Source organism: Bartonella sp. TT67HLJMS, from assembly GCF_042193375.1.
Taxonomy (GTDB): Bacteria; Pseudomonadota; Alphaproteobacteria; order Rhizobiales; family Rhizobiaceae; genus Bartonella; species Bartonella grahamii.
This window is the reverse complement of the sequence record NZ_JBHILP010000001.1, coordinates 141,258-256,600: the sequence shown is the minus strand read 5'-3', so window position 1 is coordinate 256,600 and position 115,343 is coordinate 141,258. Positions and strand designations below refer to the sequence as shown.

The following is a 115,343-nucleotide window of genomic DNA, read 5'->3' as shown; positions in this document are numbered from 1 at the left end:
TGTAATGAGCAAGCAAAAAAGCCACGACAAACCATCTATACGGAGAATCAAATCGCTCCCCCATTCTGGAAGCCAAGAAATATCTAACCGCACTACGTGGTTTCCGCGAACTTCCGGATAAAGCATTATTGTAAAAATAAGACAGAAAAGTGCAACAATCCCAGCAAACCACGCTTCATTATTTTTTGCTGTCGAGCGAAAAAAGCCAATGATAGCACTTCCACAAAAGGGAAGCAAAACGAGCAATATCAACATTGCTTCCCGTGTTGTCATTCTTTCAACTCCATCCTGTCCTTAATATTTTGTCATCGACAAAACAAAAACTTATATCCTCACCCCCCATTCCACACTTAATGATAATAAGATTTAATAAAACTTAAAAGTATTTAAATTTTTCAAAAAAAACGCTTGCATGAAAATGCTGCGCACCACGCAAGTTTTCTCTTTATTGTAAGAACAATAACGCCCACGACAAGAAGCAATTAAAAATTTATTTAATAATTTCTATCCTTTAAAAAAGCGTGATAAACACTGTTTACGCCCCCCGTGAAAAGGCTGAAAACTATTATCATTTTTATTATAAGAGCGATAACGCGCACGACAAGATTCAATATGTTGTTTAAGCATCCATGGCTCTTTTTTTTCTAATTTTTCCGAAGAAGACGTTAAAAACACTTTTTTAGCATCTGGTACAACTTTTAATGATGCGCCTTTTGTGCTTAAGTGCGGTGACGTAACAAATGCCACTTCAGGATACCACCAATTATCACTATATTTACGATAACCACGCCGATAATGACGATAACCTTTAAAACCATTAAGTTCTCTACGCCCCGTAAAAATCAAAGGCACCGAACTATCTTGGACAGAAGTCTGAGTAACCAGTTTGGCTTTAGCATAACTCCTATTTTGCCCCCAATTAACAAGAGTAGTTGTTATAATGAAAAAACTGCTAACCAATACAAAAGCTAAAGCATAATATAATTTTTTTTTCATACTCATAACGCAAAACTCAAAATAATAAACAACAGTAATTACAGAAAGCCTTTCTCTTGCTAGACAGAAACAGATTCTTTTCTTAAGACTCTTTTTTCTTGAGACATTCTGTTACTCTTTGTACTAAACGTTGATCTTGGTAATAAGATCCTTCAAAAAAGAATGAATAAATGATGATAAAAACCCCCTACTATCTTATAGACAAATCGAAACTCATCAAAAACATGCAAACAATTTCTCGTTTACGGGAAATGTCTGGAGCTAAAATTTTACTTGCTTTGAAATGTTTTGCCACATGGAGTGTTTTTGATTTAATGTCTGAGTTCATGGATGGAACCACATCATCATCCCTTTATGAGCTGCGTTTAGGAAGAGAAAAATTTGGCAAAGAAACACATGCTTATTCGGTTGCTTGGGCCGATCATGAAATTGATGAAGCCTGTAGCTATGCAGACAAAATTATCTTTAATTCCATTCAACAGCTTCAACGTTTTTCTAAAGCTAGCAAAACCATCCAACGGGGTTTGAGGTTAAATCCAGGAATCAGCGCATCCAATTTTGATCTTGCCAATCCCTCCCGCCCTTTTAGCCGCTTAGGCGAAACCAATCAAAGCGCTATAAAAGAAGTTCTACCCCTCATCAATGGCCTAATGATCCACAACAATTGCGAAAATGCTGATTTTAATCTTTTTAACCAAATGCTGAATCACATGGAAGAAAAATTTGCAGAACTTTTTTCTGCTGTTGACTGGATAAGCCTTGGTGGCGGAATCCATTTTACCGCTGAAAATTATCCTTTAGAATCTTTCGCAAAACGTTTAAAACAATTTTCTAAAACCCATGGTGTTACTCTTTTTCTAGAACCAGGAGAAGCTGCTATCACCAAAAGCACCACATTAGAAGTCAGTGTTCTTGACACATTGTATAATGAAAAGAATCTTGCCATCGTTGACAGCTCAATTGAAGCACATATGCTTGATCTTCTCATTTATCGTGAAAATGCCAAATTAGAACCCAATCAAGGTCCCCATGAAATCATGGTTTGTGGAAAATCTTGTCTTGCTGGTGATATTTTTGGAACATTTCAATTTCAACAACCTCTTAAAATAGGCGATCGGCTGTCTTTTCAGGATGCAGCAGGTTATACAATGGTCAAGAAAAACTGGTTTAATGGCGTTACAATGCCTGCTATTGTTCTCAAAGAATGCGATGGTACACTAACACTTCAACGCCAATTCAGCTATAACGACTATCAGAAAAGCCTTTCATAAAGATCAACCATAAAAACGTCATACAACAGTATTAAAAAGGAGATGAACCTACAATGAAAAAAAATGTTCTCATTATTGGTGCTGGAGGTGTTGCACAAGTTGTTGCACACAAATGTGCTCAAAACAACGATATTCTTGGTGAAATTCATATTGCTTCACGAACACTCAAAAAATGTGAAGCCATCATTGCTTCTATTAAAGAAAAAAACACAATGAAAGAACAGGGTGTTCTCAAAAGCCATTCGCTCAATGCCATGAATGTAGAAGAAACTATAAAGCTCATCCAAAAGACCAAATGCGAAATTGTCATTAATGTTGGTTCTGCCTTTCTTAATATGTCTGTTCTTTCAGCTTGTATTGAAACCAAATGCGCTTATATCGACACAGCGATTCATGAAGACCCCTTGAAAATCTGTGAAACACCTCCTTGGTATGGCAATTATGAATGGCCTCGGCGTCAAGAATGTGAAAAAGCTGGTATAACCGCTATTTTAGGAGCAGGTTTTGACCCAGGTGTAGTGAATGCTTACGCAGCATTAGCGCATGATAATTATTTTGATAAAATCACAGATATTGATATTATTGATATTAATGCCGGAAATCATGGGCGTTGGTTTGCTACAAATTTTGATCCAGAAATTAACTTCCGTGAGTTTACAGGACAAGTATGGTCATGGCAAAATAAAAAATGGACTTCCAATAAAATGTTTGAAGTCAGCCATGAATGGGATCTTCCCGTTGTTGGAAAACAAAAAGCCTATATGACAGGACATGATGAAATTCATTCATTATCGAAAAATCTCGATGTGGAGAATGTCCGTTTCTGGATGGGATTTGGTGAACGTTATATCACTGTTTTTACGGTTCTAAAAAACCTCGGACTCTTATCCGAACAACCGATTAAAACGGCAGAAGGTCAAGAAGTCGTGCCCTTGAAAGTCGTGAAAGCCGTCTTACCCGACCCTTCCTCTCTCGCCCCAGACTACACAGGAAAAACCTGTATTGGAGATCTTATTAAAGGCGAAAAAGATGGAAACCCAAGAGAAATTTTTATCTATAATATAGCCGATCACAAACAAGCTTTTCATGAAACTGGAGCACAAGGCATTTCCTATACCGCTGGCGTACCAGCTGCTGCTACAGCCCTTCTCATTGCTACAGGCGAATGGGATGTTAAGACTATGGTCAATGTAGAGGAATTACCACCCCACCCTTTCCTTAAATATCTTGATCGTATGGGGCTTCCCACTTTTATAAGAGAACAACAAGAGGATAAAAAATTAGAATTTTAAATTTATACCTATAGAAAGCATATGCTTGATTTTTTAAGTTATCAGAAAACTGCCCAATGAAAACAAACTTAATATTCTCATGTAATTATGGTTTTCAAAAAAATTTTAGCTATTCGTTATATTTTGGCAACATTACGATTTCTTAACAACCTTAAAGAAGAGACATATCATCTTTCTAAGACATAACAAGCAATGATCAAGAAAAACAGAGAAGCAAAAACTAATTTAATCACACTGTATAACTTGTCATTATCATCAAAAAGATAGTGTGATAAAGAAAAGATATAAAAATACCGCTCTTTTAAAAAAGAGTGGTATTTTGTAGAGTATTCAATCCCTCCCCTCTTTATCTTAAATGACAAAGATCCTTAACCCACTCCAATCATTAAACAATTAAATTTCTTTGAGCGAATTCTTCTTGGCTTCCCTCTTCACATGATTCATTTTCATATATAAAACATTGATTTATAACAATAAATATCATTTTCAACTTGATTCATAACGCTGAAAACTGTAATATTCTCTTATCACAAACTCTCTCACATTGAATCAATTAATATCTTTTGTCTGCACATCACAAACAGAGCAAGCGTGTGAGTAAAAATAAGAAAAGAATAAAAATTTCTCTTATAAAAACTCTCAAATAATAAAGAGCTTTAGCAATATTGAGAACTGAAAAAGTGCATTATAATGTCAGCGTATACGTTTAACTAAACATAAAGATGATGATGCACAAATAGGTCTTATAACAATTTGAATGAATTTTATATATTTCAAGAGGAACTTTACAGCCATACCATTCACGAGCACCATCGTGAAGTAGGTTTGCGCATTTTGAGAGATGTGTTCTTAAAACAAAGCACGCAAATAGGCTCAAAACCCTATCCTAAATATTTTATAATAGTATAAAAACCACCCCATATGTAAAACTTTACATAAACCAACCAAACACCACCGCTCTAAACGATAATGCACAACAGGATAATCAATAAAAACTACACAACTGAATTTTAAAACAGTAATTATCGAAAAGCATACAACAAACGGAATATTTCAATACAATTGGTTGTATTCCTTTTTAAAGTTTTAAAATGTTGTTGTATGCTTCACAAATATTTTCTGCCTCCTATGCCTTTTAAAATGTACTTTTTAAAAGATTTTTAAATATGAAGTGGTTTAGCAAATGTTGCCAAAGCTGCCTCACGCACGGCTTCTGATAAGGTAGGATGTGCGTGGCAACAACGCCCCAGATCTTCTGATGAACCACCAAATTCCATTAAAACTGCAATTTCATGGATCATTTCACCAGCACCAAATCCAAGAATATGCCCCCCTAATACCCGATCTGTTTTTTTATCAGAAAGGATTTTAACGAACCCATCACTCTTTTGCATTGCACGAGCACGACCATTAGCCATAAAAGGAAATTTGCCAACATTATATTCAATACCAGCAGTTTTTAGCTCTTCTTCTGTCTTTCCTACACTCGCAATTTCCGGCTGCGTATAAACAACACTAGGAATGACATCAAAATTAACATGCCCTTTTTGACCTGCCAAAATTTCTGCCACAGCAACGCCTTCTTCCTCTGCTTTATGCGCTAACATTGGCCCTTTTACGACATCACCAATCGCATAAATTCCTGGAACATTCGTCTGCCAATGGGCATCAATTGCAATAAATCCGCGTTCATCTAACTGAACACCAGCCTCTTGTAAGCCAAGCCCCTCCGTATACGGAGAACGTCCAGTAGCAATAAGCACAACATCAGCCTCTAAAGTTTCAGCTGCACCACCTTTGACGGCTTCAAAAGTCACCTGAGCAGTTGAGCCAGATTGTGTAACAGCCGTTACTTTTGTTCCCGTCTTATACTCTATCCCTTGTTTTTCCATTAATTTCTGAAATTGCCGTGAAACTTCACCATCCATTGAGCCCAAAACTTTATTAAGATACTCAATAATGGTAACTTTAGCACCTAAACGGCTCCAAACTGATCCAAGTTCTGAACCAATAACACCAGCACCCACTACAATCATATGCTCTGGTACTTTTTCAAGTGAAAGGGCTCCCGTAGAAGAAACGATAGTCTTTTCATCAATTTCAACATTCACCCCTGGAATGCCTGAACTCTCTGAACCCGTAGCAATAATAATATTTTTTGTTTCAATTGTTTGTTTATTACCATCTCTGGCAACAACTTCCACATGACCCGCACTCAAAATTTTGGCTGTTCCTAAAAAAGTATCAACTTTATTTTTTTTCATCAAAAAAGAAACGCCACTTGTATTGGCTGTCACCACAGCTTTCTTATGAACCATCATTTGTTCAAGATTAAGCTTAGATTTACCAATAGAAATACCAAGCGTTTCAAAACCATGCTGGGTTTCAGAAAACACTTCTGAAGCATGCAACAATGCTTTAGAAGGAATACAACCAACATTGAGACATGTTCCTCCTAATGTTGTACGCTTTTCAATAATCGCTACTTTAAGCCCCAGTTGTGCAGCCTTTATTGCTGCTACATAACCTCCTGGACCTGCTCCGATCACAGCCACATCATAAGACATCCGTTTCTCCTTTCATCCTGAAAACTGTATTTTACAAATCAAGAACAAGGCGTTCCGGATCTTCTAAGCTTTCCTTAACACGCACAAGGAAAGTTACAGCTTCTTGCCCATCCACAATACGGTGATCATAAGAAAGCGCTAAATACATCATGGGGCGGATCACAACTTGGCCCTCAACAACCATTGCTCGCTCTTTAATCGCATGCATTCCCAAAATACCAGACTGTGGTGCATTCAAAATCGGTGTTGACATCAACGATCCATACACACCACCATTGGTAATGGTAAAAGTTCCGCCTTGCATATCAGAAACGGCTAATTTTCCATCACGCGCAAGACGCCCCAAACGACCAATCTCTTTTTCAATCTCTGCCAATGACATTTGATCTGCATCTCGCACTACTGGAACAACAAGCCCTTTATCCGTTCCAACAGCAATTCCAACATTGACATAGTTTTTGTAAACAATATCTGTCCCATCAATCTCGGCATTAACAGCAGGAAGTTCTTTTAATGCATGACAAACAGCTTTGGTAAAAAAGCCCATAAAACCAAGTTTAACACCATGTTTCTTTTCAAAAAGGTCCTTATAACGCTTGCGCAAATCCATCACCGCTGACATATCAACCTCATTAAATGTGGTTAACATTGCTGCTACATTTTGTGCATCTTTAAGACGGCGAGCAATTGTTTGACGCAATTTCGTCATACGAACCCGCTCTTCACGTGTTTCTTGGACAGGAGCTGCCGAAGAACTCGTCGCAGAAGAAGAGGGTGTAGAGGCATTTGTACTTTGTTTTAATCCACCAAGAACATCTTCTTTAAGAATTTGTCCACGTTTTCCAGAACCTGAAATATCGCTTTTTGAAACATTATTTTCAGCCATCAATTTTGCTGCTGAAGGAGAAGGAGGCATTGTACTGCTCGAAGCAGGCTTCTCTGATTCAGATGAAGCCGCTGGAACAAGTGTAGCAGAAGGTGAAGATGATTGGGAGACACCAGCTTCTCCAGCTTCCACCACTCCTAAAAGAGCATTTACTTCAACCGTATCGCCTTCTTTTGCAATGATTTCAGATAATTTTCCCGCAACAGGAGAAGGAACTTCAACGGTCACCTTATCAGTTTCTAATTCAACCAAAGGCTCATCCATAGCGACAGCTTCGCCAAGTTTTTTAAACCATTTGCCAATCGTTGCTTCGGTAACCGATTCGCCCAAAGTAGGAACACGAATTTCAGTAGTCATAATATTTTTCCATACATCAGAGTAGTAATAAATTAAGAACCTAACGCGTCTTTAAGAAACGCAGCCAGTTGTTCAAGGTGTTTCACCATTAACCCAGAGGCCGGTGACGCACTCGCAGGACGTCCTGCATAACGAGCACGTGAATATTGCGCATTAATATGCGTCAAAACCCATTCCAAATAAGGCTCAATAAATGACCAAGCCCCCATGTTTTTTGGTTCTTCTTGGCACCAAAAAACTTCCGCCTGCAAAAAGCGCGACAACACATTCACCAAAACTTTAGCAGGGAAAGGATAAAGTTGTTCAACACGAAGGAGGTAAACATCATCAATACCCTTTTTTTCACGTTCTTCATAAAGGTCGTAATAAACCTTACCAGTACAAAGAACGACACGGCGAATTTTATTATCTTTCTGCAATTTAATGACAGAATCTTTGAGACATTCTGCATCATCAAGCAACACACGACAGAAACTTGTTTCCGGCCCCATTTCATTGAGAAGAGAAACAGCTCGCTTATGACGCAAAAGTGATTTCGGTGTCATCAAAATCAATGGCTTACGGAAATCACGCTTAATTTGTCGACGCAAAATATGAAAATAATTTGCAGGGGTTGTACAATTAGCAACCTGCATATTATCTTCCGCACAAAGTTGAAGAAACCGTTCTAAACGTGCAGAAGAATGCTCCGGCCCTTGCCCTTCAAAACCATGAGGCAATAAACACACAAGACCAGACATACGAAGCCACTTACGCTCCGCGGATGAAATAAATTGATCAAAAATGACCTGTGCACCATTAGAGAAATCACCAAATTGTGCTTCCCAAAGTGTTAATCCTCGTGGTTCAGCAAGAGAATATCCATATTCAAAACCAAGAACAGCTTCTTCAGAAAGCATAGAATTAACAACTTCATAAAGCGCTTGCCCTTTTTGTAAATGATTCAAAGGAATATAACGCGCCTCATTTTCTTGGTCATAAAGAACTGAATGACGTTGTGAAAAAGTTCCCCGTTCAACATCCTCACCGGAAAGACGAACTGGTGCTCCATCCAAACAAAGTGAACCAAAAGCTAGAGCTTCAGCGGTTGCCCAGTCAACACCCTCACCGGTTTCAAAAATTTTAGCACGATTATTTAAAAAACGTTGAATGGTTTTGTGAACGTGAAAATCTGCCGGAATTTCGACAATTTTCTGACCAATTTCCTTTAAAATTTTTAATTCAACACCGGTTGTTCTAGAATGTTGTTCATCAGAACTACTAAAAGCTTTGAGTCCTGTCCAGCTTCCATCAAGCCAATCAGCCTTATTAGGCTTATAAGAAGCACTTGCTTCAAATTCACCTTCAAGCTTATCGCGCCATAATTTTTTTTGTTGCTCAATCTCTTCTAAAGAAATCACCCCTTCTGCTACCAATTGGTCACTATAAAGCTGAAGTGTTGTTTTATGATTACGAATTGCCTTATACATAAGCGGCTGCGTAAAGGAAGGCTCATCACCTTCATTATGCCCATAACGGCGATAACAAAACATATCAATAACCACTGGTTTATGGAAAATTTGGCGAAACTCTGTTGCTATTTTGGCAACAAAAACAACTGCCTCAGGATCATCACCATTCACATGGAAAATTGGTGCATCAATCATTTTTGCAACATCTGATGGATAAGGCGAAGAACGTGAAAAACGCGGAGATGTTGTAAAACCAATCTGATTATTGATAATAACATGAAGTGAGCCTGCAACACGATAACCTTTAAGACCTGAAAGACCAAAAGTTTCTTGGATAACGCCTTGTCCTGCAAAAGCAGCATCACCATGAATAAGCAGTGGCATTACTTTTGAACGCTCACTTAATGAGAGTAAATCAGTATGTGCAGGTCCCATAAGTTGATCTTGTTTAGCACGTGCTTTTCCTATAACAACCGGATCAACAATCTCAAGATGAGATGGATTGGCCAACAGCGATAAATGAACTTTTTTACCATCAAATTCAAGATCAGCTGAAGTTCCCAAATGATATTTGACATCACCAGATCCCTCCACATCATCAGGCTTATAAGATCCCCCTTTGAATTCATGAAAGATAGCCCTATGCGGCTTGGCAAGAACTTGTGAAAGAACATTTAAACGACCACGATGTGCCATTCCTAAAATAACTTCCTGCACCCCTAAAGCACTACCACATTTGATAATCTGTTCAAGAGCGGGAATCAGCGCTTCACCACCATCGAGTCCAAAACGCTTTGTACCTTTATATTTAGTGTCTAAAAACTGTTCAAAACCTTCCGCCTGAATAAGCTTATTAAGGATAGCTTTCTTGTCTTGTTGTGTGAAAGAAATTTTTTCATCTCGCCCTTCAATGCGTTCTTGAAGCCATGCTTTCTGAACCGGATCAGAAACATGCATATATTCCACACCGATTGTTGAACAATAAGTACGGTTGAGAATTTCAAGCATTTGTGGAATAGTTGCATATTCCAAGCCTAAAACATTATCAATAAAAATGGGACGCTCATAATCAGCTGGAGTAAAACCATAAGCTTCTGGAGAAAGTTCCTTATAATCTTCTTGTTTTTCGGCCAATTGAAGAGGGTCAAGCCGCGCACGAAGATGCCCCCGTGCTCGAAAAGCACGAATCATCATAATTGCATGAACGGAATCACGTGTTGCACGAATAACATCTTGCTCACTGGAAGTTTTTCCCTTTTGTGCAGCACCTGTTATTGCTTTTTCCTTTAATTTATCACCAAGATATTTTTCAAGAGAAGACCAATCACCATCAAGAGCAGAAACCAATTCTCCATTTGCCTTTACTGGCCAATGATCACTTTGCCATGTTGCCCCTTCAGCATTTCTGAGAACATCTTCTTTATTATCATGAAGTCCTTCAAAAAAAGCACGCCACTGTGAATCAACACTGGTAGGATCTTTTTCATATTGAGCATAAAGTTGATCTATATAATCCGCATTGCCACCATAAAGAAATGATGTCTGTGCAAAAAGGCTATTTATTTCGTCCTGCCTTGCCATATACCTCTCCGGAACATCTATTCCGTCTCCTTATATCTCTTTTCGACCTTTAAATGCTTACAAAACAAGCAATGATTCAAACATTCAAAAAAGTTTTACCTTTTTATACTCAAGTTTTTTCACCTGAATCTAAGAACTTTTTCTTATTCAGGTGAAATTTTCTTTTAGCCCTTCAAAACTGACATCAAAGTCTTACCTATCTGTGATGGTGAAGGAGACACTCGAATCCCTGCTGATTCCATTGCCGCAATTTTATCTTCTGCTCCACCTTTACCACCAGAAATAACAGCACCAGCATGTCCCATTGTACGTCCTGGAGGAGCTGTACGGCCAGCAATAAAGCCAACAACTGGTTTTTTACGACCTTTTTTTGCTTCATCTTGCAGAAACTGTGCTGCTTCTTCTTCAGCAGAACCACCAATCTCCCCAATCATAACAATAGACTGAGTTTCATCATCCGCTAAAAACATTTCCAACACATCAATAAATTCAGTGCCCTTAACAGGGTCGCCACCAATCCCTATCGCAGTTGTTTGCCCGAGACCTTCCTGACTCGTTTGAAAAACGGCTTCATAAGTTAAAGTTCCCGACCTCGAAACAACCCCAACAGAACCTTTTCTAAAAATAGAACCAGGCATAATACCAATTTTACATTCATTTGGTGTAAGAATACCAGGACAATTAGGACCAATAAGACGAGACTTTGAGTTTTCTAATCGCGCCTTCACTTTAACCATATCCATAACGGGAATACCTTCCGTAATACAGATAATTAAACGAACTTCAGCTTCAATAGCCTCTATAATAGCTGCCGCAGCCCCTGCAGGAGGAACATAAATAACAGAAGCATCCGCGCCTGTTTTTTCCTTTGCTTCTGCAACATTAGCAAAGATAGGAAGAGTTTCGCCTTTTGAACCTTCCCATGTTTCTCCACCCTTTTTAGGATTAACACCCCCAACCATTTGCGTACCATGATAAGCAAGCGCCTGTTCTGTATGAAATGTTCCTGTTTTTCCTGTAAGCCCTTGAACTAGAACTTTTGTCTCTTTATTCACAAGAATCGACATAGCTTAAGCTCCCTTCACAGCTGCAACAATTTTTTGGGCAGCATCATCTAAATCATCAGCAGGAATAACATTCAAACCACTTTCATTGATAATTGCTTTACCCTGCTCAACATTAGTGCCTTCAAGACGAACAACTAAGGGAACCTTCAAACCAACCTCACGAACAGCAGCAACCACACCTTCAGCAATGACATCACAACGCATAATACCACCAAAAATGTTAACCAAAATGCCCTTAACATTTGGATCGGCCGTAATAATTTTAAAAGCAGCTGTCACCTTTTCTTTTGACGCTCCACCACCAACGTCAAGAAAATTTGCAGGCTCAGCTCCATAGAGTTTGATAATATCCATTGTTGCCATAGCAAGACCCGCACCATTAACCATACAGCCAATTGTACCCTCAAGAGCAACATAAGCAAGATCATGCTTTGATGCTTCAATTTCTTTTGGATCCTCTTCTGAAAGATCGCGTAATTCTAAAATATCTGGATGACGAAACAGAGCATTATTATCAAAAGAAACTTTTGCATCAAGAACACGTAAACGACCATCTTTCATCACAATAAGCGGATTGATTTCTAAAAGGCTCATATCTTTTTCACAAAATGCCTTATAGAGAATCGGAAAAAGCTTTTCACCATCTTCTCGCGCACTACTTTGTAGCTTCAATGCATCACAAAGTCTTGCACAATCAACCGAAGTAACACCCTCTACAGCATCAATGGGAAGCGTGAATATTTTTTCTGGTGTCTCTTCAGCAACCGTTTCAATATCCATTCCACCTTCTGTTGAAACAACAAAAGCAATTCGACCAACGCTACGATCAACCAAAAGTGAAAGATAAAGCTCCCTTTCAATATCAGCACCATCCTCAATGTAAAGACGATTGACCTGCTTACCCTCTGGACCCGTTTGTTTGGTTACCAAAGTTTTACCAAGCATTTCTTGAACATTTGCAATAACTTCTTCAACAGATTTTGCAAGCCGAACACCACCCTTTGCATCAGGACCAAGTTCTTTAAACTTACCCTTACCACGACCACCAGCGTGTATCTGACTTTTAACCACATAGAGAGGTCCGGGCAATTTTTCCGCCCATTTTTCAGCTTGCTCAACAGAATAAACAGCAACACCATTTGCAATTGGTGCTCCATATTCATGAAGCAGACGTTTGGCCTGATACTCATGGATATTCATGCATTTGTCCTTTTCTTTTATGGATCATTATTAATCCTAAAGTTTTAATATTCTAAATACTTAGTTTTAATGAATTAAATCTTGTTCAATTTACTTGAGACTAGGCACAAGAGCAATACAAGCTTCACAAAGCTTTTTAACTGCATTTACTGAATGATCAAAAGCATCTCTTTCTTCTTTATCAAGATCAATTTCAATGACTCGTTCAACACCACCTGCACCAATTACAACAGGAACACCAACGTAGGTATCATTAACCCCATATTCTCCTGAAAGATAAGCTGCAACAGGCACAACACGCTTAGTATCCTTTAAATAGGCCTCAGCCATAGAAACAGCAGAAGCTGCTGGTGCATAATAAGCAGAACCTGTTTTTAACAAACCAACAATTTCTGCACCGCCATTACGGGTACGCTGGATAATTTGATCAATTCTTTCCTGTGTTGTCCAGCCCATCTTTACAAGATCAGGCAAAGAAATACCACCAACCGTTGAATAACGCACGAGAGGAACCATTGAATCACCGTGCCCACCTAAAACAAACGCCGTCACATCTTTAACAGAGACCTTAAATTCCTCAGATAAGAAATGACGAAAACGTGCTGAATCAAGAACACCAGCCATACCAACCACTTTATGTGTAGGGAGACCTGAAAATTTCTGCAATGCCCACACCATCGCATCAAGGGGATTGGTAATACAAATAACAAATGCTGAGGGCGCGTATTTTTTAATTCCAGCTCCAACTTGTTCCATCACCTTTAAATTAATTCCCAAAAGATCATCTCGGCTCATACCAGGTTTTCGCGCAACGCCTGCTGTTACAATAACAACATCAGATCCTTCAATTGCTTCATAAGCATTAGCACCTTTTAGACTGATATCAAAACCGTCAACGGGAGAAGATTCGGCGATATCTAGAGCCTTACCTTGTGGCACACCTTCCGCAATATCAAATAAAACAACATCACCAAGTTCTTTAAGCCCAATAATATGTGCTAAAGTACCACCAATCATACCTGAACCAATGAGAGCTATTTTTTTTCGTGCCATTTTATTTTTTCCTAACTTTTAGATAATTCAGCGCACACCCATCAGCGTCCGTATACTGAATATTTTTGACTTCAACCATATTCAAACAATATCATAAAAAGGAGTAAAGAAATGAAATTTACAAATTTTTCTCCTTACAGAAACAACAACCCTCCGCTGAAACAACTATTAGAAAATTATCACGATGTATCGATAAAGTGAATTTTAAAAAAATACAACAGAATTATTACATTTCTTTAATTTCAAAGAGTTATTGTTTTTACAGTTTACGTAAAGGTAAAAGTATAATCAATGCTTCTTCTTCAAAAGAAAATGTTCTTCCCAAAGTTTTAAATAATCGTGGCTTTGCATTTCAAAAAGACGTGACTGTGTTCTTTGAAATTCAAATGTTTCCGTAATCTGCGCATGCCCTTTATACAAATCCCCCACCTCTGCCGCAGCCGACATAAACAACCGTATGTGGCGCTCATAAAGAATATCAATAAGCAAAATAAACCGTTTTGTTTCATTGCGACATGTATCATCCATGACCGGTACATTATCAATAAAAATCGTATGATAACGCTCCCCTAATACCAAATACTCAGCCGCTGCCAAAGGCTTTGCACATAAATCTCTATAATCAAAGCGTGCACATCCTGCACCAACACGCGGAATAGGAATAAGGCGCCCTTTTATAGAAAGCTCTTCAGATATCTCCTTATGTCCTTGCAATACAAGTGCCCATGCTTGATCCATGCATTCATCTGCTTTTTTCCCTAAAGGTGCTACATACACAGGCTGTAGATTTGATTTTTCAAGACGATAATCTGTTTTTGCATCAAGATTAACAACACGAACATATGCTTTCAAAACTTGAATAAAAGGCAAAAAGAGTTCACGATTTAAACCGTTATAATAAAGGTTATCCGGCGCCACATTTGAAGTCGCAATAAAGAAAATTCCTTTATCAAACAAAGCAGAAATAAGCCGCCCCAATACCATAGCATCAGCAATATCTGTTACACTAAACTCATCAAAACAAAGTACCTTTGCTTCTCGTGCAAGATCTTCAGCAACAGCTAAAATAGGATTATCTTGTTTAAACTTTTCACCCCCAGATGCTTGACGATAAAAATTAATACGCTCATGCACATCAGTCATAAAATCATTAAAATGAGCACGCTTTTTATGACCTTTAGGCAAACAAGAAAAGAACAAATCCATCAGCATGGTTTTGCCCCTTCCTACTTCACCAAAAACATACAATCCCTGAAAAGAACCTTTTTCATCCCCTTGTTTTACAACACAAGAGATATTTTGTTTTTTCCTCTTAAATATTCTATTAAAGAAAGAGCAAAATATCCAAGTCCAAGGACGAGAGATGTTTTGTTCCGCAATTTTTTTTAATAAATGATCAAAATATTCTGTTATAGCTAATTGAGCGGGATCAAAACAAACCTCCCCTTTAGAGACAAGCTCTTTATAACGTGTTGAAACGAGAATCATCCAAATAACCTTTTCAAACCGTTCTCAATGAAAAATACAAATACTTTTCACGAATCTGCCCGTCTAGCTTAGTTTTTCATAAACGATCAAAAATGATTTAACGACTTAAAACAACGGGATGATCATCAAGTGTACGTCCCTCAAAACGATCAACATTTGAAGAGTAGAGAGCAAGGATAACACGTCCAGAGTTATTATAAAAATATAATCTTTTTCCTTTAACAGCCCACGATCTCACTTGGGAAGCAATTCCTGGACAGTGTAAAGGACCAGCACGGTACCCTTGTCCAAACTTTGTTTGCGGCGTTGCGATCCGGCAAACTTTACCCCCTATAGAAAGATTCCATACACCAGCAACACTTGCAGGAAATAAATCAGTAGCATTACTTGGCAACTCGAGACTAGCCATTCGTCCATCACTCTGAGAATCTCCTTTTTCATACATCGAAGCGTTTGCTGCCTCAGATATCGACGAAGAAGTAGATGACAGATCAGACACTTCCAATGTTGTCATTTGTTGAGATGGATAAAAAACTTCTAATGCGTTACTACCGTCATTACTGTCAAACCGTGTTGTTGAACATCCCCCTAAAAGCATTACAGTTGATAGTGCAACGAAAAACGAAATTTTTGAAAACGACATATCTGTACTCTCTCCCACGACAATAAATAAGTTCACAAAAAAATTAAGTGAATATTTGTTATATTTACAAAGATAAATTAACAAATTAAAAAAAACAGGTTAAAATCACTTATTTTTAAACGAAATAATTTATGTACCCAATTTTATCTTTATTAAAGACTAGAAATTTATAAGATTTTCAGTCATATATCTCTTTATAAATAATCATTAGAAATAGAGAAGTTTCATGAAAACGCCATTTAGCAAAATGGACGGTCTTGGAAATCAAATTATTGTTATTGATATGCGTGAAAGCACTCATGCTCTTACACCACAAGCAATCCTTGCTTTGTCAGCAGATCCCGAAATACACTTTGATCAAATCATGGCTATCCACACACCAACCCAGAAAAAAGCCGACTTCCGCATAGAAATATGGAATGCCGACGGATCAATGGCTAAAGCTTGTGGCAATGGTACCCGCTGTGTCGTTGCATGGCTTAAAGATCACAATTTTGGTGAAAAATTTCGTTTAGAAACTCCCGCTGGAATTATTGAAGGGACATATCAAACCGATAATCTCATTTCTGTTGATATGGGATGCCCAAATTTCAATGCAAAAGAGATGCCTGTTTCACGTGAAATAGTTGATACTAATCACGTAGAAATTACGGCTGGTCCTCTAAAAGATGCTTGTCTCATATCCATTGGCAATCTCCATGCTATCTTTTTTGTTGAAAATGATATTCAACATATTCCATTAGAAAAATATGGACCAAAACTTGAACATGATCCCCTATTTCCCGAACAGTGCAATATTTCCATTGCTTGCATAACGTCAAAGAAAAGTCTAAATTTACGGACATGGGAGCGAGGAGTAGGATTAACACAAGCATGTGGAAGTGCTGCCTGTGCAAGTGCAGTGGCTGCTTATCGTCGTGGTCTTACACAACGCCATATTGATGTAAACTTACCAAAGGGAACACTTAATATTTTTTACCGAGAAGACGATCATGTTATTATGACAGGACCAATAAAATATCAATTTAGTGGTTTTTTAAGCCCTTTAACAGGGTGCTACAAAAAGGATCACTCCTGATGGCAATAGAAATTGTAACTTTTGGTTGTCGACTTAATAGCTACGAATCGGAAATCATTCGCAAAGAAAGTACTTCTTCAGGGCTAGATCAGCTTAAAGATGGTGCTATTATCTTTAATACCTGTGCTGTCACTGCCGAAGCTGTGCGACAAGCAAAACAAGCTATCCGCAAAGCACGACGTGAAAATCCTCACGCACGTATCATTGTAACAGGGTGTGCCGCTCAAACAGAAGCACAAAATTTTGCCTCAATGACAGAAGTGGATCTCGTTTTAGGAAACGAAGATAAACTTCACGCCCATTCTTATCGTCAACTTCCTGATTTTGGTATTAACCATTCCGAAAAGGTGCGTATCAATGACATTATGGAAGTACAAAAAATTGCTCCACATATGGTCAGTGCAATGCAAGAGCGCACCCGCGCTTTTGTACAGGTACAAAACGGATGTGATCATCGCTGTACATTTTGCATTATTCCTTATGGACGAGGACCATCTCGCTCAGTTCCCATGGGTGCTGTCATAGAACAAATTAAAAAGCTGATAGGTGAGGGTATTCAAGAAGTTGTCCTTACAGGTGTTGACCTTACAAGTTATGGCCACGATCTTCCTGGAAAAGCTACTCTAGGAAAATTAACTTCAGCAATTTTGCATCATGTCCCTGACTTAGCGCGATTACGCCTCTCATCTATTGACTCTATTGAAGCAGACGAAGAACTCATCAATCTTTTAGCTTATGAAACAAGGATCATGCCCCATTTGCATTTATCTTTGCAAGCAGGTGATAATATGATTTTAAAACGGATGAAACGGCGACACTTACGCGAACATGCCATTCAATTTTGCCAAGAATTGCGTGCCAAACGTCCTACAATGGTTTATGGTGCCGACTTAATTGCTGGTTTTCCTACAGAAACAGAAGAGATGTTTCAAAACAGTCTTGTTTTAATCAAAGATTGTAATTTAACCCATCTCCATGTCTTCCCCTTTAGTCCAAGAGAAGGAACACCTGCCGCACGTATGCCACAAATCAACCGTAAAATAGTTAAGATGCGTGCTGAAAAATTACGTAAAGCAGGTGAGGAGGCTTACCAAAAGCATCTTGCTCATTTGCAAAACAGTCTACAAACAGTTCTCATTGAAAAAGATGAAATCGGACGAACAGAAGATTATACTCTTGTACAAGTTAAAGGTGCAAAAGTAGGAACAATTGTTCAAGCCCTTATCGTTGATCATGATGGCGATAAATTGATTGCTGTCCTTCCAAAATTAAACGCTGCTTGAGCAGGAAAATTCTTATGACGAAATCTTTTATAAAAAAAATATTCTCTTTTAATAAATCTCAAGAGCAGGAAATGGAACAACAGATTTCTATTCCTGATAAAAGCGATATAATGGAAGAAAATAAAGACAAAAATGAAAGGACAAAAAATAACCAAATCTCTATAGACACAGAAAAAGAAGAACAAACAAAAAATCGAGAGTCAACACTTACAAAATATGATGAAAAATCTCCATTTCTAGAATCCCATTCTGATAAAATTCCTCTTTCTGGTAAAATTATTGTCACAGACAACATCCGTGAAAAAAAGAATGAAGAAATTTTATCTGAACCTTCTGTTGAACAAAAAAAGATAGCGTGGTTTGGGCGCCTTAAAAAAAGTCTATCTCTTTCTTCACAACGCCTAAGCGGATCAATTGGCGACCTCTTTGTTAAAAGAAAACTTGATGAAGATACATTGCAAGAGCTCGAAGATATCCTTATCCAAGCTGATCTTGGAGTAGAAACGGCGACACGCATCACAAATACTTTAGCTTCCAGTCGTTACGGAAAAGATCTTTCCCCAGACGATATTCATACTATTGTAGCTGATGAGGTCAAAAAAGTTCTGGAACCTGTTGCAATTCCATTAGAGCTTGATCTCAGCTATAAACCTCATGTTATTTTGCTGGTAGGTGTAAATGGAACTGGAAAAACGACAACAATCGGAAAACTTGCAGCAAAATTAACAGCAGGGGGATTAAAAGTTATGCTTGCAGCTGGTGATACTTTCCGAGCCGCAGCTATTGAACAATTGCATATTTGGGGTAAACGTACTGATTCTCCTGTTATTTCGACAAAATTGGGTGCAGATGCCGCCAGCTTAGCCTTTGATGCTTATGAAAAAGCAAAAAAAGCAAACAGCGATGTATTAATTATTGATACAGCAGGGCGTTTACAAAATAAATCTGAATTGATGGATGAGTTGGCAAAAATTATTCGTGTTTTAAAAAAACACACTCCCCAAGCACCCCATACAATCCTTCAAACGCTTGATGCAACTACCGGACAAAATGCACTCAACCAAGTGGAAATTTTCCGTGATATTGCTGGTGTTAATGGTTTAGTCATGACAAAGCTGGATGGGACCGCACGAGGAGGGATTCTTGTCGCTATAGCAGCAAAATATAAATTACCCGTTTATTTTATCGGTATAGGAGAAAATATTGAAGACCTTCAACCTTTTTCTGCTTCTGACTTTGCCGAAACTATCGCAGGAAAACATACATGAAACAGCCTTTATCTAACTCTAATTCACACAATAATTCTGAAAAAAATATGAATAACAATAAGAAAATCCCTCTCTCACCAACCATAAAATTTTTCTTGGAAATGGGGCCGTTAGTCGTCTTTTTTCTGGCCAATTATAAGGGCGAATGGTTGATAAAAAACATTGGATTTTTTCAAAATTTTAGCAAACCTATTTTCCCTGCAACAGCTATTTTTATGATAGCTATTATTATTTCTCTAAGCTTATCATGGATTCTTGCACGACAAATTCCTATTATGCCCCTTATTTCAGGAATCTTTGTTCTAGTCTTTGGATTTTTAACTCTTTGGCTTCACAACGATACTTTCATCAAAATGAAACCAACAATTATTAATAGCTTATTTGCGCTCATCCTCTTTGGTGGTATGTGTTTTAAAAAACCACTTTTACGTTATGCTCTTGATTCTACATTAAAACTTGATGATTTAGGCTGGCAAAAACTTACCTATCGTTGGGCATTCTTTTTCGTTTTTCTTGCCCTTTTGAATGAAATCATTTGGCGCAATTTTAGCGATAATTTTTGGACCAGCTTTAAAGTATTTGGTGTTATGCCTATAACAGTCCTTTTCATGCTTACCCAAATGCCTATCATTATGAAACATTCAAAAGGACTTTTCACAGAAGAGGACAAATCTGATTCTTAAAAAAATTCACCACTATATATTATTTTATAGATTCATCACCAAACACTGTTCAGGAGAAAAACATGTTGATTGAACAGTTTATTTGTCGAAAAGATAACTTTGGTGTACTCATTCATGATGAAAAAAGTGGCTATACAGCTGCAATCGATGCACCTGAAAGTGAAGCGATTCATAACGCCTTAAAACGCCGTAACTGGACGCTTCAGACTATTTTTGTAACTCATCATCATCACGACCATGTAGAAGCATTGGAAGAATTAAAACAAGTATACAACGCTATGGTTATCGGACCAGAAGCAGAAAAAGAAAAGATTCATCATCTTGATCAAACACTTCAACCTGATGAAAAACTTCTCTTTGGTTCTCATCCACTTTTGGCTCTTTCAACACCTGGTCACACTTTGGGCGCATTATCTTATTATTTTCCTGAGAAAAGTTTACTCTTTGCTGGAGATACACTTTTCTCACTCGGTTGTGGACGCCTTTTCGAAGGAACACCTGCTCAAATGCTGAACTCTTTAAAAAAGCTTCGTCAACTTCCCGATGAGACACTTCTTTATTGTGGTCATGAATATACCAAAACCAATGCTCTTTTCGCATTAACACTTGATCCACATAATCAAAAACTTCGTCAAAGAGTGGAAGAAGTTTTTTTGCTACGTGCAAAAAACGCTATGACTTTACCAGTAACCTTAGGGAGAGAAAAAGCCACCAATCCCTTTCTCCGCTGGGATGATAGTGTGTTGCGAAAGAACCTCGCAATGGAAGAAGAAACAGATGAAGAAATCTTTGCTGAAATTCGAAGAAGAAAGGATAAATTTTAAACATGCTTAAGTTCGTATTACGTTTGTTTCTCCTTTTTCTTTTCGTGATACATACTCAACTAACAATGGCAGAGGAAAAGGAAACAGACAAAAAATCCGATTTCCTGTATTCCATTAGAACTTACACCTTAACAGAAGATTTTCTCTTAAAAATGGAACAAATTGGAAAAGAGTATGAAAATTTACTGCCAGAGTTGAAAGCATCTAATATCCCATGTAACAATACTATTAAAGAATTTACCGCTTACATTTCTGATCAACCAAAATTAATGAATATTTTAAAAAATAATAACATCACGCCTAGAGATTTTTTTCTTGGTTGCAATGCGCTTGCGGGAACATTAATGTCACTTATCTGGGGTGAATTTGATGAAAAAAGCACCGTATTTTTAAGCAATTTGGAATTTGGTAAAAAACATATGTATAGAGTATATACTGTTGTAGAAAAAACTTGTGGCTGTTAACTTAAAAAATTAATTGACTTAGCAAACAAGGGTAAATTTTAAACATGTTCAAGTTAGTGTTACGTTTGTCTCTCCTTTTTCTTTTCGTAATATATACTCAACTAACAATGGCAAAGGAAAAGGAAACAGATAAACAATTCGAATTCCCACATATTATTGCAAATTACACCTTAACAGAAGATTTGCTTTTAAAAATGGAACAAATTAATAAAGAAGTGTGTGAAAGCTCACCATCAGAATCAAAAGTATCCGATACTGAAAAAGAATCTGATATTGAAATTGAACACGACCACAGTATTGAAGGATTCGTAGCTTCTATTTCTAATCAACCAAAATTAATGAATATTTTAAGAAAAAATAATATAACACCTAAAGATTTTGCTATAGGAACCCTCGCCCTTCAAGCAACATTAACAACGGTTTTAGCTCCTCTTGAACTTCTTAAAGAAGATGGGATTTCTTTTGATGAAAAAAATACTGTAGTTTCAAACAATTTAGAGTTTGGTAAAAAATATATGTATAGAATACTTGCTATTTTAAAAAGTCGTTGTAAATAGAATTCGTTCTATTTTGAACAGACGATTGACTTCGCAGACGAAAAATTCTTTGCTGAAATTCGAAAAAGAAAGAAAAATTTCAAACAATGTTTTAATTGGCATTGTGTTTGCTTTTTCTTTCCCTTTTTTACATATGTTCAATTAACAATGGCAAAGAAAAAGCAAACAGACAATCAATTTGTTTTCTCCCTAGCAGCAATCAAAATATCATTATAAATTATCCTTTAACAGAATATTTCCTCTCAAAAATAGAATAACTAAAACAAATAAATTGAGGATTTACCTCCAGAGCCAGAGGCATCCAATACCGGAAATGATAACAGCATTGAAGGGTTCATTTCTTCTATTTCTGCTAGATCAAAACTAACAGATCTTTTAAGAAAATATAATCTCTCACCTAAAGATTATGTTATTGGTCTCATGGCCCTTTAAACAACTTTAGCTGTAATAATAGCCTTTGAAGATAAAAAATTCTCTTCAAAAATACTATACCTTCAGATAATTTTAATTTAAGTCAAAAATATATCGATAGAATTCGTGCTATTTTAGACAATTAATTAGTTTTGCAAACGCCGGCAAATATCATCCAATTGTTCTAGTGAAGAGTAGCGTATTTTTAAATCACCACCTTTTTTGCCATGCCGAATAGTCACTTTCATTCCGATCACGTCTGCAAGTAATTTTTCTAAAGATTTTGTTTCTGTATCTTTCTCAACAGCAGTTCGTTTTTTGACTTTTGGATTTGCCTGTTCATACGCAAGTATTTCTGTTTGGCGCACAGAAAGTCCTTCGCGAATAATTTTTTCGGCTAAATCCTGTGGATTCTCAACAGTGATAAGACAGCGTGCATGACCAGCGGAGAGTTGCCCGTCGGTTAAGAATTGTTGTACTTTTTGTGGAAGTTTTAACAAACGAAGCGTATTAGCAACATGACTGCGACTTTTTCCAATAACTTGCGCTAAATCTGCCTGCGTATATCCATGTTCATTCAGCAAAATTTCATATCCCATTGCTTCTTCTATAGGATTAAGATCGGCACGTTGAACATTTTCAATAATTGCCAATTCCAAAGCCGTTTTATCATCTACATCGCGAACAATAACAGGTAATTTATTTAAATTAGCTCGCTGTGCAGCACGCCAACGCCGTTCGCCAGCAATTAATTCAAAACGATGAGGATGATCACGTGATGGTCTTACAATAACAGGTTGAACAACACCGTGCTGGCGAATTGATTGTGCTAAATTATCAAGTTCTGAATCGGTAAAATGGCGTCGCGGATTATGTGGATTGCACGAAATAGATTCAAGTGGAACAAATCGTTCAGAAACAGGAGAAGCTGTATTGGACTCTGTAAATTTGTCAGTATTTGATGAACGTGTAAGATCGCTGTTTAAACTGATATCCCCAATTAATGCCGCTAATCCACGACCCAGTCTTTTTTTTGATTGATCATCATTCATAATTTTGCTCTTTAAATTTTTAGTTGATTTTTTTAAGCAGCAGCACGTGCTTGTTTTTCACGTTGAATCATTTCTGATGCTAGACGCAAATAAGCTTGGCTCCCAGCACATTTGAGATCATAAAGCAATACAGGTTTTCCAAAAGAGGGCGCTTCTGATACTCTTACATTTCGTGGAATAACAGTACGATAAACCTTATCTCCCATAAAAGAACGTACATCTTCAACAACTTGATTTGAAAGATTATTACGTCCATCATACATTGTTAGAACGATACCTTGGATTTCTAAAGATGGATTAAGTACGGATCGCACTTGTTTTACTGTTTCAAGTAATTGACTTAAACCTTCAAGTGCTAAAAATTCACACTGCATAGGCACTAAAACAGAATCCGCAGCCCCCATAGCATTAAGTGTTAAAAGATTAAGGGAGGGAGGACAATCAATTAAAATATAATTGAATTTTTTTTCCATTTCCGGATCATCATAGAAAGCTTTACGTAAGCGTTGTATGCGATCTTGTGATGAAGAAATTTCCATTTCCACACCTAAAAGATCAAGTGTAGAGGGAACTATATAAAGATTAGGTACTGCTGTTTTTAAAGCCGCTTGTGCAATTGAAATTCCCGAAACTAAAACATCATAAGAAGATAAAGGACGGTTATTACGATCAATCCCTAAACCTGTACTAGCATTACCTTGTGGATCAACATCCATAATAAGGACATTTTCACCAATAGCCGCTAAAGCTGTTGCAAGATTAATTGCTGTGGTTGTTTTTCCGACTCCACCCTTTTGGTTTGCAATAGCGATAATTCGTGTTTCGCTCATTTTGCTCTACCCTCTATATGATCGAATATGAGAAATTTCCAAAATAACAGAATTTTCATCAACTTTACTTTTATGTTTTAACAGATCAAAGTGCCAATTGGCAGAGGCATTTTTTATTTCTGTAGCGTAATCCCGACCTTTTTGCAAAAGAGCGATTGTTTTTTCTGTTAATAAAGGAAAAATAAGTTGTAAAAGACTATTGAGCGGCGCTAATCCCCGTGCCGTTATAATATCAGATATGGGAATTTTTTGATATACATCTTCAATTCTAGCGTGATAAACCGTTGCTGGAAGATTAAGTTGAGCAATAACTGTTCGCAAAAAAGCAACTTTTTTCCCATTACTTTCAACAAGATTAATATGTCCTACTTTTTTTTCTTTCAAAAAGATAGCAATCACAATTGCAGGAAAACCTCCTCCTGATCCTAAATCACACCAATGTAAAGAATGAGCATACAAAGGAAAAATTTGTGCTGAATCTAGAATATGCCGTGTCCATAGATCTGGTATCGTTGTAGCAGATATCAAATTAATATGTGCATTCCATTGAAGTATTAAAGACTCAAACTGAATTAAATTTTCCATCGTTTCACGTGAAACAGAAGGAACAATATTTAATAATTGTTGATATTTTTTTTCTGTAGAAAAATCCATTAAGCTGTTTTAGCCTTTTCACGTCGTTGACGTTGAATATATGTAATAATAAGCGATAACGCGGCGGGTGTCATGCCATCAATTTTTTGTGCATCAGCAATTGAACGCGGCGACACTTCTTGAATTTTTGATTTAAGTTCATTTGAAAGACCTGAAATTGCCTGAATATCAAGAGAAGAAGGAATTTCTAAACGCTCATCTCTTTGAAGAGAGGCAATATCTTGTGCTTGTTTATCTAAATAAACCGCATATTGTGCTTCAATTTCTAAAGATTCTGCTGTTTTAGAATCAATTTTTTGTAATTGTGGCCAAAAATCCGAAAGACGCTCTAAAGTCATATGAGGATATGCAAGAAAATCATAAGCTGAACGCCGAATTCCATCATGATTAACGTGTAATCCATGAGCAGAAGCTTCATTGGGTGTTAAAAAAAGATTTTGACATATTGATCGTGCTTGATCAAGGCGTTCTTGTTTTTTCTGATAACATTCCCAACGTATTTCACTCACAATACCCCATTTTTGTGCCAAAGGTGTTAAACGTGTATCAGCATTATCAGATCTTAAAGATAAACGAAATTCAGCACGTGATGTAAACATCCTATAAGGTTCACAAACACCACGTGAAACCAAATCATCAACCATAACACCAATATAAGCGGTAGAACGACTTATAAGTATTTCATCTAATTTACCTACTTTACGTGCCGCATTTAATCCAGCTAAAAGTCCTTGTGCTGCTGCTTCCTCATATCCTGTTGTACCATTAATTTGGCCTGCTAAGAACAAACCCGGTAAAGAACGTAATTCTAAGCTTCTCGTTAATTGTTGTGGATTAACAAAATCATATTCAATAGCATAACCAGGTTGCAAAACTATAGCATTTTCCAACCCTTCAATGGTTTTCAATAGAGAAATTTGTACATCTTCAGGAAGAGAAGTAGAAAGACCATTTGGATAAACAATATCATCATTTAATCCTTCTGGTTCCAGAAAGATCTGATGTCCATCACGTTCTCCAAACTTCACAATTTTATCTTCAACAGAAGGACAATAACGTGGTCCTAACCCTTCAATATTTCCAGAATATAAAGCAGAACGATAAATATTCTCGCGAATAATTTGATGTGTTTTCTCATTTGTACGTGTTATTGCACATTCAATTTGTGGTTGTTCAATTTTCTCTGTTAAAAGAGAAAAGGGAATGGGATTTTCATCTGCTTGTTGTTTTGGAAGATGATCCCAAGCAATTGTTTTTTTACTCAAACGAGCAGGGGTTCCTGTTTTTAATCGACCAAGTTTTATATGATAATTTTTTAAACGTTTAGCAAGTTGCACACTTGACTGATCTCCCATACGTCCAGCAGCCCATGTTTTATCACCAATATGAATAAAGCCATTTAAAAATGTTCCTGTTGTTAAAACAACAGCACCAGATAAAATTGCTCCTTGTTTTTTTAAAATAACACCTGATACACAATTATCTTTAACAACCAGATCAATAACTTCATCCTCAATAAGAGTAAGATTTTCTTGTTCTTTTAATAATTTTTGAATTGCTTTTTTATAAAGTTGTCGATCCGCCTGTGTCCGTGGTCCTCTTACTGCCGGTCCTTTACGTCTATTAAGTAGTCTAAACTGAATCCCAGCAGCATCTGCTGCTCTTCCCATGAGACCATCTAACGCATCTATTTCACGAACTAGATGCCCTTTTCCAAGTCCACCAATAGCAGGATTACATGACATTGTTCCCAGTGCTGATATTTTATGTGTAACAAGCGCTGTTTTGGCTCCTACACGCGCTGAAGCTGAAGCCGCTTCACAGCCAGCATGACCACCACCAACAATAACAACATCATATGATTGCATTTTATTCATTCCGTAGAAAATATTCTAAGGTTTCACGTGAAACAGAATATAAATTACATAATCTTTATAATCTGTCTATGAAATAATCAATGTTTCACGTGAATCATTATTTACCAACACAAAACTCTGAAAAAATAATATCAAGCAAATCTTCAACATCAATATCTCCTGTAATTTTTCCAAGAAAATCACTTGCACAACGGAGATGTTCTGCACGTAAACTGAGATCAAGAGAATTATAATTAAGAGAATATTCAATCTCTTTAACAGCCTCCTTTAATAATTGAAGTTGTCTTTTACGCGCCGGAACAATATTTCCAATTTCAGAAGCACGATGATGACAAAATGATTCAAGTTCTTTGATAAAATAATCAAAATTTAAACCAGTTAATGCGGAAAATTGTATAGACCAATGCTGATCATTTTTTTCATAAAGATCAAGCTTATTGCCAACACACCATATTTCAGCCGATGTTTCTGGTAAATCAACTTGCTCAGGATTTCCTATATCATAAACCAAAATAACTAAATCAGCTTCCCTAACATGCTGTTTAGCAACTTCTATTCCCATTTGTTCTATTTTATTTTCTGTTTTTCTAAAACCAGCAGTATCCGTTAAAAAAATAGGTAAACCACCAAGAATAATTCTCATTTCTAAAGCATCACGGGTTGTTCCTGCTTCTTCCGTTACAATAGCAACAGATCTTCCTGAAAGACGATTCATAATGCTTGATTTTCCAGAATTTGGAGCACCAGCAATAACAATTTTTAATCCATCACGTAAAATACTAGCACGCTCTCCTTCAGTAATATATTCACGAATAGAAGTACAAAGATCCTCAACATCTTTCCAAACTTTATCAGATATTGCGTTGGGAATATCTGCTTCATCAACAAAATCAAGTTCTGCCTCAATAAAAGCACGCGCCTTCATAAGCTTATGACGCCAATCACGATAAAGCGTCGTTAAATGTCCACTTGTACCCATAACAGCTAAACGCCGTTGGCTTTCCGTTTCTGCTTCTATTAAATCAGCAAGACCTTCTGCTTGAACAAGATCTAATTTTCCTTCCATAAAAGCACGACGTGAAAATTCACCTGCTTCTGCAATACGGCATCCAGAAAATGTCGACAATTCATCGAGAAAACGACTAACAACGGCTTTTCCTCCATGTAAATGGAATTCTGCACAATCTTCCCCCGTAAAACTATAAGGAGCAGGAAAAAAAACAGTTAAACCAGAATCTAAAAAGCTCCCATCACGAGCAGTAAGATTTCCATAATGCATAAAACGTGCTTTAGGTAAACGACCACAAAGCGTTTTAACTATATCCACAACATGAGGACCAGAAAGCCGAATGACTGCAACCCCTGAAGGTAACAATCCACTCGAAACAGCAAAGATTGTATCCACAGGTTTTATCCTAATAAAAACTTTAATGACTCTACGTATTCATTGAATCAAAAAATTCACTATTGTTTTTTGTTTGCTTTAATTTATCAATCAGAAATTCAATTGCATCTGTTACATTCATAGATGCTAAAATACGACGAAGAACAAAAATTTTGTGTAAATCTTGTCGTTCTACCAGAAGTTCTTCCTTACGCGTTCCTGACTTTAAAATATCCATAGCAGGGAAAATACGCTTATCAGCAACTTTTCGATCAAGAACAATTTCAGAATTACCTGTTCCTTTAAATTCTTCAAAAATAACCTCATCCATACGACTTCCTGTATCAATCAAAGCCGTTGCAATAATGGTTAAAGATCCACCTTCTTCAATATTACGTGCTGCACCAAAAAAACGTTTTGGACGCTGGAGAGCATTTGCATCCACACCACCTGTTAAAACTTTACCCGAAGAAGGAACAACTGTATTATATGCACGTCCAAGACGTGTAATAGAATCAAGAAGAATAACAACATCGCGTCCATATTCAACGAGGCGTTTGGCTTTTTCAATGACCATTTCTGCTACTTGTACGTGACGTATTGCAGGTTCATCAAAAGTAGAAGAAACCACTTCTCCTTTTACTGAACGCTGCATATCTGTAACTTCTTCTGGTCGTTCATCAATTAAAAGAACAATGAGATAACATTCAGGATGATTAGTGGTAATAGAATGAGCAATATTTTGAAGTAAAACTGTTTTTCCTGTCCGAGGAGGAGCGACAATTAACCCTCTTTGTCCTTTTCCCAATGGAGATATCAAATCAATCACGCGTGATGACATATCTTTCTCTGTAGGATCTTGTATTTCCATTTGGAAACGCTCATTTGAATAAAGAGGAGTAAGATTATCAAAGTGAATTTTATAACGAATCTTTTCAGGTTTTTCGAAATTAATTGTATTAATTTTAAGGAGAGCAAAATAACGTTCTCCCTCTTTTGGACTACGTATAGGGCCTTCAATGGTATCGCCTGTTTTTAAAGAAAATGACTGTATTTGTGCTGGTGAAAGATAAATATCATCAGGACCAGGAAGATAATTAGCGTCAGCAGATCTCAAAAAACCAAATCCGTCTTGTAAAACTTCAACAACACCCTCTCCTATAATTTCTACATCTTGTAGAGCAAGTTTTTTCAAAATAGCAAACATTAATTCTTGTTTGCGCATAAGAGAGGCATTCTCAACTTCTAATGTTTCAGCAAAAGAAACAAGTTCAACGGGATTTTTGCTTTTAAGTTCTTGTAGTTTCATTTTTTGCATGAAATATGCTCTTTGTAATTAAGGAGAAGATTATCTTAAATAATTTATGGAAATTTATGAATGAAATATTCTTAAGAAGAAAAATATTTTACACTCAATTTTTTTAATCTGCAAGTACCATTTATATGAAATTTATCCCTGTAATATTAAGTAATTATATGAAAAACTTGAAAAAATATAAAAATACAAATAGTGTTTAATTTATTTTATAACAAAAATATGAGTTAGAGTTATAGCATTAATTAAATGCTATTCAAAAGTATTTTTTACAGAAATTTATATTAATAAATTTATATTAAAGAAGGGATTCTTCTTATTTATAACTGTGTTTAGTGTGGATTATTATTTATCCTCAATTTTATCCACAAAAGGGACTAAAAAAAAGAATAAAAATAACACTATCTTAAAGATATTATCCCCTCTTTTTTATAAGAGGTATAAAATTATCACAAGCATTTAATTTGTGTATAAAAACGAAGAATTTTTCCTAAATTTTAGTTTTATAAAAAACGGTAAGGATATATACACATATCTTAACAAGGAGTTAAAATTTCTGTGACAAAAGAAAAAAAATTCTTTCATTTACACATGCTTTCTGATGCAACAGGAGAAACATTAATCTCTGTTGGAAGAGCTGTGGCATCGCAGTATACAATGAGTCAGGCAACAGAGCATATCTACCCTATGATTCGTAATAAAATACAGTTACAAAAAGCTCTTGATGAAATACAACAAGAGCCAGGTATTGTTCTTTACACAATGATTGATGAAGAATTTAAACTTCTCCTTCAAAAAAGCTGTAAAAAAATAAAAGTTCCTTGTATTGATATATTGCATCCTGTTTTAAATGCTTTTCAGTCTTACCTTGGAATGCCAACACATTTACGTGCGAGCGCACAACATGATCTTAATGCAGATTATTTTCGCCGTATTGAAGCACTGGATTTTACAATAGAGCATGATGATGGACAGTCTTCCAGTAGCTTATCCGAAGCAGATGTGATCCTTGTTGGAATTTCAAGAACCTCTAAAACGCCAACAAGTATCTATTTAGCAAATCGCGGAATAAAAACGGCTAATGTTCCTCTTATTCCTAATATTGATTTGCCAGAATCCCTTTTAGAGGCAAAAAATTCTTTAATTATTGGTTTAATTGCTTCAGCTGAAAGAATCTCACATATTCGCCAAAATCGAGATTTGGGAGAAGGTTTTGCTCTTGATAGTTATACAAATCGTATCAACATAGCTGAAGAATTAATCTATGCAAAACGCATTTGCGAACGTTTTGGTTGGCCTATTATTGATGTCACAAGACGCTCTATTGAAGAAACTGCTGCTGCAATATTTGAACTTTTATCACGATTTCGTGAAGGAAAATGAGAGAAAATTCTCATGAACGCAGATACGTTAATATTAGCATCTCTTAGTTTTTATCGTGCAAAATTATTAAAAAAAGCAGGTTTAAATTTTTTCATTGAAGGAGCTTCTTTTGATGAAAGAGAAGTAGAAAAAAAAGCAAAAGAAAAAACACCTAAAGAACTCAGCTGTTTTCTTGCGGGTGCAAAAGCAAAAAATGTTTCAGATCGTTTTCCTGATGCTTTCGTTATTGGTTGTGATCAAGTGCTTGATTTGGAAGGTAAAGTTTTTCACAAAGCAACAAATATTAAGGAAGCACATCAACGTTTATGTGAGTTATCAGGAAAAACCCATTCTCTTCATAGTGCGGTAGCTTTATTTAAAAATGGTCAAAAAATTTGGGTTGAAGCTTTTAGTGCACATATGTCCGTCCGTTTGCTCTCGTCAGAATTTATTGAACATTATTTAGCACGCGTAGGAAAAGATGTTCTAAATAGCGTGGGAGTATATCAAATTGAAGGGGAAGGGATTCATCTCTTTGAAAAAATTGAAGGAGATTTTTTTACCATTGTTGGTTTACCTTTGCTGCCTCTACTCATAAAACTGCGTCATTTAGGAATTATTGATGGTTGACTTAACAATAAAAAAAATAAATTATCCGCGTGCTTTTGTTGTTGGTTCTCCAATTCATCATTCAAAATCGCCTAAAATTCACAATTTTTGGCTTAAACAATATGGTTTACAAGGAGAATATCTTGCACAAGAAGTAACATCTGAAGAATTCAGTCATTTTATTGCGTCTTTACAAAAAATAGGCTTTTGTGGAGGAAATGTTACTTTACCTTACAAACAGGAAGCTTTTCGTTTAGCAGATTATAAAGATGAGAGAGCAACAATGATTGGTGCTGTTAATACACTTTGGTATGAAGGAAATAAGCTTTGTGCCACTAATAGCGATGCCTATGGTTTTAGCGCTAATCTTGATGATTTTGCATCTGATTGGGGAGGGGAAACAGCTCTTGTTTTTGGAGCAGGTGGTGCCGCACGCGCTATCATATATGCCTTAAAAAAACGCGGATTTGAACAGATTTATTTGGTTAACCGTACAAAACAACGCGCCGATAATTTAGCTCAGCATTTTGGAAAAACCATTAAAGTTTACGATTGGCATAAAATCCATGAAATACTCCATCAAGCTGATTTGATTGTTAATACAACCTCTATTGGTATAAAAAATCCAGAAGAAAAAAGTGATTCTTTTTTTTGTGATTTTCATAAAGCAAAAAAAACGGCGTTAGTAACAGATATTATTTATACACCATTGATAACTCCTTTTTTACAACAGGCAAAGGCTTGTAATCTCAAGACGGTTGATGGGCTTGGGATGCTTCTACATCAGGCTGTTATAGGGTTTGAACAGTGGTTTGGAATAAGACCACAGGTAACAAAAGCTTTACGGACAGCCATTTTAGAGGATATGAGTGAAAAAAGATAATGAAGATCATAGGATTAACAGGATCAATTGCTATGGGAAAATCAACAGTTGCTGATTTTTTCAAGCAAGCGGGTATTTCTGTTTTTAGTGCTGATGAAGCAGTACAACAGCTTTATAAAAGTGAGCCAGCTTTGTCATTCATAGAGCGTATTTTTCCAGGTGTTGTTGAAAACGGTGAAGTTAACCGTTTGAAACTTTCTGAAATTTTGATTGATGATAAGGAAAAATTACAAACATTAGAAAAAATAATTCATCCTTTGGTGCAAGAAAAAGAAAGGGAATTTATTAATATAGCGCGTGAACAGGGGAAAAAATTAGTTATTCTTGATATTCCACTTCTATTTGAAAAAAATGGTGAAAGTCGTGTGGATAGCGTTATTGTTGTTTCTGCCCCACCAGAAATACAAAAAGAACGTGTAATGATTCGCGAAGGTATGAATGAGAAAAAATTTGCCTTTATCAATGCTCAACAAATGCCGGATGAAAAAAAACGAGAACTTGCTGATTTTATTATTTATACAGGGAAAGATTTAGAGAATACACGTCAACAGGTTTTTGATGTGATAAAAAAACTAAAGAATTGAAGTCATGCGGGAAATTATTTTTGATACAGAAACAACAGGTTTAGATAAAGAAAAAGATCGCATAATCGAAATTGGTTGTGTAGAAATGGTTGATCGTTATCTTACGGGGCGCCAATTTCATGTTTATTTAAACCCTGAAGGCGTTATTATTCCTGATGAAGTTGTAGCAATTCACGGATTAACCAATGAACGCCTAAAAAACGAGAAAAGTTTTAGTGATATTGTTGATGAATTTTTGGAATTTATTAAAGGCGCTACAATGATTGCGCATAATGCGAGTTTTGATATTGGTTTTATTAATGCAGAATTAAAACGCGTCAACAAACCGCTCATCAGTGTTGATAATATTCTTGATACACTGGCTATGGCACGGCGTAAATTCCCTATGGGTCCTAATTCTCTTGATATTTTATGTAAACGTTTTGGAATTGATAACAGCCATCGTGTTCTTCATGGTGCTTTGCTTGATGCAGAAATTCTAGCCGATGTTTATATTGAACTGATCGGTGGAAAACAAGGTGTATTGGGTTTTGGTAATAGAAGGGGTGTTGATGAACATATCCAGAATGATAAAGATACATCTTATGCAGTTAAAATTCGCCCACAGGCTTTACCTTCAAGATTGAGTACGCAAGAAAAAAGGTTGCATGCCGATTTTATCAACATGATGGGTGAAAAAGCTCTGTGGAATAACTTCAAAATTCATGAATAACATCATCTTTTCTCTAAAAAAGTCACTATTTAAATTAAAGAATATAGATGTCAAAAAAAACGGTCGTTGTGGGGAGGGGAACACCACAACGACCCTGTCGCTACATCGTACCTCAGCTATCATAGGAGGAGCAAAATGAAAGCTATTAATCCTGTAACAGCAAAGAAAAGCTCTAGGTACTTAATATAAAGTGTAACGACTTCATGTCTTATGAAAAGAAAAAATGGCTTTTTAGAGGCAAAGTGAAAAAAATAAAATAAAAGTGAAAAAAATATATAAGGGTAATTTGCGTTTTTAGCTGAAATGGAGAAATAAAATTGTCATGAAAGCAACAGATCATCTTTTTTTGGTTGACGGATCAGGCTATGTTTTTCGTGCTTATTATGCTTTGCCGCCTTTAAAACGTAAAAAGGATGGACTTCCTGTAGGAGCAGTAGCTGGTTTTTGCAATATGTTATGGAAATTACTTTGTGATGCTCGTAATACAGCGACTGGTATTGTTCCAACACATTTTGCTGTTATTTTTGATTATTCATCTGATACTTTTCGGAAACAAATTTATCCTGAATATAAAGCGAATCGCGCTGAACCTCCTGAAGATCTAATTCCTCAATTTGCGCTAATACGCCAAGCAACGAAGGCTTTTAATTTGCCTTGTATTGAAAAGGAAGGCTTTGAAGCGGATGATTTGATTGCTACCTATGCAAAATTGGCAACAAAGGTTGGGGCAAAAACAACCATTATCTCTTCTGATAAGGATCTTATGCAACTCGTAAATACGCATGTATCTTTGTATGATGGAATGAAAGACAAGCATATAGGTATCTCAGAAGTTGTAGAAAAATGGGGTGTTGCACCTGAAAAAATGATTGATTTACAAGCATTAATTGGAGATTCAACGGATAATGTACCAGGTATTCCAGGCATTGGTCCAAAAACTGCAGCTCAGTTGTTAGATCAGTTTGATTCTCTTGATCTTTTGTTGCAAAATGTAACAGAAATTAAACAAACAAAACGACGTGAAAACATTCAAGCTTATAGAGAACAAGTTAAAATTTCTCGTGAACTTGTTAGGCTTAAAACAGATGTTCCTATAGATAATGATTTAGATGATTTTATTTTGGAGCCACAAGATGGTCCACGTTTAATTGCTTTTTTGAAAGCGATGGAATTTTCAACATTAACGCGTCGCGTGGCAGAGGCAACGACATGCGATGCAACTGTTATTGATGCACTTGATATAGATGTTGAATGGGAAAAACTGAGCCACGGGCATGATTCCGATATCAAGAATACTGAGCGCGCATCTCTTCATAATTTTTCTGAAAATTCTCCACAAGTTTTTGCACAAAAACGTAAAGATCAAGCGCTGACTCAAAAAATTACAAGAGATGCTTATACAACAATTCTTGATGAGGAAATTTTAAAATATTGGTTATCACAAGCACAAGAGCAGGGTTTTTTCGCTTTTAATACTGAAACAACATCTCTTGATCCGATGCAAGCAAAGCTTGTTGGTTTTTCACTCGCATTACAGCCAGAAAAAGCAGCTTATATACCTCTTGAACATTTTGATGAAGGAGAAGAGGATCTTTTGAGGGGCGGGCGCATTACCTCGCAGATTGAGACCCGAAAAGCTTTAGCACTTTTAAAACCAATATTAGAAGATTCATCGGTGTTAAAAATTGGTCAGAATATAAAATATGATTGGTTGGTGATGAAGCAATACGACATTATTACAAGCTCTTTTGATGATACCATGCTTTTATCATATGCTTTTGATGCTGGAACGTTAACCCATAATATGGATGATTTGTCTGAACGTTGGCTTGAGCATAAACCAATTTCCTATAAAGATTTAACGCATAACGGAAAAAAAATTACTTCTTTTGCACAAGTAGATTTAAAACAAGCAACCCTTTATGCAGCAGAACATGCTGATATAACGCTACGCCTTTGGCAAGTATTAAAACCGCAACTTGTTGCTCGTGGAATGACAAAAATTTATGAACGTCTTGATCGACCCCTTGTAGAAGTTCTTGCAAGAATGGAAGAACGTGGGATTCTTATTGATCGGCAGATTTTATTGCGTCTTTCAGGAGAATTGGCACAAGCTGCTTTGATTCTAGAAGAGGAAATTTACAAACAAGCTGATGAAAAGTTTAATCTTGCTTCGCCAAAGCAATTAGGGGATATCCTTTTTGGAAAAATGGGATTACCTGGAGGCGCTAAAACTAAGGGTGGACAATGGTCAACTTCTGCACAGACCTTAGAAGAGTTGGCTGCTGAAGGTCATGTTTTACCGCGTAAAATTATTGAGTGGCGTCAACTTGCAAAGCTAAAATCTACCTATACAGATGCCTTGCCTTCTTATATTTTTTCAAAAACAGGGCGAGTTCACACGAATTATTCTTTGGCAATAACATCAACAGGGCGGTTATCATCATCAGAGCCAAATTTGCAAAATATTCCAGTGCGGACTGCTGAAGGACGTAAAATTCGAACAGCTTTTATTGCTCCCAAAGGACATGTGTTACTTTCTGCTGATTATAGTCAGATTGAATTGCGCATTCTTGCACATATTGCGGATATAAAAGCATTAAAAGAAGCCTTTGCTAAAGGGCATGATATTCACGCTATAACGGCATCACAAATGTTTGGTGTTGCGATAGAAGGAATGCATTCAGATATACGACGGCGTGCAAAAGCGATTAATTTTGGTATTATTTATGGTATTTCAGCTTTTGGATTAGCCAATCAATTGGGAATTTCACGCCAAGAAGCGGGTCGTTATATTCAACTGTATTTTGAAAGATTTCCAGGAATTAAAGATTATATGGAGAAGACCAAAATTTTTGCACGTGAAAATGGTTACGTAGAAACAATTTTTGGACGTCGTATCCATTATCCAGAAATAAAAGCAAAGAATGTAAAAATTCGTTCTCTTAATGAGCGAGCAGCTATTAATGCTCCAATTCAAGGTTCCGCGGCTGATATTATTCGCCGCGCTATGATACAGATGGAAAATGCTTTAAAAGAAGAAAAATTATCAGCAAAAATGTTGCTGCAAGTGCATGATGAACTGATTTTTGAAGTACCAGAAGAAGAGAGTAAAAAAACCATGGCTGTTGTTAAAAATGTTATGGAAAATGCTACAATGCCGATTTTATCTTTATCTGTACCGCTTGAAGTAAAAGTCATGACGGCTCAAAATTGGGATAAGGCACATTAATTTTTTTATTTATTTTTAAGAATGTTGATTGCGTTGGAAAGATTAAGATAGGCTTTGATAGGCAAATGATCTGAAGCAATGCGTGCAAGCGGTGAATGATGATTTTCAATACTTGTTACCAATTGGTGGGGAAAAGAAAAAACTCTATCAAGGGCTAAAAAAGGAAAGCGAGATGGAAAACTTGGTACAACTTCAAAAGTGCTATCAAAATAGGGAGAAAAATGATTTAAAGATGAGCCTTTTCCCATCCGCCATTCATTAAAATCTCCTATGAGGAGTGTAGGCATAAGGGAGCGTTTTTGGAAAATTTCAAGGAGCATTTTTGTTTGTTGTTTACGAGAGTAACGTAATAAGCCAAAATGAGCCGCAATAATACGAATAGGGCCTGCTGCCATTTCCAACTCTACAATTACAGCCCCACGTGGTTCAATACTAGGCAGAGTGACTTGTAAAGTATCACGTACATATCCCTTTCGCAAAAAAAGAGCATTCCCATGCCAACCGTGTCCATGAGGTGACATAGTATTAAGAGGTACAGGAATCAAACCGGTTTCAGCTTTTAATAGCTGAAGATTAATCAAACCGATGCGTTCTCCAAAACGTCTATCTGCTTCTTGAAGAGCAAGGATATCAACTTGTAATTCAGTAATAACACGGACAATTCTTGTAGGATTAAAAATTTTATCAACACCTACACATTTATGCACATTATAGGAAGCAACAGTCAGATCATAATTACTATTTTGATTGATGATGTTTGATTGATGATGAGAGCGGCTGTGAATTGCATTTAAAAGGGAGCTATGGAGTTTTTGTTGGATAAAACTGGTAAACCAAGGGAATTTTTGCTTATAAGGTATTTTTGTCATTTTGCGAAAAGGATAGTCCCTAAGAGGCAAAGGGTAAAGACTTACACTAAAAACAAAAGAACCTTGTCTCTTTTAGAAACAAGGTTCTTTAATTAAGTTATGATTTCTGTAATCAATCACGGTTTGAGCCAAGAAATTGTAGCAAGAAGACAAACATATTGATGAAATCAAGATAAAGATTCAACGCGCCCATAATAACTTTACGTCCTCTGGTGTCGCTTTCATCTCCTTCATAATACATCAACTTAATGCTTTGGGTATCGTAGGCTGTTAAACCAGCAAAGATCAACACGCCAATCACAGAAATAGCAAATTGCAAAGCGCTTGATCCAAGAAAAATGTTCACAATCATGGAAAGAAACAAGCCGATCAATCCGATGAATAGGAATGAACCGATTGCTGTGAGATCACGCTTTGTCGTATAACCATAAAGTGAAAGAGCTCCAAAAGCTGCAGCGGAAATAACAAATGTTTGCACAACACTTTCTGTCGTATAGCGCAAAACGATTGAAGACAGTGAAAGACCAACCAGAGCAGCATAACCAAAAAAGAGGCTACGAGCAGCATTTGTGCTCAATGTATTAATTTTAAAACTGAGGAATAAAACTGCTATGAGTGGTGCAAACATAACAATGTAAGAGAATGGCGATGTATAAAATGTTACTCCAAATGATGTTAAATAAACACTGCTATTGATCTGAGCTGCTGCTTGGCTCATATCTGTTGTCGTTGCTAATGATACAATTACATAAGCGGCAGCAGCTGTAATAAGCAAACCAATGGCCATTGTATTGTAGACACCCAACATATAGTCGCGCAATCCCTGATCAATTGATGCATCGGCGTGAGAAGTAGGCGCCGAACGTAAATTTTTAAAATTAGCCATAATATAAAATCCTTTAGCATATGTCCCGTCAGGTATAGGGCTTTAAAAGTGTCTCTGTCATTACACAGATAAGCTTGGCATAAGCCTTAATTGGGCAAATACAAAAACCCTTAAGAATCACTGACAGAATTCCAGCATATTTGCTCTTATTATGGAGATTTATTTAAAAATTACAAGAGATTTATATGAAGAAGGAACCTTACAAATTAGTAAGGAAACGGTTCATTTTAATAAAAAATATTTCCATTTTTCGCCATATTTTTACAAGATAAAAAGACTGTACTCAAAAGGTTTTTATTATTCACAGAAACTATGTAATACAATCCTTTATAAAATATCCACTATTTTTGCATTTTTAAGAAGAGAGGCAAGTATCTATAATACTATTTTTCAACCTTCAATATTGCACCTATTTTGCACGGTTAGAAGAGCTATTGAATTGGATTTATATAACATATTGATATATAAGGATAAACTGTCTTTTTGTATGCTAAATGATATTTCAAATAAAAGAGATTTAGGCTATTAAGGGCTTTTATCGAATATGAAAACGGTAATTTATATTTATAATCAATAGGTTGCTTTAACAAGACACCATTGAAAATAGTTGAAAAAATGTTTTTTATTAAACAATATATAAAACAAAAAAGGAGAGTCTTTTAACGAAGCACTTAAGAAAGGCTCTGTAAAAAACAATACCTGTAAAAACTAAAAAACATATGAAAAGCAAGTGTTCTAAGCAAATAATAGAACTTTAAATGCTGTAAAATATTTTCTCTCTGAATTTGATAGAGGACATATGGATAAAAAATATTGATTTCTATTTGAGTTCATTTCTTTTGCATTGACCAAGTGTAGAAGTGTAAAGTTGAAAAATAAGATTTTATAATTTTATGAAAAGAAACACGAAAAACAATTAGCTGCAAGAATTATCCAAGAAAAATCAATTTATAATCAGGCTTATGATGGTCAAAAAGCTCTGTTTTCTAAGACAATGAGCACATCAATGAGAAGATGTACTGTTAGAATGACGTTTTGCTTTCATCCAAGTGCGCAATTCTTCAATAAGGATGGCAATAACACCGAGAGTGATAAAACTATCTGCAAGGTTGAAAATAGCAAAATAAAAAATATCATCAATATGAAAGAGTATGTAATCAGTGACATGATGAAAGCGAATACGATCAACGAGATTGCCAATTGCTCCCCCAATAATAAGAATAAGGCCAAAGCGCATTAAAGACTTATTATGTTCAGTATTTTTCCATAGCCATAGAAGGAAGATAATCACAATGATTGTGATGGCGATGATTCCCCAGTGAGAAAAGGAAGAAAAAAACGAAAATGCAATGCCAGAATTACGCACATGATAAAGGGAAAGAAAAGGAATAAGCGAAATTTCTGTTCCTAAAGGCATATTGTGCATAACCCAGTATTTGACAGCTTGATCAAGTACTACTGTAAAAGCCAAGCCCAAGAGAAGAAAAGGGAGTGATTTACGCATCATATTTTTCCTCACATGGTTCCAGTATTAAATAGGGGCGACGGATTTCATAAAGCATAACAGCTGTTGCTACAGCTAGATTAAGCGAGTCTGCACGTCCGCTTTGTGGAATACGCGCAAGTTTATCACACCGATTTGTAAGAAGATCTGATAATCCCTGTTTTTCATTTCCCATTAAAAGGATAATAGGGCCATTTTTGAAATCAAGTGTGCGATAATCCAGAGATCCTTTGAGATGTGTTCCAACGATCATACCTTTAAAGTGAGCAGACCAGTTTAAAAAGGCGCTTTCATCAAGACGATAAAGTGGTACAGAGAAAATAGATCCCATGGTTGCACGGACCGTTTCAGGCGAGAAAGGGTCTGTTGTTTCGCCAATTAAAATAACACCTTTAGCACCTACAGCATCAGCAGTTCGAATAATGGTACCAAGATTTCCAGGGTCACGTACACGATCAAGCGCGATGTAAACATCTTTAATCTGTCCTTTTATCATTTCAAGAGAGTGCCATTTTTGCTTGAAAATACCAATAACTGTTTGTGGATTATCGCGTCGGGTAAGTGATTCCATAACCTTTTGTGAGGCTTTAATAACAAAACCACCGTTGGCTACAGCACGTGCGGCAGTATTTTCGATAGCAGCATTACCGATTTTACTTTTAGAGAAAATAAGCGTCTGTATTGTCCAGCCGAGATTGAGAGCATCAATGACCAATTTCAATCCTTCTGCCATGAAAAGACCTTCTCTATTACGGTTTTTCTTTTGGCTAAGTGCTTTAAGGTCTTTTATGATGGGGTTGCTAAGAGAGGTAATTTCTTTCACTCTACCAGTTTTGGGTCTACACATATTCAAGCAATCCAACGGCTAAAAAGAGAAGTAGAAAGAGCACGTCCTGCAACTTCTTCACGCAAAATGAGTTCTCCTGATTCGACTGTACCACCAAGATTTACAAATGCATCACGCATTAAAGCATGAAGTGCAAAGAAGGAAGCACGAATAGAATAAGCTGTAAGGACAACAGAGAGCGGTTTATCAGAGAGAAGTTTACGACAATTTGTGATCATAGCGGGTAAATGATCAAACAGTTGCCAAATTTCACCATGGGGTCCACGCCCATAAGCAGGGGGGTCAAGAAGAATCATATCATAGCTTTTCTTACGACGCAGTTCACGCTCGACAAATTTCATAGCATCATCGCAAATCCAGCGAATAGAATGATCTGGTAATCCTGCTTTTTCTTGATTAGCTTTTGCCCACGCAATGGCTTTTTTAGAAGCATCAACATGGGTAACATTCGCACCCGCTCGTGCCCCAATCAAAGAGGCAATACCTGTATAGCCAAAAAGATTCAACAATTTTATAGGACGTTCGGCTTTAACAATTTGCTCTTCCATAGAGCGCCAATGAGCATCTTGTTCAGGAAAAACCCCCACATGACGAAAGGAAGTAAAACGGCCTAGAAAAAACAATCCATTCCAAGAAAGAGTCCATGTTTCATCAAGTGGCTTTTTAGGAAAATGCCAACGACCAACCCCTTCTTCATCACGGTTTCCTGTGAAAATAGCATCAACATCAGCCCATTGTTTTCGTGGTAAAGCGGGTTTCCATAGTGCTTGACCTTCTGGTCGAATAATGCGGTAAGCTCCATAACGTTCTAATTTTTGTCCATGACCAGAATCAATGAGAGCATAGTTTTCACTTACACCTGTTTCTAAAATAAGTGGCAACTTTTCCTGCGGATATCTATTGTTATGGGAGGAGGATTGAAAGCATTGTGCGGGCATGTTTTGTATCACGGTATATGAGGTATGAAAATATATTATAAAGCTCTTAAGTGTTTCGTAAAAGTGCAAAAGAGCTAAAGCCAATTAAAATATGTATAAAAAAAGAAAAGAGCACTTTTAACTCTGTACTGAATATAAAATACAGAGAGAAAAGATTTGATTAAAATACCATTACACCAGATTTGTGATAGACGTTTTCAATTTCTCGATCTCTGCTTTACTTTTTTTGAGAGCTTTTTTGTATTTGTGATAGGAAAACCAACTGATCAGATTCCCTAATAAAATACCAAAACCAAAGAAAATAAAGAGCCATATAAAAAGGGGAGCATGATAAGTAAAACTTTCAGAATCTGCTCGAAAAGGATCAAGGGTTAACGGAACCATTTGACGATTAGCCACGATAAAAACAATCAAAAACGCTGCGAGAATCACACCGATACTTGTTAGAAGAATACGTTTAATTATCATAAGTTTCTCACTGATTAAGACGGTCGCGTAAATCCTTGCCAGTTTTAAAAAAAGGAATCCACTTTTCTTCAACAGAAACAGCTTCACCTGTTCGTGGATTACGTCCATTACGGGCTGAACGGCTTTTTACAGAAAAAGCTCCAAATCCACGAAGTTCAACGCGATTGCCATTTGCAAGTGCTGTTGAAATTTCCTCAAAAATAGCGTTTACAATATTCTCCACATCCCGTTGAAAAAGATGTGGGTTATGACGAGCGATAATTTGCACAAGCTCTGATTTTACCACAATAGCCTCACTTTCACACAAAAATTTTTTTGTAATTGTGCACTTCATGCATATTACAATATATAAACGGATAAAAGCAAAATAAAATCAAGAAAAAACAAATTGCAAGAAACAAAATTTGAAAATACCTTCTATAAAGGTTATACAGATTAAAAATGCGGAGTATTTAAGAGATTAGGAGAGTATGTCCGTACACAATAATTATGAAGCCTTTTCAACGCAATCATCTTTTGGAGATGTTTTTAAAAAAGCATCCCGTCATTCGCGTCGCATTAGCATATTAAAAATTTTTTTACCTCTCTTAGCGTTGATTTCAGCGCTGGTTTTTTGCTGGTTTACGTTTTTCTTGGTTCCCGTTACTTCTGATTCTATGCCTTTGAATAATGAAGAGAGTGGCGTGGTGAATTTGACGATGCTCAATCCAAAGTTAGAAGGGTATACGCGTGCTCATGAACCTTATTGGCTTAAAGCAGAAAAGGCATTTCAAGACCATACACACTCTGGAATGATTGGGTTGCAAAACATTACAGCTAAAGCATTTATGGGCCAACAAAAACAGGTTTTTCTCGCAGCACAAGGGGGGATTTACGATAACATTAATGGTTTTTTACAGTTGGACAAGCCATTCACCATTACGACGAATGATGGGATGATGGCACAATTTATGTCAGCAAGTATTAACTTATCCGAGGGACAGTTAAAAACAGATCAACGTGTTAATATTCAGCAAGCGGGTTTGCATCTTGCCGCAAATGCCTTACAAATCCGAGAAAAAGGAAAAAACATGTATTTCCATGGTGGTGTGCATTTAGTGCTTCAAAAGCAATGACGCAAGATCAATACGAATCTTCAAAGGATATTTATAAAGAGAAGTATGTGTATATACAAACAGAAGAATTGAAATAATGAAATCGTACAAAAGATGGATAGGTGTGACCTTGGCTTTTAGCATGGGAATGTTAGGAGGAGGAGCAGTTTTAGGATATGCTGAAGTGGCCCATTTTGGAATAAGTTTATCAAGCGACAAAGAACCGGTAGAACTTCATGCAGATTCTTTGGAAATACGTGATAAAGAAGGGATAGCGCTTTTTAAAGGTGATGTTTCAGTGGTGCAAGGTGAACGTCTTTTAAGAACGGCAAAATTAGTTGTTTACTACGATAAAGCATATAAAGAAATTGATAAAAACAAGGAAGATACAAAGGCATCATCTGTTTCTTTATTTGGTTCGTCGGGTATACAAAAAATGGAAGCTTTAGGAAAAGTTTATATAAAAATTGCTACGCAAATTGCTACGGGTGATAAAGGCGTTTTTGATGGAAAGTCAAAAATGATGAGTTTGACAGGGAGTCATGTTGTGTTAACTGATGGTGACAATGTGGCCACGGGGTGCAAACTAACGGCAAATATGGAAAGCGGAAAGGCTTTTTTAGAAGGTTGTGAGACGCCTAAGAAAAAAGGTCGTGTTTCTATTATTTTAAAACAAAATCAAAAGAATGGCCGTTAAGATTTCATGTTTGGAATCAAAAGAAAAAAACAGACCGATAGGTATAATCTTGAAAGTGAAGCTTCAAAAAATCCCTTAAAAGGGACCTTGATTGCTAGTAACTTGATTAAAGTTTATCGAGGAAGACGAACCGTTAATGGTGTTTCTTTTGGCATTCGTACGGGAGAAGCCGTTGGCATTTTGGGGCCCAATGGGGCAGGTAAAACAACTTGTTTTTATATGGTTACGGGGCTCATAAAATCTGATGGAGGATCCATTAAAATTGATGGATTTGATATTACGCATCTTCCGATGTATCGACGTGCGCGTTTAGGTATTGGATATCTTCCACAGGAGGCTTCTATTTTTCGTGGTCTTTCAGTAGAAAATAACATTAAAGCTGTTTTAGAGGTCGTTGAAAAAGATCGCCTTAAACAACGTGAAGAGTTAGATAGCCTTTTACATGAATTTAAAATTGATCATTTACGTAAAATGTCTGCACTTTCGTTATCTGGAGGTGAACGTCGGCGACTTGAAATTGCGCGCGCTTTAGCTTCTCGTCCCCATTTTATGTTACTTGATGAACCATTTGCAGGAATTGATCCTATCGCTATTTTCGATATTCAACAACTTATTCGTCATTTAACTAGGCGTGGCATTGGTGTTCTAATAACGGATCATAATGTGCGTGAGACATTAGGGCTTGTCGATCGCGCTTATATTATTCATACAGGGCGGGTGTTAGTTCACGGTTGTCCTAATGATATTATCAACAACGTTGATGTACGCAGAATTTATTTGGGAAATCAGTTTTCTCTTTGATTTTACAGCTTTCACGAGTTTCCATTTAAGTTTAACCAAACATTATTACTGAAAATCTCCTTATTTATGCCAAAACTTCTTTTATGACTATAACCTTAATGCTGTTATTGAGTGGTGAAAAAGGCTTCATCATTAGAGGGTTAGTTTGTTGTTTTATAAGTTTAGCTTTCTCGTGATTGTATTATAGAAAGATATCACTAGATTAACTTGATAATGAGTGATAAACGAAGCTCTTAATAAATGCGTGCGTTATTGAAAGGTAAGAGATATTTATCATATTTTTCTCTGTCGAATCAAATAATATATCGATGATGCTGTTTTAGGTATTTTGATGGGAGCACCGATTATATATTGCGGTTATTCAATAGGAGTTGTCGTATTTTATTGGTTTATATGGCCTATTTGAAAATAGGAGCTCGGCTAAAGATATCAGGATAAATCTATAAATCTCTAAAAACCTTTATATTCTTGTTATAAGGCGATGTTCAAGCTATACAGTAATTTTCAAAGTAAAGGTCCATTTTGCTCAGTATGCTTTTCATCTTAATTTAAGGGCTCATTTTTAAAGAAAGAAAAACTCTGATGGCGAATTATACATCAACTCTTATGACAAGTTTAATAAATTTATGAATAATGACCTTTTCTAGAGTCGTAAGGAAATTAACTTTATGAACAACTTCATTTCTTTGGTTTCTCATGCCGTTAATGATGATCCGAATACTATTTATTGTTGTGTTAGAAGTGATATGAGATGTATTGAGCCATCATCCATTATAAATTGAAAAGTAAAAACACATGCGATGTTGCGAAAAGTGAAAGAACATTAAGTATCTATACCGTTTATAGGTTTATTGATGAGCATTTTAGCGTGTAAGAGGAAAATTAAAGTATGAATTTGAGTGAGTTAATAGCACCGGAAGCGATCATTCCGGCTCTTAAGGCTAATTCGAAAAAACAGGTTCTGCAAATTTTAGCCGAAAAAGCTTCCAAGCTAACAGGTCTTAGTGAGCATGTGATTTTTGATGTTGTTTTACAACGCGAGAAGCTTGGTTCAACGGGTTTGGGTGGAGGTATTGCGATTCCTCATGGAAAATTACCTGATATTAATCGGATCATTGGTATATTTGCACGTCTTGAAAGTCCTGTTGATTTTGAAGCTCTTGATGACGAACCTATAGATCTCGTTTTTCTCCTTTTAGCACCTGAAAATGCTGGTGCAGATCACTTAAAAGCTTTATCACAGATCGCACGTGTTTTGCGTCACACTGATGTTGTGCAAAAGTTGCGCAATACGCATAATGCTAATGCGCTTTATGCTTTACTGATTCAAACTTCAGAATCAAATGCAGCTTAGAAGATATTATGAGTGTATAAGTTGCAAGGTATACACTACGGAACTTAGAAAATAATATAATTTTTATCTTAAAAGACTGATAACAAAAGGTTATGTCATGCAATTTTGAGAAATCGTTTCTAAGCGAACCTTCTTTTTAAAGAGCAAGTAACAAAAACGAAGTACTTGTTTTTTCTTGTTCTTGTATATTAAAGCATCTAATCATTATGCTTCGTGGGTTCATTTATCCTGTTATCCTGTAAAAAGCCATCATTTGAGGTGTGGAGAGATAAGGCATGTAAGTCTTCTTAATACATTAAATGCTTTTAGAGTGTGTGGTAAATATTCTTAAGCAGACTTGTTTGTAGAGCTTTTGGTTAAGTAAATCAAATAAGTAGGAAGACAAGAGGAGACCGCTCGACGAGAATCCAAACTTTTTCAGTCCAGATTGGATTAAGAATCTTCGTCCTTTGAAAGCGGGAAAGAAATCAACAGAAAAGTTTATTTGTGCATCGAATTTTTTCGTAAGTTGAGTTTGAGTGTTTAGGGATAATATTTTAATGCTCAAGAAGAAATAAGAGTGTATCCTCAGGATAGCAAGATATTGATTTATAAATATAATTCAATATCTTGCATGTTGGATGAGAGATGCGAATACTGTAAGATTCTCTCACTTCAAACCTGTTTATGTTGAATCAATCAAAACCATTTTCTTGCATGTTGTAAACGGAATTAGCGTGTGGATAAAAACTGTACAAGAAAGGGGTAAAAATGCTTCCTATGAATCGTCTCAAGTATCGAGGGTTGTAGCAAAACATTGGGAGCTGGAAAATAGTGTTATGGTGCCAGTTTGCTTCTTCACAAGTGGGGAGGTCAACTATTTTATAGATATGATTTAGATGTCAGCTGTTTTATAGAGCCCATGTCAAAAAACAATTTTGTACGGTAAAAATGAAAGTTATAGCTTTAGGTTGGGTGAAACAGCTTTGTGCATGGGAAGATTTATTCAGATCCACTTTAATTGATTAAAATGTTGTTAAAAAACGATAAGGTTAGAATTGCTGTAGAAAAGGTTTTATATTTTTGTTTATAAATTAGTTAGAAATAAGAGAAGGAAACTTTCCAAAAGAATTCTTAGGAAGTTTTTTATAACAGAAAGGAAAATATCGTCTAACATATTAAAATAATATGATTAAGCTATTATAAGCTACTAAAATCATTTTAGAAATTAATAATTGGAGATGAAATATATAGGGAAATAAGATCAAAAGAAACAAAATGGTATGTGATTATTGAGATAGAATCTGAATTCTTTATGTTTTATTATTAATATCTTGATAATATTTTATTATTTTTACAAGATATTTTGAAGATTGAGAAAAAGTGTTATCGGGACGATATTGAATACGAAGTATGAATGCACTATAATGGGTGAGAGATGGAGTATTTTGCGAACATAAATGTATTGAATGCATAAAGTCGAGAAGTGATATTCGTAAGGCGATTAAGCTTTTTTGCGGGGAGTACGGGGTGTATTTTCAAAATTTTGCATCAGATTGCTTGTGACATAACTTGTGATATAAAAAGTATGGTTTATTTCTTAACAGAATGATGGTATATTTTCATCTCGTTTTGAAGTTCTATAGCTTAAAGAAATCGTTTTTTATACAAAAACGAAATGAGTAGCATAAAATGAAGATGTTATTTTTTAATGTGGTTATTGAATAAGAAGTTTATGTTTTGGTAACGATTAAAAGGTCACAATGAAACGTGGAAATCTATTCTGGTTAGTGTGAAAATATTTCGCTTATTGAAGGAATTAAGACAATAACACATGAATATCGAGGAGTTTTTGTTGAATTTTTCCAATGAAGAGAATCTTGTTAGAGACTAAAGAAGTGAGCTAAATGAAGATGTTTGAAAAGACTGTTATTGCTGCATCTGTAATGGTTCTTGTTACAGCGGGTGTGGCATATGCACAAACGCCGAGCCGTTTAAATCAATTTGAAGCGTGGGGAGCCTATTCTTATAAATCGCCCAAAAATACGATTTGCTATGTGTTATCGGTACCTTTGAAGGCTCTTCCAACGACAGTTAATCATGGTGATAACTTTTTCTTGGTTACCAAGCGTTCTCATTCACCTATTTCGTTTGAACCGCAGTTTATGGCTGGTTATACCCTTCAAGAAGGGTCGAGAGTGACAGTGACCATTGGAGGTAAGGACTTTGATTTTTTCACGAAAGATTCCTCAGCTTGGTTGGCTTCATCAGAGCTAGAAAAGCAGCTTGTTTCTGCTATGCGTGCAGGAAGCAATATGACAGTGAAAGCGATATCAAAACGAGGAACGCATACCACTTATACTTATTCCTTAAAAGGGGTCACTGCTGCATTAAATGCAGCTCAAAAGTGCCATTAAGGTTTCGATAATTTCTAAAATAGTGATGTGAATTGGAAAGCAATGGCCATTTCCTATGACCTTAGACCAGTTGGTTCATGTTTTGCGCGAGAAACAGATAATGTGGTCGTGAAGGAGAGTTCTAAGCTCTCTTTAATTGGTTTGTCGCAAGATGAGATGGTGCAGGCTTTAAAGACAGTTGGTGTACCAGAGCATCAAACGCGTATGCGTGTGCGTCAGCTTTGGCATTGGCTTTATGTGCGTGGCGTTTCAAATTTTGATGAGATGCTGAATATTTCTAAAGCAATGCAAGAAACACTTAAGTGTCATTTCTCCATTGCGCGCCCAGAAATTGTTGGAGAACAAATATCAAAAGATGGTACGCGTAAATGGCTCTTACGTTTTCCTGCACGTGGAGCTGGAAGGCCTGTTGAAATTGAAACGGTTTATATCCCTGAAGAAGGACGTGGTACTTTATGTCTTTCATCGCAAGTAGGGTGTACGTTAACTTGCTCTTTTTGCCATACGGGAACGCAGATGCTTGTTCGCAATCTGACTGCGGAAGAAATTTTGGCACAATTATTGGTTGCACGTGATTGTTTGGGTGATTTTCCTGATAAAAATACCCCTGATGGGGCAATAGTTCCCATTGAAGGTCGCAAAATTACCAATATTGTTATGATGGGGATGGGAGAACCTCTTTATAATTTTGAAGCTGTTAAAAAAGCTTTATTGATTGCTTCTGATGGCGATGGGCTTTCTTTATCAAAACGTCGGATTACGCTTTCAACCAGTGGGGTTGTTCCTGGAATTATCCGAACCGGAGAAGAAATTGGTGTTATGTTGGCGATTTCACTCCACGCAGTACACGATACATTAAGGGATATGCTTGTTCCCATTAATAAAAAATATCCGCTTGCTTTACTAATGGAGGCTTGCCGTAATTATCCTGGTCTTTCCAATGCAAAACGAATCACTTTTGAATATGTTATGCTGAAAGATATCAATGATAGTTTAGATGATGCTAAGCGATTGATTAAGTTATTGAAAGGGATTCCTGCTAAGATCAATTTAATCCCTTTTAATCCGTGGCCAGGGAGCAATTATCAGTGTTCTGATTGGGAGCAAATCGAGCGTTTTGCTGATGTCGTTAATCAAGCGGGCTATGCTTCTCCTATTCGGATACCGCGTGGACGCGATATTTTAGCGGCATGTGGACAACTTAAATCAGCTTCAGAGCGTTTACGGAAATCTGAACGTTTGCGACTTGAAAATGCCATTGGTCATTAGTTAATGCAACTTTCTGCGATATTAAAGCCTATGCTTTTTTTCAGTAAATCAGCATATAATAGCATGTGTGAGACAGAGATTAAGATGGATCAGTGCTAGACGAACAGTTTCAGATTTTATATGCTCAATGGGGGGAAATATTGTATATAGCAGTCTGTTTGCGTAATCTCTAAAATGAGGAGGAAACCTCATTTAGAGGCAATATGAAGTCTTAAGGGTCTTAACTAATTTCCATATTATTATCATACCTTTTAATTCTATTTTATGACTTTCAAAAGCATCTACGGTAATATCTTTTAAAAAGTGGAGATTGTATATTGCCTCACTCTTTTGTTTATTACGTTCTTTAAAAAGATTTCGCTTCACACACGAAAACTCCCGATTCGCTTATAACGTACAAGGGAAAGATATTGTTTGATTCAAAATAAACAGGTTTAAAATGAGAGAATCCTGCAATATTTTTGTTCTCATTTAAATTAAAAACGATAAATTACATTTATAAATCAATTTTTGTAACTATAAGGAGATGGAGGGCAAAGATAGTAAAAGTACCAGCAATAAGCCAGTCGAGAAAGCGAATATAAAGAGGATTTTTCTTGAGAATTTTGGTAAGTTTATGCGCTGTAAAAACGATAGAAATTGTAATGGGAAAAGAAATAGGAATATAAGACAGTCCTAAAAAGAGTAGCTTTTGTGTTGCCATAGGATCATCCGCATTGATAAATTGTGGTAAGAATGTCGCATTAAAGAGTATAACTTTAGGATTTAAAAGATTGATTCCAATACCAGCAAGATAGTTACGTTTAGCGCTTTGAGATCTAGAAGATGTCTGTTCGAAGGAAAAAGTTGGATTTCTTCGTAACGCTTGAAAAGAAAACCATAAGAGATAAAAGGCGCCAGCAATTTTTAGAAGAATAAAAGTGTGTGGCGCAGCAAAAATAAGCGCTGATAAGCCAAGTGCTACAGCGGTAACCTGAATGGCAAACCCTGTTGCACTACCCAAGGCGCACATAATTCCAGCTTTTTTGCTTTGTGTAATGGTTCGTCCTACAGAAAGCATCATATCAGGTCCTGGAATAAGTGCTAAAATCAACGATGCTAAAGCAAATTGTACAACAATAGACCACTCCGGTAGAAATGACACGTAAATCTCCTTTTATTTTTAAGCAGTATTCATTATTTACACTCTAAAGCGTTTTTATTTACGTTTTTTGCGTCTTTTTAATGTTGCTTAAAGAGAATTTATTTTTATATTTGTTGCATTGTTTTGATTTCTAGGTAGAGATAAAAGAGCAGCTCATACAGAACTTTGAAATGAAGAAGTGGCAAAATATTAGAAAAGTTGTTTTGGCTTATTCAGGGGGATTGGATACGTCAATTATTCTCAAATGGTTGCAAAGTACGCTAGGCGTTGAAGTTGTAACTTTTACAGCGGATTTGGGGCAGGGGGAAGAGCTAGAATTTGCTCGTCGTAAAGCTGAAATGTTAGGTGTTAAAGAAATCTATATTGAAGATTTGCGCGAAGAATTTGTGCGTGATTTTGTTTTTCCGATGTTTCGAGCCAATACCGTTTATGAGGGAACTTATCTTTTAGGAACATCAATTGCACGCCCACTTATTTCAAAACGCCTTATTGAAATTGCTAAGGAAACAGGAGCAGATGCAATTGCTCATGGGGCAACGGGCAAAGGCAATGATCAGGTACGCTTTGAGCTTTCCGCTTATGCTCTTAACCCTGATATAAAGATTATTGCTCCATGGCGTGATTGGGATTTTAAGAGTCGGACAGATCTGTTTGAATTTGCTCGTATACATCAAATTCCTGTAGAAAAGGATAAGCAAGGCGAAGCACCTTTTTCAGTGGATGCAAATTTATTGCATTCTTCATCAGAAGGAAAGATTTTAGAAGATCCAGCACTTCCTGCTCCTGAATATGTCCATATGCGTACTCTTTCGGTGGAAGATGCTCCAGATCAAGCAACCAGAATCACTCTTGGCTTTAAAAAAGGTGATGCTGTTTCAATCAATGGAAAAAATTTATCTCCTGCAACTTTACTTGCAGAATTAAATCATTATGGGCGCGATAATGGTATTGGTCGGTTAGATTTGGTAGAAAATCGCTTTGTGGGTATGAAATCGCGGGGTATTTATGAAACACCAGGGGGGACCATTCTTTTAACGGCTCACAGAGCTATAGAATCTTTAACGCTAGATCGTGGTGCAGCTCATTTGAAAGATGAATTGATGCCACGTTATGCAGAACTCATTTATTATGGATTTTGGTTTTCGCCGGAACGTAAGATGCTGCAGGCAGCTATTGATTTATCTCAAGAACATGTTGAAGGTGAAGTCACGTTAAAACTCTATAAAGGAAACGTGATTGTTGAAGGGCGCCAAAGTAAAAAATCACTTTATTCGAGTGAGTTGGTAACTTTCGAGGATGATCAAGGTACTTACGATCAAAGAGATGCAACTGGTTTTATTAAATTAAATGCTTTACGTTTGCGTACATTAGCAATGCGTCATCAAGGTGACAAAAAAAAGAAATAGAAAATTACAGTGACAAGTGTAAAGTAGGGGGAGTGCTTTTGTATGGAATGCCTAACTTAAGCATTTTTATCTGTTGGTTTTTGCAGTCCTTTCATTCAATGTTAGAGGCTTCGCTTTTGTACTAAATCAGTATAATAAGCAAAATTCATGATAATAATAGCAATGAAGGCTCTGATAATCAAAACAAGTCAATTTTGCTTTATAATATTGAATGTTTTTGATTTTTATCAGAACAAAATATGTTTATAGCGAGGGCGGTTTTTGTATTGTGACTTAAGAGTATAAAGAAATTTTCATCTTTTTGCTTGCTATTATTGACGAATAAATTCAAGAACCATACACCCTATTTTGAAAGAGTGTAATTTTTAGGACAAATAATGATGCGTGATCAGTGTGATACCCTTAACCTTACGCCTGAATTAAAAGATGCGGCTTCTCAATCGAGAACTTGGCCATTTGAAGAAGCACGTAAGATTATCAAACGGTATGAAAAGACGGGTTATCCAGACAGTGTGATATTTGAAACAGGTTATGGACCTTCTGGTTTACCGCATATTGGTACTTTTGGGGAAGTTGCACGTACAACCATGGTGCGTCATGCATTTCATATTCTTACGGAGAATAAAGTAAAAACAAAATTACTTTGTTTTTCTGATGATATGGATGGTTTGCGCAAGGTTCCTGAGAATGTTCCTGATCGCGAGAGGATGGAACATTATCTTGGTCAACCGCTGAGCCGTGTACCCGACCCTTTTGGAGATGACTATCCTTCTTTTGGGGCAGCAAATAATGCGCGGCTACGGGCTTTCCTTGATCGTTTTGGTTTTGATTATGAATTTGCAAGTGCTACGGATTATTACAATTCTGGTCGTTTTGATGAAACACTTTTGAAAATCCTTGCCTGTTATGACAAGGTTATGGCAATTATTTTACCAACATTGGGTGCAGAACGGCAAGCGACCTATTCGCTCTTTTTACCAATTTCTCCCTTTTCTGGAAAAGTATTACAGGTACCGATGATTGAGCGTAATGTTGAAAAAGGTACAGTTACTTATATCGAACCAGAAACAGGAGAAACCATAGAAACAGAGGTTACGGGGGGCAAGGTTAAATGTCAGTGGAAGGTGGATTGGGCAATGCGTTGGACAGCGCTTGGCATTGATTATGAAATGGCAGGAAAAGACCTTATCGATTCCACAAATCTTTCTTCCAAAATTTGTAAAGTATTAGGAGGGAAGTCTCCAGAAGGATTCAACTATGAGCTCTTTTTAGATGAGAAAGGGCAGAAAATTTCCAAATCCAAGGGAAATGGCTTAACCATTGATGAATGGCTTACTTATGCCCCAACAGAGAGTTTAGGGCTTTATATGTTTTCAAAGCCTAAAACAGCAAAAAGGCTTTATTTTGATGTCATTCCTAAAGCGGTTGATGAATACTATGCGCATCTTTCAGCCTATGGTCGCCAAGAATGGAAAGAGCGGCTGAATAATCCTGTATGGCATATTCATAATGGTTGCCCTCCGCAAGTTGATTTGCCTGTTTCCTTTGCGATGCTTTTAAATTTGGTAAGTGCTTCAAATGCGGAGAATGCAGAAGTTCTTTGGGGTTTTATTTCTCGTTACGCTAAAGGAGCAAATGCACAAACTTATCCAGAACTTGATCAATTAGTGAAGTTTGCCATTAAATATTTTGATGTTTTTGTTAAACCAAACAAAAAATTCCGGCTCCCTGATGATAGCGAACGAGCAACATTAGCACAAATTGATGAAAAATTAGCTAATTTACCTGAAACTGTTGATGGCAATATGCTACAAAATATGCTTCTTGATGTTGCACGGTTAACGGAACGCTATCAAGATCATAGCAAAAAAAGCCCTGAAGGTGGGCCTGGTGTTTCCAATGTTTTTTTTCAAATGTTGTATGAAGTCCTTCTGGGACAAGAGCGAGGTCCACGATGGGGATCATTTATAGCGCTTTATGGGATTAATGAAATGCGTGCACTGATTGCTGAAGCGCTTGCACGTCCTGTGGAGGAATAATGGAAAAGAGAGTGCAGGAAGTAAAGCGACGCCGTACATTTGCAATTATTGCTCACCCAGATGCTGGGAAAACAACATTGACAGAAAAGCTTTTATTGTTTGGTGGTGCTATTCAACTTGCAGGAGAAGTAAAAGCCAAAAAAGATCGTATTCAAACCCGTTCTGATTGGATGAATATTGAGCGTGATCGTGGTATTTCCGTTGTAACTTCGGTGATGACGTTTGAATATGAAAATCATATTTTTAATCTCCTAGATACTCCAGGACATGAGGACTTTGCGGACGATACCTATCGCACACTCACAGCTGTTGATAGTGCTGTCATGGTTTTGGATGCGGCACGGGGAATTGAGCCTAGAACATTAAAATTGTTTGAAGTGTGTCGGATGCGGGATATTCCTATTGTTACGTTTATCAATAAAATGGATCGTGAGGCACGTGATCCTATAGAGCTTTTAGATGAAATTGAAGAAAAGCTTGCTCTTGATACTGCGCCTATAACATGGCCAATTGGTACGGGTAAAGATTTTGTTGGTACCTATGACCTTCATCATAATCGTTTTCGTCAAAAAGATGATGAGATAACACAGCGGATAGTTTCAAATCCCAGAGAGGTTGTCCATTTACTTCCTGAATATCAACGTTCCACTTTTATTGAAGGGGTAGAACTCGCTCAAAGTGTTTGCAAGAATTTTGATTTTCAAGCTTTCCGTGAAGGTCATATGACTCCGGTTTATTTTGGTTCAGCTTTGCGAAATTTTGGTGTTCGTGATTTGATCAATGCGCTTATTGATTTTGGTCAAAGTCCTCGTGACCAAAGTGCAGATCAGCGCAATGTCATAGCCATGGAACCTAAAATGACGGGATTTGTTTTTAAAATTCAAGCAAATATGGATCCTAATCATCGTGATCGTATTGCATTTTTTCGGGTATGTTCGGGAACACTTGAACGTGGTATGAAGACAAAGTTGGTTCGAACAGGAAAACCAATGACACTTTCGGCTCCACAATTTTTCTTTGCGCGTTCACGCCAAATTGCTGATCAAGCCTATGCTGGTGATATCGTAGGGATTCCTAATCATGGAACATTGCGTATTGGTGATACTTTGACTGAAGGAGAAGATATCCTCTTTAAGGGAGTACCAAATTTTGCACCAGAGATTTTGCGTCGTGTTTGTTTGGGCGATCCAATGAAAGCAAAAAAGCTCAAAGAAGCTTTGCAACAAATGGCTGAAGAAGGGGTTGTACAATTGTTTATTCCTGATGATGGGTCGCCTTCTCTCATTGGTGTTATTGGTGCTTTGCAAATTGATGTTTTAAAAGAACGATTAAAAATAGAATATTCTTTGCCAGTGAATTTTGAGTCTGCGCGCTTTAATTTATGTCGTTGGATTTCAGCGCAGAGCAAAGATGAGTTGCAAAAGTTTCTCAGCAATCACCGCTCTGCTATTGCGTATGATTTAGAAGGTGATCCAGTCTTTTTAGCGGAGAATCATTTTTCATTGAATTATGAGGCAGAAAGAGCTCCTAAAATAAAATTTTCTGCTTTTAAAGATTACCAAGTACGCTCTTAAAATAAAGAAAAATCTTTTCTACAATAATTTGATTTATAATGATAATTTATCATTTTTTATATTGGGTTAAAAATCTGAATATTATAAGTTTCTTATATTGAAACAATCAAAATCATTTGTTTGCATGTCATAAGTAGGATTGATGTGTGCGTAAAACACTTGAAGCAAGAAATACAAAGCCTCTTATAAATCTTCTCTATAGCCAAGAGCTTTCAAAATATTGGGTGAGGGTAAAAAAGTGATGATGGTGGTTTGTTGTGTTGTTATGTAACGATGGTGGTGTATGGTGTATCTTATCCCATTCATGGAAGTTTACGTTATAGTATTCATTTATATTATTTATGGGACGACATTACGGGGTAAGCTCAAGTACAATGAAAGATGTCTCTTTAAAAACAAACATATAAAATTGCAACATAATGATATTTGGGGCATTCTATTTTGCGTAAGGGATGTGATTCTAGATAGAGACTTGCACGATAAACTTTTGCAAAACTCTCTTTATCAAAGTAATCTATTTTCGCTGTGAAAGGTGGAAATATTATTATTTTTTTCCAAGCTTTTTATGGGATTCGAAAGTATTATTTATGAAACTGATTTTTTAAATCTAAAATAAAAAATCTGCTGTATAAATATAGCTTTTCAGTTTTTCCTTGTATAAATATTGTATACAGTCAAAATAATACAAATAATCAATAAGCTGAAATTTGTTATCCCAAATATGAGATCATATGACCTATAAACCGCGTGTCTTTTCTATTTCTCCGGGAACTGCTTTTTTGCCTCACTTTGTTGATGCATTACTCTCTGGTAGCCTTATTGATAATTTCGCTTCCAGTGGAGATATTCAAACTGCCCTTGCCGATAGCCTTATTTATGTTCCGACACGTCGTGCTGCTCGCGCTTTGCGTTTAGCCTTTGTTGAAAGAAGTGATACACAGTCAACATTCTTGCCAACCATTCGTGCTCTAGGAGATGTAGATGAAGACAGTTTCCTTTTTTTGGAAAATCATACCAGCGCTCTCGATCCGCCTATTGGAGAAAGCGAACGTCTTTTACTTTTAGCACGCCTTATTCGTCCATGGCGTGAAAATTTACCTGCGCATCTGCGTGCCATGTTTGGCACAGAAGATGTGCTTATTCCGGCTCATAGTGCTGATGCGATTTGGCTTGCGCAAGATTTAGCACACTTGATGGACGAAATTGAAACAGAAGGAGCAGACTGGTCAAAACTTAAAAATATTGCACCTGATATAGTCGCTGAATGGTGGCAAATAACGCTCGATTTCTTGACTATTGTTACGCAAAATTGGCCAAAAATCTTGACAGAAAGACAACGAAGTAATCCCGCTGAATGGCGTAATCAAGCACTCACAATGCATGCAGAGACTTTACGACGTATGCCGCCTGATAAACCGGTCATTGCAGCTGGTGTGTCAGGTTCTATGCCTGCAGTTTCTCATCTTTTAAAGGTTATAGCTTCTTTGCCAAAAGGGGCTGTTGTTCTTCCTGGCCTTGATCTTCATATGGATGAAGAACAATGGAATGCACTAAGCACAAGCCATAAAGAAAAAACAGCTTGTGATTTTTTTGATCCTGCAGAAAATGTTTTTAGCCATCCTCAATATCATTTAAAAAAACTTCTAACTCTCATGGAGTGTCAACGTCATCATGTTTGCGAAATTGGCCAACAAAGTATAACAAAGAAAAGACGAATGGCTCTTTTATCAGAAGCACTCCGACCAGCTTCTACAACAGATAAATGGATACAAATTGTCCGTGATGATTATGAAAATCTTTGTGCAGATTGGTCATTTATTGAAGCTATAAATGAACGTGAAGAAGCTCTCGCTATAGCTATTACCTTACGCAAAGCTATTGAAGAACCCCAAAAAACTGCGGCCCTTATTACAAATGACCGTAATTTAGCACGCCGTGTTGCTGTGGAATTACAGAGATTTGGAATTGAAGCAAATGATTCAGGCGGAATACCACTTGCACAAACATTGCCTGTAACTCTCTTACGGCTTATTTTAGAAAATGTGTTGCAACCCGATGATCCCATTGCTTTTCTTTCTCTTCTTAAACATCCACTGACAACACTCCAACAAAACCGTCATCGTTTACGCGAAGTGGCAGAAAATTTTGAACTTTTTATTCTTCGAGGAAATACAGGGCGCATCAATCTTTGCGAATGTGATCAATTTCTTGAAAAATGGATTGAAACATACTTTCATAATAGTTCTGAAATCAACGCTCTTGATCAGCAGAAATGTGAAGAAGCACGTTTCCTTTGTCATCTTTTGAGGAAAGCTGTTGAACCTTTAACATCTCTTATGAAAAAAGAGAAAGAATGCACCATCAACGAAGCTGCGATAGCAACTGTTGAGGTTTTTGAAAATTTTGGTCGCAATGAGGATAATTCTCTTGCACATCTTTATCAACACGAAGCAGGACAAGCCCTATCAAAATTTTTACGTGAATTGGTCAGTGATCAATCAGGATTAACATTTCATCTTTGCGAATGGCCTGCTATGTTTTCTGCCATAATAGCAACCCGTTCCGTCACACCTTCGCCTGGAGGACATCCACGTTTATTCATCTGGGGTACTTTGGAATCACGTTTGCAAACAGTTGATACAGTGGTCATCGGCGGTCTTAATGAAGGGTCATGGCCGATATCAACCCGAAATGATGCTTTTTTATCGCGACCGATGAAAATGATGTTAACTCTGGAACCACCAGAGCAGCGGATTGGTCTTTCCGCGCATGATTTTCAATGGGCGATGGGAATGGATAAAGTGGTGATGAGTCGCGCATTGCGCGTTAATCATACACCCTCCATTCCTTCTCGCTGGCTACAACGCATGGAAACAGTTGTAGGAAAACAGGTTTGGAAAAAAATCCGTGAACGAGGTGAAATACTACGCCATTGGGCAAAGATGCTTGATCATACAAGCATAACTTCTGAGGTGGAACGTCCTTGCCCTGCTCCACCTCTTGATATACGCCCGCGACATTTTTCAGTCACTGAAATAGAAACATTGCGGTATGATCCTTATGCTATTTATGCTAAAAAAATTTTACGGCTCAAACCACTTAAAGAACTTATTCATGATCCTAGCGCTTCAGAACGTGGAACACTTTATCACGCTATTCTTGCAGCCTTTTGCACACAAATAAAAAATCCAAATGCTGCAAATGCACTCAATGCACTGCTTTCTATTGGACGTAAAGAGTTTGATAAATTCAATTTTCCACCCGACATTGAAGTAATTTGGTGGAATAGTTTTGAAAATCTTGCTCCACGCCTTATTCAATGGGAACAAAGTTTAGGACTGCGAGAGCGATATTCGGAAGTGGTATCACAAAAAATCCCTATAGGAACAACAGGGGTAACCCTTTCAGGACGTGCTGATCGTCTTGATGTTTTGCCAGATAAAACAGTTGAAATTCTAGATTTCAAAACCGGTACCCCTCCTTCATCAAAACAAGTTCGTGAATTATTATTTCCGCAATTGGCTTTAGAAACAGCTTTACTCATACAAGGGGGATTCCCAGATTTTCAAGATTTTACTCCCTCAAATTTATTTTACATTCCCCTTAACAAAAAAGGTGAAATTAAATCCCAATCAATTCTTTTAAAGAAAAAAGACGGAAAAATTCACCTAAGTGCTGTTAATCTTGGTGAAAATGCATGGGAAAACCTTATCGCACTCATAACTTATTATCAAAATCCACAACAAGGCTATCTCTCACATGCTGTCCCCATGTCAAAACGATATGAAGGTGACTACGACCATTTGGCTCGGTTGTGGGAATGGTCAAGTGGTTTTCATAAAGAAGAGTAATCATGACGATTTTTTCTATTCCTGAAGCCGCTCTTGATGCACAAGCAACGGCAACACATCCCCAAAAAAACGTGTGGGTTTCTGCAAATGCTGGATCTGGAAAAACCCATGTTTTAAGTGAACGTGTTATCCGTTTGCTTTTAAACGGTACGCCTCCAGCACGTATTTTATGCCTTACTTATACAAGAGCTGCTGCTGCTGTTATGCAATCACGAATTTTTCGTACGCTTTCCAGTTGGAGTGAACTCGATGATGCGCAGCTGCAGGAAACCTTAACACGGTTTGAAAAAAAACCTGTTAATGCGCAAAAACTAACTTATGCACGACAACTCTTCGCGCGTGCCCTTGAAACGCCTGGTGGCTTAAAAATCCAAACGATTCATGCTTTTTGTGAATCTCTCTTGCATCAATTCATGTTAGAAGCCAATATTGCAGGGCATTTTGAACTTCCCGATGATATCAGTCGAAAAAAATTACTACAAGAATCTCGTCGCCAACTTTTAGCTCGTCGTGATGTACAGCCTGCTTTGCAACAGTTATTTAAAGTTATTAGCGAACATACTTTTAATCAATTGCTCTATGAAGCAACGGAAAATCAACATAAATTATCTGATTTTTTATCTTCTCTTCTATCTGAAAATGGAGAAGAAAAATTGCGTGCACTTTTTAACTTAGCGCCAGATGAAACAAACCAATGTCTATTGGAACAAATTAAACAGACAGCGCGCCTTCCTCTTTATGCTCTTAACCATTGTGAAACCAATGGCAGTCAAAGCTGCAAGGATATGGTGGAAAAACTTTCCCAATTAGAAAAGGTGCATGATGAGACAAATATTCTCAATATTATTTCTGATATTTATTTTACAATAAAAGGTGAGCCACGTAAGTTTTCACATTTATCTCGTAAAAAGTCAGACCAAATTTGGCCCTTTATTCAACAAATGCTTGAAGATAAACAAAACAAGCTTTCTATTCTTTTAGAGAAATATCAATGTGCAAAAGTTGCTACTCTCAATATGGCTGCTTTTCAGTTATGTGCTGTTTATCTCAAAATCTATACGAATCTAAAAAAGGCTAATGGCTTCTTAGACTTTGACGATCTTATTGAGCGTACACTTCATTTATTACAGCGTAAAGGTGCAAGCCAATGGGTGCATTATAAACTTGATCGTGGTCTTGATCACATTCTACTTGATGAAGCACAAGATACTAATCCTGAGCAATGGCAAATTATTCAACTGTTGGCACAAGAGTTTTTCTCAGGTTATAGCCAACGAACAAATATACGGACTCTTTTTGCTGTTGGAGATGAAAAGCAATCTATTTATTCTTTTCAAGGCGCAGCTCCAGAAAATTTTGCTGAAAATGGACGAATCATTCAAAAAAAAGTGCAGCAAACAAATCAGCAATTTGAAAAAATACAACTGCATTACTCTTTTCGTTCTACAGCGGATGTTCTTAAAAGCGTTGATATTGTTTTTGAAACACCAGAAAACTACAAAGGACTTTCGGCAGAAAATACAAAAACGGTGCATGAAGCTATTCGTGTTAACAGTCCTGGTGAAGTTGTTATATGGGATGCTATTTCCCAAGAAACGAGTGAATTTCCCCATGATTGGCATTTAAGCGTTGATCATTTAGATACCCCTGAAGTTCGTTTAGCAGAAAAAATTGCTGAAACTATTGCCAACTGGTTACAAAAAGGTGAAATGCTTCCAGCAAAAGGACGCTTAATACGTGCAAGTGATATTATGATCTTGGTTCGTAAACGTGATCAATTTGTCTCAGCTCTTTCTCGTGCTTTTAAACACCGCAATATTCCCGTAGCAGGGGCTGATCGTTTACAGCTTACCAAACATATTAGTATCCGTGATTTAATGGCGCTTGCGCGTTTTGTTTTGCAGCCACAAGATGATCTTTCTCTTGCTTGTGTTTTAAAAAGCCCCCTTTTTGCTCTTAGTGAAGAGGAACTCTATCAGCTTGCTGCACACCGCACCGGCTCTCTTTGGCAAAGCTTATTTACGCACGCATCATCGCAGGCATCTTTTAAAGATGCTTTTGAAAAGCTAAACCATTATCGCGCTTTAGTGGATAAAATACCGGTTTTCGAGTTTTATAGCCATATTTTGAATAATGATAAGGGAAGACAAAAAATTCTGTCTCGTTTAGGATCTGAAGCAAATGATGTGCTCGATGCTTTTATGGATTATACGCTTACTATTCAAAAAACAGGATTACCAGGATTACAAGCTTTTTTAGAAACATTAAGTGCAAGCGAACCAGAAATTAAACGTGAATTTGAACAAAATAATGAAGAAATCCGCATCATGACTGTTCATGCTGCAAAAGGACTAGAGGCTGCTATTGTGTTTTTAGTTGATCCTGGTAGTGCGATTTGGCATCCTCAGCATGCGCCTCACTTGCTTAAAGTTCCTTTAAACAATGCAAAATGGAACGGAAAACAAGCCTTTATTTGGCGTCCCAATGAAAAGTTTGATACAAAACTCTCTAAACAAGCAATTTCACACTTAAAAGAGCGTGCAGAAGAAGAATATAGGCGCCTTCTTTATGTAGGAATGACACGCGCTGAAGATCGCTTGTTTATTTGTGGATATAAAGGACAGAAAACGCCATCTCATACATGGTTACAACTGGTAAAAAAAGCCCTCGAACCGCATGCTCTTGCTATAAAAGATTCTGCGGAAGATATTGCAGCTTGGCGTTATTGTATTACACCTTCTTCTTCTGCTTCTATAAACCCAAAAGTCCCTTGCGCTGAATGCCAAACCTTACCACCTTTGCCTGCTTTTTTCTCCCATAAAGTACCAGAAGAGCCAGTGCTACCAAAACCGTTAAAACCCTCAGTCGCGAGCCTTGCCATTGAAGCTGATACAGAGCTGTCCTCAAGTCCAAAACAGCTTACCATCTCCCCTGTTTTAGGAGAAACAAACACTAACAGAGCTTTTTCCATTGAATATGGTAATATCGTTCACCGATTATTACAATATTTACCCGATTACCCCCCACAAAAACGTCGAGACTATGCTCGAAACTATCTTAATATCAAAGCCTCTCATTGGTATGAGAGCCAAAGAGAAGATGCTCTTCGCCATGTTTGGAAAATATTAGATCATGTTTACCTCAAGCCCCTTTTTTCTGAGCATTCACGTGCTGAGGTTTCCTTAATGGGTATTGTAAAAATTCGTGGAAAAGAACACGCAATTTCTGGTCAAATTGACCGTCTCTACATCACGCAAAACAGCATCATCTTTGCCGATTTTAAAACAGGAACCCCGCCAGAAAATGAAGCTGCTATTGCTTCCCATCACTGGTTGCAAATGGCTCTTTACCGAAAATTATTACAAGCTATTCATCCTGATAAAGATATCCAAGCTCTGCTTATCTACAGTAAAGAAGCCAAAATTTTTAAGCTTTCTCCAGAAAAACTCGAGGCATTTCTTGGTGAAGTTGCCTTATAAGTTATTCCTTTCCTTCAAAGTATCCTTACACTTTTTTACTTTCATAAAATCGCCCAAACAAACACAATGCACAATCTCTGGTGTAAAAAAGTCCTTTAATAATTTATCTTTGCAATAACTTGATATGAATTGTTATCATACCAATCTATAAAGAGTGAATATAAAGGATAAATCAATGACGTGTATAAAAGTTGATAAGGACAATTTCGAAAGTGAAGTTCTAACCTCTTCCACCCCTGTTGTGGTTGATTTTTGGGCAGAATGGTGTGGCCCTTGCAAAATGATTGCTCCAATTTTGGATGAAATTTCAATGGAAATGCAAAATCAAGTTAAAATTGCTAAGGTAAATATTGATGAAAATCCGGAACTGGCTACCCAATACGGAGTACGTTCTATCCCTACATTATTAATGTTTAAAAATGGAAATATTTCATCGAATATGATTGGCGCTACCTCTAAAGGACGTCTTTCTGAATGGATAAAAGATGGGCTTAGTTAATTCCACATATAATCACTATAAAGGAGAGAATCTTTGTCTCTCCTTTTGATTTTTTAAACATTCTTTTTTGCATTATATTATAATAAAAAGATAATAAAATCAAAATGTTAAATTAATTTAAGAATTCGTACTTTTATGCATGATTCAATTGACTATTTTTTATAAAAAATTGCCCTGTATGAAGAATATAGGCAATTCTTTCCTTATATGCGCGTCAAAAATATTGGGTGAATGATAATTTCATAAAGGTATTTTCTTCTTGAATAAGACTATAGAGATAGACATTGCTTTCAACACATAAAAAGGCAATATGAATCTAGAAATAAGGAGATTTTTGTTTGGAGTTCTTAGCAATCATGAAAGGAGATTTTAAGAAAAAACTTTGCAAATTACTTTTCTGAAGTTCACAATTTTTAAGCAGAAAGAAGCAAGCAATTCACTACAGGTTATATAATGCTCTTCTAAAGGGTTACCACTTCAATTTAAAATTCTCTTACACTATTCTCTAGAATCAAAGGACTTTTTTTGAAGCCTTTACTAAAAGTATGAAAGGCAAAAAACATTCTCTAAAATAAATTGATAAATTCCTATAAATTAACGGATGTCCTTTGCAATTTATGTCATTGTTATATAAAAGAGCCAGTATTTCATCTCATCTTCATAGTTGATACATCCATGAGGGACTTCTTTATGTTGTTCATCATCTCAAATTTCGGTACGTATTGAGGTATTATCAATTAAAAAATGATGATGTTCATGCTCATGTCGATGTTTTTTTAAAATGTACGAATTGCAAAAGACTGTTGCAAACGTTCAATGGCATGTTGTGCTGATCTGAGTGTTACATGACGCCCATGTTCTTTATAGTGTAAGGTGAGTGCAAAAGTGGCGAGCTCTAAAAGAGCTGTATTTCTTTCTGGCCATTCAACAAGTAAAATATTTTTCTCACGAGCTTCATGAAGTCCTAATTCATCAATTTCTTCTGCCATAGAAAGGCGGTAAAGATCAGCATGAATAATTTCAAACTGTGGAAGTTGATAGCTTTGCACAAGAGTAAAAGTAGGGCTTGGAACATCCATAGTGTTATCATTCGCAAGTGTTTGGATGATTGTACGTGCAATAGTTGATTTTCCAGTTCCAAGATCTCCTTGCAGCGTTACAAGATCCCCCGGCTTTAAAGAAAGGGTTAAATGTTGTGCAAAAAGCTTTGTTGCCTCTTCATTTTCAAGAAAAAAACTAAAATTCATTAAGAGTTCCATGAAATGGATGAAAAATTTTTGTTATAATAAAGATTGAAATTAAAAAGTCTTATCTCCTTTGGGAAGTGGGAAAAAACATTTAACTGTTGTTCCTTTTCCAGAACCGGTAAGAATCTCAACATGTCCACCGTGTAGTTCAACGAAACTCTTCACAAGGGAAAGGCCAAGACCCGCTCCTGCACGCCCGCCATGGTGTGAATGAGAAGAAAAACGTTTAAAAATACGATCAAGGACGTCTTCTGGAATATCAGAGCCTTCATTGTGAACGCTAAAGACAATATTATCATCTTGTTCATCGACGCAAAATTCAATAGTGCTCGCCTCCGTTGCAAAATTAATAGCATTACTCAGCACATTCACAAAAATTTGATGCAAGCGTTTTTCGTCAGCAGAAATGGAATTTAAGGAAGGAGAAATTTGTTGTAAAAGCGTAATATGACGTCCATTAAGGCGATCTTCTATACGTGCTACTGCTTGTATCATAGCATCTGCAATATTAACCGATTTTATGTCCAACTCCATAATGCCTGCATCAAGGGTAGCAAGATCAAGAATATCGTTAACAATATTTAAAAGAGTTCCTGATTCTGAATGAATATGCCCAAGATATTCTTGTTGACGTTTATTGATAGAGCCGAAAATTTGATCACGTAAAATATCCGAAAATCCAATAATATTGGTGAGAGGTGTACGCAATTCATAGGAAACATGTTGGACAAATTCATTACGCAAACGATCAGCACTTTCTAATGCTTCATTTCTTTCTTGAAGAGCACGTGCAACATGGACAGTATCTGTAACATTCACAAAAGTAAGCATTGTTTGTCCATCGGGAAGAGGAACCAGAGTATAGTCAATAATCATATCATTTTTAAGATCTATACGACCTGAATATGTTTCACGTTTTTCAGCAAAACCGGTAATGAATTTGGTAAATTGATCCCATTCTTGTCCTAAGGTTAAGGCTGAACAATGGCTTTGTAACTGTGTAATATGGGTCCCTTCTACCAGTAAATTATAAGGAAGAGACCACAATTTCGACAAGGCAGGATTCGATAAACGAAGGCGTCCATCAGTACCAAAAACAACCACGCCTTCGGAAAGTTTATCAAGTGTTTCACCTTGTATTTTAATAAGTGTATTATAACGGCGTTCAAGATCAATTTTTTCTGTAAGGTTTTCGTAAAGCCAAGTGACACCTCCTTGTGGATGAGGGTTCGAGATAACACGCACCGTACGCCCATCTGGAAGATTCCAAATTTGTTGGTTCGATTCTGTTTGTCGATAGGCTTTAAAAAGTTCTTCTTTCCATGCGCGCCAATCGGGGTGTTCAGCAATGAGCCCTTTTTCACGTAGACGTTCAAGAAATAATGTATGGCTTGGTTCACTTTCTAAAAAGGAAGTCTCCAACGGCCATAAAATTTTAAAAGCATGATTACAGAATTTTAATTTTTGGTTTGTATCAAAAATAGCTACAGCTGTTGAAATTTGGTCAAGTGTTTCACAATGGCTTTGAAGAACATAACTTAATTCATGAGCAAGATTTTCATATGCGCTGTCATCACGCGCAAAAGCTGCCATCCCTTCGGCTGTTGTAATACGTGTGAGATGAAAACGATGTCGTTCTCCATCAATAACTGTGTGAACATGTTCTTGAAAAATTGTTTCTGTTTCATCTGTTTTGCGTTGTGTATTTTCATTGAACAGATCCCCCACTTCATCACTGCCTTCACGAAAATCTGTCATTTCTCTAAAGGCGCGATTGATAAAACAAACTTTTCCTTCACAATCTTTTATCCATACGGGCTCTTGAATAAGATCAAGAAGATTACGCTGCATTCTCAGTTCAGTAAGAAGGCGGGCGATATCTTTCTGTAAACGAGCATTTTCACTCTGTTGTTTTGAGATATCTTGAAAACGAGCAATAGCGACTGTTCCTGCGATGACTCCTGTAACTTGCAGCAATACATTGTTTGTGGTGGTGATAGAAAGATCAAAAGGGTGACATTTACAACGTAGTTGAGTCAATGCATAATCAAGTTCTCGCAGAGAATTTTCTTCAACCCAGAGCTCAAAACGCTGAAAATCTTTCTGGTCGATTCCTATTTTTTGCAATGCAGAAAGGGCACCAACGACACGGGGTAAGGTTGTTGGATTTTCCCAAATAAGAAGGAATTGCTCGGTTTCTTCCAGAAGCCATTCATAATATTTAAGTTTTTCAGAAAAATTTGCCTGAATTATCTTCAAAGGCTTCTGTGCAGTTTTTTTTGCACGCATAATAACAGCTAGGCACGTGAGAAGTGAAGCACAAGAAATTCCTCCACACAGCGCTAAAAGCAGCCATGGACCATCTAGTAAAGTGAAGAAAAATGGTAGATAACCTTCCAGTGGCTGAGCAACAGCGCATGTTGGAGAAAAAAAGAAAAAAAGGCAAAATATATACGCATAGATTCGAATCATTTTTTGAGCTTTTTCTTTGGGGTTATAGTCACCAAAGCTGCGCACGACATCTTTCCCTTTTTTAACCCAAGGAAATGTTTAGTAACGGTAATGGTTTGGTTTATAAGGTCCTTGTGGTGTGACTCCAATATAAGCGGCTTGTTCTTCTGATAAAACACTTAATTTTATTCCTAACCGATCAAGATGTAGACGTGCAACTTTTTCATCAAGATGTTTAGGCAAAACAGTGACTTCATTTGTATAGTGTTCTGCACGGGTAAAAAGTTCAATTTGCGCTAAAACTTGATTAGTAAACGAGGCTGACATGACAAAAGAGGGATGCCCAGTCGCATTCCCGAGGTTTAACAAACGCCCTTCAGAGAGCAAAATGATGCGTTTTCCATCGGGAAAGGTGATCATATCAACTTGTGGTTTAATATTTGTCCATGGCAAATTTCTAAGGGCTGCGACTTGGATTTCGTTATCAAAATGACCAATATTTCCAAGAATACACATATCCTTTACTTGTCGCATATGGTCTAAACGAACAACATCTTTATTGCCTGTTGTCGTGATGATAATATCAGCACTGGAAGCAGCATCATCCAAATTAACAACTTCATAGCCATCCATAGCTGCTTGAAGAGCGCAAATAGGATCAATTTCTGTTACTTTAACACGAGCCCCAGCACCAGAAAGAGATGCTGCTGAACCTTTTCCTACGTCACCATAACCACAGACAATGGCAGTTTTACCAGCGATCATCACGTCTGTTCCACGTCGAATACCATCGACCAATGATTCTTTACATCCATATTTATTATCAAACTTTGATTTAGTGACGCTATCATTGACATTAATAGCAGGAAAAGGCAAAAGCCCTTCTTTTTGTAACTGATAAAGACGGTTTACACCTGTTGTGGTTTCTTCGCTTACACCTTTAATTGCTGCACGCTGTCGTGTAAAAAATCCTGGCGTTGCATCCATACGCTTTTGTATTTGTTTGAAAAAAATTTCTTCTTCTTCTGTTTTGGGATGCGATAGGATAGCTTTATTTTGTTCTGCACGACTTCCCATTAAAATATAGTTTGTGGCATCAGCGCCATCATCTAAAATAAGATTGGAAGGATTACCATCTGGCCATTGGAAAATTGCATCTATATAAGTCCAATATTCTTCTAATGTTTCACCCTTAACGGCGAATACAGGAATACCAGTTGCGGCGATAGCTGCTGCTGCATGGTCTTGCGTAGAAAAAATATTGCTAGAGCTCCACCGTATATCGGCGCCAATCGCTTTTAATGTTTCAATTAAAACAGCTGTTTGAATTGTCATGTGCAATGAGCCAGAAATACGTGCTCCGCGCAAAGGTTGATTAGAGGAAAACTCCTTACGACAAGCCATCAAACCAGGCATCTCAGTTTCAGCAATATCAAGTTCTTTACGACCATAAGCGGCAAGTGCAATATCTTTGACAACAAAATCTTGAGCTGCCATTCTTTATTCCTTTAAAATAAGTTTTTCCAAGACGGTAGGAGAAATTAAAAAAAAATGCAAGACAAGAAGAGGACTTCTTTATGTGAAAAAGCTCTTTTAAAATCTCCATAAATTTGTGCAACAAATATGCATTTATGAATCTGAGTAATGATGTTACTGACAGAATAAGAGATCTTCATGATAAGTCTTATTATATAAACAAAACTCTATCCTTTTCACGTAACTTTAAAGCTTTTAAAAATCTCCAGAGAGAATACCTTTTAAATAATAAAAATTGTGCATTGCTTCACAGTTTTTATATCGATTTTTTATGGGATAATATCGAAAGTAGTATACTTGTATTCTACTCGCTTATGCGATTGTTGAAAAAGGAAGTATTACCTTACTTTAATCTCATTATTAAGCTTTCTACCAAAATAATATAATGCAAAGCCATAGGTTATCATATTTATGAATAGGCAATTCAGAATCGGTTCTTTAGGATTCCAATGTTGCATCTGCTCTTGGATAAAGACAGTGTATAAGAAGTGCTTTTCTCCTGTTTTCAACGATTTTTATCAAAATACTATAGGTATACGATTAAACATTTTTTGTGATACTGAATAGAGCATTTAAAACGCAAAAACATTACTCTATTGAGCATTCTGATTTCAGAATCGCTAACAACGAGCTATAAATTATAAATCAAATAATTAACTCAGTTTTGGAAAAATTTATTCTAGACGAATAAGTTTTGCGAAAATTGACCATGTGGACGAAATCGCCAAAGATAACTTGGCAAGAATGCAGCCATTGCTCTGGGGGTAATTCCCACACCTTCTAGAGTATATCCATTCTCTATAGCCTCTTTAGAAACAATGTTATCCATTTGCAAAAAACGTATCTGATTGGCTGTTACGAGTGTTGGTACAAAAGGCAATTTACCGATAGTTCCCAAAATTCCTCCAATCAATAGACCAGCAGAAAGGGGCATGGATAGGATTGTTTTTTTACGGTGAATAATTTTGAGTATATTTTCAAGAGTATTTTGAAAGGTGATAATCTGGGGACCACCAAGATCATAATTTTTTCCCCAAGCAACCTGTCCATCTAAAGCGCGCGCGATAAACTCAGCAACGTCACCAACATACACGGGTTGCAATTTGCTTTGCCCACCCCCAAAAAGAGGCATAATTGGTAAAAAACGTGACAAATCTGCTAAGGTATTAAAGAAACAATCCTCTGGTCCAAAGATAACGGATGGACGGATAATAATTGCTTGAGGATGCTTGTTATGAACGATTTGTTCACCCATAAACTTAACACGTGCATAAAGACATGAAGCATTCTCGTTAGCCACAAGTGCTGACATATAGATGAGTGGAATAGCAGCTTGTGCTGTTAATTCAGCAACATTGTAAGCACCATCAATTTGTGTGTTTTTAAAATTCGATTGATTTGCTTGTTTTAAGCTACCAGGTAAAAACACTGCCGCATCAGCTCCAAGCAACGCGCGTGCAACAGAGGCACGATGCTTGATATCCGTTTTAAGCATTTGGGTTTGTCCTACTTCTCCTATTTGGAGCATGTAATAAGCTTTTTGTGGATAACGAACAGCGATACGAACGCGATATCCCCGCTTAGTCAAAGTTTCAACGACATGTCGTCCTACAAAACCAGATCCGCCAAAAACAGTAATAAGTTTAGGATGTTGATAAAGTGCATAATCAAGTTGCATGATTAAAAAGTCTATCTTTCAAAGCTTTAAAATAATCAATTTCTAGCATGGAGGTGTTTTATTGTCACGTAAAATATCTCCCGCAAGATAAAGGGAACCACTAATAAGGACAATTGCCTCTTTATATTCGGCTCTAATCTTATGCAAAGCATCTTGTAGATGTGCTTGTGGAGTAGCAAAGATTCCTGCTTTTTGCGCTGATTCAGCTAATTTTATTGGAGAGATACTGGCATTATTGTTAATCAGCGGTATCGTATATATTTTATCGACAAGGTTCGCTAAGGAACGAAAATAACCGACAGCATCTTTGGTATTGAGCATGCCAGCAATCATAATAATGGGACGATCTGTTTTTTTTCTCCATTGTGTAAGTTCTGCTGCAATAACTTTTCCAGCAGCAGGATTGTGACCACCGTCTAACCATAAATCAATATTAGGAGACAGTTGATCAACCAAATGTCCTTGGATAAGATGTTGCATCCGTGCGGGCCAATAGATATTTTTCAAAGCGTCATTTATGGTTTGTTCTGAAAGTTGAAAACCTGCTTGACAAACTGCTTCAAGAGATGCGCCAGCATTGGCAACTTGGTGGTCTCCAATAAGGTTAGGAAGTGAAAGATCCATGAGACCTTGATTGTTTTGAAAAACCATACGTCCATGTTCTTTATAACTTTGATAATCTTGATCAAATAGAGAATAAGGTGCTTTATTTTTATCGGCAAGGGGTGTTAAAGTAGCAAGAGTTTCTTCATAATTTTGCTTCCCGATGACTACTGGAACATTTGGTTTGATAATTCCCCCCTTTTGAAAAGCGATTTGAGCAATTGTGTTTCCAAGAAAGTTCTCATGATCATAATCAATGGGCATAATAAGCGATACAGCTGGTTTGTTAATGACATTGGTAGCATCAAAACGCCCTCCCAACCCAACTTCTAAAATGACAACATCAGCTGGATGTGTACTAAACAGCATAAAGGCAGCGGCTGTAAAAATTTCAAAAATAGTAATCGGCTCTTGACGATTTACTTTTATAATTTCACGGATTGTCTCAGCCAATTGGTTTTCTGTAACAAGTTGACCACCCCCTTTTTGACCTAACCGGCAGCGTTCATTCCAGTTGACGAGATGAGGTGAGCTATAGACATGAACGCAGTATCCTGCACTTTCTAAAAGAGCACGGCAAATCGCTGAGGCAGATCCTTTGCCATTTGTTCCAGCGATGTGAATAATAGGGGCAAGTTTTAAATGTGGATTACCAAGACGCTCTAAAAGGTGAATAATACGCTCTAAAGAAAGATCAAATTTTTTCGGATAATTTTTTAGTAAATCATCCACCACCCTTTGTATCTGGTTTTGTTGCATAAATTTAAGCTGCTTTTGTTGTAGAAAGCGATGTTTGAGAGTCTGTTGGGGATGGATCGGAAGGGTTAAAAACAGCAGGGCGTTTCATCATCAAACGTAAAAGACGCGCAATTGTTGTTTTCATTTCTAAACGTGATACAACCATATCAATCATACCATGTTCGAGCAGATATTCACTACTTTGAAAACCTTCTGGTAGGGTTTCGCGTATAGTTTGTTGAATCACACGTGGACCAGCAAAACCAATCATAGCGCCAGGTTCAGCAATGTGAATATCACCAAGCATGGCGTAAGAAGCAGTAACACCACCGGTGGTTGGATTAGTCAGCACAACAATATAGGGAAGTTTTGCTTCTTTCAACATTTCAATCGCTACGGTTGTACGAGGCATTTGCATCAACGAGAGTGTTCCTTCTTGCATGCGTGCGCCACCAGAAGCAGAAAAAAGAACTAACGGGCGCCTTTCGGCAATGGCAGTATCAAAAGCTTTAATAATAGCTTCTCCTGAAGCCATACCGAGTGATCCACCCATAAAGGCGAAATCTTGAACGGTTACAATGATTGGTAAGCCTTCAATCGTACCACGTGCACTTAAAATATTATCATCAACACCAAGTTTAGAACGATAATCTTTTAACCGGTCAATATAGCGTTTTTCGTCACGAAATTTTAAAGGATCTGTTACAACTTTTGGATTTTCAAGAGCTGTATAAACACCATCATCAAAAAAATGCATGAGACGATTTTTAGCGCTGATACGCATATGATGGCCAGAATTGGGAGCTACAAATTGATTAGCTTCCAGATCTTTATGGAAGATCATTTCACCACTGGTAGGATCTTTAATCCATAGATTTTCTGGAATTTCACGGCGCCCCAATATAGAGTTAATTTTAGGACGAACATAATTTGTAATCCAGTTCATCTTTATAACCTTCCTTTAAATATTACACATCTTTCGCATGATTTGAAAGAATATGAACCTAAGCAGTCACATTTGCTTTACCGGTGGAACAAAGGAGTCCATTTAATACTTTTATCAGTGTACGTATAGCTTGTTTTTTTAATTTTTAATTTTCCAATATCATAACAATCATATCTATGAAGAGTATACCCTATAAAAAATTTGTCGTAAGTTTAAGAACTTACATGTTTTTATTTTTTATTTTGGTATTAAAATTCACTTCTTGCGATGGTTAACAAACCCCTTATTTTTTAATAAAAATGAATATCCAATTAATCATTTGTATCAACGGCTTTGAAGAAAAGAAACCTTATAATATAAGGCGTTAATAAGGCTAAAATAATCCATTTAAGATAATGTATACGATAACACCATATTAGCGAAACGCTAACATCAGAGCAAGATTTTTTTCAAAAGGTTTCTTTAAAGCGCGCGCTTTTCACAATTAAAATAGAATACCCTCAAAAATGCTATTATATTACTCATTCATGTGCTTGTTTTACAAAGACATTTTTCAATAATCTCCAAAACTCTCTTATGACGGTTTTCAGAAGAGCATATACTCTCCATGAATGGTATAAAATACATTATGCTCTTCATTTTTACTGAAATAGAAGGTACAAATCGATACCATCATACTCTTTTCCATTTTTAATGTGACGATAATGTTTGCATTGAGAGGATTCATAAAAGATATTTCACGCCTTTTTGAAAGTACCTTTATCCACACACCACCTCCGTTTATGACATATTAACAAACGATTTCAATTGATCCAATATGAATAGGATTAAAATGAGAAAGCCTCATGATATTTAAGTTTTTCACTCATGTTGTGAAACGATAAATTATCATTATAAATCAATACATTACTTTAATAAAAGATAAAGCATAAAATTTTATATTATGCTTTCTTTGGCTGGCAAGTTTTATTAGCCTTAAAGTCAAGTAACATTATTTTTGTGTAATGCGTACCATGGTCTTTTGGGAAAGCATTTTGTGTAAATATGTCATAAAGGCGGCTGCAAAAAGCGGTGTTGCTAAATTAAGAATTGGAATCGAAACAAAAAGCGCTATCAATAATCCTGCACCAAAAACCGTTGTATAATGAGTATGTAAAAAAGCACGTGCGTCTTGCTCTGTTCGAAAACGATAAGCAGCAAACAAGAAATATTCATGACCAAGCAAATAACCATTAATAACATAAAAAGCGATTAAATTAATACCTGGTATGAAGAATAAAATAAAAGCAATTCCATTACCAAGAAGGCTTAAAATAACAAATTTAAAGGAAATGATAAGAGAACGCTGAAATGGCAAAGCTTGTCCAATAGGCTCGTTTGGATAATCCTCTTTTTCAATGATTTCAGCAACAGAGTCAATGAAAAAACCACCAATCATAGCTGCGATTGGTGCAATCAAAAAAGCCAACAAAAGAGCCAAACCAAGATTAAAAATGATAAGCATGCTAAAACCAATCCATCCCGCCCAACTAGGGAGTCCAGGAAGAAACTGAGCAATCCAGGGCCAAAAGTAAGACACAAAAAGTTGGTGCACACATAACCATAAAATGGCGAGAATGAAAAAAGTAATCCCCAATGCTTTCAGTATCATAATACTATATTGCGAGGTCAGAAGACGTTGTAAAGCACGATAGGCAGCAGTAAAAATCATAAATTAATAAACTAAGGAAAGAAGCAAAAAAAACAAGAAATATATTTAAAGAATGTACGGTGTAGTTTTTTCTTTTTTGAATTACAAGATTTCTTTTCAAGAACATTATAAAAACGGCTAAGGCTTCTTTGTTTAAAATAAAGTTTGAATAGATAGAAATTTTGATTTTTAAAAATCAAGAAGAATTTAAAAAGCAGCTGTTGTAGAAGAAATTTTTAATATTTTTGTACAGAGTGTAGGTTATTGCGTTTATATGATAGAAGTGGAAAAAAATAAGCTTAGGCGATTGACCGTCCATATCCCATGGAAGGGTAATTTCTTGAGAAGAAGCAAAGAGTGGGAGACACCACTGATGATTAAAAATGATGAGATTTTGAATTTTAAAAGCTATAAGTGCAATGAAGTAAGAATTCATTGAAGCACTTTTCATACAAGTGGTGCACTGTATCAAATAATTTTTAGATAATAACACCACTAATTTATGAAGAGAATTGATCATTTTCAACTTGAATAAGAATCCAAAATATAGAAATATTCTTTAATTTCAAAGCCTTTATTCAACATCAAAAAATTATTTACTTGCACATTATAGGCGAGACCAATGTATGGATACAAAGCTTTCGATAAAGGACTAAAAATGCTTCTCATGAAACATCACAATGTGAGGATATCATGGATCAAATTCTAGTCTTTGTGGTCTTGGTATGCTGGAGAGAGGACACACACATTTAATTTTAAAGACCGATCTCTGAGGAAAATAATAAAGGCGTCAGTTTCATAAACTTATAGACAGTGGTGCAATGAATTTTGTTTACATTCTTTATGAGCGTCAGTGTGAGATATGCTTCAAATTGCATTGAGATGTTATAATACATTGATTTATACATTATTTTTCATAGTGAATAAGAGCCCCAAGTAAAGTTGTCATATTTTCTTATTAGCTGCTCTCATCATGAAACAATCAAAAGCATTTATTTGCACATCATAAATAGGACTAATATGGGGATAAAAACATTGAAGAAAGAAAATGCTTTTATAAACTCTATCCAGTGCAAGAGCTTTCTCAAAATTGATGGTAGGCAAAGTAAATAATAGCTTGTTTTTTATAAGCTGGGGAAACAGAGGTGCAATAGATCCTACTTTTTATGATGGCTATGGGTGAAATAGAATTTTTTAAAGAAACATTTCCCAACGCTCGTCACACCCATTTCCCAACAGTGCTTGTGAATGGTATAAGGGTAAAGCTCTCGTGAATAATATAAAACTTATAGGGCACCACTATCTTTACACTTAATAAAAGAGCACGGCGGGATAAAAGAGCACGGCGGGCACCATCATTCTCTCAGTATTGCTCGACAGCTCTGTTCTTGAGACGGTCCATTATAAGCGTTTTTAGTTCTTTCTTAAACGTTTTGTATTCATACGGCTATCCTTCTTTGCAACGTGCAAGAAAATGGTTTTTATTGATTCAACATGAGAGAGATTTGAAATGAGAGAATCTTACGATATTCGGGATTCTAATTTAATATGAACAACGCTAGATGATCATTATAACTCAAAACATTGTATACTAATCGAGATAGATAGACACCTATTGTTAGTTCTATTTTATAAGGTGTTTTAATATGAATGCATTTGAAGAGTTATTATTTGAAATGGGGTATATTTTCCTCATGAGGAGTAGGTGTCTGGGGGGCAAAAAATGATACAATCATGTTTGCTAATTTTTGCGCTACGTGTTGTTTACTCATATGGGGCCATTGTTCAACTTTTTCCTTACTCACGAGATAAACTTGATTTGTATCAGCACCCATGACACTTGTGCCATCTAGTTGAAGAGAAATATCATTAGCAAGAATGAAATCAGCTCCTTTTTCAACACATTTTTTTTGCGCATTGGCAATGATATCACATGTTTCAGCAGCAAAACCAATGACCAATGAGGGGCGATTTGGAGCGTGTCCAATCGTTGCTAAAATGTCAGGATTTTCGACCATATGAAGGGATGGTGGTATTTTATGAGCATTCTTTTTAATTTTGTGTAAAGACTGCGTTTGACTGCGCCAATCACAAACAGCGGCGACAAAAATGGCACCATCAGCAGGCAATGCGGTTTGAACGGCTTGTAACATCTGTTGTGCTGTTTCAACATGAATGGTTTTTACTTCTTGTGGGTCTGCAAGATTAACAGGTCCACAAATAAGTGTTACTTTTGCACCCAAATGCGCAAGAGCGGTTGCGATGGCATGACCTTGTTTGCCTGAAGACCGATTAGCAAGATAACGCACCGGATCAATTGGTTCATGGGTAGGGCCAGAGGTAACGATGAAATGGCGGTCAGAGAGAGGTTTTTCATGCACATTCAAAAGAGCCTCTATGGTAGCGACAATCGTTAAAGGTTCGCTCATGCGCCCATATCCTATCTCGTCACGTTCAGCCATATTTCCGATTTCTGGTCCAATGATATGAACGCCATCTGCGCGCAGTTGTGCAACATTGCGAATAGTGGCTGAATGCGCCCACATGGACGGATTCATAGCGGGTGCAATTAAGAGTGGACAGCGTGCCGCTAAAAGGATGCAATCAGCCAGATCATCTCCTATGCCATTGGCTATTTTTGCAATGCGATTGGCTGTAGCAGGGGCTAAAATAATAAGGTCAGCATTACGTGCTAATCGGATATGTCCAATATCGTGTTCTTCTTCGCGTGAAAATAAATCAGTATATACAGTACCACCGCTTAAAGCTTCAGCGGCTAAAGGCGTAATAAATTTTTGCGCTGCTTTTGTCATCACAACTTTTAAGTGTGCTCCACGTTCTTGTAAACGGCGAATCAAATCAAGTGCTTTATAGGATGCAATACTTCCCCCAATAATAAGAAGGAGAGATTTTGATTTCAATGATTGCACTTCAACAGCACTAGTATGAGAGAGTTGTGTGGTGAAAGGAGTGGGATTGCTTAAAAGGCGTCGGACTTCTTCTTCCATAGAAATACCATTTTGCGCGGCGCGTATGCGCAAAGCTTCTTTGGTTTCAGGAGACAGGTTACGAATAGTAATACTGGCCATAAAATACCTCCAAGAAATAAAATGATTGCAATGATTTCATTGTTGATATTTTTAGCATATTAAGGAAATTAGAAAAGATGAAAAAAGTAAAAAGTGAGACAAACGCAACAAAGCGCAATGATGAAAAGGCTATAACGACCATAACGGTTTCTACGACTTTGTTCGACAGCAAGTTGTTTGAGGGTGGCAGGAGAAAGATTAAAACCTGTTTTTCTCATTTGATCGAAATCTTCTTCTATCCGTTGGAAATTTTGAACCAATTGTGGTGTTTTGCGTGCCAGCGAAAGGAGAGCTTGCGCTCCTTCACTAAAGTCTTTTACAACGCCTACGGGCCCTAAATTTTTACTAATCCATTCTTTGACAACAGGTTCAGAAGCTTTCCACATATTAAAAGTGGGGTCTAATGTGCGGGCAACACCTTCCACGACAACCATCGTTTTTTGCAGCAATAAAAGTTCAGGTCGCGTTTGCATGTCAAATAATTCAGTGACTTCAAACAATAAAGTAAGCAATTTAGCCATGGAAATGCTTTGTGCTGATTGTCCGTGTATTGGTTCGCCAATAGCGCGGTTAGCTTGCGCAAAGCTTTCAATATTATGGTATGAAGGAACATAACCTGCTTCAAAATGGGCGCGTGCAACCCGATGGTAATCGCGGGTAATAAAGCCGTAAAGAATTTCAGCAAGGAAATGCTTTTCTTTTTTGCCAAGTCTTCCTGTAATGCCCAGATCAACAGCAACAATACATCCTTTTGCATCTACAAATAAATTACCAGGATGCATATCGGCGTGAAAAAAACCATCACGCAATGTATGACGAAGAAAAGATTGAATAAGCGTAATGGCAAGCGCCTGCAAATCAAATCCTGCTTCTTTGAGTTTGGAAATTTCGGATATTCTGATACCATCAATCCATTCCATTGTGAGAACATTACGTCCTGTCCGTTCCCAGTCAATACGCGGAACCCGAAAGCCTGTATCATGTTGAATATTTTCAGCCATTTCAGATATAGCTGCTGCTTCTAACCGTAAATCCATTTCAAGGCGTGTTGTTTGTGCTAAAGTATCCACCACACGAACAGGACGAAGCCTTCGAGAGGCAGGGATATAGCGCTCTTGTAAGTGAGCAATGAGATAGAATCCTCTAAGATCTTTAGAAAAACGTGCTCTGATATTAGGACGAATAACTTTTACAGCACATTTTTTCTTATGACCAGTTTCATCACTGTATTCAGCTGGGTGAACTTGAGCAATAGAAGCGGCAGCAATGGGGGGATAAAAATTTATGAATAAATCATCGATAGAGCGACCAAGAGAACTTTCAATTTGAGCAACAGCGGCAGTGCAAGAAAATGTTTGGACACGATCTTGTAGTTGTGACAAATCTTCCGCAATATCACGCCCAACAATATCAGGTCTTGTGGCAAGAAATTGACCAAGTTTTATGTAAGAGGGGCCAAGCTTATTAATGGCATACGAAATATTTTCAGATCGCTGTTTTTTTTTCGTTTTGCGTCGTGCTAATGCACTTGCTATACGATGACATAGCGCTGGAAATCCTTGAAGATCATCATGAGGAAGAGCACTAAAAACACCTTCACGTGCTAAAACCCATCCTGCACGCATCAATTGAAAGTAAGGGGAAATTTGCACCATTTTTAAATTTTCCAACCTGAATGCAGCGCTGCAATCGCACCGGTGAGATTGCGGTACGATACCCGCGAAAATCCTGCATGCTTGATCATATGGGCAAAATCATCTTGCTTAGGAAATTTGCGGATAGATTCAACCAAATAACGATAAGCATCACCATCATTTGCAATAAATTGACCAAGCTTAGGGATAGCATGGAAAGACCAAAGATCATAAATTTTATCGAGCCAAGGCATCTCGACATTTGAAAATTCTAAACATAAAAAACGTCCACCGGGCTTTAAAACACGAAAAGCTTCTCTAAGAGCTTGATCAATATGAGGAACATTGCGAATTCCAAAAGCAATAGTGTAAGCGTCAAAGCTTTGATCTTCAAAAGGTAGATTTTCTGCATTGGCTTCAACAAAATCAATCAGAGGAGAAAGACCATTTTTTTGTGCGCGTTTTTTGCCAACGCTGAGCATTGAGCCATTAATATCAAGCACTGTAGCATGGGCTTTTTGGCGTGAAGCATTAAGAATACGAAAAGCAATATCACCTGTACCACCAGCGACATCAAGAACTTTCCAATGAGAAAGTGCTGGTGGGGAAAGCCAAGCAATCATGGAATTTTTCCACACACGGTGTAGCCCTAAGGATAAGATATCATTCATCTTGTCATAATTTTCAGCAACAGAATGAAACACACCATCCACCATGGATTGTTTTTGTGTTTCATCTACTCTTGTAAAACCAAAAGAGTGCTCCATGCCACCCTTGGCTCCTACACGTTCTGTTTCAACTGCCATGTGTATGACCTTCCTTATTTTTCTTTTATCGTAAATGAAATAGAGAGAGAATGTTCAAATACGAAAAAACAACGTATAAAACTGCGACATTTACACAGCTAAAAACAGAAGAGTACCTTTAGATATCAAGATTGGCAACGCTTAAGGCATTGTCTTGAATAAAAATACGTCTAGGTTCAACTTCATCACCCATGAGACGAGAAAAGAGTGAATCTGCATCGGTTGCATCATTAATTTTTACTTGTAAAAGAGAACGTGCATTAGGATCAAGCGTTGTTTCCCAAAGCTGTTCAGCATTCATTTCCCCAAGACCTTTATAACGTTGAAGAGTAACACCTTTTTTACCATTTGTAAAAATGCTTTCTAAAAGGCTCATAGGACCAAAAATACGCTCTGTTTTATCTTTGCGACGTAAAAGAACAGGAGGATGATATATGTCGATAAAATTTTGGGAAATGCGATCAATTTGGCGTGCGTCAGTTGAATTTATAAGTCCCACATCAAGCGTAACAACATCTTTAACACCACGCAAAATACGCTCAAAACATAAGTTTCCATCTGCTGTATATTGTCCACTCCAACCTTGTTCCATATCATCAGCAATCAGATTAAGGCGGTGTGCTATAGTATCTGCTATTTTTTGCGCTTTTTCTTGTGTTGCAAAGACTTCAAGATTAAAAGCGCCAACAATTGCTGCTTGTTCAACGATATTACGATCATAACGGGTATGAAGACCATCTAAAAGTTGACGTAATATACGAGCATCTTTAGCGAGTTGATACAAATCAGCCCCTGCACGAACTTCTCCCGTTGAAAGCTCAAGCGCTGTTTCTTCTAATCCAGTATCGATCAAGAATTCTTCAAATGCTGCTTCATTTTTAATATATTGGGAAGATTTTCCACGCGATACTTTATAAAGAGGAGGCTGAGCAATATAAAGATGTCCACGTTCAATCAACTCGGGCATTTGTCTAAAAAAGAAAGTGAGCAGCAGAGTACGAATATGGGCTCCATCAACGTCCGCATCTGTCATGATAATAATCTTATGATAACGTAATTTATCCGGTGAAAATTCATCTTTACCGATAGACGTTCCAAGAGCTGTAATAAGTGTTCCAATCATATCAGATGAAAGCATGCGGTCGAAACGTGCTCGTTCAACATTGAGAATTTTACCACGAAGGGGTAAAATTGCTTGATTTTGACGTGAGCGCCCACTTTTTGCTGAACCGCCAGCCGAATCCCCCTCGACAATAAAGATTTCTGATTTTGCAGGATCACGTTCTTGGCAATCGGCAAGTTTTCCTGGCAAAGAAGTGATATCAAGCGCCCCTTTTCGTCTTGTGAGTTCACGTGCTTTGCGTGCCGCTTCACGTGCCGTTGCAGCTTCTACCACTTTACTAATGAGAAGTTTTGCTTCATGAGGATGTTCTTCTAGCCACACTGAAAGACCTTCATTGACCAAATTTTCAACAATAGGGCGCACTTCAGAAGAGACTAACTTATCCTTTGTTTGTGAAGAAAATTTTGGATCAGGAACTTTGACAGAAAGAATAGCTGTTAATCCTTCACGGCAGTCATCACCGGTTAAGTTTACTTTTTCTTTTTTAGCAATACCTGAAGATTCAGCATAGCCATTAATTTGACGCGTAAGGGCACTTCTAAAACCTATCAAATGAGTTCCACCGTCACGCTGAGGAATATTATTGGTAAAACACAAGACCTTCTCATGATAGGAATCATTCCACCATAGGGCAACATCAACGCTCATACCATCCTTTTCACTTGCAATGTAAATAGGATTATCAAGCAGAGCTTTTTTTGATTGGTCAATATATTTGACAAACTCCGTTAATCCACCTTCATAATGCAATTCAACTGATTTAGTATCAGCATGACGCTCGTCAACAAGGAGAATATAAACCCCAGAATTTAGAAAGGCTAATTCCCGTAAACGGCGCTCCAAAGTTTCAAAATCAAACTCAACCATAGTAAAAGTTTCAGAACTTGGTAAAAATCTGATTTCTGTTCCACTTTCTTTATCGCAATCGCCAATAACTTTTAATGGAGCATCAGCCACTCCATGGGTAAATGATATTTCATGAATTTTACCATTCCGTCTGATTTGCAATTTAAGCCAAACGGATAATGCATTCACAACAGAGACGCCAACACCGTGTAATCCACCTGAAACTTTATAAGAGTTTTGATCAAACTTTCCGCCGGCATGAAGCTGTGTCATAATAACTTCAGCTGCAGAAACACCTTCTGTTGGGTGGATATCTGTCGGAATTCCACGTCCATTATCACGAACAGAACAAGAACCATCAGCATGGAGTGTGACGTTTACAAGAGTAGCATGACCGGCTAAAGCTTCATCAATAGCATTGTCTACAACTTCATAGACCATATGGTGTAAACCCGATCCATCATCAGTATCACCAATATACATACCAGGACGTTTGCGTACAGCATCAAGACCTTTGAGGACTTTGATAGAAGAAGCGCCATAATCATCACTTTGTGCCGCTGAGGTTATTTCATCACTCATAAGTTAGTCCATTCCTGTGTTCAATTTACAATATTTCATCTGCTTTTTTAAGCTCAATGTTCTGATCAGTTATTTATGGAATAACCACATTAAACATTTACCGTATATCAGAACTAGATTCAATATCTGTCGATATATAATGAAGAGAATGATGAAATGAGATTGTACTGTTATATCGTAAAACTCCGTCATTTAGGGCGGTGATATAAGGAAAGTAAGCACTGCCTTGATACATTAAGTATTTTTAAAGTGCGTGGTGAATATTCGGAGCAGGGTTGATTTGTATAATCTTTAGTTAAATTTTGTATAATCTTTAGTTAAATGAAGCGCATGAGTGGATAGCCCCGAGGAATTAGTCGAGAGAAGCAGGATTGTCTAGACGTCAACGCTAATAGGAATCCTTTTCCTTTGAGGGTGGGGATGAGGTCAATTAAGCTTTTACAATAATGATGCTATTTATTTTGTTTATTTTTGCATATGCGTAATGTTCCAAAATTAGTTATGCATTTTTGTGTTAGACTAACAAAGGTTTTACTTGTTTTATCCATAAATCAATTTTCAATTCTAATGCTGCCGTATATTTAAAACAAAGGTTACGAGCTCTCTAAGCAGCTCAAACTTTTGTATGTTAGATTGAGGAGAAAATACTGTGTATATTAGACTGTGTATATTGGTTTGTGTCATCTTTAAAATGTGGAAAATAGTAAAGGCGTAAATGTAAAAGCACGTTTCCACTATCGTTCTTTATATTCAGTTTTAAAACTTTTAAAAACGTCTACGGCGATGTTTTTAAATAATGAGGGTGATGACGCATTGTCTTACGCTTTTGTTTTTCTCATTCCTATAATGGAGGTTACGTCCCTCATTTAAAACAAAACACCATTGCGCTGTTATTCACGCGCTTCTTTAAGAAAGATCTCTCAATGTTCCTAAACTCATTTTACAACGATGTTTGAATAGTATAACGCAAAACACCCTGTGAATACTACAAGATTCATGTCCCTCATTTTGCCCATATTGACAATAAGGCGCAAACCAGCATCATCATTTTATTTTCCGGTTCTTAAATGTTGATGCAACCTTAATGTTGAGAAAACCCTCGGCATTTGAAGGGTATTTTTACTCTTTTCTTTAATAGTATCTATATGCTCCCTCTGGTTGTGATACGCAAGAAAATGGTTTTGATGTTTTCAATATAAATAGATTTGAAATAACGTTTTTTATTCAACATATAAATTATCATTATAAATCAGTATATTAATATTTTAAGATACGCGGGATATTTTGATAAAATAGAGTATGCCACTAAAGTATCTACAGCTTATTTCTTATATTTAAAAAATCAAATCGCCTTTCTCTAAAATTACATTTTTATATATTCATTTGGGAAAATTAACACCAAAAGCTTAGGCATTTTCAATGGTTTTTAAAAATAGCAAGAATTTTATTTATTAAACGCCAGATATTTTGGTGAAGAGCATTAGATAATAATCGAGAAGAGTTGCGTCTTAGTTTTGAAAAATGGGGGAGAGATTTTGAAAATAAAAAAATCTATATATGTAAAACATCTTCAATTGTGTTTACGGTACTTTTTATTCAATAATCCATACAATATTTTTATTCGTACTTTATTTGTAACAGGGGGGATTCTATTTTCCTCTTACGCGGGAGCTGAAAGGTTACCTTCTTTTTTTGATTCGCATGAACATTTGGTACAACCAGATACAACGGATATCCTTCGTTTGCGTTTTGTAACAACTTTTGATTTTCCTCCTTTTAATTTCCTTGATCAAACGGGGCATCTTGCAGGTTATAATATCGATTTATTGCGCGCTATTTGCTCAAAATTAAAATTAGAAAAGCTTTGTGAAGTAGAAGTAATTCCTTGGAAAGAGCTTGTAGAACATGTTAAAAATGGTGGAGCAGAAGTCATTATTGCGGGTTTAAAAGAAACAAGTAAAACCCGGCAAGATCTTGTTTTTACAAAGTCATATTTGCGCTTTCCAGCGCGATTTGTTGCTTCTCGACTTTTAAATCTCGATGAGCCAATAAGCGATCAATTGGTACATTTAACCAGTGGTGTTTTGTCTAAAAGTATTCACGAAAAGCTCTTTCATCATTATTTTCCTAAAGCAAAATGGCAAGGATTTAAAAAGAGAGAAGAACTCTATAAAGCATTACAAGAGCGTAAAATTGACCTTATTTTTGATGATGGATTTTCTTTATCGTTATGGTTTAAAAAACAAAAATCTGTTGATTGCTGTCATTTTGTTGGGGGGGCATATATGGCGCCACAGTTATTGGGACAAGGAATGCAGCTTGCTGTTGCAAAAAAGAATGAAAAATTGGTTGATATACTCAATTATGCGCTGAAATCTCTAGAAGAGGATGGTAAACTTACAGAACTTTATTTGCGGTATTTTCCAATAAGTTTTTATTGATGTATAGTTTTTTAATTAAGAGCTGTTAGTCTTTCTGTGCCTAGTCGATAGGAAATAGCTTCTGCGAGATGATAGCGTGAAAGATTATCTGATTCGTCAAGATCAGCAATTGTGCGTGCAACTTTGAGAATGCGATGATAAGCGCGTGCAGAGAGGTGCATTTTTTCACTTACATCTCGTAAGAGTATGGTCGCACTTTTATCAGGAATGGCAATCTGTTCTATAATTTTGGCAGGGCAATCGCCATTGGTGCGAATATGATCAAACCCCATTGTTGCAAAACGTTTAGCTTGAATGGTACGGCATCGTGCGACGCGTTTGGCAACATCGCAGCTTTTTTCTGATTGTTCTGGTTGCATAAGGTCCATAGCTGTCAAAGCAGGGACATCGATCCGTAAATCAATTCGGTCAAGCAGAGGACCAGAAATACGGGACTGATAATCGATTTGACAGCGTATTCCTTTAGCGCAAACATGGTCTTTTTCGCCTGCCATACCACAACGGCAAGGATTCATTGCGGCAATGAGTTGAAAGCGAGCAGGATAGCTAATATGGTGATTAGCGCGGGCGATAACCGATTCCCCACTTTCTAAGGGTTGACGAAGAGAATCAAGAACCTGCGGAGAAAATTCAGGCAATTCATCAAGGAATAACACACCATTATGGGCAAGGGAGACCTCTCCCGGTCGTCCTTTAAGTCCCCCACCAATCATTGCAGCCATGGAAGCAGAATGATGTGGGGAACGAAAGGGGCAATGAAGTGAAATGGTATTATGAACCGTTTCTCCTGTAATAGAAGCAATCAGAGAGACATCTAAAAGCTCACGGCTATCAAGAGGTGGCAAAATGGAAGGTAAGCGTTGCGCTAACATAGATTTCCCAGCACCAGGAGGTCCTACAAACAAAAGGTTATGGCGTCCAGCAGCACAAACTTCTAAGGCACGTTTGGCTGTTTTCTGTCCTTTGATTTCGCAAAGATCTGGAAGTTCAGTTTCGATAGTATATTGGCGCGGTTGTGGACGTTTTTGAATTTGGGTTCCTTTGAAATGGTTGACTATAGTGAGCAGAGTCTCTGGGGCAAGAATATTTATTTCTGCATTTGCCCAAGCAGCTTCAGGCCCACATTGGAAGGGACAAATCAGTCCTTTATCGAGTGATAAAGCTGTCATGGCAGCTGGTAAAACACCATTAACAGCGGTAAGTGAACCATCCAGTGATAATTCTCCCAAAATGATATAGTCTTGTGCTACTTCAGGAGGGAGGATTCCCATAGCAAGCATTAAGCCTACGGCGATTGGCAAATCATAATGCGAGCCCTCTTTAGGCAAATCAGCTGGTGCAAGATTAATCGTAATCCGTTTAGTAGGCATAGAAAGTCCGCAAGCGTGAAGGGCTGCTTGCACACGTTCACGGCTTTCTGCAACTGCCTTATCAGCTAATCCAACAATAGCCATTCCTATTTTACCAGACGAAATCATAACCTGTACATCGACAGGGACTGCTTCTAGACCGCGAAAAGCAACAGTTGTAACACGTGCGATCATTTATTTATTTTCCCCCTTCAGACTTTGTAGAGACAATCATATCTATGCATAAAAATCAAGAAGCATCTCTATGGTTTTTTTTATAGAGAGATCTACATACATAGGCAGTTTTTTAGCGTTCTCATGGAAAGTCATTTGTACAAATTTAACCATGATAGTATGGGACGCAATAAAACATTTATAATAAGCTAAATAAATATGTTAAGAAAAAAGAATGAGGCTGTTCGTGTTATACAACAGTGCAAAATTTTATGAAAATATAAGGGGAGGGTGACGTTATGTATCGCAGAGTGTTATTTGATGTGATAAAACGTGTAAAATGTGCAAAGTAATCACATTTACCTTTCTTATTTTTATATTATTTAAAGTATAGTAGATGCAAAGTGTATTATAAGGTATCTGATTTTATGGTATACCAGGCAAGAATTTTGTTAAAATCAGGGACTGTGCGCTGTGTATTTATAGGCTTGTGTTTCGCTTTTGCTTTTCCACAGCCACTTGCTGCATTTGATTTTTTCGGCATACCTTTTTTTGGTCAAAAGAAAACAAATTCTCCTTCAAATTATGCCAAAAGTACAGAGAGATTTTATAAAGTTGATGTTGTTGCACCGCCAGGCGCGCCATTAGAAGGTATAAAAATAGTTAAATCTGTTTCTTCTCTTGTTGCTGATAAAGAGAAAGCATCCGCCAGTTCTTCTGGTTTGCTAGCCAAGGCGCGTTCAGATTATCGAGCAATTCTTTCTGCTCTTTATGCTGATGGACGCTACGGTGGTGTTATTAGTATTAAAATTAATGGCTTAGAAGTCGCTGATTTAAGTCCGGTAACTCAACTTCCAGCACAATCCAATATTGTTATTACAATTAATGCCGGTCCACAATATGTTTTTAGTATTGCAGATATTGATAAAGTAGCTCCGTTTGAAAAACGTAAAGCGCATAAAATGCCCACAATTGAAGAATTGGGCTATAAAGTTGGGGCTATTGCTAAATCTGAAACCATTTTGAAAGCAGAAAAATGGGCGATAGAAGGATGGCGTCAACAAGGTTATGCTAAAGCTAAAATTATGAAAAGTGAGGTCGTGGCTGATCATGCTGCGTTGCGTGTTGAAGGACGGATTGTTGTTGATCTTGGACAAAAGGCTCATTATGGTCCTTTAAGTGTGCGTAATATAAGTAATAAACCACGTGTAGATTCAGCTTATATCGCATGGATGACCGGATTGAAGCAAGGTCAGAAATACGATTCCGATGCGTTAGCGAAGGCAAATGAACGTCTTGCGCGCCTTGGTGTTTTTCGCGCTATCAATATACGTGAGGCTGATACCATTAATCCAGATGGCACTTTACCGCTTTCACTTGTTGTACAAGAACGTAAACCGCGTCGTTTTGGTGTAGGCGGTAGCTATTCAACATTAGATGGTGCTGGTTTTGAAGCTTATTGGATGCATAACAATCTTTTTGGTCATGCAGAGGTTCTTAAAATTGAAACAAAAATAAGTGGTGTTGGTAGCAATAAAAAGCAATCGTATAATTTTAAAAATTTTGATTATCTTTTCGGTGGTACGTTTATAAAGCCTGGTGTACTCACGCCAGATACAGATCTCAGGTCAGAATTAAAAATACAACAAGATGTTCTAGAAAATTATACGACAAAAGCCATCAAAGGAAGATTAGGGATTACGCATATTTTCAATAGTAATCTATCGGGACAGGCTGCTGTAGAAGTTTCAAATGGTTATTCACGTGATATTTATTTTGGGAGCCGTAATTTTACAACAATAGGTTTTCCTAGCGGTTTGATTTACGATAGTCGTAATAATAAGCTTAATGCAACAAAAGGTTTATATGGTGAAGTTTTCATTGAGCCTTTTTATGAGATGCGTTTTAGCAACTTTGTTGCAAAAGTAACAGCAGAAGGTCGTTCTTATTGGGCGTTGGATGAAGGGGATCGTTTTGTTTTTGCTACGCGGGCAAAGCTTGGTACAATTCTTGGGAATGATACAGCACAAATCCCCGCGAATACGCTTTTTTTTGCTGGTGGTGGGGGCTCTGTTCGTGGTTATGCTTACCGTAATATTGGTATCAAAACAGAAAATGATGCGGTTGTTGGTGGACGGGCAGTTGTTGAGGGATCGGCAGAATTGCGTGTTTCTTTAAATGATAAAATAGGGTTTGTCGGTTTTCTTGATGGAGGTTTAGTAGGGGAAAAGGCGAATTTTGATTTTTCTCAAAAAATTAAATGGGGAGCCGGTATAGGAGGTCGTTATATGACGGGTCTTGGTCCTTTACGCGTTGATTTAGCCTTTCCTTTAAAGAGAGAGAAGGGTGATCCTCGCATTGGTTTTTATGTGGGTATAGGGCAAGCATTTTAATGAAAAAAGGTGTACATTTATCAGCTTTCTTCTTTGTATTTTTGTTTTTTGGGGTGGGTGGTTTTGTTTTTGCGCAAAGAGGAGATACTCTTCCCTCTAGCGAAATGAAAACAGATGATCGCTCATGGTTTGTTTCTTTAATTGAACGAAAGCTTTCAGCACCCAATCGTCAAGTTCGTTTACACAATATGCAAGGGACACTGTCTTCTCAAATATCAATTGATGCTATTACTGTCAGTGATAAAAAAGGGGTTTGGCTTAAAATTACCAATGCTAAAATGGATTGGAATCGTCTAGCGTTGCTGAGAGGGCGGATGGATATTAACCAGCTTTCGGCAGAACAGATTACATTTTTACGCAAGCCGCAAGGCAATTCTTCTTTTGTTTCTTCCCTAGAGACGGGTAAGTTCTCTTTACCAAAATTGCCGCTTGCTCTTTCTATCAATAAGCTCACAGCTCAACATGTGACATTTGAACAGAATCTTTTTGGTTTTTCTGCTGATATGTCCTTAAAAGGTAATTTCACTTTAGCTAGTGGTAATTTTGATGTCGATATAGCGGCGCATCGTTTAGATGCACCGGGTTCTTTTTCTATTCTCACCAAGATATCTGATAGTAATCGTACAGCTCAAATTAATATTTCTGCTAACGAACCACAAAATGGTATTTTGGCGAATATTTTTAACATTGAACAACGTCCAGCACTAAATCTCGTCGTGAAAGGTGATGGTACTTTTGATGATTTGGTTATCAAACTTTCTTTAGAGTCCGATCATCATTCTATTTTAGAAGGTGATGTTATTCTTGCAAGTGTTCCAGAAGGACACAGTTTTTCTACGAAACTAGAGGGAACACTGAGCCCTTTAATACCTTCTCAATATCGTAGTCTCTTCGAATCTGATATAACATTAAAAGCAAAGGCAAGAAGAACAAAAGAAGGTGTGACACACCTTGATCAGATGGTTATTCAGAGCAAAGCAATGAATGTTATAGCCAATGCTGAAATAACTGCCGATGGATTTTTGCGGCGGCTTTTTGTTGATGGCAAAATGGCTCTTGATAACGAACAGGAGTCTGTTCATTTACCTGTATCAGAAGTGCCAAAACCTGCCAATACTCTTGCTTTGAACATTGACTATGGTCGCGAAGGGCAACAATCTTGGAATGGGCGGTTGGTTGTAGGCCATTTAAGCAATAAAAATATTTATATTCGCGATGCAATTTTTGATATGGGAGGAGTAAGCGAAAATCTTGATAATGCAGCTTCTCGTCATGTTGGTGTTCAGGTTAAAGGGACGCTTCAAGGGGTTAAAAAAATTAAGGGAGCGTTAGTAGAAAATTTAAGCCAAGCGGTTCATGTGCATTTAGATACGGATATTATTTCGAATAAACCAATTTTGATTCATGATCTGAGTGTTACGGCTCAGGGTTTTTCTTCTTGGTTAAAAGGGACAATGGAGGGTTTTGTTTTTAAAGGCGATCTCGGTTTAAAAGCTCAAACATTAACTCCTTTGGAAGTGTTCAGTAAACAATCACTTTCTGGTAGTGCAGATATTAAAGCCAAAGGAACGATCAATTTATTGAGTGGCATTTTTGATCTCCAATTATCAGGAATGGCTGACGATATGAAAATAGGCGTGCAGTCTTTTGATCGTTTATTCAAAGGAAACATCACTCTTTCAGGTGGTGCTACTCGAAATACGAAGGGTTTCATTTTTCGTCATTTTAATTTGAAAAATCAATATACAAACATAAAGGCTAATGGTTATTTTTCAGATGAAAGCGCTAAAATGGATCTATCTGCTGAAATATCTGATTTGTCCAAATTAGATCCAAAGATAAGCGGTGCGCTTACGATTGAAAGTACGGCGAGAGGGCGCAATAGCCATATAAAACTAAATACACGTGCCCATATTGCTGAAGCATTAATCGTAGGGAAGAAACTTCAAAACACAACATTTAACATAGATGTACTTGTAGATAATACAGCACCAGTTACTGCTTTAACGGGGAGGGTAAAAGGTGAAGGAATTTTTGCTAAGAAACCTTTGCATTTATCGGCCTCTTTTAAAGATTCTCATAAAATTCGAAAACTTGAAAATATCGATATTAGAGGGGGAAGTGCAAAAATAACGGGTGCTCTTTCTCAACAACTTGGGGGGTTTTTGAAAGGAGCGTTGCATATTGATGCCGATGATATTTCCGTACTTTCAGCGTTATTTTTGCAGGATGGTAGTGGAAAAGTAAAAGGAGATTTTATTTTTGATGAACAAAATGGCAGACAAAAAACCAATGTGAAGGCGCATGTTAGCCATTTGAATTTTTCCAAGAATAAAATCAAAAAATTGGCAATAGATGCTGACATATTCGATCCTTTTGGCATGACACAGTTTGAAGGAGTTATCAATGCAGAACATATTCAAACACCTTTGATAATGGTCAATCGTTTAAATGCTCACGCCGATAGAAATAATGGACAAACGGTTTTTACTGTCCAAGCGATGTTGCATGATACTCTCAATGCACAGCTTTCTGGTCGTTTAATGGTTGAGGAACTTCCAGAAAGTATAAAACGAGAAGTGCAAATTGAAACTGTGGATCTAAAACAACATACTTTTCATGCAACATTGCTGAAACCATCCATAATTGCTTTTGATAAAGATGGAATGACAATCAATGAATTAGGAATTGCAATAAATGGAGGCAACATCATCTTAGCAGGGAATATTCAAGATACCCTGAATTTGCAACTTACAATGAATGCGCTTCCTGCTACTTTAGTCAATCTGTGGAAAGCCGATCTTGGAGCAGCAGGGAGTGTAACAGGGCATGTTATGATTCGTGGTCATTTAAAAAAACCTGATATAACTTACGATATAAAAGGTGAGGGACTGACAACCGTTGCTTTTCAAGATAAAAAAATTATGCCTTTTTCTCTTTCTGCTACGGGAAACACTGTAGATCAAAATCTTACTTTAAATGCAAATTTAACAGGAGAAGGAGTACAAGCACAAGCTCAGGGGCATGTATCTCTAGAGAAAAATAAGCTTGATCTTCATATTAATTTGCAAAATTTATCTGCACGTTTGGCAAATGGTTTTATTGCAGGACAAGCGCTTGACGGGGCAATGATAGGCAAAGTTGATATTGGTGGAACAATGAAGGATCCATCTGCTCATTTTGAGCTTTCTAGTCAAAATTTAACCGCTATGACGCATAAAGGACCAATGTCAATCAATATAAATGCTCGTGGTTCTTATAAAAAATCGACTTTTCATATTGAAAATATGATAGCTACTGGAGATAAAGGATTAGATCTTTCCATCCATGGGCCTGTATCTCTTAATGGTTCAGAGGCAAAATTAAACGTTAAAGGGATAATGCCTCTTGATTTTGTTAATCTCTTATTAGCCAAGCGTGGTGCACATATAACGGGTACAGCAAGAATTGATACAGCTCTTAATGGGGCGTTGTCAAAGCCACAATTGCTAGGAAATATTTCTATAGGCGACGGTAGCTTTTTTGATTCACAAACAAATGTAGGGTTGAATAATATAACGCTTGAAGGCAAATTGAACGGTGATCATATCCTTATAGAGAAAGCTTCAGCTTCTTCGTTTGAGGGGGGGAGAATTTCTGCTTCAGGTCGTATCTCTAATGATCTAGAGACAGATTTGATATTTCATCTTGATAATGCCAATTATAATGATGGTTCTATGATTCTGGCAACATTATCAGGTGAGATGACAATGACAGGTCATTTTTTAAATGATCTTGTTCTTGGTGGTGATATCATCGTTGAAAAAGCTGAAGTTTTTGTTCCTGATAATTTTAAAAGTGCCAAGTTTCTTGATGTTAGAAATAAGAATTTAACTAAATCGATTCAAACAACACTTGAACGTGCTGATGTTAAGAACACGGACAAAAGCAAAAGCCGTATAGTTACACAAAAGTCTTCATCTGTCGTGCTATCAAATATGCGTATTACAGCACGCAATCAATTTTTTGTACGCGGAAAAGGGTTAGATGCTGAACTGGGAGGACGCATTAATCTAGCAGGTCCATTGAATGATGTGCATCCAGTTGGTGAATTTAGAATGATTCGTGGACGTTTTGATATTCTTTCGCAACGTCTTAATTTTGATCAAGGACAAGCGAGTTTTAGCGGTAATCTTAATCCTACGGTTTATTTTGTAACCAACAATAACAGTGGTGATATTCAAGTCACTGTAACTGTAAGTGGGACGATTGATAATCTTGATATTAATTTTTCTTCACAACCGAATTTGCCTCAGGATGAGATTTTGGCGCGTTTGATTTTTAATCGCTCTCTTAATGAATTATCACCATTTCAGATTGCTCAACTTGCAGCAGCAGCGGCTGATCTTGCAGGTGCTTCTAATACATCTTTGTTGAATACTTTACGAACTAAAATTGGGCTTGATGATCTTGATGTTATCGTTAATGAGAAAGGTAATACAGGCTTACGTATTGGACGCTACATACACAATAATATTTATTTGGGCTTTGAAGCAGGGTCCGATGGAACGACGAAAGGGACAATTAATTTAGATATTTCGCGTCATCTCAAAGCTAAAGGTGCCATAGGAAATGAACAAAATTCTAGTATTGGTCTCTTTTATGAAAGAGATTATTAAAGATTTAATTTAAAAAACAAATTCTTCATTTTTTGTCTCTCATTTCTAAATCTGAGGAAGGAGACATAGACTAGAAATCCTATAAAAGAAGAAGATTTTTTGAGGCGTGAAGAAATATATCTGAAATATTCGATTTTTGTTTATTGTGTTTTTGAATGAGATCACTTTTCTTATAATGAATAGCCCCCCAAACAGAACACTCCAAAATATAACACTATTGTGTTGCAAATTCATGTGCTTGTTTTAAAGAAACATTTCTCAGTGTGCGCTTGAGCCTATTTCATAAGATTGCTTGTGAAATGATATAAAGTACCTCTTATGAATGGTATAAAATCCATACTACCATTGTTAATAAAGGTATAAGTATTTATTAAAGATATAAGCCGGCATTATCATTCTATTTTCCAGCTTCTCATGTTGCCGACAATCTTTTCACTTGAAAATGTAGAGGTATTTTTATTGCTTATCTTAAGAGTTTTTATGCATACACCAATATCTCTTATGACGTACAACAAGTGCTTTTGATTAATTCATCATAAATATAAAGAAAATTCACAATAAGCAAATTACATCTTATCTTTTATTTAAGATGTAAAGTAATAAATTATGATTATAAATCAAAGTATTAAAATGCAGGTCAAAAGATATTTTTTGTAAAAATGTTTATCAGAGTTATATGTCATATTTTTCTATTTAGGCGGTTAAAAGAAAGAGGAATGTCATTTTACTTTTCATCTGTTTTTTTGCATATTGAAATCATAGCCTTATATAAGCACTAACGTTGTGCATTTATAAACTCTTCAAGAAGTTAAGGTATTGGAGGAATATCACTTTAGTTTCGGATGTAGAAAAAACAGCAAAGCTTGCTTTAAAGCAAGCTACAACAGTAAAAAAGTTTTATAATAAATCTTCTCTTATTTTTTCAATGTTTTTCTTTTATGCTGAGTGTATCTATAATTTGCAGCATAATTTATAATTGTCAGCCTATCCTGTTGTACCATAAAAGACCGACATTTGAGGTGCGGTGATATAAGGCATGTAAGTCTTTTTGACAAAGTATTTTGAAAGCACGTGGTGAATATTTAGGGTAAGCCTTGTATAAGTGAATCACATAAGTTGTTATCAAGTGGAACGAACTCAATAAAAATCTGGATTGTTTACAGATCAGATTGGGTAGAATCTTTGTCCTTTAAGATGTGTGGAGAAAAAATTGTCAGTGCAGGGATAAACACGGATAAAGGTTGTATTAATCCAGATTCATCATCATAATCTGGGGCAATTTTTTCAAACTTTGATGCTCTCTCTTTTAGGATTCGCAACATTTATGAATGTTTCAATACTTATTTGAGGAAGGGAAGGGGTTTTTGAAGTTTCATTGTTAAAGTCAATTGTATTCAACAAAATAGCGAATAAAGTTTTCATCTAAATCCAAGAAGCTTATTTCCAATAAACCATAAATTCTTTGCCAATTCTTGATTGCAGTAATACTTTTTCTGGTAACAAACCTTTTTTATAAATGGAGCATTACCTTCTATCCATTTTTATTTCAAATCTTATTTAAGGATCTAGAAATTAGGAGGTATGTTTTTAAACTGGATATTATGAAGTTTTTTATAAAACCCATGTTCTTTTGCTAGCAATTCTTTCTGAGTACCTTGTTCAATCAGTTGTCCATTTTGTATGACCACAATTTTATGAGCACGAGCAATCGTTGAAAGGCGATGAGCAATAATGATCGTTGTGCGTCCTTTGGTAAGGTGTTGAATGGCTTCATTAATTTGTGCTTCGGTGTGTGAATCAAGCGCACTCGTTGCTTCATCAAGAATCAGAATTTCGCTATCGTGAATCATTGCTCTAGCGATAGCGAGCCGTTGTTTTTGCCCCCCTGAAAGGTTACAGCCATTATCACCTATCTGTGTATCATAACCATTTGGCAAACTCATAATAAAGTCATGAGCATTTGCTGCTTTTGCTGCTTCGATAATTTCGTCATCACTAGCCCCTTCTTTTCCAAGTCCGATATTATATTTAACAGTTCCTTGAAAGAGAAAAGTATCCTGTCCTACATAGGCCATCAGGTTTCTCAGAGAGCGAAATGTTGTGTAGCGAATATCTTGATCATTAATCAATATGCGTCCTTTTGTGGGGTCATAGAGGCGCATAATAAGGTTGATAAGGGTTGACTTTCCCGAACCGGATGGTCCCACCAATGCTGTCATTTTTCCGGCTTCTATTTCTAGGTTGATATCTTTCAATATCATTTTGTTATTAGTGTATGCAAAAGAAACATGTTCGAAACGAATAGTTCCCTGCGTTTTACTCAGATCTTTAGCTTCTTTATGTTCTATAACTGTAAGGGGACAATCGAGTATTTCAAACATTGTACGGATATTGACCAAGCCAGATTCAATTTTGACACGTACATTTGCTAGCCTTTTTGCGGGTTCATACGCTAAAAGTAAAGCAACAATAAAGGACATAAATTCACCTTGAACACCTGCGCGTTGGGTTGCAAGATAACCGGAGAAACAAATAATACCTGCAATGGCAACACCCGTGAGTGTTTCCATAATCGGATTGGTAATAGCTTCGAGTGTTGCAATATTGTTTGTTTGTTTTTCAACATCACAAATGGCTTTGTCCATTCGTTTTTTCATGACTTCTTCTAGTGAAAAGGCCTTTATGATTCGAATACCAACAGCCGTTTCCTGTACGATTTTGATAATTTCACCAAGTGAAAGGAGCTCTTTTTCCATCAGGCGGCGAACGCGTTTTAAAGCCATTCGAACGCCTAAAAAAGCTAGTGGACCTACGATTAAAGTAATGGAGATTAACACAAAGTTTTGAATGAACATGACAAGCAACAGACCACTAACGGAAAGCAAATCACGTACAAAAGTTGTGATAATAGTATCAATTATATTACGTACAGCTGTCGCATTATGAGTTACACGAACAAGAAGATCAGATGAAGTGTTATTATGATAAAAAGAAACTCCTTGTTCCATAAGTCGTGCAAAAATTTTACGCTGTTGTTCAGCAATGATACTATTGCCTGCTTTATTTAGAAAATAAGTTTGGGAAAAAGTTGCGACTCCTTTGAGAATAAAGATAAAAGCAATGAAGCTAGAAATCAAAACAATCATAGGAAAATTTTGTGCATCAATAATCTGATTAACAACATCACGCATAATCCATGCACTGGTTGCCGTGGTACAAGAAATGATGATCATTGAGAAAATAGCTGCACTGTACCAACGCATATGTTTACGAAAATTTTCTCGCAAAAGGCGGATAATAAGATGTTTATCAAAAGAGGAAATTTGTTTTTTAGCCATGAAGTGCTTCCATATTCTCTCATTATTTTATGCAAGATTGAAACATTCTTAATTAAAAAGCCTCTTAATCTTTTTTACAAAAATAGCCTTTTCTTTCAAGGTTCATCATATCAATTTCACGACGGCGAGAGTGAAAAATGTAGTGCAAAGTTTCTGTGAAAGGTATAACGAAAATTCGTTGTTCATCATTATTTTTAATTTTCAATAAAAGGCAACGGCGAATTTCACCATCGTATTTACCAATTTCCATATTGTGATAGCCTTTGGCACTTGAAATAGCTCACAAAAAACATTTCTGCTTTTTTAATAATTTTTTATGTATCATCTCCGTTTGTGATGTGTAAGCAAACAATTTTGCCGCATTGCATGATAAGAGAGCTTGAAATAAGAAGACCTTACGATGTTTGAGCTTTCTCATTTAATATGCAAAATAATGAATTCTTCTTATAAATCGATAAAGCATTATTAAACTCTTAAAAGGATTTATACACATTTATAAAACCTTAAAAGCACCACAAAAACTCCATGTGGTGCTTCTAAATAATACTATACGCATCATTTTGGTGAGTTGCACGCTGATGAGTTGCATGCAAATATTATTCCAATGCAAAACTATTTAGGTGCTATCACCATCATCATTTGCCGGCCTTCAAGCTTTGGCTCCAATTCGATTTTGGCAATTTCACTTGTATCTTCTTTCACACGCTGAAGAAGCTTTAATCCAAGATCTTGGTGAGCCATCTCACGACCACGAAAACGCAAAGTAATTTTTACTTTATCACCGTGATCAATAAAGCGATGAACAGCCTTGAGTTTGACTCCATAATCATGGACATCAACATTTGGGCGCATCTTAATCTCTTTGATTTCGATGACTTTTTGCTTCTTACGTGTTTCAGCAGCTTTTTTTTGGGTTTGATACTTTAATTTGCCCAAATCGATGATTTTACATACGGGTGGCTCCGCATTTGGTACAATTTCAACCAAATCAAGCCCTGCATCTGCAGCCATAGCAAGAGCTTCTTGTATCGCAACAACCCCCTGATGTTGTCCCTCATCATTGATAAGCTGAACATGAGGTACTCGGATATCCTGATTTGAACGTGGTCCGTCTTTTTGGGTAGGTGTCATTTTAAACGGTTTACGAATGGTTTATGCTCCTTAATTTTGATTCAACTACAGTTAATTTAATATACAATTATGCGCCTAAAAACAACTATAATTCGCGCCTTTTTCATTATTTGATTTATTACTTTTTGGAATGATTTAGATTATAAAAGTTTTTTTCTTAATTTAAAGAAATTGTTTTATGGAGGATAAAGAATTATGGATCAAAATATTCCTTGTCAGTTTTTTTCGTTTGAGAACACTGCACTTGCAGTACGCTATCGCAAAGGGCGCCAATCTCCAGGTTTGGTTTGGCTTCATGGCTATTTATCCGATATGTCAGGGGATAAGGCGATGTTGGTTGATAGTTTTGCTCAGAAGAATGATTTGTCTTGTTTACGGTTTGATTACTCTGGACATGGAGAATCAGGTGGTGATTTTTTTCAAGGAACGATTTCACGCTGGGTTAAAGAAAGTTTAGCGGTTTTTGAAACTTATTGTGAGGGTCCACAAATTTTGATTGGCACCTCTATGGGCGGGTGGATTGCGCTCAAGCTTGCTATGATGCTAGCACAGAAAAATAAGAAGCTTGCTGGCATGGTCTTGATTGCGCCAGCTCCTGATTTTACACAAACATTGATAGAATCAGGGTTGGGTCGAAAGGGGTGGAAAATTTTAGAAGAAACAGATCATATTGAACGATCTGCGATTAGTTATACGGAGCCGGTTCCCTTTACAAAAGTATTTATTGAAGATGGCAGAGACAACTGCGTTATGAAGGGATGTATAGATGTTGGATGTCCAATCCATATTCTACAAGGAATGGAAGATGTGGAGATACCCTATCAGCATACTATGACTTTACTTGATCATTTGCCTCTCCATGATGTAACATTGACACTCGTTCGTGATGCTGATCATCGCTTTTCTCGTCCGCAAGATTTGGATTGCCTCGAAACGGTATTGAGGTCATTGATTGACCGGATTAATGCGGGAGAAGGGTCAAATTCATTGATGATGAAGATATAATGTATGAGCATTTCTAAACAGCATTTTATTTTTTCTGATCGCTCTGTACCTGTACAGGTGCGGGAAAATAAGTGCGCGCGCCGTCTTACTTTACGTATTGATGCGAGCGGACAGAGGATTTGTGTAACAACACCACCAGCGATAAGTCTCTGTACGATTCAAAGTTTTATTGAAAAGCATCGGTCTTGGATTGAGGCACGTCTTGCTCGTGTACAAATATCTCATGAAAATGCTTATCTCAAAGAGGGGGCAACGATTCCTTTATTGGGTGTTTGCCATTCCATAAAGCATAGAGAAGGACGTGGGGTGACGGAAATTATTGCAGGAGATGCAGAACAAGAACCTCAAATTATCGTTTATGGTCAATTAGAATACCTCCCAAGACGCATTGCTGACGTTTTGAAAAAACAAGCAGCACGTGTTATAACACCTTTGGTGGCACATTATGCCCATAAAGTAGAGCGTAAAGTCAAATCAATTTGTTATAAAGATACGAGAAGTCGTTGGGGGTCTTGTTCAATAGATAAGCGTCTTTCTTTTTCTTGGCGCCTTGTTATGGCACCAAAAGAAGTTGTGGAATATGTTGTTGCTCATGAGGTTGCTCATCTTGTTGAAATGAATCACGGTCCAAGATTTTGGGCTCTTTGTGAAGAACTGTGTCCTGATAGTAAAACGTATCGTGCTTGGTTGAAGGAAAATGCTCATAGATTGCAAGCAATTAATTTTGATTCATATAATTTAAAGGCGTAAAAAACTTTCCAATGAAGGCAATATTTAACGGAACTTTTTGTTGAGTGTTTTGTTGTGTGTGTACTTGCTCATGCATAATGAGGAAGCCATTGAAGCTCTCAGCACGATTGTTCTCCCCTGCTTGGTTTGCTGAGTGTCTTCAATGTTTTTTCTTTATCTTTTTTGTAATTCAGCGTAAAAACTTTAAGTTCCGATGACTTATAAAAAATGGGAAGGGGAGCTTATGCCTGTTCTTACAGATCCGCTTCAGCTATTACAGAGACTTATCCGTTGTCCTTCTGTTACACCTCATGAAGCAGGGGCTTTATCAACTTTGGAACAATTTTTGAAAAAAATGGGATTTCATGTTGAGCGCCCTATTTTTACGGATAAAAATACAGATAATGTTGAAAATCTTTATGCAAAAATGGGAAATGAAGGACCCCATCTTATGTTTGCAGGTCATACAGATGTCGTACCACCAGGCGCATTGGATGAATGGACCTATTCACCTTTTGAAGCTGTCATAGATCAGGGGAAATTATATGGGCGGGGTGCTGTTGATATGAAGGGCGGAATCGCTTGTTTTATTGCGGCGCTAGCGCGAGTTCTTGAGAAACGGTCCATTAAAGGAATGGTAAGTTTTTTGATTACCGGTGATGAAGAGGGACCTGCTGTTAATGGTACCGTCAAACTTCTCAAATGGGCAGAAAAAAAAGGCGAAAAATGGACTGCAGCTCTTGTAGGGGAACCAACAAGTGTAAAAACTGTTGGGGATGTCATCAAAATTGGTCGCCGCGGATCGATTTCTGGTATCATTACCGTGAGAGGTCGTCAAGGTCATGTTGCTTTTCCAGAGCGGGCTGCTAATCCCTTGCCTTTAGCAAGTAAGCTTATTCAAGCATTGACACAAACTGCTTTAGATAAAGGGACAGAGGATTTTCAACCCAGTAACTTAGAGCTAACAAGCATCGATACCGGTAATTTAGCGGTCAATGTTATCCCAGCGCAGACAACAGTTCATTTTAATATACGCTACAATGATCTTTGGACAAAAGAAACACTGATGGAGGAAATTAAAAAGCGTCTTTCTTTGGTGCAATCAAAAAACAATGATGATAAATCTCCCTCTTATCAGCTTGAATGGATTCCAAGTTTAGGGGATGTTTTTTTGACCAAAAATGATAAACTCATTCAAACTTTATCCAATGCTATTAAAAGTGTAACAGGGAATATACCAGAATGTTCCACTTCTGGTGGTACTTCAGATGCGCGATTTATTAAGGATTATTGCCCAGTGGTTGAATTTGGCTTACCAGGGCAAACGATGCATATGGTAGATGAGTGTGTAGCCCTTGATGCAATGGAAACGCTCACTACTATTTATGAGCGTTTTATTGTTGATTTTTTTGCATGAAGAAATGATTGCTGGTTCAAAAATACCTTTATCTTGTTGTGCCATAAGATATTGCCATTTGAGGTGTGGTAATATGAAATGCGTAAGACTTAATATATTAAGTGGGTTTAGAATAAGTGATGAATATTCTTAAGTTGTGATTTTTGTCTGTAGAGTCTTTAGTTAAGTGAATTACATAACTGGAAAGCCAAGAGGGACCTGCTTTAAGAAGCAGAACTGTTTACAGACCATATTGGATTAAAAATATTCGTTCTTTAAGTGTAGAAAGGAAGTCAACGCGCAATCATATAGGGAAAACAATGAATATTATATCACAATTGTGTGATGACAGGTTGAAGCCATAAAGACATACAAAAACATGCTGCTATTGTAAAAAGTTCGTACAACATAAATGCGCTCATTCACAGCTCATGTCTTCATATAGTTTCTGCACTCTCATAAAAGGTACTTCTTGTTTCAATTAGCCTCTCTTAGAGTAAAGCCCATATAAATGCGCTTTAAGTTTGTTTTATTTCATATATTTTCCCCTTCTTTTTTGTCCCTAAAAACTTCCATTACAAAGTCATTACGAGATAGAAGGTGAGCTTATTTAATCAGCTTTAATATTGGTTATGATAAAGATACACAGAAATTCTTTTGTAGCAGCACGTTGACTTCTTTAGCCAAGGATTGTCCTAGTATTATTCTCAATTTTTTAATAAAATAACCTTAAAGGACGCGTACAGATACTCATAAGCATGTACGCATACAAGTAAGATCATATGGGATTAATATCGTTTCGCTCGCTAACAAAGCAATTTCGATTCATATCTGGTATATTTGCCATTTGAGTGCATTATTTGTTTAATAAAGCTCATGATTTTGCTGTGATCTATAAATCAATACCGATCATACAGCCGCGTATCTCAAATAAATATTGGTTCAGTATTTTTTGCGACAACAGCTTTTATATGCCAGAATAGGATAAAAGTATTGTGTATATCTATTTTTTGTAATCTCTGAAACAGACATACAACCACAACCTGATTGAGGGAAAATATAAAGGTGAAAATCAGTGTGCTTTTTTACTCTCCTTTTTTATTCGGTTTTACGGTTTTCAAACTTATCTAGAGTAATATCTTTTTAAATAATTAGAGATTGATACATGGTTTCATGCTCATTTCTCTGGTTCTTTAAATGGTGCCACGATTTCATAAAGAACAATATATTATCGTATTATGCATTCACATACTTGTTTTAAAGAAATTTTCTCAATGTTTGTCACATTCGTGCCACTACGATGCTTATGAATAGTGTAATATAAAATTTTCCGTGAAGTGTATAAAGTCTACAGTGCTTCACTATCTTTACGTTTATGAAAAAAAGTTAGACCACCACACACTTTCTAGCTCAAAATATTGCGATAGCTTTTAGCACTTAAGAGTGTTCATAAGAGTTCTTTTTACTTCTTTTTATAGCTTTTATCCATACACTTCTCTACTTTTAAGGTGTAAGCAAATGGTGGTAACTAATTTACTGTAAATAGTTTTGAAATGAGAGTATCTCACGATACTCTAATCTCGCCTTTTCTATGAAAAATGATGATTATGATTAAAATAAGTATGTTGTTATAAAAACTTTAGTTTGCGAGTTGGCTGATGATGTGATCAAGAACAATACGTCCTTTGGTTGTCGCTTTTAAGCGTTGGTTATCCACCATTTCTATCAATTCTTGGTGTTGTAAATCGATCAGTTTTTCCATTGGGATGCGTTTAGGGCTTAAGGTTTCATAGCGTATAAGTTCTAAGCCTTCGCTAAGGCGTAATCCCATAAGGAGCATTTCATTTGCCTGTTGTTCAGTGGTTAAATGTTCCGTTTCAATACAGCCATGTCCTGTTGTTTCTACCAAATTAAGCCACTGTTCGGGATGCTTTTCATTTATTGTGACATAACGTTCGCGGTTTTCAAGGTGTGATGACAATGTTTTTGAACAGGCAGAGGAATGATTCGGTGCGTGCTCAATGAAACGTCCATGTGCTCCTGGACCAAAGCCTGCATATTGGTGATAACGCCAGTAAAGAAGATTGTGTGCTGATTCAGCACCGGGTATTGCATGGTTTGAGATTTCATAGGCAGGAAGTCCATGCAGTGCTGTTATTTCTTGGGTAAGATTATACAGATCTGCTGCTAGCTCTGATGGGGGAAGGATAAGTCTTCCTGCATCATGAAGTCGTTTAAAGGCAGTTCCTTCTTCGATTGTCAATTGATAAAGAGAAAGATGGTCCGCTGCCAAATCAATTGCTTGTACGAGTTCAGATTTCCATTGTTCAAGGGTTTGTTTGGGGCGGGCATAAATGAGATCAAAGGATAAACGTGGAAAAATTTGCCGTGCTAAATCAATGGCACAAAGAGCTTGTTCCACATTATGGAGTCGGCCAAGTTTGCGCAATGCTTTATCATTGAGCGCTTGTATTCCTAGAGATAAGCGATTAACACCTGCCGCACGGTATCCACGAAAGCGTTCTGCCTCCACACTGGATGGATTAGCTTCTAATGTAATTTCAACTTTATCATCAACTACCCATTTTTTTGCAAGTGTTTGCAATAGGGCATCGACAGTTTGCGGCTCCATAAGAGAAGGAGTTCCTCCACCAATAAAAATACTTGTAATATGGCGTGGGCCTATTTTGTGGTATTGCGTTTCTATTTCGCGCTTAAAGGCGGTGACAAAACGTGGTTGATCAACACCATGGATGCGAACATGCGAATTAAAGTCACAATAAGGACATTTAGCTGCACAAAAGGGCCAATGAATGTAAATGCCAAAAGGTTCATTCATGAGAATGCTAAAAGGTTTTCTGCCAAAAGTTTGAAAGCACGTGCGCGATGTGAAAGAGGGGGAATATCATTACATTTCCAGTTGTGTTTTTGCTCTGTTGACATTTCTCCAAAGGTATTTTCATATCCATCTGGTAAAAAAATAGGATCAAAACCAAAGCCTTTGTCTCCCCGTGGAGGCCAAATGAATGTTCCTTCAACGCATCCGCGGAAGTAATCTGCATGAGCATCAGGCCATGCAATGCAAATGACGGATATAAAACGGCATTTTCGTTGGCTTTTTTCTTGCGCTCCGACTTTTTGGAGTTCATTTTCTATTTTTTTCATAGCTTTTGGAAAATTACGTGTGCCATCGGCTTGAATTGCCCAATCAGCGGTATAAACGCCTGGCGCACCCTCCAATGCATCTACCTCTAAGCCTGAATCATCAGAAAGGGCAGGAAGTCCTGTCTTTTTCGCTGCTGAAAAAGCCTTAATATAAGCATTTTCTTCAAATGTTTTTCCCGTTTCTTTTGGTTCTGGCAAGCCCAGTTCTTTTGCCGATTGTATTATTAAACCGAAAGGCGTAATTAAAGTAGTGATTTCATGCAATTTGCCGGTGTTATGTGTAGCAATGACAAGTTTTTTATCTGCTATGCTTCTCATATAGATTTCTCCAAAAATGAAAGGGGAACTATTTTTGTGCTAAAAACCAGCTTAAATACTCATATACACACATTCTGCTTAATTTTACATGATATGATTATTTTACACGTTTTATGATATTTTATTCCAATAAAATTTTTTATCTTGTATAAAGATAACCTTGCAAAGATATGAAGGACATGTCTTTTTTATAATAGCATTTTTATGGTAAATTTCCAATTTCCGGCTTGCTCTAAAGGGTGAAATTTTTTATTTACAACGGCTTTTAAACAATCCAGATTCTCTTGGCAAGTCTCTACAGTAGACTACTTTGTAGATCAACTCTTAATCTTAAATATTTTTCACACACTCTAACAAAAAATACCTCTTGCGTAATGTATCAATCATCACTCTGAAAGCTAGAATTTTACGGTTCAATAGGATAATATGTTCTATACTACTTTAGACTATTTGACCAAACCTTGGCAAAACTTATATAAGAGATGAGGATTTTAAAAGTAGTGAAACAATTGTGATGAAGCACAAAACTATTGATAATGAACTAAAATATCTTGATGAACGTTCGCGTGATATTTTTCGCCATATTGTTGAAGCTTATCTTAATGATGGTGAACCTGTAGGGTCACGCAATCTTTCGCGGCTTTTACGACAGACATTATCACCTGCGACGATTCGCAATGTGATGAGTGATCTTGAACATCTCGGTTTGATTTATGCACCACATGTTTCTGCGGGTCGAATGCCGACACAATCAGGTTTACGCTTTTTTGTAGATGCATTTATGGAAGCGGGTGATTTGCCAAACGAAGAGCGAGAAAATATTGAAATGCAAGTCAAAGAGGCAGGTCATGCACAATCGGTTGAACATTTTCTTGTTCAAGCAAGCCGAGTTCTTTCAGATCTTTCACGTGGGGCAGGGCTTGTTTTAGCAACAAAACAAGAAGGAACATTGAAACATATTGAATTTGTGCGCCTTGATAGGGAGCACGCTCTTGCCGTTTTGGTGACTCAACAAGGTGAAGTTGAAAATCGTATTGTTCATTTGCCAGAAGGGGTTACCCATGCACAATTGACGGAAGCAACGAATTTTCTCAATGCCCATATCCAAGGACGTACATTGAGTGAAGCTAAAGGGGAAATTGCCCGCTTATGCGCAGAAACACGGGCTGCGCTTGATGATTTATCGCATCATCTTGTTGAAACGGGATTAGCTCTTTGGGGAGGAGAAGGTGCTGATCATAAAATACACCTCATTGTTCGCGGGCGTAGCAATTTACTTGAAGATGTGAAAGCAGAAGAAGATTTAGAACGGTTACGCCATTTGTTTGATGATCTTGAAACGCGTGAGAGTATGGCACAGCTTCTCGATTTAACGGATGAAGGTTCTGGGGTTCGAATTTTTATTGGTTCAGAAAATAAGTTATTTTCACTTTCTGGTTCTTCTTTAGTTGTAGCACCTTATCGTGATTCACAACAAAGAGTCATTGGTGCTTTGGGCGTTATTGGTCCTACACGGCTTAATTATGCAAGGATTGTGCCCATGGTTGATTATACAGCTCAACTTGTGTCACAGTTATTGCGTTAAAACGATGCAGGTAAGTATTTGTACTATAGAAGCTCATTGTATTATATACATCGATACCCCTTGATTTTTGTCTGTAGAATTTCGATATCGAGAATAACGAATCTTATGAAGGAATAAAATTTTTATGTCTGATGAAAAAAACAAATTTACTGACTCTTCATTTGAAAATTGTGATTTAAAAAATCCAGCTGATCGTAATACACTTAAACAGGCAGCCGATGAATTTTTAAAAACACAAAAAACAGAGGAACACGAAGACGTTGAAAAAGAAAGCAATGAGGTTAGTGATCTTTTAGCGTCTTTGCAGGATGAAAATAAAGAACTGAAAGATCAGCTTTTACGTCTTGTTGCAGATATGGAAAATCTTCGACGCCGTACTATGCGAGATGTGGCGGATGCAAAGGCTTATTCCATTGCTAATTTTGCACGGGATATGTTATCGGTTTCTGACAATCTCAATCGTGCTTTGGAAGCCATTCCAGAAGGGGCAAAGGAGAGTGATGCTGGTTTGAAATCATTGGCAGAAGGCGTTGAAATGACTGAACGTGCCATGATGGCAGCATTAGAACGTCATGGGGTGCAGAAAATTCATCCAGAGGGACAAAAATTTGATCCTCATTTTCATCAAGCGATGTTTGAAATTCCTAATGCCGATGTTCCAGATAACACTGTTCAACAAGTTGTTCAGGCAGGTTATATTATCGGGGAAAGGGTGTTACGTCCAGCTATAGTGGGTGTAGCTAAAGGAGGAGCAAAAGAAGCTTCTGGTGAAGCTGATTCTGCTTAAAATACATCAATAATAAATCTCCAACATAAAATGCAGTATTCCCTGCAATTACACATATATGAGGTCTTTTCTCAAAGAGTTTTTAAAGGGTGTTATAAACACCCTTTTATCTTTGAAGCGCCCAACTTCCTTTTACAAGATACACGGACTCGCTTGAGGGAGATGACGATGAAAATAAAACAAAGTGATCGACCTCAAAAGGAGGGATAAAAAAATCATCTTGAAAAGATAGATAAGAAGAAAGATCTTCAAGATTGATATCAAATATTCGTGCAAGAGTAATATGCGGAATAAATTGTCTTTCATCAGGCTTTAACTCTAATTTATTCCGGATATATTGCATCTTTTCATGTAAAAGATTAAGCTTTTCACAAGGTTCAATGCGAACTACAAGAGAATGGGGAGCATTTTCTGAACCAAAAACTTCAAAACCATCTATTTGTAGCATAAAAGGAGAGAGCTTTATTGTATCAAAGGCGTGCATAAGTGCATCTGCGGTAGCACTTTCAACTTCACCGAAAAAAGATAAGGTGACGTGAAAATTTTGCGGGTTGATCCATTGCGCTTTTGGTAAGCCATTTTGCAACGATACAAGTTGTTGTGTTGTTTGTTGAGGAATCTGAAGGGCACTAAATAGACGACCCATAATATTATCTCCTTATAATGAAAGATGCTATTCCAAGCACAATATAGATAATAAGGGCGAGGCATGTACCATAGAAAATAAGGCAATAGTATTGAAAAAGAATGTCTAAAAAATGCTTACTATAATTATGAGCGTACAAAGCTTATTCGTTTTAAAAAATGGTTATGATATCGATAAGAATTGCGTTTTCATGAGCTGTATCACAATGATGTGCAATGGAAGATTACTTATGTATTATATGGAAGATTACTTATGTATTATAAAGACTACAAAGTGAGCAGAAAATAAGAAAAGTTGATAGATTTTTGATGTGCGAAATTATTTTGACATCTATCTTTAGCCTAAAATAAAGCATATTCTAATACAAGGTGAAGAGTTCTCTTTTTCTGTAAAGATTTAATTATACGGTTAAGTCGGGTAATAGCCGTAATACGCAAAACTATTCAAATTGATCAAATAATGTTAGGAAAGGAAGGAAAAACTCCAGTATAATAAAATTACTATAAGCTTTTACATTTATGATAATTATGCCAATCCATAATGGATATGAATATTGGTATAAAAGTGGGAAGAGAAATTAAAATTCAAAATAATGATGGAAAGTTCCTATTTTCTAAGAATCATCATCCTTATTTATGGTGAGAAAGCGCTAGTTTTCCTCTCCAAAGTTGTTGTTGATAAGCTTTTCAAGAGCATTAAGAGCATCTGTTGCTTCTGGTCCTGAAACACGAATGGTGAGGTTGCAACCGGATGAAGCCGCTAGCATCATAAGTCCCATAATTGATGATCCACCAACGATTTTTCCATCCTTTTCAACTTCAACAGTAACATTAAAATTGTCAACAGTTTGTACAAATTTTGCAGAAGCACGTGCATGCAAGCCACGTTTATTACAGATATTGAAATGACGACTTATACATGGGAGGGTATCTTTGGAAAACATTGGTATTTTATTATCCGCTATAAAATCATACTTGGTACATTAATATATTTACGCCCTGCTTCTTGTGCTATTCTTAACGCGTCTGATAATGAAATATCAGGACATTTGCGAATAGAAATCAGTTTAATAAGCATGGGCAAATTAACACCCGCAATCATTTCAACGCGTCCTTTTTCAATAGCAGGAATAGCTATATTCGATGGTGTTCCACCGAACACATCTGTTAATATGATTACGCCATGATCCGTATCTGTATCGGTTACTGCGGCTATAACATCACCTCGGCGCTGATCTATATCGTCATCGGGATAAACGCATATTGTTGCGAACTTTTCTTGTACACCAACAACATGTTCCACGGCATGTAAAAATTCGACAGCCAGCTCACCGTGCGTTACAAGCACGAGTCCAATCATTTACGCAAACTCCTGTTAACTAATAAGATCCGACCATATTGGTGGGAAACACATTTTACAAGGCTTTGTCTTGCTGCCAAGAAAAATTTGCAAAAAAAAGGCAAAAATTGTGATTTTTTTATCTTTAGAAAAAAATTAGACAGATTTTTGCCATATTTTTCTAAACAAAAATGCTTCAATAGCTTGACAAATGGCTGTACAATCGGCTTCACGAAGAGAGGGAAGTTTTAAAAGAGGAATGTGCAAATCTTCAAATTGGAAAGTTTTATTTGTGGAAAAACGTTCATATTCTGGACCGAGAAAAATAACACAATCGATAGTTGTGTGCTTTTCAAATTCTATCATATAAAGACCAACGCCACGAATCTCGATACCGCCCTCTAAATTATCAGGAGTGTATCCGTGAAGCTTTCCATTTTCCGCACGCAACATTGTATAATCATCACTAATAAGCTTCGCTTCACGTTTTGACCACTCAGCACGGTCGAGCAAAGAAAGGGTAAGGGTTGATTTTCCTGATCCCGATGGACCTATAATTAACAGCCCCTTGCCGCCTAATTGAAGGCAATTTGCGTGGAGTATTTCACATTTTGTTTTCATGTCTTTTACTTTGGATAAAAGATTTATTTAGCGAGGGGAAGCATAATAATAAAACGTGCACCAGTTTTACACTTTCCAAGTGTAGGATCAATAATATTTTCGGCTGTAATTGTCCCATTATGAGCCTCGATGATTTGCCGACTAATAGAAAGGCCAAGACCAGAGTTTTGTCCAAAAGCATCTTCGTTTGGTCGATCTGTATAAAAACGCTCAAAAATGCGTTCAATATTTTCTGAACGAATACCTGGGCCATTATCTTCAATGGTTAAAATAAGGGTTGAAGCATGACTTTTCATAGTAATGCAAATTTTGCCACGATTCCGAGGAATAAAAGAACGTGCATTTTCAAGAAGGTTTGAAATCACTTGCCCTAAACGGAGTTCATGTCCCAATACAAGATAGGCTTTTCCATGAGGACGTGGGACAATATTAAGGCTTATATCAATGGTTTGCGTATTACGATACACTTCCTGAACAGCATGAACAAGACTTTCCAAAAGCGGTGTCATATCAACAATCTCTGCGGTTTCTCGTGCAAGCTCTGCATCGAGCCGCGATGCATCAGAAATATCTGTAATCAACCGATCAAGACGGCGCACATCATGTTGAATAATTTCAAGCAACTTCTCTTGTGCTTCTTCATTTTTAGCTAGGGGGAGCGTTTCAACAGCACTGCGTAGGGAGGTGAGAGGATTTTTTAATTCGTGGCTTACATCAGCAGCAAAGCGTTCAATGGCTTCAATACGCATATAAAGGGCATTAGTCATATCACGAATAGAGGTCGAAAGGTGACCAATTTCATCTTCACGCATTGAAAAATCAGGAATTTCTACACGCTGATTATTGCCATTACGCACTCGATTAGCCGAGGCAGATAATTTACTTAATGGATGGGCAATCGTATGGGCCAAAAAGAGAGAAAGAACCAAAAGTACGCTGCCTACAACGGCAAAAACTTTAAAGATAACCAGCCTTTCACCTTTTACAATGTTATCAATATCAGAACCAGTAGTTGAAAGAAGAAGAGCTCCAACCACTGCGCGATAGCGTTGAACAGGAACGGCAACAGAAACAATTAATTGACCTTGTCTATTGCGTCTTTTAGCCGTAGCAAGAGATCCGTTTAATGCGCGGTACACTTCTGGATAAGCAATACCACTGGTTTTTGTTTGTTCTCTGTCAAGAGCAATACCTTTGCCATAAAATGTACTTGAATACCATGAAGTAAGGCGATCCCACATGCTTTGTTCTGTTTTAAGTGGGGGTAAATCATAACTGAAAACTTCTCCACTAGAATAAAGAACGCGCGAATCAAGAAGGAGAGTAGCATCACGATCATAGATACGTGCTCTTGTCGTTTTAGGTGTGATGAGACGTCGTAAAAGAGGGGCAACTTGCTCAGGGTTAATAGGGAAATCCCAAGAATCGGTTGATTGAGGGGCGGGTGTAACGCTTTCACCAGTTTGTAACTCTAAGAGTTTTTGGGGATCAATGAGGATAGAATTTGTATCTACTGTTGCAGAAGCAGCAATAGCCCCAGCAATAATTTTTCCTTGGGTACATAAACTTTTAATTTTTGCTTCAATTAAACCATCGCGAAATTGGTTAAGGTATAAAATGCCTGTAACTAAAATGGCAAGGGCAGCAATGTTTAATATAACAATGCGACGTGTGAGGCTGGAAAAAAGCAATTGTCTAAAGAGACGTTGTGTTCGGAGATGCAAACGGGCAAACATAAGAAATGGCGTTGAGGATGTACCATTAACAGTTGTTTTTTGTAAAGTTTCCAGTTGAGAATTGTCTGTCATCGATTTGATTGCCGTTCAAATTTTTGCGACAAAGTAGTTTTATACCTCGTGGAAACGATAACCTACACCATAAAGTGTTTCAATCATTGCAAAATCATCATCCACTTGTTTAAACTTTTTACGCAGACGTTTAATGTGACTATCAATGGTGCGATCATCTACGTATACTTGATCACTATAGGCAGCATCCATTAAAGCATCACGACTTTTTACAACTCCTGGTCTTTGTGCTAAGGTTTGCAGAATCAAAAACTCCGTAACGGTTAAAATAACAGGTTTATCTTTCCATGTACAGGTGTGGCGTTCTTGATCCATCACAAGATCTCCACGTTTGAGAGAAGAGGTGGAAGAAGTTCCTGTAGAAAGTGGTTGGTTACGTGCATTAGAACGGCGCAAAATAGCTTTCACGCGTTCAATGAGAAGACGTTGGGAGAAAGGTTTAGTAATAAAATCATCAGCTCCCATTTTGAGACCAAATAATTCATCAATTTCATCATCTTTAGAGGTAAGAAAAATAACTGGAAGATCAGATTTTTGACGTAAACGACGCAAGAGTTCCATCCCATCCATTCGGGGCATTTTAATATCAAAAATAGCTAAGTGTGGAGGGTGAAGTGTGAGGCCTTTGAGTGCAGATGCCCCATCTGTATAGCTTTCAACCCGATATCCTTCTGTCTCAAGCGCAAAAGATAAAGATGTCAAAATATTGCGATCATCATCAACAAGTACAATCGTTTGTGTGATTGTTGGTGTATCTTTCATGGTTTCTTAGACCTTTCTATTGCTGTGGTAGCAAATTACCCACACTTATTTATATGGGAGTTCATATTTTTTTTGCAAAACAAATATGATACAAATTGTAGCAAAGTAAAAAACCTTTTGTCATTACTGTAAAATCTTGTTTTGCTTTCATAATTTATAATGTTTCTACGTCTATTAAGATCCCTTCGTTTGAGAGAAAATTTTCATAAAGGCTTTTTTTATCAAGGTTTATTACAAAGTTTATTATTGTATTTGTCCCATAATTGAACAGGTATAGTTTTGATTGTTGAAGTTTAGAAAATCTGCCTATGTGTTTTAAGAGCAAAGAAAAGAATGTGGCAATATATGCACAAAAATTTGTTTCTGCTACACGAAAGGAGGTTGTAATGGGATTTTTTAATTTTATTAAAACTGTAGGGGAAAAGTTAGGTATTGGGGACCATGAACCAAAAGAAAAAGATTTTAAGACAGCATTTGATCATTTTCAACTTGGTACAGAAAAAGTAAATATTCAAGTTGAAGACGGTAAAGCTATTTTAAGCGGTGAAGTTCCAGACAGGGAAACACTTGAAAAAGCACTGCTGGTTGTTGGCAATTCACAAGGTATCTCTTCTGTAGATGTTGATCAATTAAAGGTTATAGATACAACGCCTAGAAAACCTTCTCGCTTTTATGAGGTTAAATCTGGTGATAATCTTTGGAAAATTGCTGAAGAGGTTTATGGAAAAGGGCAAGGTAATAAAAACACGTTTATTTTTGAAGCCAATAAGCCAATGCTAAAATCTCCCGATAAAATTTATCCTGGACAAGTTTTACGTATTCCTGAAATTGATCATAGTTAATTCATCAAAGGGGAGAAATTTTTGCTGATAGCATTAAACAAAAAATGAAGAAGCGTGCAAAAATTTCACGCTTCTTCATTTTAAGAGTGTGTATTATAAAAAAGGAGCTTAGTGGCTAGGAGAGGATTTAGAAGGTGATGGTGCTTTCATAGCGTTTACAGAGAAATCAACATCAATCGTTCCTGCTTTCTCAAATGTCAATTTTGCGCTAATTTTATCACCTAACTTGAATGGTTGTGAAAGCCCCATAAACATAATATGATCACCGCCAGGCTTAAGCGTGATTTCGCCATTTCCCGGAATTTCAATGCCATTGTGCATTTTTTCCATTTTCATAATATCATTAACGACAGCCATAGAGTGTATCTCTGTTGTTTTTACTCCGTTTGTGGAAATAGAAACCAAACGGTCTGGGGTATTGCTGTGATTAATAATGTAGAGATAACCGCTACCAACTCTTATACCTCTAGGTGTTTCGCGTGTCCAAGGATTGAGAATTTCTATGTCGCCAAGTTTATATTGCTGAGCACCTGCTGGCAGGGTTACACTAGCAAAAAGAAGAGCACACACGATATTTATGATAACCTTTTTGTATGAATATTGTGTATGTATTATATTCTTAAAGATAAGATTTGTTATTTTCTTAATAATAGATGTCATCATTGATTTACCCTCCTTCATAAGATTCACACTTTGAATAACTTTTTATTTTAGCAGAGCTTTTATTTAAAATAAAAGAAAGAAATGCTAAAATGAAATTGATTTGAATATGAGAATAAAAATCATAGAATTCTTGGATTTTAAAGGAAGATAATAAGGTTTACAATGACAACACACCTCTTAACGCTTCCGTGTTCATCTCATAATAGTGTTTGTAAATGGTATAAAATCTATGATGCACTACTATTTTATTTAATAAAGATATAACACAGAGCAATCATCAACCACTTTACCAATTTTAATATTACGACAGCTCTTGGTATTTTAAAGCATTTATACAGAGGCTTTTTAATATATTTTCAAGTTCAAAATTATACAGTTAAGAAAAAATGCTTTAGGTGAGTTTAAAACACATCTTTCAAATAGCAGTAAACAATGAGACCGTTAAAAGGAGAATTTTTAAAAGGAGATCGATAGATAATACCTCTACTGATATGAGCATTAGATATGATGACTATTTTAGTCCAAGGAAAATTTATAATATTCGTGATATAAATTATTCGCCTTTTAAAAAGCTTTTACGTGAGTATCATTTTATTAATGATGAGAAGATCAAGAGCGAGAGTGCAATCACTCTTTTGTTTTTTTAATTTTTATAGAAAGATATATTTATTGAGAATTGCAAGAAAAATATATTATGATCTCAAGTTTCTCATAAATATGGTATTTATGGGTCATTAGAGCGCCTATTTTAAAATAAATTTTTTATTTTGGAGATGTTTCTCTCATTATTCTCTTGTAGCAATAAAAGCCTGTTCTTATATACGAGGCAGCAAGGCTTATTGCGACTTGCAATTTTTTATTATTTTATGTTGCTTGAAGCAATGTATGGGCTTTGAGTGTTATGAGGAGCTGTCTTAAAAAGATGCTTTATGAAGGTTGAGGTAGCTTGCTGAATGGAGATTATAATATGGCAAAAGTAATTGGTATTGATTTGGGGACAACGAACTCTTGTGTGGCTGTTATGGATGGCAAAAACGCAAAGGTTATCGAGAACTCAGAAGGAGCACGAACAACACCTTCCGTTGTTGCCTTTACTGATGGGGGAGAACGGCTTGTTGGACAGCCTGCTAAACGGCAGGCGGTAACAAATCCCGAAGGGACAGTTTTTGCAGTTAAACGTTTGATAGGGCGTCGTT

The 115,343-nt window shown here is 36.9% G+C and carries 85 protein-coding genes (2 of these 85 cut by a window edge); 37 read left to right on the top strand and 48 right to left on the bottom strand.

Annotation, left to right across the window (positions count from 1 at the left end):
* Nucleotides 1-273 carry the 5' portion of a monovalent cation/H+ antiporter subunit A gene (locus ACFIJQ_RS00900; protein WP_273787565.1) on the bottom strand. It extends 2,649 nt beyond the left edge of the window, so 273 of the gene's 2,922 nt are visible here — the first part of the coding sequence; its start codon is at nucleotides 271-273; its stop codon lies off the left edge, out of view.
* A gap of 231 nt (nucleotides 274-504) precedes the next feature.
* Entirely contained in the window at nucleotides 505-1,002 is a 498-nt protein-coding gene (locus tag ACFIJQ_RS00895) for a BA14K family protein (RefSeq protein ID WP_273787564.1), read from the bottom strand.
* 167 nt (nucleotides 1,003-1,169) lie between these two features.
* Here ACFIJQ_RS00895 and ACFIJQ_RS00890 point away from each other — a divergent pair, with 167 nt between their 5' ends.
* A complete protein-coding gene (locus ACFIJQ_RS00890; protein WP_273787737.1) occupies nucleotides 1,170-2,267 on the top strand; it encodes a carboxynorspermidine decarboxylase in 1,098 nt (365 codons plus the stop codon).
* A 53-nt stretch (nucleotides 2,268-2,320) separates the two neighbouring features.
* On the top strand, nucleotides 2,321-3,559 hold the full coding sequence (locus ACFIJQ_RS00885; RefSeq protein ID WP_375628067.1) for a saccharopine dehydrogenase NADP-binding domain-containing protein: 1,239 nt from the start codon (nucleotides 2,321-2,323) through the stop codon (nucleotides 3,557-3,559).
* Nucleotides 3,560-4,719: 1,160 nt separating this feature from the next.
* Here ACFIJQ_RS00885 and lpdA read toward each other — a convergent pair.
* The 8 genes from lpdA to ACFIJQ_RS00845 all read right to left on the bottom strand — a co-directional run bounded on the left by lpdA (nucleotide 4,720) and on the right by ACFIJQ_RS00845 (nucleotide 15,852).
* Nucleotides 4,720-6,126 carry a dihydrolipoyl dehydrogenase gene (gene lpdA / locus ACFIJQ_RS00880; RefSeq protein ID WP_273787562.1) on the bottom strand — a complete coding sequence of 469 codons (1,407 nt, stop codon included), beginning with the start codon at nucleotides 6,124-6,126 and terminating at the stop codon, nucleotides 4,720-4,722.
* Between the two features lie 31 nt (nucleotides 6,127-6,157).
* Complete coding sequence (odhB, locus tag ACFIJQ_RS00875; protein ID WP_273787561.1) at nucleotides 6,158-7,369, bottom strand: 2-oxoglutarate dehydrogenase complex dihydrolipoyllysine-residue succinyltransferase; 1,212 nt, start codon at nucleotides 7,367-7,369, stop codon at nucleotides 6,158-6,160.
* 32 nt (nucleotides 7,370-7,401) lie between these two features.
* The gene (locus ACFIJQ_RS00870) at nucleotides 7,402-10,401 is read right to left on the bottom strand and encodes a 2-oxoglutarate dehydrogenase E1 component (RefSeq protein WP_375628065.1); all 3,000 of its coding nucleotides are present in this window, start codon (nucleotides 10,399-10,401) and stop codon (nucleotides 7,402-7,404) included.
* A 164-nt stretch (nucleotides 10,402-10,565) separates the two neighbouring features.
* Nucleotides 10,566-11,468 carry a succinate--CoA ligase subunit alpha gene (gene sucD, locus ACFIJQ_RS00865; RefSeq protein ID WP_375625535.1) on the bottom strand — a complete coding sequence of 301 codons (903 nt, stop codon included), beginning with the start codon at nucleotides 11,466-11,468 and terminating at the stop codon, nucleotides 10,566-10,568.
* 3 nt (nucleotides 11,469-11,471) lie between these two features.
* Nucleotides 11,472-12,668 (bottom strand): ADP-forming succinate--CoA ligase subunit beta, encoded by a 1,197-nt coding sequence (gene sucC / locus ACFIJQ_RS00860; RefSeq protein ID WP_375628063.1) that lies wholly within the window; start codon nucleotides 12,666-12,668, stop codon nucleotides 11,472-11,474.
* 90 nt (nucleotides 12,669-12,758) lie between these two features.
* Nucleotides 12,759-13,721, bottom strand: coding sequence for a malate dehydrogenase (gene mdh / locus ACFIJQ_RS00855; RefSeq protein WP_375628061.1), 963 nt, complete (start codon nucleotides 13,719-13,721; stop codon nucleotides 12,759-12,761).
* 288 nt (nucleotides 13,722-14,009) lie between these two features.
* Nucleotides 14,010-15,209 carry a cell division protein ZapE gene (zapE, locus tag ACFIJQ_RS00850; RefSeq protein WP_273787557.1) on the bottom strand — a complete coding sequence of 400 codons (1,200 nt, stop codon included), beginning with the start codon at nucleotides 15,207-15,209 and terminating at the stop codon, nucleotides 14,010-14,012.
* A gap of 97 nt (nucleotides 15,210-15,306) precedes the next feature.
* Entirely contained in the window at nucleotides 15,307-15,852 is a 546-nt protein-coding gene (locus ACFIJQ_RS00845; protein ID WP_273787556.1) for an AprI/Inh family metalloprotease inhibitor, read from the bottom strand.
* Between the two features lie 226 nt (nucleotides 15,853-16,078).
* On the opposite strand from ACFIJQ_RS00845, the gene dapF reads away from it, so the two are divergent.
* The 7 genes from dapF (at nucleotide 16,079) to ACFIJQ_RS00810 (ending at nucleotide 22,009) form a co-directional block, all read left to right on the top strand.
* Nucleotides 16,079-16,930, top strand: a complete 852-nt coding sequence (gene dapF, locus ACFIJQ_RS00840; protein WP_015857109.1) for a diaminopimelate epimerase — start codon at nucleotides 16,079-16,081, stop codon at nucleotides 16,928-16,930.
* Nucleotides 16,930-18,213: a tRNA (N(6)-L-threonylcarbamoyladenosine(37)-C(2))-methylthiotransferase MtaB gene (gene mtaB / locus ACFIJQ_RS00835; protein WP_273787554.1), complete on the top strand. Its 1,284-nt coding sequence runs from the start codon at nucleotides 16,930-16,932 to the stop codon at nucleotides 18,211-18,213. Before dapF ends, mtaB begins: the two co-directional genes overlap by 1 nt.
* A gap of 14 nt (nucleotides 18,214-18,227) precedes the next feature.
* Entirely contained in the window at nucleotides 18,228-19,481 is a 1,254-nt protein-coding gene (gene ftsY / locus ACFIJQ_RS00830; protein ID WP_273787553.1) for a signal recognition particle-docking protein FtsY, read from the top strand.
* Nucleotides 19,478-20,164: a septation protein A gene (locus ACFIJQ_RS00825; protein WP_375628057.1), complete on the top strand. Its 687-nt coding sequence runs from the start codon at nucleotides 19,478-19,480 to the stop codon at nucleotides 20,162-20,164. The genes ftsY and ACFIJQ_RS00825 overlap by 4 nt, the downstream gene beginning before the upstream one ends.
* 62 nt (nucleotides 20,165-20,226) lie before the next feature.
* The gene (gene gloB / locus ACFIJQ_RS00820) at nucleotides 20,227-20,988 is read left to right on the top strand and encodes a hydroxyacylglutathione hydrolase (RefSeq protein ID WP_375628055.1); all 762 of its coding nucleotides are present in this window, start codon (nucleotides 20,227-20,229) and stop codon (nucleotides 20,986-20,988) included.
* 65 nt (nucleotides 20,989-21,053) lie between these two features.
* Nucleotides 21,054-21,452 carry a hypothetical protein gene (locus tag ACFIJQ_RS00815; RefSeq protein ID WP_375628053.1) on the top strand — a complete coding sequence of 133 codons (399 nt, stop codon included), beginning with the start codon at nucleotides 21,054-21,056 and terminating at the stop codon, nucleotides 21,450-21,452.
* Between the two features lie 44 nt (nucleotides 21,453-21,496).
* Nucleotides 21,497-22,009: a hypothetical protein gene (locus ACFIJQ_RS00810; protein ID WP_375628051.1), complete on the top strand. Its 513-nt coding sequence runs from the start codon at nucleotides 21,497-21,499 to the stop codon at nucleotides 22,007-22,009.
* Nucleotides 22,010-22,566: 557 nt separating this feature from the next.
* Here the strand turns inward: ACFIJQ_RS00810 and ACFIJQ_RS00805 are convergent.
* The 6 genes from ACFIJQ_RS00805 to rho form a co-directional block, all read right to left on the bottom strand.
* On the bottom strand, nucleotides 22,567-23,472 hold the full coding sequence (locus ACFIJQ_RS00805) for a ParB/RepB/Spo0J family partition protein (protein WP_375628049.1): 906 nt from the start codon (nucleotides 23,470-23,472) through the stop codon (nucleotides 22,567-22,569).
* A 32-nt stretch (nucleotides 23,473-23,504) separates the two neighbouring features.
* Nucleotides 23,505-24,302 carry a ParA family protein gene (locus ACFIJQ_RS00800; protein WP_375628047.1) on the bottom strand — a complete coding sequence of 266 codons (798 nt, stop codon included), beginning with the start codon at nucleotides 24,300-24,302 and terminating at the stop codon, nucleotides 23,505-23,507.
* Nucleotides 24,303-24,308: 6 nt separating this feature from the next.
* Nucleotides 24,309-24,956, bottom strand: a complete 648-nt coding sequence (gene rsmG / locus ACFIJQ_RS00795) for a 16S rRNA (guanine(527)-N(7))-methyltransferase RsmG (protein WP_375628045.1) — start codon at nucleotides 24,954-24,956, stop codon at nucleotides 24,309-24,311.
* On the bottom strand, nucleotides 24,956-26,824 hold the full coding sequence (mnmG, locus tag ACFIJQ_RS00790) for a tRNA uridine-5-carboxymethylaminomethyl(34) synthesis enzyme MnmG (protein WP_375628043.1): 1,869 nt from the start codon (nucleotides 26,822-26,824) through the stop codon (nucleotides 24,956-24,958). Before mnmG ends, rsmG begins: the two co-directional genes overlap by 1 nt.
* Nucleotides 26,825-26,930: 106 nt before the next feature.
* A complete protein-coding gene (gene mnmE / locus ACFIJQ_RS00785) occupies nucleotides 26,931-28,238 on the bottom strand; it encodes a tRNA uridine-5-carboxymethylaminomethyl(34) synthesis GTPase MnmE (RefSeq protein WP_375628041.1) in 1,308 nt (435 codons plus the stop codon).
* Nucleotides 28,239-28,269: 31 nt separating this feature from the next.
* Complete coding sequence (gene rho / locus ACFIJQ_RS00780; protein WP_015857121.1) at nucleotides 28,270-29,535, bottom strand: transcription termination factor Rho; 1,266 nt, start codon at nucleotides 29,533-29,535, stop codon at nucleotides 28,270-28,272.
* Between the two features lie 555 nt (nucleotides 29,536-30,090).
* Between rho and ACFIJQ_RS00775 the strand changes: the two genes are divergently transcribed.
* The 6 genes from ACFIJQ_RS00775 (at nucleotide 30,091) to polA (ending at nucleotide 36,914) form a co-directional block, all read left to right on the top strand.
* Nucleotides 30,091-30,915, top strand: a complete 825-nt coding sequence (locus tag ACFIJQ_RS00775) for a pyruvate, water dikinase regulatory protein (protein ID WP_273787545.1) — start codon at nucleotides 30,091-30,093, stop codon at nucleotides 30,913-30,915.
* A gap of 12 nt (nucleotides 30,916-30,927) precedes the next feature.
* Nucleotides 30,928-31,524 (top strand): Maf family nucleotide pyrophosphatase, encoded by a 597-nt coding sequence (locus tag ACFIJQ_RS00770; RefSeq protein ID WP_273787544.1) that lies wholly within the window; start codon nucleotides 30,928-30,930, stop codon nucleotides 31,522-31,524.
* On the top strand, nucleotides 31,517-32,386 hold the full coding sequence (locus ACFIJQ_RS00765; protein WP_273787543.1) for a shikimate dehydrogenase: 870 nt from the start codon (nucleotides 31,517-31,519) through the stop codon (nucleotides 32,384-32,386). The genes ACFIJQ_RS00770 and ACFIJQ_RS00765 overlap by 8 nt, the downstream gene beginning before the upstream one ends.
* Nucleotides 32,386-32,970 (top strand): dephospho-CoA kinase, encoded by a 585-nt coding sequence (gene coaE, locus ACFIJQ_RS00760; protein WP_273787542.1) that lies wholly within the window; start codon nucleotides 32,386-32,388, stop codon nucleotides 32,968-32,970. Before ACFIJQ_RS00765 ends, coaE begins: the two co-directional genes overlap by 1 nt.
* Nucleotides 32,971-32,974: 4 nt before the next feature.
* Nucleotides 32,975-33,682: a DNA polymerase III subunit epsilon gene (dnaQ, locus tag ACFIJQ_RS00755; RefSeq protein WP_273787541.1), complete on the top strand. Its 708-nt coding sequence runs from the start codon at nucleotides 32,975-32,977 to the stop codon at nucleotides 33,680-33,682.
* A gap of 322 nt (nucleotides 33,683-34,004) precedes the next feature.
* The gene (polA, locus tag ACFIJQ_RS00750; protein WP_375628037.1) at nucleotides 34,005-36,914 is read left to right on the top strand and encodes a DNA polymerase I; all 2,910 of its coding nucleotides are present in this window, start codon (nucleotides 34,005-34,007) and stop codon (nucleotides 36,912-36,914) included.
* Between the two features lie 5 nt (nucleotides 36,915-36,919).
* On the opposite strand, the gene ACFIJQ_RS00745 is transcribed toward polA, so the two are convergent.
* The 7 genes from ACFIJQ_RS00745 to ihfB form a co-directional block, all read right to left on the bottom strand.
* Entirely contained in the window at nucleotides 36,920-37,783 is an 864-nt protein-coding gene (locus ACFIJQ_RS00745; RefSeq protein WP_375628035.1) for an endonuclease/exonuclease/phosphatase family protein, read from the bottom strand.
* Nucleotides 37,784-37,895: 112 nt separating this feature from the next.
* Nucleotides 37,896-38,669, bottom strand: coding sequence for a Bax inhibitor-1/YccA family protein (locus ACFIJQ_RS00740; protein ID WP_012754440.1), 774 nt, complete (start codon nucleotides 38,667-38,669; stop codon nucleotides 37,896-37,898).
* 1,003 nt (nucleotides 38,670-39,672) lie between these two features.
* Complete coding sequence (gene lspA / locus ACFIJQ_RS00735) at nucleotides 39,673-40,176, bottom strand: signal peptidase II (RefSeq protein ID WP_273787538.1); 504 nt, start codon at nucleotides 40,174-40,176, stop codon at nucleotides 39,673-39,675.
* Nucleotides 40,166-41,020 carry an RNA methyltransferase gene (locus ACFIJQ_RS00730; RefSeq protein WP_273787537.1) on the bottom strand — a complete coding sequence of 285 codons (855 nt, stop codon included), beginning with the start codon at nucleotides 41,018-41,020 and terminating at the stop codon, nucleotides 40,166-40,168. Before ACFIJQ_RS00730 ends, lspA begins: the two co-directional genes overlap by 11 nt.
* Nucleotides 41,021-41,022: 2 nt before the next feature.
* Nucleotides 41,023-41,958 carry a class I SAM-dependent methyltransferase gene (locus ACFIJQ_RS00725; RefSeq protein WP_375628032.1) on the bottom strand — a complete coding sequence of 312 codons (936 nt, stop codon included), beginning with the start codon at nucleotides 41,956-41,958 and terminating at the stop codon, nucleotides 41,023-41,025.
* 171 nt (nucleotides 41,959-42,129) lie between these two features.
* Nucleotides 42,130-42,426, bottom strand: coding sequence for a lipopolysaccharide assembly protein LapA domain-containing protein (locus ACFIJQ_RS00720; RefSeq protein WP_375628030.1), 297 nt, complete (start codon nucleotides 42,424-42,426; stop codon nucleotides 42,130-42,132).
* Nucleotides 42,427-42,433: 7 nt separating this feature from the next.
* Nucleotides 42,434-42,712 carry an integration host factor subunit beta gene (gene ihfB, locus ACFIJQ_RS00715; RefSeq protein WP_012754445.1) on the bottom strand — a complete coding sequence of 93 codons (279 nt, stop codon included), beginning with the start codon at nucleotides 42,710-42,712 and terminating at the stop codon, nucleotides 42,434-42,436.
* Between the two features lie 184 nt (nucleotides 42,713-42,896).
* On the opposite strand from ihfB, the gene lptC reads away from it, so the two are divergent.
* From lptC to rlmN, 6 genes are all read left to right on the top strand, one after another.
* Complete coding sequence (gene lptC, locus ACFIJQ_RS00710; RefSeq protein WP_375628028.1) at nucleotides 42,897-43,541, top strand: LPS export ABC transporter periplasmic protein LptC; 645 nt, start codon at nucleotides 42,897-42,899, stop codon at nucleotides 43,539-43,541.
* Nucleotides 43,542-43,617: 76 nt separating this feature from the next.
* Complete coding sequence (locus ACFIJQ_RS00705; protein ID WP_012754447.1) at nucleotides 43,618-44,217, top strand: LptA/OstA family protein; 600 nt, start codon at nucleotides 43,618-43,620, stop codon at nucleotides 44,215-44,217.
* Between the two features lie 6 nt (nucleotides 44,218-44,223).
* Nucleotides 44,224-45,018 carry an LPS export ABC transporter ATP-binding protein gene (gene lptB, locus ACFIJQ_RS00700; RefSeq protein WP_012754448.1) on the top strand — a complete coding sequence of 265 codons (795 nt, stop codon included), beginning with the start codon at nucleotides 44,224-44,226 and terminating at the stop codon, nucleotides 45,016-45,018.
* Between the two features lie 889 nt (nucleotides 45,019-45,907).
* Nucleotides 45,908-46,372 (top strand): PTS IIA-like nitrogen regulatory protein PtsN, encoded by a 465-nt coding sequence (gene ptsN / locus ACFIJQ_RS00695; RefSeq protein ID WP_012754449.1) that lies wholly within the window; start codon nucleotides 45,908-45,910, stop codon nucleotides 46,370-46,372.
* Between the two features lie 1,892 nt (nucleotides 46,373-48,264).
* Entirely contained in the window at nucleotides 48,265-48,768 is a 504-nt protein-coding gene (locus ACFIJQ_RS00690) for an invasion associated locus B family protein (RefSeq protein ID WP_273787736.1), read from the top strand.
* Between the two features lie 42 nt (nucleotides 48,769-48,810).
* Nucleotides 48,811-50,037: a 23S rRNA (adenine(2503)-C(2))-methyltransferase RlmN gene (rlmN, locus tag ACFIJQ_RS00685; protein ID WP_012754451.1), complete on the top strand. Its 1,227-nt coding sequence runs from the start codon at nucleotides 48,811-48,813 to the stop codon at nucleotides 50,035-50,037.
* Nucleotides 50,038-50,533: 496 nt separating this feature from the next.
* Here rlmN and ACFIJQ_RS00680 read toward each other — a convergent pair whose 3' ends face one another.
* On the bottom strand, nucleotides 50,534-51,181 hold the full coding sequence (locus ACFIJQ_RS00680; RefSeq protein WP_273787533.1) for a LysE family translocator: 648 nt from the start codon (nucleotides 51,179-51,181) through the stop codon (nucleotides 50,534-50,536).
* Between the two features lie 170 nt (nucleotides 51,182-51,351).
* Here ACFIJQ_RS00680 and ACFIJQ_RS00675 point away from each other — a divergent pair, with 170 nt between their 5' ends.
* The 6 genes from ACFIJQ_RS00675 (at nucleotide 51,352) to trxA (ending at nucleotide 64,029) form a co-directional block, all read left to right on the top strand.
* Nucleotides 51,352-52,587 (top strand): argininosuccinate synthase, encoded by a 1,236-nt coding sequence (locus ACFIJQ_RS00675; protein ID WP_375628025.1) that lies wholly within the window; start codon nucleotides 51,352-51,354, stop codon nucleotides 52,585-52,587.
* Between the two features lie 377 nt (nucleotides 52,588-52,964).
* The gene (locus ACFIJQ_RS00670; RefSeq protein WP_375628023.1) at nucleotides 52,965-54,626 is read left to right on the top strand and encodes a lysine--tRNA ligase; all 1,662 of its coding nucleotides are present in this window, start codon (nucleotides 52,965-52,967) and stop codon (nucleotides 54,624-54,626) included.
* The gene (locus ACFIJQ_RS00665; protein WP_375628022.1) at nucleotides 54,626-56,200 is read left to right on the top strand and encodes a peptide chain release factor 3; all 1,575 of its coding nucleotides are present in this window, start codon (nucleotides 54,626-54,628) and stop codon (nucleotides 56,198-56,200) included. The genes ACFIJQ_RS00670 and ACFIJQ_RS00665 overlap by 1 nt, the downstream gene beginning before the upstream one ends.
* Before the next feature lie 731 nt (nucleotides 56,201-56,931).
* On the top strand, nucleotides 56,932-60,051 hold the full coding sequence (gene addB, locus ACFIJQ_RS00660) for a double-strand break repair protein AddB (RefSeq protein ID WP_375628020.1): 3,120 nt from the start codon (nucleotides 56,932-56,934) through the stop codon (nucleotides 60,049-60,051).
* A 2-nt stretch (nucleotides 60,052-60,053) separates the two neighbouring features.
* Entirely contained in the window at nucleotides 60,054-63,530 is a 3,477-nt protein-coding gene (addA, locus tag ACFIJQ_RS00655) for a double-strand break repair helicase AddA (RefSeq protein ID WP_375628018.1), read from the top strand.
* A gap of 175 nt (nucleotides 63,531-63,705) precedes the next feature.
* Nucleotides 63,706-64,029, top strand: a complete 324-nt coding sequence (gene trxA, locus ACFIJQ_RS00650) for a thioredoxin (RefSeq protein ID WP_273787527.1) — start codon at nucleotides 63,706-63,708, stop codon at nucleotides 64,027-64,029.
* Between the two features lie 776 nt (nucleotides 64,030-64,805).
* Here trxA and tsaE read toward each other — a convergent pair.
* The 11 genes from tsaE to gyrB all read right to left on the bottom strand — a co-directional run bounded on the left by tsaE (nucleotide 64,806) and on the right by gyrB (nucleotide 82,998).
* On the bottom strand, nucleotides 64,806-65,276 hold the full coding sequence (gene tsaE / locus ACFIJQ_RS00645) for a tRNA (adenosine(37)-N6)-threonylcarbamoyltransferase complex ATPase subunit type 1 TsaE (RefSeq protein ID WP_273787526.1): 471 nt from the start codon (nucleotides 65,274-65,276) through the stop codon (nucleotides 64,806-64,808).
* Nucleotides 65,277-65,327: 51 nt separating this feature from the next.
* On the bottom strand, nucleotides 65,328-67,793 hold the full coding sequence (locus tag ACFIJQ_RS00640) for a PAS-domain containing protein (protein WP_375628015.1): 2,466 nt from the start codon (nucleotides 67,791-67,793) through the stop codon (nucleotides 65,328-65,330).
* Nucleotides 67,794-67,826: 33 nt separating this feature from the next.
* Complete coding sequence (ahcY, locus tag ACFIJQ_RS00635; RefSeq protein WP_375628013.1) at nucleotides 67,827-69,224, bottom strand: adenosylhomocysteinase; 1,398 nt, start codon at nucleotides 69,222-69,224, stop codon at nucleotides 67,827-67,829.
* A 718-nt stretch (nucleotides 69,225-69,942) separates the two neighbouring features.
* Nucleotides 69,943-70,941 (bottom strand): complex I NDUFA9 subunit family protein, encoded by a 999-nt coding sequence (locus ACFIJQ_RS00630; RefSeq protein ID WP_273787523.1) that lies wholly within the window; start codon nucleotides 70,939-70,941, stop codon nucleotides 69,943-69,945.
* 42 nt (nucleotides 70,942-70,983) lie between these two features.
* The gene (locus ACFIJQ_RS00625) at nucleotides 70,984-72,303 is read right to left on the bottom strand and encodes a bifunctional folylpolyglutamate synthase/dihydrofolate synthase (RefSeq protein ID WP_375628011.1); all 1,320 of its coding nucleotides are present in this window, start codon (nucleotides 72,301-72,303) and stop codon (nucleotides 70,984-70,986) included.
* A 4-nt stretch (nucleotides 72,304-72,307) separates the two neighbouring features.
* Nucleotides 72,308-73,228: an acetyl-CoA carboxylase, carboxyltransferase subunit beta gene (gene accD / locus ACFIJQ_RS00620; protein ID WP_375628009.1), complete on the bottom strand. Its 921-nt coding sequence runs from the start codon at nucleotides 73,226-73,228 to the stop codon at nucleotides 72,308-72,310.
* A 991-nt stretch (nucleotides 73,229-74,219) separates the two neighbouring features.
* Nucleotides 74,220-74,939 carry a sulfate transporter family protein gene (locus ACFIJQ_RS00615; RefSeq protein ID WP_273787521.1) on the bottom strand — a complete coding sequence of 240 codons (720 nt, stop codon included), beginning with the start codon at nucleotides 74,937-74,939 and terminating at the stop codon, nucleotides 74,220-74,222.
* A gap of 1,646 nt (nucleotides 74,940-76,585) precedes the next feature.
* On the bottom strand, nucleotides 76,586-78,007 hold the full coding sequence (gene coaBC, locus ACFIJQ_RS00610) for a bifunctional phosphopantothenoylcysteine decarboxylase/phosphopantothenate--cysteine ligase CoaBC (protein WP_375628007.1): 1,422 nt from the start codon (nucleotides 78,005-78,007) through the stop codon (nucleotides 76,586-76,588).
* Between the two features lie 68 nt (nucleotides 78,008-78,075).
* Nucleotides 78,076-79,662, bottom strand: a complete 1,587-nt coding sequence (gene ubiB, locus ACFIJQ_RS00605) for a 2-polyprenylphenol 6-hydroxylase (RefSeq protein WP_375628005.1) — start codon at nucleotides 79,660-79,662, stop codon at nucleotides 78,076-78,078.
* A 2-nt stretch (nucleotides 79,663-79,664) separates the two neighbouring features.
* Entirely contained in the window at nucleotides 79,665-80,447 is a 783-nt protein-coding gene (ubiE, locus tag ACFIJQ_RS00600) for a bifunctional demethylmenaquinone methyltransferase/2-methoxy-6-polyprenyl-1,4-benzoquinol methylase UbiE (protein WP_375628003.1), read from the bottom strand.
* A 118-nt stretch (nucleotides 80,448-80,565) separates the two neighbouring features.
* On the bottom strand, nucleotides 80,566-82,998 hold the full coding sequence (gene gyrB / locus ACFIJQ_RS00595) for a DNA topoisomerase (ATP-hydrolyzing) subunit B (protein ID WP_375628001.1): 2,433 nt from the start codon (nucleotides 82,996-82,998) through the stop codon (nucleotides 80,566-80,568).
* A 1,535-nt stretch (nucleotides 82,999-84,533) separates the two neighbouring features.
* Between gyrB and ACFIJQ_RS00590 the strand changes: the two genes are divergently transcribed.
* A complete protein-coding gene (locus ACFIJQ_RS00590; protein ID WP_375627999.1) occupies nucleotides 84,534-85,439 on the top strand; it encodes a transporter substrate-binding domain-containing protein in 906 nt (301 codons plus the stop codon).
* A gap of 11 nt (nucleotides 85,440-85,450) precedes the next feature.
* Here the strand turns inward: ACFIJQ_RS00590 and ACFIJQ_RS00585 are convergent, their stop codons facing one another.
* Nucleotides 85,451-86,983 (bottom strand): YifB family Mg chelatase-like AAA ATPase, encoded by a 1,533-nt coding sequence (locus ACFIJQ_RS00585; RefSeq protein ID WP_273787517.1) that lies wholly within the window; start codon nucleotides 86,981-86,983, stop codon nucleotides 85,451-85,453.
* 407 nt (nucleotides 86,984-87,390) lie between these two features.
* Here ACFIJQ_RS00585 and ACFIJQ_RS00580 point away from each other — a divergent pair, with 407 nt between their 5' ends.
* Nucleotides 87,391-89,355 (top strand): autotransporter assembly complex family protein, encoded by a 1,965-nt coding sequence (locus ACFIJQ_RS00580; protein WP_375627997.1) that lies wholly within the window; start codon nucleotides 87,391-87,393, stop codon nucleotides 89,353-89,355.
* On the top strand, nucleotides 89,355-94,013 hold the full coding sequence (locus ACFIJQ_RS00575; RefSeq protein ID WP_375627996.1) for a translocation/assembly module TamB domain-containing protein: 4,659 nt from the start codon (nucleotides 89,355-89,357) through the stop codon (nucleotides 94,011-94,013). The genes ACFIJQ_RS00580 and ACFIJQ_RS00575 overlap by 1 nt, the downstream gene beginning before the upstream one ends.
* 1,565 nt (nucleotides 94,014-95,578) lie before the next feature.
* Here ACFIJQ_RS00575 and ACFIJQ_RS00570 read toward each other — a convergent pair.
* The 3 genes from ACFIJQ_RS00570 to infC form a co-directional block, all read right to left on the bottom strand.
* Complete coding sequence (locus ACFIJQ_RS00570; protein WP_012754474.1) at nucleotides 95,579-97,351, bottom strand: ABC transporter ATP-binding protein; 1,773 nt, start codon at nucleotides 97,349-97,351, stop codon at nucleotides 95,579-95,581.
* A 64-nt stretch (nucleotides 97,352-97,415) separates the two neighbouring features.
* On the bottom strand, nucleotides 97,416-97,601 hold the full coding sequence (locus ACFIJQ_RS00565) for a hypothetical protein (protein ID WP_273787514.1): 186 nt from the start codon (nucleotides 97,599-97,601) through the stop codon (nucleotides 97,416-97,418).
* A 362-nt stretch (nucleotides 97,602-97,963) separates the two neighbouring features.
* On the bottom strand, nucleotides 97,964-98,482 hold the full coding sequence (gene infC / locus ACFIJQ_RS00560; RefSeq protein WP_026500140.1) for a translation initiation factor IF-3: 519 nt from the start codon (nucleotides 98,480-98,482) through the stop codon (nucleotides 97,964-97,966).
* 195 nt (nucleotides 98,483-98,677) lie between these two features.
* Between infC and ACFIJQ_RS00555 the strand changes: the two genes are divergently transcribed.
* The 3 genes from ACFIJQ_RS00555 (at nucleotide 98,678) to dapE (ending at nucleotide 101,633) form a co-directional block, all read left to right on the top strand.
* Nucleotides 98,678-99,487, top strand: a complete 810-nt coding sequence (locus ACFIJQ_RS00555) for a carboxylesterase (RefSeq protein WP_273787513.1) — start codon at nucleotides 98,678-98,680, stop codon at nucleotides 99,485-99,487.
* A gap of 3 nt (nucleotides 99,488-99,490) precedes the next feature.
* Nucleotides 99,491-100,237: a M48 family metallopeptidase gene (locus tag ACFIJQ_RS00550; protein ID WP_375627993.1), complete on the top strand. Its 747-nt coding sequence runs from the start codon at nucleotides 99,491-99,493 to the stop codon at nucleotides 100,235-100,237.
* 223 nt (nucleotides 100,238-100,460) lie between these two features.
* Nucleotides 100,461-101,633: a succinyl-diaminopimelate desuccinylase gene (gene dapE / locus ACFIJQ_RS00545; RefSeq protein ID WP_375627991.1), complete on the top strand. Its 1,173-nt coding sequence runs from the start codon at nucleotides 100,461-100,463 to the stop codon at nucleotides 101,631-101,633.
* A gap of 1,618 nt (nucleotides 101,634-103,251) precedes the next feature.
* On the opposite strand, the gene hemW is transcribed toward dapE, so the two are convergent.
* Together hemW and rdgB are read right to left on the bottom strand one after the other, a co-directional pair.
* On the bottom strand, nucleotides 103,252-104,451 hold the full coding sequence (gene hemW, locus ACFIJQ_RS00540) for a radical SAM family heme chaperone HemW (protein ID WP_375627989.1): 1,200 nt from the start codon (nucleotides 104,449-104,451) through the stop codon (nucleotides 103,252-103,254).
* Complete coding sequence (rdgB, locus tag ACFIJQ_RS00535; RefSeq protein WP_375627987.1) at nucleotides 104,448-105,095, bottom strand: RdgB/HAM1 family non-canonical purine NTP pyrophosphatase; 648 nt, start codon at nucleotides 105,093-105,095, stop codon at nucleotides 104,448-104,450. The genes hemW and rdgB overlap by 4 nt, the downstream gene beginning before the upstream one ends.
* Nucleotides 105,096-105,609: 514 nt before the next feature.
* Here rdgB and hrcA point away from each other — a divergent pair.
* The gene (gene hrcA, locus ACFIJQ_RS00530) at nucleotides 105,610-106,680 is read left to right on the top strand and encodes a heat-inducible transcriptional repressor HrcA (protein WP_273787508.1); all 1,071 of its coding nucleotides are present in this window, start codon (nucleotides 105,610-105,612) and stop codon (nucleotides 106,678-106,680) included.
* A gap of 124 nt (nucleotides 106,681-106,804) precedes the next feature.
* A complete protein-coding gene (gene grpE / locus ACFIJQ_RS00525; RefSeq protein ID WP_375627985.1) occupies nucleotides 106,805-107,467 on the top strand; it encodes a nucleotide exchange factor GrpE in 663 nt (220 codons plus the stop codon).
* A gap of 106 nt (nucleotides 107,468-107,573) precedes the next feature.
* Here the strand turns inward: grpE and thpR are convergent, their stop codons facing one another.
* The 6 genes from thpR to ACFIJQ_RS00495 form a co-directional block, all read right to left on the bottom strand.
* Nucleotides 107,574-108,113, bottom strand: a complete 540-nt coding sequence (gene thpR / locus ACFIJQ_RS00520; protein WP_375626189.1) for an RNA 2',3'-cyclic phosphodiesterase — start codon at nucleotides 108,111-108,113, stop codon at nucleotides 107,574-107,576.
* 649 nt (nucleotides 108,114-108,762) lie between these two features.
* Nucleotides 108,763-109,056, bottom strand: coding sequence for an HPr family phosphocarrier protein (locus ACFIJQ_RS00515; protein WP_012754483.1), 294 nt, complete (start codon nucleotides 109,054-109,056; stop codon nucleotides 108,763-108,765).
* A 17-nt stretch (nucleotides 109,057-109,073) separates the two neighbouring features.
* Entirely contained in the window at nucleotides 109,074-109,472 is a 399-nt protein-coding gene (locus ACFIJQ_RS00510) for a PTS sugar transporter subunit IIA (RefSeq protein ID WP_375626191.1), read from the bottom strand.
* A 135-nt stretch (nucleotides 109,473-109,607) separates the two neighbouring features.
* A complete protein-coding gene (locus ACFIJQ_RS00505; RefSeq protein WP_273787504.1) occupies nucleotides 109,608-110,072 on the bottom strand; it encodes an HPr kinase/phosphatase C-terminal domain-containing protein in 465 nt (154 codons plus the stop codon).
* Between the two features lie 23 nt (nucleotides 110,073-110,095).
* Nucleotides 110,096-111,880: a stimulus-sensing domain-containing protein gene (locus ACFIJQ_RS00500; protein WP_375627983.1), complete on the bottom strand. Its 1,785-nt coding sequence runs from the start codon at nucleotides 111,878-111,880 to the stop codon at nucleotides 110,096-110,098.
* Between the two features lie 39 nt (nucleotides 111,881-111,919).
* On the bottom strand, nucleotides 111,920-112,642 hold the full coding sequence (locus ACFIJQ_RS00495) for a response regulator transcription factor (protein ID WP_005774392.1): 723 nt from the start codon (nucleotides 112,640-112,642) through the stop codon (nucleotides 111,920-111,922).
* 386 nt (nucleotides 112,643-113,028) lie between these two features.
* Between ACFIJQ_RS00495 and lysM the strand changes: the two genes are divergently transcribed.
* The gene (lysM, locus tag ACFIJQ_RS00490) at nucleotides 113,029-113,484 is read left to right on the top strand and encodes a peptidoglycan-binding protein LysM (RefSeq protein WP_012754487.1); all 456 of its coding nucleotides are present in this window, start codon (nucleotides 113,029-113,031) and stop codon (nucleotides 113,482-113,484) included.
* Between the two features lie 108 nt (nucleotides 113,485-113,592).
* On the opposite strand, the gene ACFIJQ_RS00485 is transcribed toward lysM, so the two are convergent.
* Complete coding sequence (locus tag ACFIJQ_RS00485) at nucleotides 113,593-114,147, bottom strand: copper chaperone PCu(A)C (RefSeq protein WP_273787502.1); 555 nt, start codon at nucleotides 114,145-114,147, stop codon at nucleotides 113,593-113,595.
* Nucleotides 114,148-115,114: 967 nt separating this feature from the next.
* On the opposite strand from ACFIJQ_RS00485, the gene dnaK reads away from it, so the two are divergent.
* Nucleotides 115,115-115,343, top strand: partial view of a molecular chaperone DnaK gene (dnaK, locus tag ACFIJQ_RS00480; RefSeq protein WP_273722421.1) — the beginning only. It continues 1,664 nt past the right edge of the window; the window shows 229 of its 1,893 coding nt (coding positions 1-229); it begins with the start codon at nucleotides 115,115-115,117; its stop codon lies beyond the right edge, outside the window.

Excerpts from the sequence above, each read along its gene's own strand:
- ACFIJQ_RS00895 (WP_273787564.1), bottom strand. The coding sequence starts at position 1,002 with ATGAGTATGAAAAAAAAATTATATTATGCTTTAGCTTTTGTATTGGTT.
- ACFIJQ_RS00890 (WP_273787737.1), top strand. The coding sequence starts at position 1,170 with ATGATAAAAACCCCCTACTATCTTATAGACAAATCGAAACTCATCAAA.
- ACFIJQ_RS00885 (WP_375628067.1), top strand. The coding sequence starts at position 2,321 with ATGAAAAAAAATGTTCTCATTATTGGTGCTGGAGGTGTTGCACAAGTT.
- lpdA (WP_273787562.1), bottom strand. The coding sequence starts at position 6,126 with ATGTCTTATGATGTGGCTGTGATCGGAGCAGGTCCAGGAGGTTATGTA.
- odhB (WP_273787561.1), bottom strand. The coding sequence starts at position 7,369 with ATGACTACTGAAATTCGTGTTCCTACTTTGGGCGAATCGGTTACCGAA.
- ACFIJQ_RS00870 (WP_375628065.1), bottom strand. The coding sequence starts at position 10,401 with ATGGCAAGGCAGGACGAAATAAATAGCCTTTTTGCACAGACATCATTT.
- sucD (WP_375625535.1), bottom strand. The coding sequence starts at position 11,468 with ATGTCGATTCTTGTGAATAAAGAGACAAAAGTTCTAGTTCAAGGGCTT.
- sucC (WP_375628063.1), bottom strand. The coding sequence starts at position 12,668 with ATGAATATCCATGAGTATCAGGCCAAACGTCTGCTTCATGAATATGGA.
- mdh (WP_375628061.1), bottom strand. The coding sequence starts at position 13,721 with ATGGCACGAAAAAAAATAGCTCTCATTGGTTCAGGTATGATTGGTGGT.
- zapE (WP_273787557.1), bottom strand. The coding sequence starts at position 15,209 with ATGATTCTCGTTTCAACACGTTATAAAGAGCTTGTCTCTAAAGGGGAG.
- ACFIJQ_RS00845 (WP_273787556.1), bottom strand. The coding sequence starts at position 15,852 with ATGTCGTTTTCAAAAATTTCGTTTTTCGTTGCACTATCAACTGTAATG.
- dapF (WP_015857109.1), top strand. The coding sequence starts at position 16,079 with ATGAAAACGCCATTTAGCAAAATGGACGGTCTTGGAAATCAAATTATT.
- mtaB (WP_273787554.1), top strand. The coding sequence starts at position 16,930 with ATGGCAATAGAAATTGTAACTTTTGGTTGTCGACTTAATAGCTACGAA.
- ftsY (WP_273787553.1), top strand. The coding sequence starts at position 18,228 with ATGACGAAATCTTTTATAAAAAAAATATTCTCTTTTAATAAATCTCAA.
- ACFIJQ_RS00825 (WP_375628057.1), top strand. The coding sequence starts at position 19,478 with ATGAAACAGCCTTTATCTAACTCTAATTCACACAATAATTCTGAAAAA.
- gloB (WP_375628055.1), top strand. The coding sequence starts at position 20,227 with ATGTTGATTGAACAGTTTATTTGTCGAAAAGATAACTTTGGTGTACTC.
- ACFIJQ_RS00815 (WP_375628053.1), top strand. The coding sequence starts at position 21,054 with ATGGCAGAGGAAAAGGAAACAGACAAAAAATCCGATTTCCTGTATTCC.
- ACFIJQ_RS00810 (WP_375628051.1), top strand. The coding sequence starts at position 21,497 with ATGTTCAAGTTAGTGTTACGTTTGTCTCTCCTTTTTCTTTTCGTAATA.
- ACFIJQ_RS00805 (WP_375628049.1), bottom strand. The coding sequence starts at position 23,472 with ATGAATGATGATCAATCAAAAAAAAGACTGGGTCGTGGATTAGCGGCA.
- ACFIJQ_RS00800 (WP_375628047.1), bottom strand. The coding sequence starts at position 24,302 with ATGAGCGAAACACGAATTATCGCTATTGCAAACCAAAAGGGTGGAGTC.
- rsmG (WP_375628045.1), bottom strand. The coding sequence starts at position 24,956 with ATGGATTTTTCTACAGAAAAAAAATATCAACAATTATTAAATATTGTT.
- mnmG (WP_375628043.1), bottom strand. The coding sequence starts at position 26,824 with ATGCAATCATATGATGTTGTTATTGTTGGTGGTGGTCATGCTGGCTGT.
- rho (WP_015857121.1), bottom strand. The coding sequence starts at position 29,535 with ATGCAAAAAATGAAACTACAAGAACTTAAAAGCAAAAATCCCGTTGAA.
- ACFIJQ_RS00770 (WP_273787544.1), top strand. The coding sequence starts at position 30,928 with ATGAACGCAGATACGTTAATATTAGCATCTCTTAGTTTTTATCGTGCA.
- ACFIJQ_RS00765 (WP_273787543.1), top strand. The coding sequence starts at position 31,517 with ATGGTTGACTTAACAATAAAAAAAATAAATTATCCGCGTGCTTTTGTT.
- coaE (WP_273787542.1), top strand. The coding sequence starts at position 32,386 with ATGAAGATCATAGGATTAACAGGATCAATTGCTATGGGAAAATCAACA.
- dnaQ (WP_273787541.1), top strand. The coding sequence starts at position 32,975 with ATGCGGGAAATTATTTTTGATACAGAAACAACAGGTTTAGATAAAGAA.
- polA (WP_375628037.1), top strand. The coding sequence starts at position 34,005 with ATGAAAGCAACAGATCATCTTTTTTTGGTTGACGGATCAGGCTATGTT.
- ACFIJQ_RS00745 (WP_375628035.1), bottom strand. The coding sequence starts at position 37,783 with ATGACAAAAATACCTTATAAGCAAAAATTCCCTTGGTTTACCAGTTTT.
- ACFIJQ_RS00740 (WP_012754440.1), bottom strand. The coding sequence starts at position 38,669 with ATGGCTAATTTTAAAAATTTACGTTCGGCGCCTACTTCTCACGCCGAT.
- lspA (WP_273787538.1), bottom strand. The coding sequence starts at position 40,176 with ATGATGCGTAAATCACTCCCTTTTCTTCTCTTGGGCTTGGCTTTTACA.
- ACFIJQ_RS00730 (WP_273787537.1), bottom strand. The coding sequence starts at position 41,020 with ATGTGTAGACCCAAAACTGGTAGAGTGAAAGAAATTACCTCTCTTAGC.
- ACFIJQ_RS00725 (WP_375628032.1), bottom strand. The coding sequence starts at position 41,958 with ATGCCCGCACAATGCTTTCAATCCTCCTCCCATAACAATAGATATCCG.
- ACFIJQ_RS00720 (WP_375628030.1), bottom strand. The coding sequence starts at position 42,426 with ATGATAATTAAACGTATTCTTCTAACAAGTATCGGTGTGATTCTCGCA.
- lptC (WP_375628028.1), top strand. The coding sequence starts at position 42,897 with ATGTCCGTACACAATAATTATGAAGCCTTTTCAACGCAATCATCTTTT.
- ACFIJQ_RS00705 (WP_012754447.1), top strand. The coding sequence starts at position 43,618 with ATGAAATCGTACAAAAGATGGATAGGTGTGACCTTGGCTTTTAGCATG.
- lptB (WP_012754448.1), top strand. The coding sequence starts at position 44,224 with ATGTTTGGAATCAAAAGAAAAAAACAGACCGATAGGTATAATCTTGAA.
- ptsN (WP_012754449.1), top strand. The coding sequence starts at position 45,908 with ATGAATTTGAGTGAGTTAATAGCACCGGAAGCGATCATTCCGGCTCTT.
- ACFIJQ_RS00690 (WP_273787736.1), top strand. The coding sequence starts at position 48,265 with ATGTTTGAAAAGACTGTTATTGCTGCATCTGTAATGGTTCTTGTTACA.
- rlmN (WP_012754451.1), top strand. The coding sequence starts at position 48,811 with ATGGCCATTTCCTATGACCTTAGACCAGTTGGTTCATGTTTTGCGCGA.
- ACFIJQ_RS00675 (WP_375628025.1), top strand. The coding sequence starts at position 51,352 with ATGAAGAAGTGGCAAAATATTAGAAAAGTTGTTTTGGCTTATTCAGGG.
- ACFIJQ_RS00670 (WP_375628023.1), top strand. The coding sequence starts at position 52,965 with ATGATGCGTGATCAGTGTGATACCCTTAACCTTACGCCTGAATTAAAA.
- ACFIJQ_RS00665 (WP_375628022.1), top strand. The coding sequence starts at position 54,626 with ATGGAAAAGAGAGTGCAGGAAGTAAAGCGACGCCGTACATTTGCAATT.
- addB (WP_375628020.1), top strand. The coding sequence starts at position 56,932 with ATGACCTATAAACCGCGTGTCTTTTCTATTTCTCCGGGAACTGCTTTT.
- addA (WP_375628018.1), top strand. The coding sequence starts at position 60,054 with ATGACGATTTTTTCTATTCCTGAAGCCGCTCTTGATGCACAAGCAACG.
- trxA (WP_273787527.1), top strand. The coding sequence starts at position 63,706 with ATGACGTGTATAAAAGTTGATAAGGACAATTTCGAAAGTGAAGTTCTA.
- tsaE (WP_273787526.1), bottom strand. The coding sequence starts at position 65,276 with ATGAATTTTAGTTTTTTTCTTGAAAATGAAGAGGCAACAAAGCTTTTT.
- ahcY (WP_375628013.1), bottom strand. The coding sequence starts at position 69,224 with ATGGCAGCTCAAGATTTTGTTGTCAAAGATATTGCACTTGCCGCTTAT.
- ACFIJQ_RS00630 (WP_273787523.1), bottom strand. The coding sequence starts at position 70,941 with ATGCAACTTGATTATGCACTTTATCAACATCCTAAACTTATTACTGTT.
- ACFIJQ_RS00625 (WP_375628011.1), bottom strand. The coding sequence starts at position 72,303 with ATGCAACAAAACCAGATACAAAGGGTGGTGGATGATTTACTAAAAAAT.
- accD (WP_375628009.1), bottom strand. The coding sequence starts at position 73,228 with ATGAACTGGATTACAAATTATGTTCGTCCTAAAATTAACTCTATATTG.
- ACFIJQ_RS00615 (WP_273787521.1), bottom strand. The coding sequence starts at position 74,939 with ATGATTTTTACTGCTGCCTATCGTGCTTTACAACGTCTTCTGACCTCG.
- coaBC (WP_375628007.1), bottom strand. The coding sequence starts at position 78,007 with ATGGCCAGTATTACTATTCGTAACCTGTCTCCTGAAACCAAAGAAGCT.
- ubiB (WP_375628005.1), bottom strand. The coding sequence starts at position 79,662 with ATGGTGCAAATTTCCCCTTACTTTCAATTGATGCGTGCAGGATGGGTT.
- ubiE (WP_375628003.1), bottom strand. The coding sequence starts at position 80,447 with ATGGCAGTTGAAACAGAACGTGTAGGAGCCAAGGGTGGCATGGAGCAC.
- gyrB (WP_375628001.1), bottom strand. The coding sequence starts at position 82,998 with ATGAGTGATGAAATAACCTCAGCGGCACAAAGTGATGATTATGGCGCT.
- ACFIJQ_RS00585 (WP_273787517.1), bottom strand. The coding sequence starts at position 86,983 with ATGATCGCACGTGTTACAACTGTTGCTTTTCGCGGTCTAGAAGCAGTC.
- ACFIJQ_RS00580 (WP_375627997.1), top strand. The coding sequence starts at position 87,391 with ATGGTATACCAGGCAAGAATTTTGTTAAAATCAGGGACTGTGCGCTGT.
- ACFIJQ_RS00575 (WP_375627996.1), top strand. The coding sequence starts at position 89,355 with ATGAAAAAAGGTGTACATTTATCAGCTTTCTTCTTTGTATTTTTGTTT.
- ACFIJQ_RS00570 (WP_012754474.1), bottom strand. The coding sequence starts at position 97,351 with ATGGCTAAAAAACAAATTTCCTCTTTTGATAAACATCTTATTATCCGC.
- ACFIJQ_RS00565 (WP_273787514.1), bottom strand. The coding sequence starts at position 97,601 with ATGGAAATTGGTAAATACGATGGTGAAATTCGCCGTTGCCTTTTATTG.
- infC (WP_026500140.1), bottom strand. The coding sequence starts at position 98,482 with ATGACACCTACCCAAAAAGACGGACCACGTTCAAATCAGGATATCCGA.
- ACFIJQ_RS00555 (WP_273787513.1), top strand. The coding sequence starts at position 98,678 with ATGGATCAAAATATTCCTTGTCAGTTTTTTTCGTTTGAGAACACTGCA.
- ACFIJQ_RS00550 (WP_375627993.1), top strand. The coding sequence starts at position 99,491 with ATGAGCATTTCTAAACAGCATTTTATTTTTTCTGATCGCTCTGTACCT.
- dapE (WP_375627991.1), top strand. The coding sequence starts at position 100,461 with ATGCCTGTTCTTACAGATCCGCTTCAGCTATTACAGAGACTTATCCGT.
- hemW (WP_375627989.1), bottom strand. The coding sequence starts at position 104,451 with ATGAATGAACCTTTTGGCATTTACATTCATTGGCCCTTTTGTGCAGCT.
- rdgB (WP_375627987.1), bottom strand. The coding sequence starts at position 105,095 with ATGAGAAGCATAGCAGATAAAAAACTTGTCATTGCTACACATAACACC.
- hrcA (WP_273787508.1), top strand. The coding sequence starts at position 105,610 with ATGAAGCACAAAACTATTGATAATGAACTAAAATATCTTGATGAACGT.
- grpE (WP_375627985.1), top strand. The coding sequence starts at position 106,805 with ATGTCTGATGAAAAAAACAAATTTACTGACTCTTCATTTGAAAATTGT.
- thpR (WP_375626189.1), bottom strand. The coding sequence starts at position 108,113 with ATGGGTCGTCTATTTAGTGCCCTTCAGATTCCTCAACAAACAACACAA.
- ACFIJQ_RS00515 (WP_012754483.1), bottom strand. The coding sequence starts at position 109,056 with ATGTTTTCCAAAGATACCCTCCCATGTATAAGTCGTCATTTCAATATC.
- ACFIJQ_RS00510 (WP_375626191.1), bottom strand. The coding sequence starts at position 109,472 with ATGATTGGACTCGTGCTTGTAACGCACGGTGAGCTGGCTGTCGAATTT.
- ACFIJQ_RS00505 (WP_273787504.1), bottom strand. The coding sequence starts at position 110,072 with ATGAAAACAAAATGTGAAATACTCCACGCAAATTGCCTTCAATTAGGC.
- ACFIJQ_RS00500 (WP_375627983.1), bottom strand. The coding sequence starts at position 111,880 with ATGACAGACAATTCTCAACTGGAAACTTTACAAAAAACAACTGTTAAT.
- ACFIJQ_RS00495 (WP_005774392.1), bottom strand. The coding sequence starts at position 112,642 with ATGAAAGATACACCAACAATCACACAAACGATTGTACTTGTTGATGAT.
- lysM (WP_012754487.1), top strand. The coding sequence starts at position 113,029 with ATGGGATTTTTTAATTTTATTAAAACTGTAGGGGAAAAGTTAGGTATT.
- ACFIJQ_RS00485 (WP_273787502.1), bottom strand. The coding sequence starts at position 114,147 with ATGATGACATCTATTATTAAGAAAATAACAAATCTTATCTTTAAGAAT.